Source organism: Candidatus Chryseobacterium colombiense (assembly GCA_029203185.1).
GTDB lineage: Bacteria > Bacteroidota > Bacteroidia > Flavobacteriales > Weeksellaceae > Chryseobacterium > Chryseobacterium colombiense.
In genome coordinates, this window is sequence record CP119310.1 from 3877984 (window position 1) to 3993326 (window position 115343).

Sequence of the window (115343 nt, forward strand, 5' to 3'; positions counted from 1 at the left end):
ATAAAAGATTAGTCAGAAATTTCTCCACAAAGGCTTTTGGTGAAATTTTCAGCAAAGCTTCCTTGGTAGGAAGGATTGCCAATGAGGTGCATTGCTTTTGTGATAGCGCATTCTGCCGTCATATCTTTCCCACTGATGGCTCCGATTCTTGAAAAAACATTGCTGTTTTCATACTTTCCAAACGAAATGCCTCCGGAAATACATTGACTCACCACCACAATTTCAGTTCCTTTATTTCTGATTTCCTGTAAGGTTTCCTGGGTTTTTTCATTACTGAAAATAGTTCCGGATCCAAATACCTGTAAAATCAGTACCTTCATTCTTGGGATTTCCTTAAAATGATTTAAATGCATTCCCGGAAAAATTCTCCAGAACAGAATGTCCTCCGAAATATGTTCATCTACGTGGAATTCTATAGTGGGATCGCAACGGTAAAGATTGTCTTTGATGATATTCAGGTGCACTCCGGACTGTCCCAGAATAGGATAGTTGGGACTGGAATACGCGTCAAAAAATTCGGCTGAATATTTTAAGGTCCTGTTTCCTCTTAATAATTTATATTCAAAATAGATGGCGACTTCCTGAATGACTGCTTCATTATTTTCATACAAACTTGCATAATATAAACTGGTCAGAAGATTTTCTTTGGCATCAGTTCTTAAATCCCCTATAGGAAGCTGTGAGCCTGTGAAAATAACCGGTTTTTTTAACCCTTTTAACATGAAACTTAATGCGGAAGCGGTGTAAGACATGGTGTCTGTTCCGTGCAGAACCAGAAATCCGTCGTAATGGTCATAGTTTTCGCGGATGTAATTGGCGATCATTCTCCATTCCTTTGGTCCCATATCTGATGAATCCAGGGGTTCAGCAAAAGGGTGAAGAGAAACCTCGCATTCCATCAGCTTCATTTCCGGCATTTTTTCAAAAATATTTCCGAAATCGAAAGCACGGAGACTTCCTGTTTCATAGTCTTTTTCCATACCAATGGTTCCACCGGTATATATCAGAAGGACTTTTCGTTTCATGTAACTTTTATTAAGAATTTAGACCTTTGTCGGGTTCATTCCTCAAAATTACGTTAATTTGCAAAGATTTGAAAATGAATGGAAGATTTAGTAAAAACATACGATTACCTCAAACAGTTTTTAACGGAAGAAAGATTAAGAAAAATAGAACATTTTGCTCCTGAAAGTTCAGATTTTGTACTGCCGGTTTTGGAAGATGTTTATCAGTTTAGAAATGCAGCGGCAATTGTTAGATCTACAGAAGCGTGCGCTTTTCATAAAGTAGTGGCATTGCAGGAAGAGCATAATTTTGAGCCCAATCTGAGAGTAACAAAGGGTGCAGATACCTGGGTTGAAGTAGAAAAGTTACCCCGAAATATGGAGTCTTTTCAGAAGATCAAAGACAGAGGCTATAAAATGGTTGCGGTATCGTTAGAAAATAATGCTAAATTTTTACCGGAATATGAAATCATTCAGCCGATTGCCCTGGTTTTCGGAACCGAAATGGAAGGCGTTTCGCAGGAGATTTTAGACTTTGCAGATGAGACCTTAGCGATTCCTATGTATGGTTTTACAAGAAGTTTTAATGTTTCTGTGGCGGCTTCAATCTGTTTATATGAATTGAAACAAAAACTGATGAGGTCAGGTATTGATTATAAACTTAACGAAGAAAAACTCTTGAGAATGAAAATCCGATGGGCGGTTAATTCAATGAGAAGCGGTGATCAGATTTTTGAAAAATATTTAAATGAAAATAATATTGATTTTTAAAAGTTATAATTGAAATTAAAAAGCTTTATGACAAGACTATTTTTACTGTTATTTTTTATTTCCTCAGGTTTATTCTTTGCCCAGGTAAAATTTGATACTTTGGCTTACAGAAGAATGAAAACAACTATTTCTCCCGCCATATTAGTGGGCTATCATTATGCAGGCGATGCGAGAGATAATACGGAGACTTTCAGAGCTTCACAAATGCATATCATTGAATTGGTTTTCGGAAGAGTAATTGATTACGGGGGAAACCACGGAGCATCAAAAGTGTATTATGCCGGAAGTGATTTTATCATTAACAATAGATATGGTTTTTTTATGGCTCCTAAAGTTGGGGTCAGTTCCAGTGCCGGAATTTCAATGGGAGCTGAAATGCAGTTTCAAACCAATTTTCAAAAAGTCATCCCACGCGTTATGCCTTATTTAGGATTCGGTGGAAATAGAGGAAAACTTAGTATTGGCTATAATTTCAGATTATTAAAAGCCGAAAATTTCCCAATTAACACTCTTCAGATCGGATTGACAATGCCAATAAAAAGATTTAAAGAGAAAAATTAGATCATTTTATTGTAATTCCAGGCCGCTACAAAAATTCCTGCCGTTTCCGTTCTCAGCCTTTGATTTCCTAGTGAAACAGCTTTGATCTTATTTTCGGCTAAAAAGGAAATCTCTTTTTCCGAAAAATCTCCTTCCGGGCCAATGAGAAAAGTAATATTTTCTAAATGTGGAATCTCTTTAAGCTGGATTCTCTCTAGGTTTTCATGACAATGAGCCACAAAAGTATTTTCAGGATTGATCTTTTTCAGAAAATCTGAAACCTTTATTGAGTCAGTAATGACAGGAAAATGAAAACGTAAACTTTGTTTTGAGGCTGCAATGGCCTGTTTTCTCAGCTTGTCAATATTGATATTTTTACGTTCTGTCTTTTCGGTTTGCAGGATGCTAATCTCGGAAATTCCCATTTCTACAGCTTTTTCCACAAAAAACTCGATACGGTCAATATTTTTGGTTGGAGCAATGGCAATATGAAGCCTTGGGCTGAAATCAGGAAAGTCTCTTTTTATTTCAGAAACCTCAATGTTTGCTTTTTTTCCTTCAATCACCAGTTTTCCTGAGGCGACATTCCCGTTTCCGTCTGTTACATGAATTTCCTCACCGTTTTTCATACGAAGAACCTTTACAATATGCTGTTGTTCTTCATCGTTGATGGTTACTATCTCGTTATTTATTTCTCCAAAAAAAAGTTTCATAGAAAAAGGTATTGTTTTTAAAAAAAGATCTCATTTTCGCTCAAAAATGCAACGCCTGTTTTTATCGTGGTATAAATATCACCCTCACAGTCTCTGTAAGAACACATGTAAATTTCCTCAACCCAATTATTGTTCAGGAAAATCATATTCAGATATTCATTTTTTCTTAAATTGTTTTTAATGGATAGATAATCTCCTTCTTTAGGTTCGTAAGGAAAGCTGAAAACATGCTCTGAATTTATTTTTTCCAAAACCTCTTCTTTTATATTTTGAATATATCCTGTTTCTGAACTCACCATTAAATAATCCTCGTCTTCAGCTTCGGAAATGACTTCATTTTTTCCTGTAACGGTTTCTAAAACCCAATAATATTTTGAGTTCTTTTTAGAATGTGTCCCCAGTACTTTTTCTTCCAATAATATCTTCATTATAAATCGTATTTCGCTGTCGCCGTTGTTCTGAGATCAGTAAATTCTTCCCTTTCCAATTTCAGTTGGGCAACCATGGCAATCATTGCGGCATTGTCAGTTGTGTATTCAAATTTCGGGATATAAATATTCCAGCCCAGTTTTTCATGATTGTCCTGCATCACTTTTCTTAAAGCTGAATTGGCAGAAACTCCTCCTGCAATAGCTACTTCTTTTATATTCAGATCTTTTGCTGCTTTTTCCAGTTTGTTCATTAAAATTTCAATGATGGATTTTTGAACGGAAGCACAAAGGTCATTGATATTATTCTTAATAAAATCAGGATCTTTTTTTATTTCTTTCTGGATAAAATACAGTACTGAAGTTTTAATTCCGCTAAAAGAATAATCGTAATTTTCCAGTTTTGGCTTATTAAATTTGAACGCATCAGGATTTCCCTCTTTGGCTAATCTGTCAATGATAGGACCTGCAGGATAATCCAGCTCAAATACTTTTCCAATTTTATCGAAAGCTTCGCCGGCCGCATCATCAATAGTTTTTCCGATAATTTCCATATCGAAATAATCCTTCACTAAGACGATCATCGTATGGCCTCCGCTTACAGTAAGACACAAAAATGGAAATTTAGGCGGCATAGGATTTGCATCCTCAATAAAATGTGCTAAAATGTGTGCCTGAAGGTGGTTTACCTCAATTAAAGGAACATCCAAACTCATGGCCAATGATTTTGCAAAAGATGTACCTACAAGAAGAGAGCCCAAAAGTCCGGGACCGCGTGTAAAGCCTATGGCAGAGATTGCTTTTTGTTGTATATTTGCTTTGAGTAAAGATTTTTCAACAACGGGAATGATATTTTGCTGATGTGCTCTTGATGCCAATTCAGGAACCACACCACCATATTCTTTATGAATTGCCTGATTGGCAGCAATATTAGAAAGAATAACATTTCCTTTGATAATAGCTGCTGAAGTATCGTCACAAGACGATTCGATACCTAAAATTATAGAGTCGCTCATAATAATGGCAAAGTTAGAGAATAATAACGACAATGAGAACAAAAAATCAGTAGCTGAAAACTTAGGTAATCAGGTACAGAAAACTGTGGAAAATGTTCAGGAAACCGTAAAGGAAGCTTCTGAATTTGCCTCAGACGCTATAAAGCACCCTTTAGATGCCGCTCAGGAAATCGGGAAACAGGCTGCAAAAGATGTAGTGAGCTACTCATGGTGGGCCAGACTTCTGCTTATTTTGTTTTGGTTTGTTCTCGGAGTTGTTGTGCTTGCTTTTGTTGCAATTAATCTTCCCGTTACTAAAAGATGGGCTGCAGATCAGGCTTTACAGATCGTGAACAGAGACTTCAAAGCAGATATGTCTACAGAAAGTGTTGAGGTAGATTTTTTTGGAGATGTTACGATTAAAGGTTTAAAGGTAAAAGATTACAAAGGTTTTGAATTTATAAAAGCAAAGGAATTTATTGCCAATTCAGACTGGTTTTCATTGGCGACAAACATTGGAAAGCACAATTCTCTAAGTTTCAACGGTCTTATTCTTAAAAATGCTGATGTAAAAGTAATTACTTATAAAGGAGACAGTATTTCAAATTTTATACGATTTACCAAGTTATTTGACAGCGGAAAAAAAAGAGATCCTAATAAACCTCCTTTTCAACTCAATTCAAGGCTGGAGATTTTAGATTCTAAAGTTTCCATTATCAATCAGAATTCGCCCGGTGAAGCCGGAAAATGGCTTACTGCAACCAATGTTAACCTGAAAGCTCCCAAAGTAAGAGTTAACGGAGCCAATATTTCTGCACAGATCAACAATTTTACATTCACCACCAAAAGATGGGGCAAATCCCATTTTGTAGAAACTTTTTCTACGGAATTCTCTATGACGGAAGATTTTCTGTTGCTGAAAGATTTAACTCTGAATACAGATCATTCTTTATTACAGGGAAATATTAAATTTAATTTACATAAAGGTTCGTGGGCCGATTTTACCAACAAAGTAAAATGGGAAATGAATATCAATCAGGGAAGTCAGCTCAACGGGTATGATATCAGTTATTTTGTGACAAATTGGGATAATTTCATTCCTTTCAATCTTTCCGGTGATATGGAAGGTCCTTTAAATGAGTTTACCTTAAAGAATTTTCTGATCAGGAATCCTCAGGTAAATATTGCCACCAAAAAACTGAAAGCGCATCATCTCCTGAAAGGAAATTTCCAGATTGAAACCAATGATCTTTCTACCGACTTTACTTATATAGAACTGAAAAAAATGATGCCTTCTTTCATTTCCAAAAAAATGAAAAATTTTGCAGATGATTTCGGACGGCTGAAATATAATGGAGCGGCTAAAGTAACTCCAAAACAGGTCTATGTATCTTCGGGAAATCTGATGACCGGAATAGGACAGGCGAAAATCTCAAACTTTTCATTGACGGATTTTAGTACATCACTGCCTAAATATGTAGGATATGCAGAGATAAAAGACTTAAATACTTCTGTGATTACCAAGAACAAATCTGTCGGTTTGATATCAGGTAAATTTAACATCAATGGACAGAGCTTTGATGTCAATACCATGAAGTTGAGTACAAAATCTCAGATTTCAAGTGTTGAGATTATGAATAAAGAAATCAACAATGTGTATCTGGATGGTTTGCTGGATCATAAAAAATATAACGGGTTAATTACAGTTAATGATGAGCAGGCTAAAGCAACCATAAAAGGTTTAATAGATTTCAGTACCTCAAGAATTTTTGCTAATGTAGAGGCGAATGTGAGTTATTTAAACATGAATTACTTCACAGGTAAGCCAGGAAACCAAATTGTAAACGGTCAGGTTACCGGAAAAATGGCAATGTCTACTTTAAACGACCTAAATCTTGATGTAGAAGCTAATAATATAGATTTTGCAACCGCAAGCCAGCGATATAAGATTCCTAATGCAAAGCTGAGAACATTCTTGGAAAATGGCGGAAGGGTAATCGATGTGAATGCTCCGGGAGCTGTAAATGGTAAGATTTCTGGAAAATATAATCTGGCAGATCTTACAGGTATGGTTGAAAATGGATTAGATAAAATATTGGTAGGTCCGCCACCTAGAAAACTATACAGAGGTCAGAATTTCGCTATGAATTTTGATGTGGAGCAAGGCCTGGTAAGCTATTTTATGCCGGATCTAAAATTACCGCAGGGAGCTAAAGTGGAGGGAGAATATGATGGAAATTCCAATAATTTAATCTTAAATCTTGATGCAGCTTCTCTGAAGTATGTAATGACAAAAGTAGAGGAAATAACGGAAGCAGATAAAGCTTTGGCTGCATCCAATCCTTCTTACAAAATTAATGACAGGGGAAGTATTAAGAAAGACAGTGCTATGGTCGATAGCATCATGGTGAGGATTAATACGGCCAATCTTGATCAGCAGCTGTATGCTAAAATCAATAAAATAGAATACAATAAAAATATACTTCGGGATATTACTTTAACCGGTAAAAACGAAAACAATACCTTGCTCAGAATCTCAACCAACTTCAAGCATGGAAGTCCTGAAGATGATGCGGAAAATAAATTGAAAAGCTATGCGATCAATTTTAATCAGTCTACGAATGCCGCAGGTGATTTTGTGTTCCGGTTTGAGCCTACTGAAATTGCGTTCAATGATGTCACTTGGAGAATAGATACGGATTCCAATTTGGATCATTCAATTACATACAGGAAAAAAACATCGGATTTTGAAATAAGAAATTTGAGAATTTACTCTGATAAAAGCTCATTGCAAATTAATGAGTCAACATTCAAGTCCGCAAAAGATTTTTATGTAGATGCGGAAGTGAAAGATTTTTCTATTGAGAAACTCCTGGATATGCAGTCCGGAGGAAATCCTATGGGAATAAAGGGACTTGCCAATGGTACTGTTAAGATCCGGATGGACAAGAATACGCTGCAGCCTCTTGTAGATATGACAATAGATGATATTGTGATGAATGGAAATGATATGGGAGATATTACCATATCGGCAACTAACAGCTTTTCTTTAAACGTCTATGATGTCGATATAAAAGTAGCTTCTGCGGGAGTATTGGGAAATAATAATCTGCATGTCACAGGAACAGTCAATAACAATACTTCATCTCCTGTTATAGATCTTACAGCAGAGATGAGGGATTTTGATCTTGCGTTTACCCAACAGTTTGTACAATCTATTTTTGGAAACCTGCGGGGGAAAGCAACTGGAGATCTTAAAATAAGCGGAAAGCTGAGCGATTTAGATTATAGTGGAGATATTGCATTAAAAGGATTTGGATTGAAGCTCTTATTTACAGGGGTCGATTATTCTTTTGATGATACGGTAATTCCTTTATCTAAAGGTTTAGCTATTCTTAATAATATTGAAGTTCATGATGGAAGAGCAAGCTCTCAGGGAACAGTTTCCGGGTATATCCGTTTTGAAACCTTATCTTCAATGCAGGTCGCTTTGTTCTTTAATGCCAATAACCTTCTGGTTCTGAACTCTACTCAAAAAGATAATGATCTGTTTTGGGGTAGGGTATATGGACAAGGGGAAGCCACGATTTCCGGACCTGTTTCAGCATTAGATATTGAAACCAGCCCGCGAACTCCGTTTAAAGCACTGAACGGAAGTACATTTACCTTTAACTCAGCTTCTACAAGCAATGTGGAAGAATTTAAAATGCTTAGGTTTTTAAAGGAAAATAAAGTGGGTGAAATTGTACTGGAAGAAAAAAAGAAAACCGGACCGAATATGAATATCGATTTAAGTCTTGATATTGATAAAGGTACTACCGTAAACGTATTGGTAGGAGATGATGTCGGAAATATTTCAGTAAAAGGAACTGCGAATAACCTGAAATTCCAGATGAGCAGACAGGGAAATATTTCTATGAGTGGTGCTTATATGGTGGATAATGGAACCTTTATCTCTAAAGCAATTCTTAATAAAACCTTCCAGATAGAAAAAGGAAGCAGCATTCGTTGGGATGGGGATGCGATGAAGCCTACTTTGGATATTACCGCAAATTATATGAGAATGGTTTCCAATACGGGAGAATATCTTAGTATGAGTAATCTTCAGCCGATTAAAATTCTTCTTCAGGCCAAGATTACCGAAACATTAACAAATCCTGATGTTGAATTGGGATTAACAGCACTGGATGTTTCCAGTCAGGTAAAAGAAGCTTTAAACAGTAAGCTAAGCCAGGATGGTGAAAAAGTGTTGCAGTTTGGTTCTGTTCTCTTACTGAATAGCTTTAATATGACTACTGGAGGAGTAGGAGTCGATTTTGCAGGAGTTGCCGAAAGTTCCGGCTATAATATGATCTTAAAACAATTGGGTTCTGCATTGAATACGATGAGTAATGAATTCCAGATTGATTTGAATTATGTAAAAGGAGATCAAAACTCCAATACAGGGGACAGAGCGAATGCGGGAGTTAGCTTTGAACTTTCACCGAGAGTAAACGTAAAAACAGGTCTTGGAATTCCACTTTCTAAGACAGAGAATACGGATACCAACAATTTCTTATCAGGAGAAGGTTCAATAGAATATGACATTTCCAAGAAAAATGATGGAACATTAATATTGAGAGGATATTCAAAACCATACGCTATAGGAATGGGAACCGGACTCAATGCAAATGGCTCAGCAAATCAATCATATGGAGTAGGGGTTGTTTGGAGTAAAAGTTTTAATTCTCTATTTAAAAAGAAAAAGAATAAAAAAGAGCCGAAAGTTGAAAGTGAAATAAAAACAGATTCTGTAAAATCAGAGGTTAAATAATTAGAATATTTTAATGATTTTTATCATCCGTGTTAATTATTGTTAATGTTTGTGATAATTTTTTTTACTAAATTATTTTTTCTAAATTTGCAAAAAATATATTTGTTTTTTAAAAAAAATACAATCAGACTAATATGAACTATCAACTGGACGAAATAGACAAGAAAATTCTTGATTTCTTAGTAGAAAATACAAGAATGCCTTTTACGGAGATTGCAAAACAGATGGATGTTTCTGCTGGAACAATTCACGTAAGAGTGAAAAAAATGGAAGATGCAGGTATTATTTTGGGATCATCTCTTAACATTGATTACGGAAAGTTAGACTATCACTTCACTGCTTTCATCGGAATTCTTTTGACAAAATCAAACCGTACACAAGAGGTATTGAAAGAATTAACAAGTATTCCTAATGTAATTGAAGCAAGTGTTATTTCAGGGAAATATAATATTTTCTGTAAAGTAAGAGCTAAAAATACAGAAGATGCGAAAAGAATCATTTATCAAATAGATGATATTCAGGATGTAATGAGAACTGAAAGTATGATTTCTATGGAAGAGTACCTAAGTGACAAAAACAGATTGATCAACGCGATATCTATCTAATTCAAATTTTAAACGAATTATATAAAAGAACTTATGAAATCTCTCATAAGTTCTTTATTTTTGTACCTATGGAAGAATATAGCTATTTTGATGAAGATCCGAAGAAAGGGTGGGGATTTATAGGAGCATTTGCTGCTTTGCTGCTGTTTACAATAATGGGATTCGGGATCGATCTTGATGAATATCTGCAGCATGAAACCCTTAATATTCCGGCTTGGTATTCTTATGCTATTTTTGCAATAGACGCTTTGATGGCGGTAAGCCTTATTTTAATGTTTTTTTACCGGAAAATAGGCATCTTTGCCTTTCCTGCACTGCTTGTTCTGCACTTCTTTATGCATAATTATTATCTTTCTACTTTCCTCTATACAGATGTTACCAATCTTTTCCTCTTTACAGGATTCGGAATGTTAGCAATAATTCCGAAATGGAAGTTTTTTAAATAAGCAATCAAAGATTGGAAGATTATAATATTACAATATTAATAAGAACGGGCTTTTAGTCCGTTCTTATTTTTTTTAACCAATACGTAAAGTCGAGATTATTTATGCAGATTCTGCTAATTTTAGAATCCTGCTATTGAAGAAGAGCATTTTACATGATTATTGATATTTCTTTAAAATAATTATAGACAGAATGATCTGTCTGTTTTGAAAATTAAATTGTAGATTTGTATCATTAAATAGATCGGGAATGTCATCACCAAAAGAAAGAATTATCAGTACAACATTTGAACTTTTTGCAAAACAAGGATATAATTCCACCGGAATCAATCAGATTATTTCTGAAGCAAATGTGGCAAGAGCAAGCTTCTATCAGTATTTTAAGTCTAAGGAGGATTTATGTGTTGAATTTTTAAATGTAAGACATGATTATTGGTTTAATGAATTATATCATTTTACATCAAACCAGAAGGATATAAAATCTAAAATTATTTCATCCTTCGATTTTTTAATACATATGAATCAAAAAGAAGATTTCAGAGGCTGCAGCTTCCTGAACATCTTATCTGAAATTCCTCTGGATAATGTGAAAATTTTGAATGTTATCCAGAGTCATAAAAGAGACTTAAAAAATTATTTTTCTGAACTAATGGATGACAAAGATCTTTCGGATCATGTGTATCTACTTTTTGAAAGCAGTATTGTGGAAAGCCAGGTGTTCAGATCAAATAAATTAATAGAAAAATCAAAAAAAATAATCACCAATTTAATTAACTAATTATGGAACAGAAACATCCACTTCCGCCTTTTACCCTTGAAACAGCAATGGAAAAAGTTCAGTTAGCAGAAGATGCCTGGAACAGTCAGGATCCTGAAAGAATTTCCAAAGCGTACACTGTAGACAGCGAATGGAGAAACAGAGATCAATTTGTCAACGGCAGAGATGAAATCGTAAAATTTCTTTCTACAAAATGGGAACGCGAACTGAATTACAAGCTGAAAAAGGAATATTGGGCACATACAGAAAACCGTATCGCCGTTCGTTTCGAATATGAATATCAAACCAAAGAAGGCAACTGGTTCAGAGCCTACGGAAACGAAAATTGGGAATTTGATGAAAACGGTTTAATGAGAAAAAGATTCGCAAGTATTAATGATTTAGCGATAAAAGAAGAAGACAGAAAGTTTAAATAATTTTGTTGGATTTCAAAGACGTAAAGTTAAAATTAAAGGAAACTGTGCCCTTGAAGAGTTTCAGCAAGTTAAGAACAAAAAAAGCATCCAAACGGATGCTTTTCATTTATATTTCAAAAAGAAATTATTTATCTAAAATTCTTTTCACCGCTTCTTTCACAGCAGTTGAATCAATTTTATATTTCTTCATCAGTTCAGCAGGTGTAGCAGACTCTCCGAAAGTATCGTTTACTGCAACAAACTCCTGTCTTGTAGGTCTTTTTCTAGCTAACATTCCGGCAATAGATTCACCTAAACCACCAAGATAATTGTGTTCTTCAGCCGTTACGATTTTACCTGTTTTTTCAACAGATTTTAAGATGATTTCTTCATCCAAAGGTTTAATGGTGTGGATGTTGATCACTTCACAAGAGATACCTTCTTTTTCAAGTTCGTCTGCAGCAATTAAAGATTCCCAAACAAGATGGCCTGTTGCAACAATCGTTACATCAGTTCCTTCCTGAAGCATAATTCCTTTTCCGATTTCGAAAGGCATATCTTCCGGAATAAAAACAGGAACTACAGGTCTTCCGAATCTAAGATAAACAGGACCTTCAAAATCAGCAATAGCCAAAGTTGCAGCTTTGGTCTGGTTGTAATCACAAGTATTGATTACCGTCATTCCAGGAAGCATTTTCATCATACCGATGTCTTCCAAAACTTGGTGAGTGGCACCATCTTCTCCCAACGTAAGACCTGCGTGAGAAGCACAGATTTTTACATTTTTATTTGAATAGGCAACAGATTGACGGATTTGGTCGTATACTCTTGAAGTGGAGAAGTTGGCAAAAGTTCCTGTAAAAGGAATTTTTCCTGTAATACTAAGCCCTGCAGCAAGACCGATCATGTTTGCTTCTGCAATACCCACTTGGAAGAATCTTTCCGGTGCTTTTTCAATGAATTTTTCCATTTTTAAAGAACCGATAAGATCTGCGCAAAGGGCTACAACATTAGGGTTTTTATCTGCAAGTTCAGCCAATCCGGCACCGAATCCTGAACGTGTATCTTTTTTTTCTGTATATGTAAATTTCATTTTACTTAAAGTTTTTGATAATTGATAAATGATAGTTGGGCAATGATTTAAAGATTTGTAATCATCATTTATCGTTAATGGTTTATCATTTATAATTAATAATCCGCAGGAGCTTCTAAGTACAATTGTTTCATTGCAGTAGCCAATTGCTCATCGTTAGGAGCTTTTCCATGCCAAGCATGAGAGCCCATCATGTAATCTACACCGTAACCCATCTCTGTATGAAGAAGAATGACAACTGGTTTTTCTTTTCCTGTTTCAGTTTTTGCTTTTTCAAGAATCGCGATAACAGCTTCAAGATCGTTACCGTTTTTCTCTTCCAAAACAGTCCATCCAAAAGCTTCAAATTTTGCATGAAGATCTCCTAAAGTCAGTACCTGATCTGTATCACCGTCGATTTGACGACCATTATAGTCGATTGTAGAGATGATATTGTCAACTTTTTTTCCTGCAGCATACATAATAGCTTCCCAGTTCTGACCTTCCTGTAATTCTCCATCTCCGTGTAAAGAGTAAACGATAGAGTTGTCCCCGTCTAATTTTTTACCTTGAGCAGCTCCTAAAGCTACAGAAAGTCCTTGCCCAAGAGAACCTGAAGCCACTCTTACACCAGGAAGACCTTCGTGAGTTGTAGGGTGACCCTGCAATCTTGAATTTAATTTTCTGAAAGTACTAAGTTCTTCTACCGGGAAAAAGCCAAATCTAGCTAGAGTAGAATAGAATACCGGAGAAATGTGTCCGTTTGAAAGGTAGAAATGATCTTCATTTTTACCTTCCATCGTGAAAGGAAGTTTGTAGTTCATTATCTTTCCGTAAAGGGCTGTGAAGAATTCAGTACAACCTAAACTTCCACCTGGGTGACCAGAATTTACAGCATGAACCATTCTTAAAATGTCTCTTCTGATTTGCGTAGTAAGAGATTTTAGCTCTTCGATACTTTTACTCATTATTTAGAATTTATATGCATGCGAATTTACAATATTTTAGTGGCTTATGGAAATGTAAAAATCCGGATTTTGCATCCGGATTTAGTTTTATTTATTTAAAGCTTAATAATTTAATCAACGATTTTCAAATAAGATTTATGTCTTACCAGCCACAATCCGATAAAAGTAAGGAGCCCGTTAAGAACAATAAGTTCAACACCTATTCTGTAATCTGTGTACGTGGTTATTAAATAATTGATCAGATAGGTAACAAGCGGAGCCAAAATAGTGACGGCAAGAATCGAATATTTTTTTGAAATCTGAAACTTGGTGAAAATACCAAAGGCAAAAAGGCCTAAAAGCGGTCCGTATGTATATCCGGCAATTTCCATGATCAGATAAACAATTGACTTATCATTTAATGCTTTGAAAATCATAATTAAAATAAAGAAAACAATTGTGAAAGTTAAATGCACTTTCATACGAAGCTTTTTTTTCTCTTTTTCAGTCTTGTTTTTATCTTCATTAAGGTTTAAAAGATCAACACAATATGAACTTGTAACGGCTGTTAAAGCACCATCTGCGGAAGGGAATAATGCTGAAATCAATCCAATAATGAAAATTACTGAAATAATCATCGGGAAATGTCCCTGAAGTGATAGAGCAGGGAAAAGATCGTCTCCCATGATGTTTTTGATCTCACCCGCGGAATCCTTAAACCCGAAAATATTGGTAATTGGATCTCCTGCAATTTGTCCGTATTCAGCACCGTTCTGTATGGCGAAAAGATAAAGGAGACCACCTAAAAACAGGAAAGCAAGATTTACAATAAGTAAAGTTCCTGCAAATGTCAACATGTTTTTCTTAGAATTTTTAAGATTGTCGACAGAGATATTTTTCTGCATCATTTCCTGATCCAGTCCTGTCATGGCGATCGTAATGAAGATTCCCCCTAAGATTGTTTTCAGGAAAAATGTTTTTGAATTCGGATCGAAATTAATAAAATGTGTATAGTTTTTCTGCTCTAAAATAGTGTACGCTTCGCCGAAAGATAAATTTAAATGGGATAAGATGTAAACGATACAGGCAACCAGACTTATAATCATAAAAGAAGTTTGTAACGTATCTGTAATTACAATTGTCTTTACACCTCCTTCAAAAGTATATAAAAGAACCATCAATAAAAGAACCAGAGCTGTTAACCAAAACGGAACTCCCAATCCTTCCAGTAAGAAAATCTGCAAAACATTCACCACCAAATACAATCTTGCCGTCGCTCCAATGGCTCTTGATATGATAAAAAAGATAGACCCGATCTTATGAGCTTCAACATTGAATCTTTTTCCTAAATACGTGTAAATTGAAGTAAGATTCATTTTATAATACAATGGAAGCAGTATTGCGGCTACAATGAAATACCCGATGAAAAATCCGATTACCATCATATAGTATTCAAAACCACCGTAGATATATTCACTTCCGGTCATTTTTCCGACAGTTCCCGGTACGGAAATAAAAGTTACTCCGCTCAAACTTGTTCCGATCATTCCGAAGGCAACCAGCCACCATTTGCTTTTTTTATTTCCAATGAAAAATGATTGATTATCGGAGTTTCGGCTTGTAAAATAAGAAATCACCAAAAGACCCATGAAGTATATAAAAACAAATAGTAAAAGGATAGTTCCTGAATTCATACTTACATTTTAATTTCAGCAAATATAGTTTTTTTCTGTTCTGTTAAAAAACAAAAAACCTTCCTGATTTTACTCTGGAAGGTTCTGTATCGTAACAAATAAAAAAATTACTGCGCCTGGGTCTGATTCACTAAAACGTCCTGAAGCTCCTCGTGTTTTTGGAAACTGGCTTTTGCAAAAGGACAAAGCGGAATAATGGTTTTCTTATTTTTTCTTGCAAAATCTACTGCTGCCAGAAGCATTTCTTTACCAACGCCTTTTCCGTTGTATGCTTCTTCTACTTCAGTATGATCTATGATAAATCTTTCTTCTCCGGCCCAGGTGTAGGTCATCAGTCCTGCGTGGTTTCCGTCTATGAATGCTTCAAAATTTCCGTGTTTTTCGTCGTTGTTTTGCTTTACTTCAATCATATTAAGAGAATTTGGTTAGTATTTCTATTTCGTTTGTTAATATTTTATGGACAGGACAAGCGTCTGCAATAGTATGCAGTCTTTTTAATTGCTCCTCATCAAGATCTGTGCCTTCAAAAGTAATCGCTCTTTTGAAAACAGCTCTTTTGGTTAAAGGAAAATTTTCCAGTTCTACTTCTACATTTATTTTTTCGACATCCCACTCTTTTCTTTCTATATACATTCTCAGAGTAGCTGCTGTACAGCTTGCCAGAGAAGTTGCTAATATTTCAAATGGATTGAAACCTTTATTTTGTCCACCTTTATCCACCGGTTCATCAGTGATTAAAGTATTTTCACCAGCGACAACTTCTGTATAATATTTTTCTTTTCCTAAACTTGCTTTTACAGTGACTGCCATTATTTTTCTTTATTGAGTTGATAACTTAATGCTCCGGATGGACAGTGATCGATTTGATCTTTAAGCTCCTGGACCGAAGCGTTTTCTGCTTTTATCCAAGGTCTTTCCTTGGGATTGTACACTTTGGGAAGCATTTTCACGCACACGGCGGAGTGAATGCATTTCTGAGGCTGCCAGATAACAGTGAGGTCGCCATTGATATATTCGTGTTTTTCCATATCAATTTTCTTTTAATGATTTTTCTATTCTTCTGTCGGGAATCAGCCATATTAAAGCAACCAGATAATAAAATCCTAGAGCAATATAAGGATAAAAAAATGAAGTCGCGAGTCCTAAAATGTAAAAGACGATTGAAATATATTCTTTAAATTTAGACTGGATCGCTTCCTTTAATGTAGATTGATTACCATCAGCTTTTATGATTAAATTTTCTAATATTGTATAAGCTACAGCAGCCATAATGAGCCCGATTCCATAGGCTGCAACAGGATTTTTTGCAAAATGTGTTTCTCCTATCCATTCCGTTGCAAGCGGCATTAATGAAAGCCAGAACAACAGATGAAGATTTGCCCAAAGAATACTTCCGTTTACTTTTTTTACGGTCTGGAACAAATGATGATGATTGTTCCAATAAATCCCGACATAAATAAAACTTAAAATATACGCCAAAAACTTCGGGATAAGAGGTTTAAGGCTTAGCCATTCACTTCCTTCAGGCACTTTCAGCTCAAGAACCATAATGGTGATGATAATGGCTAAAACACCATCACTAAATGCTTCTAATCTACCTTTAGTCATAGGTTTTGATCTGATTTTTAAAGTTTTCGATCTTATCTTTAAGTTCTTTCAGCATTTCAGGATTAATGACTCCGCTTTCCAAATCAAAATTTTCATAAAATTTAGAAAGTGAAAAAGTATCTTTAATATCTGCCCCAAAATTAGGGAAGAACGTTTTCGCTGTATTCATCACATTTCCGCCACCATAACCTCCCGGAGAAGTTGACATTAAAAACATGGGCTTATTCTGAAAAACTTTCACATTGATTCTAGATGCCCAGTCGAAAATGTTTTTAAACGCCGCGCTGTAAGAACGGTTGTGTTCTGCCAGTGAGCAGATAATCACATCACATTCTTCAATAACCTTTAAAAAGTGGTGCGCTTCATCAGGGAAACCTTTCTTTTCACGATCTACAGAAAAAACCGGCATATCGAAATCATTAAGATCAATTAAATTAATTTCCTCATGCTGAAAATCTTTTAAAACGAATTTCACCAGTTCTCTGTTGATAGAAGTGGAAGATGTACTTCCTGCAAATGCTAATATTTTCATCATTTATATTTACTTACGGTTTTCTATTTAAAATGGCTTTCGGAAGCGGAACGTATTCTTCTTCATCACCTGGAACTAAAGGAAAGGCATTGTGGTTCTGGTCATGCCAGTTTACTTTTGCTTCCTCTATCACTTCTTTGTCTGAATTTACAAAATTCCAGAATATAAAACGTTCTTCTTCAAAAGGCTCTCCTCCGAAAAGATAAACGGTTCCGTTTTCGCTCATCTCAAATTCGCACAATTTGGTATCTTTGGCAATCATTAACTGCTTTGAGCCATAAGAATTTCCATCCGTAGTTACTGTTCCGTCTAAAACGTACATGGCTGCTTCACCGTAAAGATCTTTCCCGATGCTTATTTTTCTAGCTTCTTTTGTTTTAATTTCAATAAAGAACAATTTGCTGTGAACGGGAACCGGAGATGTTCTTCCGAATGCTTCTCCTGCAATTAATTTATAGTGAATTCCTTCTTCTTCCCAAACCGGAATATCATCTGCTTCAATATGATGGAAAGTGGGTTCAGAGTGCTCCAAATGTTTAGGTAATCCTACCCAGATCTGGAAACCATGAAGTTTTTTATCAGAATGTCTTAAATATTCAGGAGTTCTTTCCGAATGAACAACGCCTTTTCCTGCAGTCATCCAGTTTACAGCTCCCGGTTTTATTTCTAAAGCACTTCCAATACTGTCCCTGTGAAAGATAGAGCCTTCAAGAAGGTAGGTTAATGTGGATAATCCGATGTGCGGATGCGGGGGAACATCAAGATTCTGATAATCCTTCAGATCCGACGGTCCCATATGATCGATAAAAACGAAAGGTCCGACTGCTCTTTTTTCACGGAAAGGCAAAAGTCTACCCACTAAAAAGTTTCCTATATCGGCTGATTTTTCTTCAATGATAAGTCCTATGTTTGACATGATGTGTAATGAGGTTTTATATTTTGTTTAAACGAATGTAATGTTATTTTTCTAACGTTTATGGTACTTTAGAGCTTTTTCTTATTCGGGAATCTGGTTCTAATAAATTTAATTTCAATCTTAATCATTAAAATTTTAAAATTAAGATTGAAATTGAAATCCAACATAGCAAGATGAAATCTTCACTTTTCAGGATGAGTATATCTTCTTACCATGCAGTTATATAAAGTTAAGAAAAAAAGAAATACACAGTTTTAAGCGAAGCTTAATTTTGTTAATCAGCTAAATAACCGAATTTTCCTAAATTATAATCTTCAAAAGCCTGTATGATTTCTTCTCTGGAATTCATGACAAAAGGGCCATGAGGATAAATAGGCTCATTCAGCGGCTGTCCGCTGATGATTAAAACAACAGCATCTTCGGCTGCTTCAATGGTAAAACTTTCGCCTTCATTTTTAAATAAAGCCAAATGATCTGTGGTTGCTTTATCTTCATTATTTATCACAATACTTCCTTCAATGACTAAAGCTGCCGTATTAAAATTTGCCGGAAAGTCAAAGGTTGCTTTTCCTCCTTTTTTCAGTTTGGCATTCATCATATGTACCGGACTGAAGGTGGTTGCAGGACCTTGCTGATCCTGATAGGTTCCGGCAATAATTTCTACAAATCCGTTTTCGCCCAGATCCACTTTTTTCATATCAGAGTTTTTAATGGACTGATATTTTGGATCGCTCATTTTATCCGTTGCCGGAAGATTAACCCAAAGCTGAACCATCTGGAAAATTCCTCCTTCTTTTGCCCATTCTGTCTCATGATATTCTTTGTGAAGAACACCTTTTGCAGCGGTCATCCATTGTACATCTCCTTCGCCGATAATTCCTCCACCTCCTGCGCTGTCATGGTGCTGTACTTTTCCCTGATATGCTATAGTTACAGTTTCAAAACCTCTGTGAGGATGCACTCCTACACCTCTTGGTCTTTCAGTTCCGTTGAAATGAAATTTGGAATTGTAATCAAGCATAATGAAAGGATCCATTCTTTTCATATCCATTCCGCTGACTCCGGGAATGAAATTATGAACTCTGAAACCGTCACCCACAAAATGGGCTGGCTTCGGAGCTGCTATCATTTCTACCTTTTTAGTTGCCATATTATTGTATTTTTATATAACAAAGGTAGAACAGTTAAGAATCAGAAACATTGATCTGTGGTAAGTAGTTTGCTGCTTTAATCCTCTTTGGGTTTCATGTTTTTTCCATCCGAAATGTGGAGTCTTCGGAAAATAAATCCCGAAATAATAGTAAGAATTCCAACAGTAAGAAAAGTATACCGGAATGCATTGTGGATTTCCCCTTTAATGAGGTCTGTGTTTTCGAATATTTTTAGAACAATTAATCCGAAAGCAATTCCAAAACCGATAGCTAGCTGTTGATTAACAGATAATAAAGAATTTCCGCTGCTGGTTTGGAAGTTCCTTAAATCGGCAATAGAAATGGTGTTCATAGAAGTGAACTGAATAGAATTGAAAAAACCTAATACTGAAATGATCGGAATAAACCAGTACAAGGAAGTATTGATGTCCGGAATGGCAAGTAGACAGATTAATGTTCCGATGATAAAAGTATTCGTCATCAAGGTCTGTCTGTATCCGAATTTATCTAAAATTTTAATAACATATGATTTTCCGAATATAGCAGTGATAGCCATTGGAGCAATGATCCATCCGGAAGTTACTGCCGATTGTTTGTAGGCAATCTGTATCATTAAAGGCAATAGTAAAGGAATCGAGCTAATTCCTAGTCTTGTTGCCAGATTTCCAATGATTCCTACACGGAAAGTTCTCACCTGGAATAAATTTAACGGGAAAATAGGACTGTCATCTCTTTTTGCATGTCTGTAATAATAGTACATACACAGAAATCCCAAAATAAAAATAATTAAAACCGGCGTTGTGTTTTGCATATCACCAAAAAGCTCCAGAGAGATGGAAAGAAGGAGAGAAGCGGCTGCAAAAATTAAAAAACCTTTTAAATCAAAATCCACATCTTTGGAAGTATAATTAGGCATGAATTTAAGTCCTAAAATAATTCCTAGAACTCCAATAGGAATATTGATTAAAAAAATCCAGTGCCATGAAAGGTAATCTACCATGTATCCTCCCACCAACGGCCCTAAAACAGGTCCGATAAGTGCCGGAATAATAGCAAAATTCATGGCTTTTAGTAATTCATTTTTATCAAAAGTTTTAATGAGTGCCAATTTTCCCACCGGAGTCATAAGGCTTCCTCCGACACCCTGAATGACTCTTGAAATAACAAGATGGGTAAGGTTTTGCGAAAAGGCACAAAATAATGACCCTAAGCTGAAAAGTACTAAAGAAAAAATAAAAACTTTTTTGGTTCCGAATCTGTCTGCTAAAAATCCGCTTGCAGGCATAAAAACCGCCAGTGTTAAAACATAACTGATGATGGCATTCTGCATATTGAGAGGAGATTCATGCAGATCTTTGGCAATCGAAGGTAAAGACGTATTTAAAATGGTTGAGTCGAGCATCTGCATGAAAATTGCGGTAGCAAGAATCAGGGGTAGAATTTTTTTAATTGAATTGGGTTGTGAAATTACTTCTGACATTTTTTAAGATTTAGATTTCCCTTTAATTGTGGGTTTCCGCCATTTTTACTGCGAAAATCACTATACTGATAAATACGGTATGGGATATGATCAGTTACTTAGATAAAGAAATCTATATAAAATTAAAAAAGTCTTGTGAAATTTCACAAGACTTTTTGATTTATTTTCTAGGTTTTTCTACTCCTTTCCATTCATCACCGGCTTTTCTGTACTGGCTCAAAATGTAAGTTTTGAAATCTTTTGTTTTATACTCGATATTATCGGTGTTTTGTTCAAACGGCATGATGTAGTAATAATCTGTATCTGTCTTGTCTGTTTTTGTTCCTTTTTTTACAGTCGGAACATATTTTGAAAATTTATAATTTGGAAGATATTGTCTTAGTCTTGTATAGAATGCTTTATCTTCTTTTTCGTCAGGAATGATATCTACGATATTGAAGTCGTCTTTTTTCTTATCGATCCAAAGGTAGTATGTTTTTTCCTCTTTTGTCTTTTTGTTTAATGAATTAAAAGCAAACAGTTCTTTCGGAACCAATTCTTTTATTTTTTCAGGATCAACTTTTGTAAAGTATTCCCCTTGAGAAGGATCTACATAAGTCTCAAGATTGTACATCAATACAGAATTGTTCTCAACATTTTTGTTTTTGAAGTATTGATTAAGAGATAATTCTGCTGTAGCTCTCAATTCTTTTCCTCTTGCGTCCAATTTCTTAGTTGGGTTTTGAGGATTTACCTTTTTTACAAATTCATATAAAACTACAGGCTTTACATCTTTAAGATGCGGATATGTTTTAAGTTGTTCAGCTTTTGCCAACCAGTAATATTGTTGATAATAATCATCTTTTTCGTTATCCTTTACGGTTTTGTACGCTAAGGCTAGTTTCTTTGAGTTTAAATATTTGGCAAATTTACCTTGTCCAAAAGCAAAACTCATGGATAATAAAGCAAAAAAGATAGTAATGTTTCTTTTCATTTTCTTATAATTGAATTTTTCGATTTCCAAATATAATTATTTATTAGATATTATTTTTGATTAACGGTTAAAATCTGACAATATTATTAACGTAAATTCAAAAGAAAATCCTGTATTGCTACAGGATTGATAAATTTTTATGCTAAAGCAGGATTTTATAAGTTAAAAATTAGGTTAATTTAACTCATCCTTAATACTTTATAACTATTATATTATTTGTCATAGGAAGTTTCATGCACTTTTACAGCTCTTCCGCTAGGATCGTTCATTTTCTTGAAAGCTTCATCCCACTCTAATGCGATAGGAGTGGAGCAGGCTACTGATGGAACTGATGGAACTGTTGCAGCGGCTGTTTCACTTGGGAAATGCTCTTCAAAAATTGTTCTGTAACGGTATTCTTCTTTATTCTGAGGAGTATTTAAAGGAAATCTGAATTTTGCATTGATCATCATTTCATCAGTGACTTCTTTTTCAGCGATTGCTTTTAAGGTGTCAATCCATGAATAACCGACACCGTCAGAAAACTGTTCCTTTTGTCTCCATACAATAGATTCCGGAAGAATATCTTCAAATGCTTTTCTTAGTACCCATTTTTCAATCTTACCTTGAGCGGTATCAATCATTTTATCCTTAGGATTGATGGTCATGGCAATATCAATAAACTCTTTGTCCAGAAAAGGAACGCGTCCTTCAATTCCCCAGCTCATTAAAGCTTTATTAGCTCTTAAACAATCATAAAGGTGAAGTTTTCCGAGCTTTCTTACTGTCTCATCATGGAATTCTTTTGCATTCGGAGCTTTATGGAAATATAAATATCCTCCAAATAGCTCGTCAGAACCTTCTCCGGAAAGCACCATTTTGATTCCCATAGATTTAATAACCCTTGCCAGAAGATACATAGGTGTAGAAGCTCTAATGGTGGTGACATCATAAGTTTCCAGATGATAAATTACATCACGTACAGCATCTAAACCTTCCTGAATGGTAAAGTTAACCTCATGATGAACAGAACCAATATGTTCCGCAGCTTTTTTGGCAGCTGCTAAATCCGGAGATCCAACTAAACCTACTGCGAAACTGTGTAATCTGGGATACCATGCTTCCTGTGTATCTCCACTTTCAACCCTTTGTCGGGCAAATTTTGCAGTAATTGCTGAAATAACAGAAGAATCTAATCCTCCTGAAAGTAAAACTCCATAAGGAACATCGCTCATTAATTGTCTGTGAACTGCATCTTCAAGTCCTTTTCTTAATTTTGAAATATCAGTTTCGTTGTCTTTTACAGCATCATAACTTTCCCAATCCCGTTTGTACCATTGCTGAAGATCGCTTCCGTCTTTGCTGTATACAAAATGCCCGGGAAGGAAAGTCTCTATGGTTTTACAGACACCTTCCAATGCTTTTAATTCTGAAGCGGCATAATAATTTCCGTTTTTATCCCAGCCGTGATACAAAGGACATATTCCCATATGATCTCTGGCAATAAGATAAATATCGTTTTCAATATCGTATAAAGAGAAAGCAAAAATTCCGTTGAGCTTTTCAAGGAAATCTTTTCCGTATTTTCTATACAAAGCTAATACAACCTCGCAGTCTGACTGGGTTTGAAATTCATAATCAGGAAATTCCTTTTTTAGTTCCTGATGATTATAAATTTCTCCATTTACGGCCAAAACAACGTTTCCGTCTTTAGTAAATAAAGGCTGTTTCCCGGAAGTGGGATCTACAATCGCTAATCTTTCGTGAGAGAAAATTATTTTATCGTTTTGAAATACGCCGCTCCAGTCAGGACCTCTGTGGCGGATTTTTTTAGACATTTCCAGAACCTGAGGTCTTAAGATTTCGGTTTTTTGTTTGGCATCAAACAAGCATACAATTCCACACATTTTTTATTTTTTTATATATAACAAATGTAGAGGGTGCGTTTAAAAATAGCAAATAAAAATGTTTAGTTTGTTAATTATATGTTTTTATTTGATGGTTTAAGTTTAAAATTTACTATATAAATTAAATTTTGTTTTATTTTGGAGGAAAATTTTAATTGATCATTGTCATTATTTACGAAATAAAAACTAAAAAAAAATTAATCTATGATAATTAATTTAATTTTTTTTTGTTGTTTATTTGTTCTTCGAAATAATTTTTTTTCATCATTTGTGTTTTTACCTTCTTGCAGGGATTCCTGCAAGAAGGTTTTTTTTATTCATTTCCTAACAGCACTCCCGAAACATTCCATGAGCTGAAGCTTGTTCCTTCTGTTGGACCTTGTGGAATTTTCACCTGAATGGTATGTTTTCCAGCCTTTAAATCTCCAAGTGGTATAAAATTAGGATTGGTAACCGTTCCCGGACACCAGTTTGATCTGCTTAAATCCGAAGAGGAAAGACCGTCTGCGAAATTTCCTGATGCCGGATTGTAAAGTCGGTAAGAGCCACAATCTGACCTCCACGGTATAAAAGAATAGGTCATTTTACTGTCAAAGAAAATAGAATTGATTTTAGGGATGAATTCATCACCGTTTTCCCAACCACCGTGACCTGTAGTAATATATTTTAACTGAGCATTTTTCAAATCTTTTTTCAAAGTAAATTCTACAAATAATCCTTTATCCTGGTTAAACATGGTGGAATAATCCTGGCCTGCCATTTCCATAATATTTAAAGTATTAAATAAAGGGATTACAGTATTGTTTTTATAAACCGTCTGGTCACTTTTATGAATGGTGATTTCCAAACTCACTTTATGACCGCCTTTGTCGTAGTTTCCAATAAATGTACCAATCCATAGCTCTTTTTCAGATAAAGAAGGCTTTAGATCTGTAATGTCTTGACGATAAGGACTGATAGTCTGCCAGTTTTTATCTTTTAGTTGGATATGATTGAACTTATTGATTCCGAAAGCTGTAAAAAATCTCATCATTTCAACAGCGGGGTTATAATTTTCAGTAGCAACGACCCCGAAATATTGTTTCCCATTGCCGTTGTCATAAATAGGAAGAGTTTTTACTCCTTTATCTAATCCGTCAAAGAAAGATTGGGATTTATCCTGAGGTATAAAAAATACAGTTCCTGTTCTGTCGTAGGCATCACCGTTTGACTGCTGTTTTAATTCAACGAAAATATTTTCTCCGTCAGTAATTTTTGGAAACTTAACTTTTCTAAGAATAATGGTTCCGTTGGCAAATCGTTTTACATTTTCGTCAGATTTTGAAGCATCAGAAAAATTGATGGTCTCATTATCAAAAATCTTCAATGTGGTAAATCTGCTTTTCCAGAGAAGGTCTTTATATCCCAGTTGATCTGTTGAGGAAATAGTACCTTTCAGAATATGATCAATGTCGTTTTTTTTAACTTTCTTAATAAAACTGGCTGTGATGACAGAATTTTTGTTTCTTTCAATTTCTAGAACAAAGCCAAGATTTTGTCCGATTGTTGAAGGGCCTCCCTGAATTTTTAAATCATTGGTATACCAGACTTCAATGGTGTTGGAATTGATTTTTGTAACTGCTTTTTTACAAGTATAGCCTAAAATTTTCTTTGTTTCATTGGTAAATTCAAAAGTCTGTTTTCCTATAGATTCTGCATCGGAGGCTGAAATGGTTTCATTGGGTTTTAAAAATGCATAGGAAACAATCGTATTTGAAGGTTTTTCAATCTTGGTAATCTCAAACGGATAATTCGCTTTTTGTTCACGGATTTTATTATTTAAGATGAAATTTTCCTTTTCGTTGGCCCAAACCAATGTTGGGGACTGCTCCGTTAATATTTTTCCGTTGTAGGAGCTTATGTATTGTACTTCATAAGTCTGTGCAAAAGTAAGGCAGCATAAAAAGGAAAAAAAACTTAATAAAATTTTTTGAGACATAATTGAAAATTGATTTTCACAAAGATAATTTTTAATTGATATGAAGATTATTCTTTGTGAATTTTATTAAGACTATTAGTATGAAATAATTTTATAAATGTTACGTTCAAATAAAAAATAATAACCTTGAAGCGATTTTTTGTTCTTTTTATATTTCTGTTATTTACGGAAATTCTGACTGCTCATAAGCCAAAATCTAAAACCGAAAATTTTGGAAAGGTGAAAACCCTTTTTAGATCGGGATTTAACTTTGGTAATCAGATAATAGAATCTCAGGAAATGAAGATTCATATTATTGGAAAGTTATCTGAAACTATTGCAAAGAGATTGAATTTTAAAGATACTCTGATGATCGAATATGAAAGAGATTTTTATAAAAATAGATTGTTTGTTTTAGAAAATGATAATTCCAATTACAAAATTTTAGGGTTGAAAGATGAAGTAGTTATGAAAAGTAATGGGAAGGGAGCGGCAGTGAGAATTGTAGATGAAAATATTAATGTGGTTGATATTTTAAAATTGGTGGAATATTCTATTCTCAATAGGAAAAAGATCAATAAGTCTTTAATTCCTATGGATTATACTTATAGTTACGAAGGGGATAAAATTACCGTTCTTGCTAATTCTGAAGTTTTTATTCAAAATATTATACAAAAAAAATCAAATTTAATTAATGAAATAATTGATGATGAAATTGAATTGGTAAATAACGGTTTTATTCAGACCAGAATTTCATGGAAAAATGATGAATTTATATTTGGATTTAATGAGATTCCACCGAGTAATGGAAATTATATAGACGTTAAAAGCGAAAAATATGTATTAAGAGATTTTAAATATTATATTGAATCCATGTGGCACAATTTCTTTGTCATTTTTCCTGATCCGGCTAATTTTATATATTTTGATGGGAGAGATGAAAATACATTTTTACAACATATTAATGATACTGTGAATGATCTTTATCCTTTTAGGTTGGGAAATGACATCATTACAAATAATGTTGTTTTACTGATTCCATATAAAGATGATTTCTTTTATGTTTATCATAAAAAGAAAAAACTACTCCAAAAAATAGAGTAGTTTATATATTGTATTTCGGTAATTTTAAGAAACTCTTTCGATTAAAGCCATATAGAAACCGTCATAGCCTTCACTTGGCATTACTTTTTCGTCTTTTACCATTTTGAAATTCGGGTTATTTTTAATGAATTCATCAACTTGTAGGTTGTTTTCAGAAGGCAAAATTGAGCATGTCGCATATACCATTTTTCCTCCTTTTTTTAGCATTTTAGAATAATCCTGAAGAATTTGCTGCTGCTCAACTTTAATTCTGTCAATAAAAGCCTGATCAATTTTCCACTTACTGTCCGGGTTTCTTTTTAAAACTCCAAGACCTGAACAAGGTGCATCGATCAACAATCTGTCTGCTTTTTCGTGCAGTCTTTTGATTACTTTATTGTCAGAAATCAAACGCGTTTCAATGTTGTGAGCTCCGGCTCTTTTTGCACGACGTTTCAGTTCAGCCAATTTCCATTCAAAAATATCCAAAGCAATGATCTGACCTTTATTCTGCATTAAAGCAGCTAAGTGAAGTGTTTTTCCCCCTGCACCTGCGCAGGCATCCACAACTCTTTGTCCTTCCTTTACATCAAGAAAATACCCGATTTTTTGTGAAGAAGCATCCTGAACCTCAAATAATCCTTCTTTGAAAGCTGTCGTAAGAAAAACATTCTTTTTTTCTTCAAGCTGAACAGCATCAGGATAATTTTTGATAGGATAGGAAACGATATTTTCATCAGAAAGATCTGAAATAAGTTCTTTGGTTGTTGTTCTCAGAGAATTTGCTCTTAGCACCGTAGGAGCCTGTTCATTTAAGGCAAGCATTTCTTTTTCCCATTTTGAGCCTAATTCCTTTTCTAAGGTTTCAGCCAACCAATCCGGAATGGAGTATTCTATTGCTTTTGTAGGAACGGTTCCTTTTTTAAGTTTTGTAAGAATATCAGCAATTTTGATCCCGTCGAATTCCTCAAATTTTTTATAGTTGGTTTTGCTCCAAAGAAGATAAGCAATGATCAATTTATAGATGTTATTGGGCTTTACCCCTTCACCCATATAATATTCCAGACGTTTTTTCCAACGAATGATATTATAGAAAATTTCAGAAACAACGGCTCTGTCCTGGCTTCCCCATTTTCTGTTGGCTTTTAAAAGCCTTTCGATTACTTTATCGGCATATTTATTTTTCTCGAAAAATGTTTCCTGTAAAGCATCGTGAATTCCGATTGCTAAGTTTCTGTGAATAAGTTCCATAAATTGGGTTCTGCTATTTTGAATCTGCAAAAATACGAAAAATTTAAATCTTATGGGGTTATAAATTATAAGTTATAAATTATGAGCTAGTTTCAGTCTTATTTCAAATGTGGTGAACTTATAACTTATAATTTTTAACTCCTAACTCAAAAATCCTACCTTTGCAAAAATTAAAAATATGAGTGATACTGTACTTTGTCCGAAATGCAGCTCGGAATTTACCTATGAACAGGATGGTTTGATGGTTTGCAGTCAGTGCTTCCACGAATGGGATCCTGCAGAAGCCGGAAATGAGGATAAAATTCTGGATATTAATGGTAATGAACTGCAAAACGGAGATTCAGTGATCGTGATGAAAGATCTTCCAGTGAAAGGAGCACCAAAACCGGTGAAAGCAGGAACGAAAGTAAAAAATATTCGTCTGAGACCAGACAGTGATCATAATATAGACTGTAAAATTGATGGTTTCGGAGCTATGGCTTTGAAATCAGAATTTGTAAAGAAGGCATAAAAAAAGGAAAGAATTGGATAGGGTAATCTTTCAAAGACTCATTGCAGGACTGCTAATTTTGTCTTAGGGGCAGAAAGAGAATTAACCAAAAATTTCCTTATGCTGTGGAAATACAAATGTAAGAAAAGTTTAAATTCAATTCTTATGTTTGTATTTTTTTTATTAAAATTTTAACAGTATAAGTGTAAGATAACGTGAAGGTTGTGTAAAGAAATTTCATCTTATATAAAAGAAATATTGACAGAATCACTTAATCTTTCATCCGTGTACAGGATAATTTCTTTGTTTTTTGCCTTTACCTTATTCCAGTAGTAATTTCCGGCAAATCTGCTTTCTAAAACTTCTGCTTCCATACCATTTTCAGAAATACTGATTTCTTTCGGATAGTAAGAAAATTTCTTCAGATTGAAATCTGCAACTTCGGTTTCGTCAAAAATATTAACCTCTCCAAAAAGTTTGGCAACATAAGGATTGTAAGGACTTCTAAAAGTCTCTTTAGGATTATCATTCTGAATTAATCTTCCGTTTTGGAGCACAATAATCTGATCCAGCCAGGGAATAATATCCTGTAGCTCATGCGTAGAAATAATCAGGGAAATTTTATTATGTTTTACATAAGAAAAAAGCTTTTCGCGAAGTTCGATTTTCCTGGGAAAATCCAGATTACTGAAAGGCTCATCTAAAATCAGCAGTTTGGGTAAGACTGAAAGAGCTCTTGCGATGGCAACTCTTTGTTGCTGTCCTCCACTTAAATATTTGGGTAAAACATTCGCATATTCCGAAAGTCCGACTACTTCGAGAAGTTCTGTGACCGTTTTTTTTTTCTGGACTAAATTAATGTTTGAAATAAATTTTCCTACATTTTCTGCAACTGTCGCGTAAGGCATCAGATCGAAACTCTGGGCAACAAATTTCATGTTGGCTTCTCCGGGAACGAGGTTTCCTTTTGGGCCCAAAAGCTTTTCTCCATCAAAAATAATCTCTCCACTTTCCCAATCCAAAAGACCATACATCAAGCTTAATAAAGTTGATTTTCCGCATCCGCTTTCTCCTGCTAACGCGATTATTTTTCCTGCTTCAAACCGTAGATTAAGGTTCTGAAACAGAGGCTTTTCTTTTGAATATGAGAAATGTAAACTGTTTATTTCTAATAGCATAATACAAATGTAATGAAATGATATGTTTTAAGGAGCAAAGTTTTTTTATTATATTAGCTGTAGTAAAGAAAATTTATGAAAATGAAAAAAAAGCTATTTTTATGGACAATTCCCGCTTTTATAATCGCTGCAGTTACAATTTCTTGTAATAAAGAAAAGCCGTTGACAAGTGAAAGCAATGAAATTACTACCACTAAAGATGGTCATCAGTTTATCCTGGATACGTTGAATAGCAGAGTAGAATGGAAAGGATATAAAATTTTAAAATCTGAAAATACAAGTCATTTCGGAACGATAAAATTTGAAAGCGGCGATGTTACGATAAAAGATGAAAAGCTTGAAAGCGGAAAATTTGTAGCGGATATGAATTCTTTAACGTCCGTAGATTTGAAAGACGATGCGGATCAGTTGGGAAAATTGAACGGACATCTCAAAAGCGGCGATTTTTTTGAAGTTGAAAAATTTCCTACCGCTTCTTATGAAATTACAAAGATTACTCCTTTAGCAGAAGGAGATTATAATACTCTTTTGGATGGTAATTTAACCATTAAAGGAATTACAAAGCCTATTGCTTTTAAAGCAAATGTATCCGTGAAAGACGGAGTAGTGAGTATAGCCACTGAGCCTAAAGATATACAGCAAGAGGAATTTGGTGTAAAGTTTCAGGCCCCTGCTGAAAACGGGGTAATTAAAGATGAGGTAACACTACAGATTAATGTAAAAGCTTTAGAAAAAAAATAATTTTTTTATTTAAGTAAAATAAGTGATTGTAATCTGCCTCTTACAGAGGCAGATTTTTTTTAACAGTTTAAGGAAAAATATTCCGCTGAAAAATCGTATTTTTGCAAAACATTTTGAAAGGGTAAAACAATGATAGAAAAGATAGAAGAATTACTAGTTGAAGTAAACAGCTTCAGTACCACATCAAAAGAAGAAATTGAAAATTTCCGAATCAAGTATAACGGTAAAAAAGGAATTCTGAACGATTTTTTTGAAAAATTCAAAGAAGTTCCGAACGACCAGAAAAAAGAATTCGGACAGAAAATCAATACTTTAAAACAGGCTGTGAATGTAAAGTTGGAGGATTTAAAAAATGCTTCAGCATCCTCTATTATTGTTGAGAAAGAAGATTTAACAAGACCGGCTTTCCCGTTGGATCTGGGTTCAAGACATCCGATCAATTTGGTAAAGAACAGAATTATTGAAATCTTTAAATCGATCGGTTTTGCTGTAGCAGACGGACCCGAAATTGAAGATGACTGGCATAACTTTACGGCCTTGAATCTTCCGGAATACCATCCGGCAAGAGATATGCAGGATACTTTCTTCATCGAGCAGAATCCGGATATTTTATTGAGAACGCATACGTCTTCGGTACAGATCCGTTATATGGAAGAAAATCAGCCGCCGATCAGGATTTTATCTCCGGGAAGAGTATTCAGAAATGAAGCGGTATCTTCACGTTCGCACTGTATTTTCCATCAGATCGAAGGTTTATATATTGATGAGAATGTAAGTTTTGCTGATTTAAAGCAGACCATTCAGTTCTTTACAACCGAACTTTTCGGAAAATCTAAGATCAGACTGAGACCTTCTTATTTCCCATTCACAGAGCCGAGTGCTGAAATTGATGTGTATTGGGGACTGAATTCGGAAACGGACTACAGAATTACAAAAGGAACAGGCTGGCTGGAAATTATGGGTTGCGGAATGGTAGATCCTGCCGTATTGAAAAATGTAAACATTGATGCAGATAAATATTCGGGATACGCATTCGGAATGGGAATTGAAAGAATCGTAATGCTTCTTTACCAAATGAGCGACATCAGAATGTTCTTTGAAAATGATATCAGAACGTTAGAGCAGTTTAAAACATTATAAAAAAATTAAACTTCAATAAATAAAATCCTGTAAAAAATTAATTTACAGGATTTTTTATTATTTTTATTTTATAAAAACAGTGGGAAAAAATGCTCGTAGAACCGTTAAATTCTAAATCAAGAAAAACAATTCATTATGCGCTTATTATATGTATTTTATTAATACAGCTCTTAATAGCAGGATATTTTTATAATGAATTTATTCATAAGAAAAATTTGGCCTTTATTGAAAACCAGTTAAAAGAGGTCCGTGTATTAGAAGGATTAACCGATAATTCAAGGAAAGAACTTTTGAATGCACAGGATTATCTTCAAAAATATGTAACCAGTAATGACAGTACTTTTTTAAATTCTTACCTTATATCACTAGGTAAGCTTGGGAAAAATCTGGATAGCATTGGTTATTATGAAAATAAGTATGTAAAATTAAAAAATACATTAGCATTTCAGAAAAAGGATTCATTAGAGATTAAAAAATTAAAGGTGCTGATTGATTCTACCTATAATTTTTCGACTAAATCTAATCTTAAACCCAATAATTCGTTTAAAATACAGAAATATACTCCGGAATATCATTTTGATAAATTTGATTTAGAAACCAAAACCTATACGGACACTGTAAAAAAGAAAGGATTGTTTGGAAGGTTGGGAGATGCTATTTCGGGTAAAGAAACAGTTCGTAAAGACAGTACTGTGGTGACCATGAAACAGAGGAAAGTTCCGGTTTCTTCATTGATGAAATCTGAAGTTGACAGTATCATGAATGTAGTGAACAATCATTATTCCAGAGAAGTTAAAAGAATTCAGACGAATGTGACCGACAGGAAGACTGACCGTGATAAAATTTATAAAATGTTCAGCAATCTTCTGATGTATAATAATGGACTGATGAATATTTATGAATCTGCGATTAAAGAGTCCAAATCGAGCCTCGAGAAGGAGTATGAAAAACAGAATTCAAAAAATAATCAGGTTAGAAAATATCTGATATTCGGAGCAATGATTCTGATGTTTATTGTTTCAATTTTAATCATGTTATTAACAAGAATCGCATTTATATACGAACGAAAGCTGAATGAAGCTAATCAACAGATAAAGGAAAACCTGAATTTTAAAAACAGAATTTTAGGCATGCTGAGTCACGAGTTGCGATCTCCGTTAAAAATAATTGACCTTTTCATTGGCAGAATTAATAAGAAAACAGATGACAAGAATATCAAAGAATATCTTAAATCGATAAGCTTTACCAACAATACATTGCTTATTCAGGCCAATCAGATTTTAGAGTATACCAAAAACCAGGCAGTGGAAAATAAGCTGAATCCGGTAGTTTTTAATCTTAAAAACGAAATTACATCCATTTTAAATGCCATTGAACCTTATATCGAAACGAGAAATAATAGGTTAATTATTGAAGAAAATATAAATCCGGATCTTGTTGTTTTTTCTGATCACCGAAAGATCAACCAGGTTTTTATGAATATTCTGGGGAATGCCAATAAATTTACGGAGAATGGAGAAATTAAAGTTACAATAGCGGTAGAACCTATCAATAAAGAAATAATTTCTTTGACTGCCAAAATAAAAGATTCCGGAAGTGGAATTTCCCCTTCTGATATTGAGAAAATTTTTGAACCCTATTATCAGGGAGTTTTATCTGAAGATGTTGAAAATTTGGGTGCCGGCCTGGGATTGAGTTTGTGTAAAGAAATTGTTGAATTGTACGACGGAAATATATCCGTCTCCAGCGAATTGGGAAAAGGCACGACAGTTGTTTTTACAGTTAATCTAAATCTTACTGCATGAACCCACCAGATATTACAGCCACCCGTTTTCTATTGGCAGACGACCACAGTCTGATAAGACAGGGGATTATTTTTTTGTTGGAAGATCTTGAATTGGAGCATGAAATATTTCAGGCTTCCAATCTGCAGCAACTTTTGGAGTCTGTTAAAATGAATCCCATAGATATTGCGATCATTGATGCACACTTTCCTGACGGGAATAGCCTTTCCCTTTTAGCGGAACTCAAAAAAATAAGACCGGAAATGAAAATCCTGATTTTTACAGGGATTGATGAGAGTACTTATTCGCTTAGATATCTGAATGAAGGTGCAGATGGTTTTTTGAGTAAAATGAATGAAGAGGAAGAAATAGAAAGGGCGATCCGTAAAATGCTGGACTCTGGAGAATACATTTCTCCGCTTACCCAGGCATTATTGAAGAATTCAATAAAAAACCCTCATCTGATCAACCCCTTATCTGTTTTAACAGAAAGAGAGCTGCAGATTGCCGAAATGTATGCTGAAGGTTTGGGAAATCTTGAAATTGCAGGGAAACTGGACGTTAAACAAAATACGGTAAGTACGGTTAAAAAAAGAATTTTTGACAAACTTAAAATTGAAAATCTGGTAGAACTTATAGCGCTGATAAAAAACAATCAGTAGACATTTGTAGATAAATATCTACGAGCTGTGCGAAATATATCTACATCGTTTGTACTGGTTTTATTTTGTGGTGTTGCTATCTTTGTATCAACATAAAGCAAGAAAAATTATATTGTTAAGAATGGGTATTTAATACTGATTTTTGATTTCCATAAACACAAATGATGAGAAAGAATCAGATTAATACACAAATGAAGAAAACAAAAGCCTCCGAAATTTTCGGAGGCTTTTGTTTTTAATTACTGACCTAAGAAACAAAACGTAATTAAAAACTCGATTTTATAAAAAATCACTTTGGTTATTAGCTTTTTATATTCTTTTTCTTTGTCCAGCTCTTCACACGATTATAATCTAAAAAGTAAGTAAGCTTCAGTGAAAAATTATTTACAGTAGGTTCACTAAAAAGCATATCGTAGTTTTTCGTCACATTTAATCTGGACATTTCAAGATAATTTGAAGTGGCGTTTCTGTAGAGTAAAGTCAGCTGGCTTCCCGGAGCAAACCACCATGAAAACCTTAGGTCAACATTCCATGCGTTGTAAGTTCCGTTTAAATTTTTATTAAAAAGATCGGTGTCTGCTAAATTTCCATCCTGATTTAAAGTGTAAAACTGTTTATAGGTAACATCCGAAAAATAATGTCTGAACGTTAAAGTAAGAGCCGTTTTTTCGTTAAAAGTATATTTAGAAGTCAGAGCATTTTCGTAGGTGTTTCTTTGTCTTCTCCCAATGAAGATATCGGTGTCGCTTTTCCCTGCAAAGCCTGTTTCATTATTACTGAAACTTGGGTTGAAGCTCCAGCGTATATTGAATTTATCTGAAAATCGGTACCGAAGGCCAAAATTAGTGAATATCTGATTTCTTCCTTTCTCGTCAAAAGCATAGTAATCAAACTCAAAATTATATTGCAATTTTTTTCTGCTGTCACTTTCAAACCAGACCCATGAATCAAAATATCCGGGAACTTTAAGGTGTCTTCCGAAGGTTCGGGGTTCATAAATATCATTCTGACCAAAAGGAGTAAACTCGATTCCGCCGCCAAAGCTTCTGAAGTTTTTGTCTGTAAAGCTATTGTTATGGTTAAAAACAAAATTTTGGAAAATGAAAGGTTCTAATCTGTGATAATAATTCAGATTAAAATTCAAATAAACATTATTGAATGTTTTCGTAGGCTGCAGAATTCTGTAACCGTACCAGGCATTATAGTTGGCGAAATTAGTTTTTGTTGAAAATCCAACATCATTGATATCCCAGTCTTTGGTCGTCAGATTTCCATTGAGGCTGAAACGGTGCTTTCCTGCAATTTTTTCCAGCCCGGCTTCTGCTTTTGTTCCGAATTTTGTCCCTTCATCCATTACCCAGCTTCCTTTAAGGCTTCCGAAGGTTTTATACGTATTTTTCTTGTTGTTGAGGTCCCAGAGAAGTCCCGTTGCATTGGCATCGCGAAAATTTCCGTCTCTTGTAACATTTGTATTGATTAATGACACAGAAGAATTTCCGTTAAATCTTTGATCAAAAACCAATACATTATAATTCGTCCATGGTTCTACCACTTCTTTTCTGGTTTCTCCGGTCTCATGATTAAAAATAGAAGCTTCCATTTTTTGAGTGACTCCATTGAAAAAACCGATTCCCAATCCTTTTTTTGTCCTTCCTGAAATTTTAAAGGCATTAAATAATTTTACTTTTGCAGGATATTCCGTGACTTCTTCATTTTCGTTAGTTACAGGATAACGCGACGGTTCTCCGCCCACTCTTCTGGAATAGAACATTCCTCCTTTGCTGAATAACTCCGTTCCTTCCGTAAAGAAAGTCCTCTGCTCGGAAAACTGCTGTTCGAAAGGGGTTAAATTTAAAATGGAATTATCAAAATTGGCCTGTCCGAAATCGGGAATCAAAGTCATATCGAAAGTGAAGGCATCATTGATCCCATATTTTACATCCATTCCACCGTTAAAACTTGAAGTGGTTTTACCGTCAAAACTATTGACATAAGTTGAAAAGTAAGGGGTAAAAGACAATCGGGTAGGAGGATTAATGTTTTCAATGCCTTGTAAAACGCCGTCAAAAAGAGTGTAGGAGTTTTTGGCATTGTCTACAAAATTCCAGTCATAAGATGCTTTAATTCTCTGTATTCTTCGGAATATATTCATTCCCCATTCCTGAACATTGCTTTTAGGAAACCTTAATTCCGAATATGGAATTTTCATTTCAACAGCCCAACCTTTTTCATTGATTTTTGCACCGCTGTACCAAATCGAATTCCAGGTGTCATCTTCACCGTCAGTGGTGAGCTTCGCATCGAACTGAACTCCTGCTGCTGTAACCACAAATTCTAAGCTCTGCTGTTTGTCATTATATCCGTTCAGTGCCACACCAAAAAAATCGTCGTTGTTGATTCCATCTCTTTCAGTTAATTCCTTTGCAATTTTCTTGGGAGTGGGGTCGTACATTTGTGCTCCGAAATAGATACCGGTATCGTCATATAAAATTCTTACTTCGGTTTTTATTGAATCTGCCTGTGGCTTTCCGTTGTTAGGATTTCGTTCAATGAAGTTGGTAGCAATGGGAGCATTTTGCCATACCGCATCATCCAGAATACCATCTATTTTTGGAGAAGATGAGGTTTTTGTAATGAGTATTTTCTTTCTTATGATGGTTTCGTCTTCCTTTTTCTGCGAATACATAAAGCAGGAAAGTAATAATAAGATGAAAAATAATTTGGTGTTCATGATGTTCTTAGGCTTATACATTCATGACAATCGATATTTAAAATGTATTACATGTGGCTATAATAAAAATAAATTTTTCATCTTTCCAATTACGGGAAATATCGGTCAGTAAAGGTTAAAATGGTTTCGGCTGCCCTTTGGGCAGCCGAAACCGGTTTTATATAAAACTAACTTTATCTTAATTTGCGAACTTTAAAGGATATTTGACATTTTTAAAATCATCAATACTTGCTTTTAGAGAACCTACCGCTAATTCTGCTTTCAACAACATTGGGATATGGTTATAGTCGTTAGAAACCCACATCGTAACCCCTTCTTTCTCTTTAAAAACTCTACCGCTTTTTACAGATGGAATAATTTTCAAACAATTAATGGTTCCGAATTTTGTCTTTAAATTTTCCGTACCAACTACTTTCAGTTGAAAAGGAAACATTTCATCGTCAATCCATACATTCATATTGATGATAGTTCCTGTTTTCAATTCAGCAGGAGTTTTACTTCTTAAATAATAAAAACAAGAAAGCATATCCTGAACTCCTTTTACTGATTTTATCACTTTAGAGCCATTTGCAGGTGTTTTTTTATCGGTTAAAATCAAAGTATTATTATCATGATTGAAACTAGTCTCAAAATGCTGACGATAGCTTCCTTCCTTTACGTTTCTTACATAAAAACTGGGTAATCCTGTATGGATATTAATATAACTTTCGTATAAATCATCTACTTTGAAAAAAGCTCTTACTGCTCCGGTAGTCTGTCCGGTACCTTTTACATAAAGATGAGGTGCGCCTTTATAGTTGATGTTTTGGGTAGTAAGAGTTGCACTTCCTGCATTTAGAAACCCGTAATGAATTCTAAGCGTAATGGATTCACCGTTTGCAATATTGTCTATTTGCGCAAAGCTCAGACAGAATATATAGAGTGCAAAAAGGGTTAAGATTTTCTTCATAATTAGACACTTACAAAAAGGTTGCCAAATTTTGGCTCTGTTTTTCTTAATATTTGACAAATCTCAGTTTTTTATTTAGAATGAATTAAATATGCTTCGCATTAAAATTAGTAAATTTGCAGCTACAAGTATAATTAAATTATCTTATAATTATGATAACTACCGATATATTGATCATAGGAGCAGGACCAACGGGGCTTTTTGCTGTATTTGAAGCAGGATTATTAAAAATGAAGTGTCACATCATCGACGCACTTCCTCAGCCGGGAGGACAATTGGCAGAGCTTTATCCTAAAAAACCTATTTTCGATATTCCGGGGTATCCATCTGTAAATGCGGGTGAATTAGTAGATAATCTGATGGAGCAGATCAAACAGTTTCAGCCAGGTTTTACGTTGGGAGAAACAGCGGTTTCTTATACTAAAGTAGATGATGAGTGGTTTGAAGTGGTTACGAACAAGGGAACTGTTCACAGAGCGAAAGCTATTGCTATTGCAGGAGGATTGGGAACTTTCGAGCCTAGAAAGCCAACTATAGAAAATGTAGCTGATTACGAAGAAAAAGGTCTTGAGTATTTTGTAAAAGAACCTGAACATTTCAGAAATAAAAAAGTAGTCATTGCTGGTGGAGGAGATTCTGCACTTGACTGGAGCATTTTCCTATCTAATGTTGCGAGTGAAGTAACATTAATTCACAGAAGAAATGAGTTCCGTGGGGCTTTGGATTCTGTAGAAAAAGTTCAGGATTTAAAAAATCAGGGGAAAATTAAATTAATCACCCCAGCTGAAGTTACAGGAATTAAAGGGGATGGAAAAGTTGAAGCCATTACTGTTGCTGTAGACGGTCAGGAACCTTTCGATATTGAAACAGATTACTTTATCCCATTATTCGGGTTAACTCCAAAATTAGGGGAAATTGGAAACTGGGGATTGAATATAGAGAAAAATGCGATCGTTGTAAATAACGCTTTAGATTATCAGACAAATATCGATGGAATTTACGCAATCGGGGATATTAATACTTACCCTGGAAAACTGAAGTTAATTCTTTGCGGTTTCCATGAAGCAACTTTGATGTGTCAGAGTGTTTACAACAGGCTGAATCCGGGTAAAAAATTCGTATTGAAATATACAACAGTGAGTGGAGTAGACGGTTTCGACGGAAGCAGAAAAGAAGCTGAGAAGGCAGTTGTGAAAAAAATTGATTAGTTTTGCAAATATGTCAGATATTAATATAAAAATCACCGACAGAGAAGGGGTAACTCACGATATTGTAGCGCCTACGGATATGTCCATGAACTTAATGGAAATCATCCGTTCTTATGAATTGGCAGAGGAGGGTACGATCGGAGTTTGTGGAGGAATGGCAATGTGTGCTTCCTGTCAGGTATATGTAGTAAACGATCCTGGATTGGAAGAAATGGGTGCTGAAGAAGACGCAATGTTAGCAGAAGCGTTCCATGTAAAAGATAACAGCAGATTGGGTTGCCAGTTGCATATTGTCCCTGAAATGGAAGGGCTGGAAGTGGAAATCGCTCCTTATCCTTAGAAAGTTTTTAACTTAAAATATAGACCTCCCGAAGACTCTCTTTGGGAGGTTTTTTTATTTAATAGCCCAATAAATGGATTTTTTAAATTTATACAGACTAATTTCTCCAATTATAATTTTAAACTTCATCTTTTGAAATCCATTTTTCAACGGTCGGAGCTGTATAACTTTTCATCATTACCAACAATTCATCAATAGTATCACTGATGAGTAACATATCCTGATTGACCTGTTTTAAAAATCCTTTATCAACCATTGTTTGAGTAAGTTTAATTAAATCATCATAAAACCCGTCAATGTTCAAAATGGCAATAGGCTTTTTGTGAAGTCCTAATTGCGCCCAGGTGATCATTTCGAAAAACTCCTCCAATGTTCCGTAACCTCCGGGAAGAACAATGACACCGTCACAGAGATCATTCATTTTGGTTTTTCTTTCATGCATGGTATCTACTAAGATCAACTCGGTTAAGTGTTGATGAGCAATTTCCTTGGATTGCAAGAAATGGGGAAGAACTCCGATTACTTTTCCGCCTGCATGTAGAGAACCGTCTGCAACGGCTCCCATCAAACCTGTGTTTGAACCGCCATAGACGAGTTGAATATTTTGTTTGGCTAAAGTCTGTCCAAGTAAAGTTGCCTGTTCTTTAAAAACATTATCTGAACCGAAACTTGAACCGCAAAATACGGTGATACTTTTCATTTTTTATTTGTTTTGAATAAGATGCTTCGACAGGCTCAATATGACAACGCTAAAGAATAATTTCTAAAAAATACATTGTTAGTATTAGAGAATGTCATGCTGAGCCTGTCGAAGCATCTTTATTTTAATTAAACTTAAATAAATTCCAGTTAAAATTAAAAATATCCAAAATCATTTGATTTTGGATATTCAATAGTATAGTTTTAAATTTTATTTTAAAGGAATATTCGCTAAAATATCTTTAGTGAACATCCAGAATTTCTGAGCAGAAGGAATATTCGCCCTTTCATCCGGAGAGTGGGCTCCTCTGATTGTTGGTCCGAAACTTACCATTTCCATTTCCGGATAGTTAGCTCCGATAATTCCACATTCCAAACCTGCGTGGCAAGCTACAACGTGTGGTTTTTCACTGAATTTTTCAACATAGATTTTTTCCATCAGCTGGACGATTTCTGAGCCTGGTTTTGGTTTCCATCCTGGGTAAGAACCACTGAATTCTACATTCATTCCTGCTAATTCTGCTACCGATTTTAATTGCTCAGCTACAGAATATTTAGAAGATTCTACAGAAGAACGCGAAAGGTTTAAGATTTTTAAAGCGCCTCCCTTTAATTCTACTCTTGCCACATTGTTCGAAGATTCTACCAAATCTTTTACATCGGGACTCATTCTGTAAACTCCGTTGTGAAGAGATTTTAACGTTAAGATAATTTTCTTTGAATCTGCTTCGGAAAGTGCTTGATCAGAAGATGTGGTATTTTCAATATTAATTTGAATTCCGGCTTCTATAGTCGCAAATTCTTCTAGAATTTCTTTTTTAAGATCAGTAACTTCCAAAATGAATTCCTGAGCATTTCTTACAGAAACAATGGCTACAGCTTCTCTAGGGATTGCATTTCTCAATCCGCCTCCGTCAATAGAAATTAATTGGATATTCTCTTTTTCCAGGCCTTTATAAAGAAGTCTTCCTAAAATAATATTGGCATTTCCGAAACCTTTGTGAATATCCATTCCTGAATGACCCCCTTGTAATCCTTTTACTTCAAGTCTTACCAGTTGTCCGTTTGCAGCTTCGGTTTCATAGTTTTGAGTGATCGTTACATCAATTCCTCCTGCACAGCCGATATCGATTTCATCATCCTCTTCAGTATCAAGATTTAATAGAATCTGTCCGGTTAATTGACCCGGTTTTAAACCTAAAGCACCCGTCATTCCGGTTTCTTCATCGATAGTGAAAAGAGCTTCCAAAGCTGGGTGAGGAATGTCTGAACTTTCTAAAATTGACATAATAGTGGCAACTCCTAATCCGTTATCTGCTCCTAGAGTCGTTCCTTTTGCTTTTACCCAGTCTCCGTCAATCTCCATTTTAATCCCTTCAGTATCAAAATCGAAATTAACATCATTGTTTTTTTGGCAAACCATATCTAAGTGCGACTGCAAAACAACGGATTTACGGTTTTCCATACCTGAAGTGGCAGGTTTTTTAATGATTACGTTTCCTACTTCATCTACTGTAGTTTCCAGGCCTAGATTTTCGCCAAATTCTTTGATGAAAGCAATTACTTTTTCCTCTTTTTTTGAAGGTCTTGGAACAGCATTTAATTTGGAGAAGTTTTTCCAGATTATCTGCGGTTCTATATTAGATAATTCCATGAAATTTATTTTTCTCAAATTTACGAAATAAAAAATGCTTCCGGTCAATCGGAAGCATTCTTTTGTATTGTGTCGGAAATCATTTTAACATCCACATTCACCGTAAATAGGTATTGTAACTGTTGTGCCATCCGGTTTTTCAATAGCCAGTGTACCCTGGAATAATAAAGCTTCTTCGTTCTTTATTTTTTTACCCTTTACAGAGATTTTATATTCCCCACTTTCTATTTCTTTGCTAAGTTCTTCATCTGCTTCCATGTCACTTGAGGAGATCAGATTCATAGCCAGTCTTTTGCCTTCAAGTTTCATATAAGCTGTTTTTCCGGCATCATCTGCATAGATGTATTTTTCATTTTCAAAATCTGCTTTGCTCTTTGCAAAATAGCATGAACATTCTTTAATTTCAGAAGGAAAAGGAAATGTATCTACAGAAATTTTTCCTGAAGAAGTTTCGCTTTTAGCAGAGTCCTGAACGATAGTTAAAGAGTCTCCCGATTTTTGAGGAGAAATGGCTTCTTTATCTTTTTTACATCCGACTAATAAAAACGCTGAAAAGAAAATGATAAAATATTTCATGTGATTGTATGTTTTTGATTATCCTCTGGCTCTTTCTAGCAGAACCATCATCAGTAGAGAAAGAATAACTAAGCTTTCTTCCTCATCATCAATGTCAATAAGTCTGTCGAGCTGAAATCTTCTTCCGAAGAATGAAGGCATTTTTTTAAGTTTGAAATAAGCTTTCCCATCTACTCCCGTTACGGTGTAAGAAGGATTCAGGAAATATCCTGTAAACATTCCTATGATAGGAATTTCACCTACAAAACCGTCCCAGAATCTTACCCAGGCATTGTCTTCCTGAATTTTAAATTTCTGCTGATCATGAGGATCTAAAATATCATAGCTTGCTTTCCAGATAGAACGCACTCCTTTTCTTGCCATTCTTCCGAAGTTCTTGTTGTCGATTAAATCATTTAAAGAATAAGATGCATTAAAATCAATCCATTGATTAGCTTTGATTCTGAAAAGTTCTTTTGATTTGCTTTCATCATTAAAAACAATAACGTCTTCTTTTAGCTTGAACATTTTCTGACGAACATACGCTACATAATTTCCGTGTCGGTCTGTAATGTTGAAATCGCTGGCTAAAGTTGTGATTTTAAATTTAAAATCTAATGGATAATTTAGATTGTTAAGTACCATTTAGTGTATTTTTTTCATATTTAGGCGCAAAGATAAAATTTTTATAATAAATGAAAGAGATTTTTAGGCTTTATAAGGGATGAAAACTCGGCTTTTTATTTTATTTTTGTAGTTATGGATTATCCTAGTAAAGTTTTAGCGAAGGCAGTAGATGAAATTTCCGGATTACCCGGTATAGGTAGAAAAACAGCTTTGAGATTGGCCCTGCATTTATTGAAACAGCCGGCTTCCAGAGCAATAAGCTTGGGTAATTCGCTCATTAATCTTGTTAATGAAATAAAATATTGCAAAGACTGTCACAATTTTTCTGATTTTGAGATCTGCGAGATCTGCAGTAATGATAAACGGAATAGCGATACGATTTGCATTGTGGAAGATGTCCGGGATGTAATTGCCATTGAAAATACAGGAAAATACATTGGTAAATATCTTATTCTGGGAGGAAAAATATCGCCAATGGAAGGAATTGGGCCTCATCAATTAAATATCCCGAGTATTGAAAGAAAACTGAATGAAGGAAGTATAAAAGAGCTTATTTTTGCCTTAAGCGCTACGATGGAAGGTGATACTACCGCTTATTATATCTATAAGAAATTCAAAAATTTCAAAGTGAATTTTTCCAGTATTGCCAGAGGTATTTCTGTGGGTGATGAGTTGGAATATGCCGATGAAATTTCTTTGGGTAGGTCTATTATGAACCGATTGCCTTATAACGAAGGACATGTGTAATAATATTATTTAATGATGGTTTCGGTAATTATTCCTATGTATAATTCTGAAAAGACTATATTAAATGCTTTAAATTCAGTTAAAGCACAAACATTAAGTATAGAAGAATTTGAAGTCATTGTTATTAATGATGGTTCCACAGATAATAGTCAAAGTATAGTGGAAGAGTATATAGAGAAAAATTCCGAAATGAATTTACATCTATTGAATCAGGTAAATAAAGGAGTATCCAGTGCGAGAAATTCCGGATTAAAAATAGCGAAAGGAGAGTTTATAGCTTTATTGGATGCCGATGATGAATGGATTCCAAAGAAGACGGAACAACAACTCAGATATTTTGAAGATAAAGATTTGAATATTGATCTTCTTGCAACAAAGGGAAATGATAAGAAAATTTTGTATCCATATAAGATTGGAAAAAACAATCTTGCTGAGATAACATTTAGGAAACTATTATTGAGAAATGAAATTTTAGCTCCGACGGTCATGTTCAAGAGAAAAGTCCTTGAAAATACAGGTTTTTTTGATGATAATCAGAGACATGCCGAAGATGTCAATTATTGGATGAGAGCCTCTTTAAAGAATAAGATGTATATATTGAATGAAAGTTTGGTATATGTGGGAAAAGGGAAAAGGACATTTGGAGTTTCAGGTCTTTCTGCAGATCTTTCAGCAATGGAAAAAGGATTTATAAAAAATCTTAAAGAAATGTATTGGTTAAAAAATATTAATTCTATACAATATTTATTGTTGAGGATTTTTTATAAAGCTAAATATCTATTTTTGTTATGTAGGCAATTTTACTATAATTTTAATGTGAAAAATTAATAATAAATGAAGAGTAAAGGTCTTTTCAAATGAAAAATATTCAAGGAAAAAAAATCCTTTTTTTGGCTGTTCGTTTCTTTCAATATGAGAGAGCAATAACCAAAAGACTCTCGGAACTGGGTGCTGAGGTTGATTTTTATGATGAAAGGCCATCTAATTCTAACTTTGCGAAAGGAATAATCCGTTTCAATAAAAGAATTTATCAATCGATCATTGATAAGTATTACCAGCGTATCATTGATAAAATTCAAAATAAAAAGTACGATTATTTTCTTTTAATTAAAGGGGAGGCTGTTCCTGCTTATTTTCTAGAGAAAGTAAGGTTGCTGAATCCTGAAATAGAGATGATTTATTATAATTTTGATCCTCTAAAAGAATATCCCGTTCTTATTTCCAATCTAAAATATTTTGACAAAAAATTTACCTTTGAAAGAAATGATGCGGCCAGATACGGATTGAGTTTTAGACCCTTGTTTTACCTTGATGAATACAGATGTTTGAACTCTGATATGGTGGTTGATCCTGATTATGATATTGTATTTATCGGGAGTGCGCATACAGATAGATATGTAGTAGGTGAACAAGTACGAGCTCTTGCAGAAACATTAAGATTAAAATATTTTTTCTACTATTATGCAATGGGAAAAATTGCATTTAGGCTAAGAAAAATGATAGACAAGGAACTAAAACAATTTGACAATAAAAAACTGAGTTTTGTTAAATTAGGTCACCATACAATCATTGATTATTATAAGAGTACAAAATCGGTACTTGATATTAATAAGCCTTTTCAGGATGGACTGACAATAAGGACTTTTGAAGCTTTAGCATCCGGAAGAAAACTGATCACTACCAATTCTGATATTCAAAATTATCCTTTCTATAATCCTGAAAATATTTTTATTATTGATCGTACTCATATAAAACTCGATCATAATTTTTTTAATTCAGAATTTCAAAAGATTGACGATGAAACACTGTCTATGATGTCTCTTGATTCTTTCATAGAATGTCTGTTCCTTAAAGATCAGAATGAATATTGGAATTCTTTTGTAAGGAAAAAATAAAAGCAACTCTGAATAGAGTTGCTTTTAATATATAAAGATGAAATCTTTTATTTAGTAGGAGCTACCGGAGTTGTAGATTTAGAAGTCGGAGCAGATTGTGCAGGCGCTTCTTTCTTCACTGGTTGCTGTGCAGCCGGAGCAACTTGAGATGGTTTTCCTGTGATTACAACGCTTATTAGGATAAGAACAATGATGGTTGCTCCTAGTGTCCACGTTGCTTTTTCCATAAAATCGTTGGTTCTTTGTACTCCGAACTGAGCAGAAGATGCACCTCCAAATGTACTGGAAAGGCCTCCTCCTTTAGGATTTTGAGCCATAACAACAATTGTCAGTAAAATACTGGCAATCATAACAAGAACCATTAATAGTGTAAATATAGTATCCATTAATTCTGATATCTTTTTGAGTGGACAAATTTAATCTTTTTTTACTGAATAGCAAAATAAGATAGAAGTAAAAATAAAAACAGCAACATTTGTTGCTGTTTTTTTATAGTAGATTGATCTTTCTTTATTTAAAATCAGAATCTTTAGCCTGGTTTATTTCGTATGATTTTACTTTCATAACCATATCCATACCCATTTGATTCACTGTAATGGTGTAAGGCATTTTCACCCCTGATACATCTTTATAATCAGCAAAAGTGGTAGGAATTGTCATGGTTTGTCCTTGTGCCTTTACAGTTTCGGTTTCTCCTGTTTTAAGACCTGTTTTTACGCTGTAATAGAATGCTTTATCACCCGATTTAATCGCGTAAGAATCTTCTCCGTTGATCTTTTCAATGCCTGCTAATTTGTAATCTGGAGATTTAGCAAAACCTAATTCTTCGAAAAGTTCAGTGTTTTTAAGGTTTTCAGCAACTTCTTCCTTACTCATTGGAACCTTTTGTCCGCCTTGCTCAGAATATCCTGTTTTACCATCGAAAACTTGTTTCTGAACAGTCATTGCTCCCATAGAAATGGTTTGTAATTCTTTTCCACCTTGAGCTTTAACAATTTTGAAGTCAAGGTTTTGTCCCTGCATAGACATCGTTGCATTCGTAGTGTATGAAGTAATTTTTGCCAAATTAGCTTTTCCTCCGATAGCAGCAATATACTTATCAACAACAGAAGCTACGGTTACATTGGCATCAACCTTTTGTACAGCTGGCTTTGCAACAGGATTTGCCTCTTTATCAAAGTATTTTACAGGGTATCCTAGTTTCTCCAGCCCTTCAGAAATATCAGATGCTTTACCAGCAATGAAAATTCTGCTCTGATTTGGTAAAATAGTAGCTTTTACAGCGCTGGTAACGTCTGCAGCAGTTACTTTATCAATAGATTTTAAGTAGTTGATATAGAAATCAGCAGGAAGATCCTGAACTTTTTGGTTTAAAGCGAATCTTGCAATGGTTGCAGGTTGCTCTAATGACATGATGAATGATCCTTTCAGTTTGGCTTTAGCGTTTTCAAGTTCTTCTGGCTTTACAGTAGAAATTGCATTAAGCTCATTCATGAATTCTTTAACCGCTTTGTCTGTAACCTCATTTCTTACACTCGCACTTGCAGAAAACTGTGGAGAATACTTACTTGCCACCATGCTTGAATAAGCCCCGTAAGTGAATCCGTTTTTCTCACGAAGGTTCATGAAAAGTCTGGCTTCACCACCACCACCAAGGATGTAGTTAGCAATAACTGCAGGGAAATAGTTAGTATCCTTCATTTTTAATGTGTTCAGGTTGTTCAAAGAAACAACAGACTGCACAGCAGAAGGAACATCGACGATATTAATTTCAGTTTTAGCAACATTTTCAGCCGGCTCTAAAGGAGTGATCGGTGTATTTGCTTTTTTCCAGCCATTGAAAGCCTTTTCAATCAAAGGTTTTACCTGATCAAATTTAACATCTCCAACAATTACTAAATAAGCATTGTCCGGAGCATAATATTTTTTATAAACGTTTTGTACGTCAGCCAACTGAATTTTGTTGATAGATTCAACGGTTTCAAACTCACCTCTTGAAGTATTTTTCCCATACATCAAAGCATTAGAAACTCTTCCGGCGATAGAAGAAGCATTTTTTTCGTCAGATTTTAATCCTTCGATAGCTCTTTCTTTAGAATTCTGAATTTCCTCAGAAGAGAATTTAGGATTAATAATAGCATCGGCCATTAAACCTAAAACCTGAGGGAAATATTTAGAAAGTGAATTTAAGCTTGCACCTCCTGAGCTAAAATTAAGGTTAGCTCCAAGATAATCCACTTTTTTGTTGAAATCATCTTTGCTCATGCTTGTCGTTCCGTTTTCGAACTGTTCAGCCATGATTTCGCTTACTCCAGTTACGCTTCCTTCGTTGTATGGAGGCCTGTCCATAGAAAGACTTGCACTTACTCTAGGCAATTTGTTGTTTTCCACAACCATTACCGTAAGACCATTCTTTAGTTGGAAAGTTTTTGGCTTAGCAATGTTGATCGCAGGAGTTGGTCCTGGCTTTGGCATTGCATTAAGATCTATTTTTTGTGCTGAAACCGTTCCTGCGAATAAAAACGCTGCAGCTATATATGTTAATTGCTTTTTCATTTGTAAAAATTTAATTTTTAATAATCATTTTTTAACCTGAGAAGTTGAAATGATTACTTTTTTTCAGGTACGTAATTAATGACGATTCTTTGGTTAGAATTAAGATACTTTTTAGCCGCATTCTGAAGATCCTGTCTTGTGATAGATCTGTAGATGTCGATTTCTTTGTTGATCAAATTTGTATCACCCATCAATACGTGGTTGGTAGCCAATGAAGCAGCAATTCCCTGAATGCTTGAGTTGGCATTTACAAACTGGTTTTCGTACTGGTTTTGAAGTTTCTGATAATCATCCTCAGAGATCAAAGTAGTCTGTAATTTTTTGATTTCAGCATCAATGTCAGTCTGTAAAGCCTGTTTTGTAGTCTGTCCCATCGGGATTGCGAAGAAAGCGAAGATACTGTAATCTTCTAGGCCTTGGTTGAAAGCAGCTACCTGAAGCGCTTTTTTATCCTGATCAACTAATTTTTTGTATAAAACAGAAGACTTTCCGTTACTTAAATAAGAAGAAAGCATATCTAAAACATAAGCATCTTTCTCTTTGTTAGCAGGAGTTCTGTACGCGAAAATATAAGCCGGAAGCTGAATATTCGGGTCTGTTGCTGTAACTTCTTTTTCCTGAGTGATAGGAGCATCTTTCGGGAAATCTTTCGGATAAACCGTTCCTTTTGGAATGCCTCCGTAATACGTTTCAATCCACTTTTTCGTTTGCTCAGGTTTGATATCTCCGGCAACAACCAAAGTAGCGTTATTAGGAACATAATATTTTTTATAGAACGCCTGGAATTCTTCCAATTTCGCAGAGTTCAAATCTTCCATAGAACCGATTGTTGGCCAGTTGTACGGGTGATTGGTAAATAAGTTTTTTTGAATTGTCGTGAAAAGATTACCATAAGGCTGGTTATCCATTCTCAATCTTTTTTCTTCTTTTACAACTTCTCTCTGAGTATCTACACCAACCTGGTTGATTACAGCGTGACGCATTCTCTCAGCTTCCATCCAAAGACCCAATTGTTCGTTGTTTGATGGGAAAGTTTCATAATAATAAGTTCTGTCGTTGGTCGTGTTAGCGTTGTTTTGCCCTCCGTTTGAAGAAACAATCTTAAACCAGTCACCTCTTTTAATGTTTGGGGTTCCTTCAAATAAAAGATGTTCGAAGAAGTGAGCAAAACCAGTTCTTCCTTTTACCTCATCTTTTGCACCTACATGGTACATTACTCCAGTTGTAACAACCGGTGCAGAATTATCCTGGTGTAAAATTACGTGAAGACCGTTTGGTAAGTCATATTCTTCAAATTTAATTTGTTGTGCGTTCAAAGCCATTCCAAAGAAAGCCGCTGCAGCAACAGAAAGAAGTCGCTTTTTCATAAATAGAAATTGTTTTGTCAATTAGTGCCAAATTTACTTTAATTGTTACATTACTTTTAATATTTTTTTAGAATTTTGTTAGAACCGTAATTTTCAATTAAAACATGAAGTATTATCTGTTTTTGATATTGTTTTTCTTTTCAAACAGTTTCCGGTCTCAGGAAATCAATAATGACTCAGCTTTAAAAAAATGCAGAAAGGATTTCAATAAAAAGATCTGTCTTTCGGATGACGATAAAGACGGGATTATTTTTTATCTGGATAAATGTCCTAAAGAAAAAGGTGTGGTTGAAAACAATGGTTGTCCGTGGCCAGATCAGGATAAAGATGGAGTCATTGACAAAGATGATTTCTGTCCAACTGTTGCAGGTCCACAGGAAAACAACGGCTGTCCGTGGCCGGATATAGATGGCGACGGGATTTTGGATAAGGATGATAATTGTCCCACGGTTCCCGGTTTGGAAGAATATAAGGGGTGTCCTAAACCTTATAAACCTGACTGTAAAGCAAAAGAGAGAAAGGATAGTTTAGAAATGGCAGAATTCAGGTCAGAATATAAAGATATTGATGGGATTTACAATAAACTAAATAGTCGGTTTTTAGACCCTGTTTTGAAGAAGTTTAAAATAAAGAAATTTGAACTTTATCTTGAATTCATTAATTGGGGTGGTCCTTGTGACCTTCCTGGCTGCTGTCCCAATTGGAAATATAACAAATCAAATTATTTAATTTCTAAGTTTTGGAATAAGAAAGCGCTGGAAAGTTATGTTCAGAGGAAAAATCTGAAAAGGATATGGCTTTCTTCCAAACTTTATCCTTCCGGTTTTTTTGATTTTAAGGATTTTATAGATTCTTCTTTATATTCATATTTAACCAAGCATTATGAAAAAACGAATCATCAGATAGTGATCAATAAGAATGAAAAAACAGATACTTCTTCTGTCATAAATGTCGGAATTTACTTTGAAACGCCTTATAAGATTACTATTTCAATTTTTTGTTCCAACAGCTGTTCTTCTCCGGATCTTAAGTATGAATATAATGGCAAAGACTGGAATAGAATCAGTGAATAGCTGTTCGTCAATCTAAAATTTGAATTCTCCATAGAATACACTAATTTTGTGTTCCCAAAATTTTTTGCTGTATGGAGGATTATCTGAAAGGACTGAATGAATCACAATTTGAAGCCGTTACCACATTACAGGGACCATTGATGGTGCTTGCAGGAGCGGGTTCCGGAAAAACGCGTGTACTTACCATGCGTATCGCTCATTTGATTACCAATGGAGTCGATCCTTTTAACATTTTATCTCTAACCTTTACCAATAAGGCAGCAAAAGAAATGAAGGAGCGTATTGCAAAAGTAGTAGGACAGAGCAATGCAAAAAGTCTTTGGATGGGAACCTTTCACTCGGTTTTTGCAAGAATTCTGAGAAGTGAGGCACATTATCTGGGATATCCTTCCAACTTTACCATTTATGATCAGCAGGATGCCCTTAACGTAATTAAAAAGGTGTTGAAGGACATGAATATCGATGCCGATTTGTATAAACCTAAAAAAGTTCAGGCGAGAATCTCTACCTATAAAAATAATCTGATCACGGTAAAAGCTTATTATGCCAATCCGGAATTGATGGAAGCTGATGAAAAAGCCAATATGAAATTCATAGGGCAGATTTATCAGAAATATGTAGAGCAGTGCTTCAAAAACGGATCGATGGATTTTGATGATTTGTTGTTAAAAACCAATGAATTATTGACTCGTTTTCCTGAAGTTCTTGCGAAATATCAGGACCGATTCAGATATATTCTGGTAGATGAGTATCAGGATACGAACCATTCCCAGTATTTGATTGTAAAAGCGTTGGCTTCAAAATTTGAGAATATTTGTGTGGTAGGAGACGATGCCCAATCGATCTATTCTTTCCGTGGAGCAAACATCCAGAATATCTTAAACTTTAAAAAAGATTATCCTGATGCAGTAACCGTTTCGTTGGAGCAGAATTACCGTTCTACACAGAATATTGTAAATGCAGCCAATGTAGTAATTGCAAAAAACCTTCAGCAGTTTAAGAAAAATGTGTTCAGTGAAAATGAGGAAGGAGAAAAAATAAAGATTTACCGTTCCCTGTCCGATGCCGATGAAGCGAATTTCGTAGCGGGGAATATTTGGGAAACCAGAAACCGGGAGCAAAGGAAATACAGTGATTTTGCCATCTTATACCGTACCAATTCTCAAACGCGTGCATTTGAAGATGCTTTGAGACGTAAAAATATTCCGTACAAAGTATATGGAGGGCTTTCTTTCTACCAAAGAAAAGAGGTGAAAGATTTAATCGGTTATCTGCGCCTTCTGGTGAATGAAAATGATTCGGAAGCATTGATGAGAATCATTAATTATCCTGCAAGAGGAATTGGGGAAACAACCCAGAATAAACTGATCGTTTTTGCAGATTCCCAAAATGTTCCGGTTTCAAAAGTACTGGATAATCTTCCGATCTATGCACCGCATTTAGGCTTTAACAACGGTGTTCTGAATAAACTGAATGATTTCTGGTCCATGATCAAGGCATTTCAGGTATTGCTTAAAACAGAAACGGCTTACAGCGTTGCCATGGAAGTGGCGAAACGAAGCGGTTTGATTAAGTTTTTAAAAGATGACCAGACTCCGGAAGGAATTTCCAGGGTAGAAAACGTTCAGGAATTGATGAACTCCATGCAGGGGTTTATTGAAGAACAAATGCAGCTGGAAGACGGAGATCCGAGTTTACCGAATTTCCTGGAAAATATTGCTCTTTCTGCCGACACTCAGGATAAAGAAAATGTGGATGATATGGTTTCGCTGATGACTATTCACCTTTCCAAAGGTCTTGAATTTCCGGTAGTTCATTTGGTGGGATTGGAAGAAAATCTTTTCCCTAGCTTCATGAGCTCTGCCACGAGAGAAGATCTGGAAGAAGAGAGACGATTGTTTTATGTAGCGTTAACAAGAGCAGAGAAACAGGCTTATTTCTCTTATGCCGTATCCCGTTTTCAATGGGGAAAAATTATCGATGCTGAACCGTCAAGGTTTTTGAGTGAAATCGATGATCAGTTCATTGAATTCCTGAATCCAATGATCGAGAAGCGTTTCATTAATAATTCCGGGGTGAGATCGAATATATTCGATGAACATCCTTCTGAAATGAAAAGCTTTAAGAAAGTGGAGAAGAAAACCATTGCGAAAAATGACAGCTCAAAACCGATTGCAGAACCTAGAAAGCTGAAACCGGTAAGTACAGCGAAGATTATCAATCCGAGCGGGGCTTCTTCTCAGGATATTGAAGTCGGGGATAAAGTAAGACACGACAGATTTGGAATAGGGGAAGTTACTTTCCTGGATGGTACAGATCCTCAGAATATTAAAGCAAAAGTAGTTTTCATGCACGAAGGAGAGAAAAATCTGATCCTGAAATATGCTAAACTGACAAAAATATAATCACAAATCTAAAATTATCAGAAGAAATCTTATGAAAAGAATAATGTTTTTATTGGCTATGTTGATGTGTTTTGGTGGCTTTCTAAAGGCTCAGACTCAACCTGTTCCATGGACTCCCAATCAGGTAATGGCTCCGGACATTTTAGCTGCTAAAATTGTAAAAAAGCAAACCAAAAATATTCTGATTCTTTCCGTAGGTCCTTCTGCTGTAGTGAAGGGTTCTGTAGATATGGGAATGGCCAATGATCCTCAGAATCTTGAAAAGCTGCAGGATTATGTAAGAAAACTAGATAAAAATAAAGAAATTGTAATCTATTGCGGCTGCTGTCCATACGACAGATGCCCGAATATCCGTCCTGCTTTCAATGCTCTGGTGGAAATGGGCTTTAAAAATGTGAAAATTCTGGATCTGCCTAAAAACGTAAAAACCAACTGGATCGATCACGATTATCCAACCAATGATTAATATGCTGAAAAAGTTATTTTTATCAGGGATTCTGTTTCTTTCTGCCTTTATTTACGCACAACATTTAAAACTGAATGATGAAGCTCCTGAAATTCATCTGAAAACTTTTCAGGGAACTGATTTTAAGCTGAGCTCTCTGAAAGGAAAGATCGTCTTGCTCGATTTTTGGGCAACATGGTGTGCTCCATGTGTTCAAGAGCAACCCTTCTTAAAAACTATTTATGTTGAAAATGAAAAAGCTGTGAGTGCGGGACGCTTTGAAATAGTGGGAGTTTCTTTGGATAAATCTAAAGACAGCTGGAAAAAGATTATTGACCGGGAAAATATAAACTGGCCTCAAATAAGTGACCTGCAGTTCTGGAAAAGTCCGGTTGCCAAAACGTACGGAATCGAAGAGCTACCATATAATCTTGTACTGGATAAATCCGGAAAGATTATTGCGATGAATATTCATGGAGAAGAGCTGAAAACTTTGATCACAAACGAATTGAAAAAAGAATTTGATTAATAATCATTAAAAAATATTTTATTCATTAAAAGCTTTGTAAGTCGTCTTGCAAAGTTTTTTATTTAATTATTGACTATGTTTTATAATAACGCTGTTTGCGATATTTATATTGGAAAAAGTGCAGGAGCAAAACTTTTGCAGGACATTAGAAATGCCAAAAGAAATGTTAAAATAGTATCTCCCTATCTTTCTCCTTCTTTGATCAAGGAGTTGATTTTTCTGCATAACAAAGGAATTAATATAAGTCTTATTACCAGTGATGAGATAGAAGACTTTTACGGCTATGACAAGAATATTAATAAATTGATTGTCCAGAAAAGGCATGTCGATGAAAAAGCAAAACAGTCCAGAGATCATTTAATTAGTCTTTCAGCAACATTACTTTTTGTGATAATAGGTTTGGCAATAATTTTAGTGCCATTAATTTTTCTTTTAAAAGAATGGAAGTTTAGTTATGGCTTTATCCTTGTCGTTTTGTTATTTTTTGTGAGGGATTTTGTGGTAAGACAGATTAAAAATAAACGGATTTATCATTATACTTATAAACAGTTATTTCCGTTTAAAGTTTTTATCTCTCCCAATCATGGAAACTCTTTCAATAAAACCTTTATTCACAGTAAAATTTATGTGATTGATGACGAAATCGCCTATATGGGTTCTTTGAATTTTACGGGAAAAGGAATAAAAGATAACCATGAGACCCGAATCAGAACTACTGATCCCCATGCTGTTGCAAAGATCGTGGAAGAAGTAAATGAGATTTTTTTTAATTCTAATTTAGCCGAAAGAGATCTTCAGTTTTGGGGAAGCCAGCTGTATCCGGAGCCGATTAATTAATCACAGCGTTTATTTTTTGCCATAAAACCTCATCAAAATCCGAGCGGGCAAAATTCATATTATCTGCTGATTTACCCATTCTTATAATAACCAGCTTCTTACTGGGAACAACATAGATTTTCTGATCATTCTTTCCTAAAGCACAAAACAGATCATCCGGTGCGCTTGGAATGAGCTTTCCATTAAATTGAAATTGCGTCTGTGGAAGATGATAGCTTGCTTTTCCGTTAAGCCACCACAAATACCCGTAGGAGAGGTTTAGATTTTGAGAAGTGCTGGTTGCATCCTGAAAATATTGAGGATTAATTATTTGTGTTCCATTCCAGTTTCCTTTATTAAGAGCCATTAATCCAAAACGGGCCATGCTTCTTGTATTGCTCCAATATACACTGTTATTACCACTCTGAATCCAGCTCCCGGTCATTCCGATTTTATCCCGAAGTTTTGTATTGAAATACTGTGTCCAGCTTTGTCCGGTAGCTGCAGCGACAACATCCTGCAGTTTTACATACACATTATGATAGGCCCATCTTGTGCCTGCATCGGCTTTGTATTGAAGATTAGAAGGAGCTATATCATTTCCCATACTGTCATCTAATCCGGAAGTCATTGTTAACAGATTTTTACAGGTAATAAGATTTTCTTTTGCTAAAGGCTCGCTTGTCCAGCCAGTTCCGATATAGTCTGAAACTTTATTATTGATATTTAAAAAACCTTCCTGCTCGGCAATTCCTGTAACGGTTGAGGTCAATGTTTTTCCTGCACTTGCCCAATACCAAGGCATTCTGGAAGTATGACCTCCAAAATAATTTTCCATTACAATTCTTCCGTTCTGAAGAATCATAAAACTTCTTGAATTTTTAGTCTGCAAATAATCCAGTAAATCCTGAACTTTATCCTGATGCCATCCTAAACCCGCAATAGATTTTGTTTCCCAGGTATCACTATTAAAAGGAGGGAAGTACATGGCTTCTTTTACTGTAGGTATTTGCTTAGGAATTTTATGCGCTGTCAATTTCACAGAGGAGCTGCATATTATCAGTACAAAGCATACAATAGAAGTAGAAAATAATCTCTTTATTTTCATGTGAAATTAGTTTAAATTCTATTTTTAGATCAATACAATTTAAATTAGTTAAACATTTAAAATAAAACCATAATTAATTTAGCTATTCAAGATTTAACAGGTATGAGATAAATTTCAAAGATTACTTCACCAAAAGGTAAATTCCGACACCAATACTTGCATAGGCAATAACAGTGAGGATATCAGCGATGGGCTGTGAAAATCGTTTTTCAGCAATTCTTTCGGGATTGATCTGGTTCTTATGGAATTTCAGGATTTTTTTAGGACTATGAACGGGGTGTACGATCAGACTGTCTCGTTCCCATCGGTCAACGATTACCTTATAGGTCTTGCCGTAAACATCAATTTTAACATTTTTATTGGGAGCAAGTTTCTGCTGAATATTAATTGGAACAGGTGCCTGTTGTGGACTCTGAGGTGCTGAGCTTTTTGTTTGCGCAGAATTAGTATTGGCAAGAGCTGCACTCTTTTTAACGTCTTGTTTATTGTCGACTGTTGCGTCTGCTGGTTTCTTAACCTGATAAGTATAGCAACTCACAAGACAAAATAATATGATGATAAGGTAAAAATTCTTTTGCATTAGCCAAATTTAAGAATTAAACGGAATATTCAGTATTTTCTTTTGGAATATTCTGTTTTTAATAAAATTATGCAGTACAATAAATTATTTTTTATGAGATTCAATAAAATTAACCATTTCATCATTCAATTGGTTGATATATGCTTTATCAGTGGTTCCAAAACCATGAACGCCATCTTTAACAATAATCAAATCGGTTTCAATATTTTGTTTTTTAAGTTTTCTGACTAATCTTTTGGAATGATTAATCGGTGCAACCTTGTCTTTATTTCCGTGAAGAATAAAAGTGGGAACACCATTTTCAACATCATTAATGGGAGAAACGGTTTCCAGATAATCTACAGCTTTTCTTTTTTCAGTCTTGATATCGTATCCTGAAATTCCGAAGACTAATTTTTGCCTGATTTCCACAATCGGTTTAAAAAATAATCCCACAATAGCCACCGGAATTTTACCTAATCTTGTATGTAAAAGCTTGTTTAGATCTGTAGGACCAAAATTACTTACCACATAATTCACCTTACCTGAATATTGAGAAAGTTCTGGGTTTCCAATATACTCATTATCGTTTGTGTAGGCAGCAAGCATCGACAAATGAGCACCTGAAGAAGCTCCGAAATAACCAATATTGTTCGCGTCAAAATTATATTTTTCAGCATTTTTCCTAACCCATCTCACGACATCTTTTGTATCCTGAACCGGCAACGGAAAATGTACCGTTTCACTTACCAAAGTATAATCAATGCTGATAACAGCATAATTTTTTTCAACCAGTTTTAAAATAAAGCTTTCAATATAACTGTCGGCTCTTACTATTTTATCCCCTTTTGCCCAGGCTCCGCCATGAACGTAGATGACTACAGGAAGCTTCCCTGCTGCTGGATTTTTAGGTTCGTAAATGTCTAATTTTATAGGATTTCTTGAAGCGTCATTTTTATAGGGAATATCCTCTATAAGAGTTGTTTTTTCGGGAAGAATAATGCTTTTGGGAGTTTGTGTTTCAATCGGAGCCTGAGAATAGCCCATATTGAATAAGCTTAAACATAAAATAAAAAACAGGTTTAAAGAAAACCTGTAGATTGTATTGTGATTCAATGAGTTCATAGAATATTTTTTAGAAGTGGTTATTTTACTAACTCCTCAAAAAGTTTACCAAAAGTCTTTTCCAGGTCTTTAGATTTTCCTTAATTTAAATTGATTTTATTTTTTTATATTAATTTATATCTTTTACCGTCTTTTCATATTGGCGTTTAATAAAATTAAGTTTAGAGAGGAAGTCTGCTGTATCTAAAAAGTAGGAAGGATAGGCTTTTTTCAGGTTGTCTAAAGAAGTTGTGGAAACTAAAACTGCCTGAAGATTACTGCCATTTTGAATTCTTTCTTCGACCTTTGAGTATTCATTATTAGCCTCTTCAATTTTTATTTTTGAAAAACTACTTACGATCACAGATTTTGAATCTAAATCAAGAACTATTAAATGGAAGATTCCTTTTGTTTCACCTTTATGTATCGCATTTGCAGCAATCCTAAAACCTTGAAAGCGATCTCTAACATTTAATCTGAGAGCTTCACTCGTTACTAATTTAAAAGTTTCAATTTTATCCAAATTTTTATATGCTGGTATCAATTCGCAATTTTCAATATGAGCAAAAGCTGATGATGTTAAAGCAAAAAACTCTAACCATTCTTTGGGGCCTTCACTTGATTTTAAAGAATGTTTTAAAAAAGTTCCCATGGTTTCAACTGATGTAGCCCAAATATGCTGCAATTTTGTCCTAATTTGGAGCTCCAAATGAAGACCATTATATTCTGGAGCAATTGGATTTTCATATTTATAAATTAGGTGAATTCCTCTATATCCTGATTCTTTAGGTTCTTTAATATAATCTTTTTCATTGACCAGACAATGAAGAAAGCTACTTTCTTTATAATCTTTAGTCAGGTCATAAACATTTTCTATATCCGACAAAACAGCTCTTAATCCACCAATATCTTGCATTCGAGATAACTGCATGCCTTTAAATCTTGTTAATTTGTGAATTATTGAAGGAGCTCGTTTTAATCTTTGTGAGATTAAAGCATATGTGTCAAATTTTTTGACTTTTCTTCTTAAAGTTGCTTGAAAAGTATTCATAGGATAAAGATGTATACCTCGAAAGTTGTTTAAAACAGTTTCAGCCCAATCTAATTCATTTTTTTGTAATGAAGTAATTAAATAATCACCAGCAAGATTAATTTTTTTATTTGAAAATTCTTTTTTTATAAATGACATGTTTTATTAGATTTATTTCACTAATTCCCCAAATAATCTTTTAAAAGTTTTTTCCAGATCTTTAGATTTTCCCGGATGAGGTCTGGAAGTCTGCACAACAGAACTTCTTACTGCCGTTAACCATCGGAAACGCTCAGGAATTTCAAGCTGTGCAATAGGTCCGCCATCTTTATCTCCATTCGCAATTTTCTTAAAACTTTCAAGGTTTTGAATGATATCATCATAATCCAGTTTGCTTTGCATTAACCTGAATTTATCGGGACATAAATAAAAATCCACCTTGATAAACTTCTCTTTTTTAGAAAACATGACAAGTCCTATGTTGAAAAACTCTTCTCTTTCAACCTTAGGAACCAGACGTATTACTGCGTATTCGTAAATTTTATCCTCTTGCATTTTTGGCTTCGTTTAAAAAGATTTCAGAATTTTCTAATCGTGTTTTCAGGAAGTTGAAGTAAATTTCCCGAATTTCCTCCGGAGTTTCGTCTGCATCATTCCAATGTAACCAGTCTTCAGGGATCAGGTTAACAAGTTCTCTGAAGATAGTGTCGTTCAAAACTTCTTTCGCGAATTGATCGGCTTCGTCAAGCAGTTTTGCCTGTGGAAGCAAAACATGGTCTTTCACATATTTGAAAGGAGTTTTAGCCGCAGCATCAAAATTCTGCCACGAATGATGAAAATAGAAAGAAGCCCCGTTATCAATCACCCATAATTCTTTATGCCACATCAGAAGATTGGTGTTTTTAAAAGTACGGTCAATATTGGTGATAAAAGCATCCAGCCAGACGATTTTTGAAGCCAGAAGAGGATCAACTTTCACACTTGAATCATAAGCAATAGAGCCTGAAAGATAATGCAAGCCAAGATTCAATCCTTCTGAAAATTTCAACAGATCCTGAATTTCTTCATCAGCTTCAGTTCTTCCGAAATCTACATCAAGATTCACAAATACAAGCTCAGGAATTTTTAAGCCTAATACTTCAGTAATCTTTCCTCCCAATAATTCAGAAATCAGCATCTTGACTCCATGACCTGCACCACGGAATTTTAAAACATATTTAAAATCATCATCAGCTTCTGCCAGAGCAGGAAGAGAACCTCCCTCCCGAAGCGGCAGAATGTATCGCATTACGGTTACCGTTCTTAAATCCAACATGCAGCAAAAATAAGGTTTTCCTTTGTGTTTATTTCTATTTTTAATATTTTTAGATCAGCTAACTATTAAAAATGTATGGTATGTCATTCTGAGTATCACCAAAAGTTGGTGAACTTATCTCGCCGAATTGGCAAAAGCTACATTTCAAACAAAAATAAAATATGCAGATCACAAACGAACAAAATATTATCCTTTCCAATCCTGAAACCAGAGATTTTCTCGCAGATGCTTATTATCCAGAAACAAATGAAAAGCTACCATTAGTTATTTTTGTTCATGGGTATAAAGGCTATAAAGACTGGGGAGCATGGAATATAATGGCGGAAAAACTGGCAGAAGCTGGTGTTTTCTTTGTTAAATTTAATTTTTCTCACAACGGAACCACTGTAGATGACCCTCGTAATTTTGGTGATCTGGAAGCATTTGGAAATAATAATTATTCTAAAGAACTTTCGGATTTAGGAGTGGTAATAGATTATTTTATTCGGCATGAAAAAGTGGATGATCAGAAGTTGATTCTGATAGGACATAGCAGAGGAGGAGGAATTTCCATAATTAAGACTTTTGAGGATGAAAGAATCAATGGATTAATAACATTAGCTAGTGTGGATACATTAGATCGTTTTCCTAAAAATGGTGCATTTAAAAAATGGGAAGAAGCCGGGGTTTTCTACGTGCTAAACGGAAGAACGAAGCAGGAGATGCCTCATTATTACCAGTTTTATGAAGATTTTAAGAAGGACGAAATGCGTTTTGATGTGGAAAGGGCAACCGAAATGGCAAAAGCACATATGTTAATCATTCACGGAACCAGTGATGAAAGTGTGAATGTAAAAAATGCGGAACACCTTCATATTTTAAATCCCAATTCTGAATTGTTTTTAATTGAAGAAGCCAATCATACCTTTGGCGCAAAAGAACCGTGGGAGGAAAATGACTTGCCAAGAGACTTACATAAAGTAGTAGAAAAGTCTATTGAATTTATTAATAATAAATTTGTAATTGAATAAAAAAGGAGTGAATACTTTCACTCCTTTTGTCTTTTTTAATGGTTCTAAAGGGAAATATTTAATTTATTTAATTAAAATCTTCCATGCTTCTTCAATATTGTTTTCCAGCAAAAGTTGCTGTGCATTCTGGTGGATCTTTTCATCGGAATGATATTCTCCGGAAGGTAAAACTTCAACGTTTGCTAACATTCCTAAATCATTTCCGGTAAAGACCTTGCTCAATTTTATTTCATCCGGAAGAAGATCGAAGCCAATTCCTTTAGTGACTAATGGTTTTGGAACTTCAAAAAGATTATTTTCATTATTTCTGGAATACCAGTTTCCGCCTAAACGGGCAACCATATCCAGTTTTTTCTGATCAAGATTTCCTTCCTCATTCAGATATTCTTCTCTGATATGGATTTTCTGAACTTCACAAATAACCAGATTTCCTGCACCGCCTTGGTCACCCAAAGATTTTACCTCTAAAACCTTGCACTCAAAGTTTACAGGACATTCTTCGATTAATTTTGGTTGTACCAACTCAGCGCCTTTCATGGTTAAACCTGATTTGATGAATTCATTCACACCGTCACCATATTCTGTAGATGCCAGAGAAATCTGCTGGACAATTGGAAAATTTACCGTTCCGATGACTACTTCAGGAACGTCTAAAACGTTTTCTAAAGTATGTTTCGTTGTATTATCCCGAACTCTTCTGGAAGGTGAAAAAATCAGAATTGGAGGAACTGTACTGAACATATTGAAAAAACTGAAAGGAGACAGATTGATGTTGCCATTCTTATCAACAGTGGAAGCCAATGCAATCGGTCGTGGTGATACGGCAGTCTGCATGATGGTTTGTAGCTGTACCGGAGTTATTTCGGATGGAATTACTGTTTTCATATCTTGTTCTAACACTTCATTAAACTTAAGTGTTTAAATGTATAGTAAAAAAGATGCTTCGGTTTCTCAGCATGACATCGCTACAAATAGACTGCTAAAACATTATGTTTATCACAGTTAGTATTAGGAATGTCATGCTGAGCTTGTCGAAGCATCTCAATTATTTATTTAAAAATTATAATTAAATTGCTGGAATAATTTTACCACTCACTTCACCGAAACCAACTCTTACGCCATCTTTTTCAGCCCAGGCTTTCATGGTTACCGTATCATTATCGTCGATGAATTTTCTTTCCTGTCCGTTGTTTAATTGGATTGGATTTTGTCCTCTCCATGTTAATTCAAGCATTGAACCGAAAGATTTCGGATCGCTTCCGGAAATCGTTCCACTTGCGTATAAATCACCAACTTCTACATTACAGCCATTTACGGTGTGATGAGCCAATTGCTGAGTCATATTCCAGTACATATGTTTGTAATTACTTTCACTGATTAGATTTTGATCACCATTTTCAGGCTGAATATAGACTTCAAGGTTGATGTCGTAATTTTTATCTCCTTCAAATTTCAGATAATCCAACACTTCAGGATCCTGAACCGGAGAAGTTGTTCTGAACGGCTCCAAAGCTTCTAAAGTAACCACCCATGGAGAAATTGACGAACCGAAATTTTTAGCTAAAAATGGTCCCAACGGAACATATTCCCAAGACTGGATATCTCTTGCAGACCAGTCATTGAAAACCACCATTCCGAAAATGGCATCTTCAGCTTCTTTGGTAGAAATACTTTCGCCCATCTCTGTGTTTTTATTGATGATAAATGCCATTTCCAGTTCGAAATCCAGCTGCTTGCAAGGCCCGAAAACTGGTTTTTCTACATCTGCAGGTTTCATCTGACCTTTCGGACGATTGATCTCAGTGCCCGAAACGACAATAGAAGAAGCTCTACCATGGTATCCTACAGGAAGATGCTTCCAGTTGGGTAGTAAAGCATTGGTAGGATCTCTGAACATTTTTCCAACATTGGTTGCATGTTCTATGCTGCTGTAAAAATCTGTATAGTTCGGAATGTGAACCGGCATCATCATTTTTACTTTATCCAGATCATAGAATGCTGCTTCGATAGTTTTCTGATCTTTTGACAACGTAGAGCCTTCCAATAATAATTCCTGAATTTTCAAACGAACGGCATTGGTAATGGGTTTTCCAAGCTCAATAAATTCGTTTAGGGTATAAGCTTCAAAAACATTATCATCAAGACCTTCAATCTCTTCGAAATAGGCAAGATCATATAATGTTGCAAGATCAATTACCTGATCGCCGATTCTGGTACAGCAGCCGATATATTCTTTATTGAATACGGCTACACCAAAAGGAATATTATGAATTGAGAAGTCTGAATTTGACGAATATTCTACAAATGATTTCATAAGTTTAGGATTAAATAAGAATTTAAGAATGAATTTTCCCGAATTCCAGGTTGTTATTTTTTTGAATAAGATTCTTCATCGATCCATCGGTCTTTGGTATTGACATCAATAAGGTATAGAATATCCTTTTGCTTGGTCAATAACAAGGTTTTAGTCACAGGAATCGGAACTTTTTGATTTTCCAGCATGTCGGCGCGTAAGGAAATGATATTTTTTCTGCTTCTTACCATATCGCCGGAAAAAACATTTGAGCTGCTTTCTCCTGTCGCTTTATCATCAAAAACTTCTACATAAGTCACTTTGTTGCCTTTGATCACAATAAAATCTCTTTCCGTATGATCTTCCGCGTCTTTAATGAAAACGAATTTTTTATTATCTATACTTACGTCTCCAAGATGCTGATTAATACCTTTCCTTTCTTCAAGTTGGGTAAGAATTTCGTTTGCAGTTCCGTATTGAGCTTTTACACTTACCAGTGTTGACAGTAATGAAAGGCCGATGAGAATTTTTTTCATATAAGGTGTTTTATAAAAAAGTTTTGTCAAGATCGAATCCTGACAAAACTTGGTATTGTATTTAAAATTAAAGATTTCCTCTTCTTTCCTGCTCTCTCTCCAAAGCTTCGAATAATGCTTTAAAGTTACCCGCACCGAAACTTTGAGCTCCATGTCTTTCAATGATTTCAAAGAACAGGGTAGGGCGGTCTTCTACAGGTTTAGTAAAGATTTGCAGTAAATATCCTTCTTCATCATGATCAATAAGAATCCCTAATTCCTGAAGTTTTTTAAGATCTTCGTCGATGTGGCCTACTCTTTCAGGAACCATGTCATAATAGGCTTCTGGTGGAGCAGAAAGGAATTCTACACCACGTTTTTTCAATTCAGTTACCGTGTGGATGATATCTTTTGTAGCCACTGCAATGTGTTGTACTCCTTCACCTTCATAGAAATCAAGGTATTCTTCCACCTGAGATTTCTTTTTACCTTCCGCTGGTTCGTTGATCGGGAATTTTGCATATCCGTTTCCGTTTGACATTACTTTAGACATCAAAGCAGAATATTCTGTGTTGATTTGTTTGTCATCAAAAGAAAGGATGTTCACAAATCCCATTACTTTTTCGTACCACTCAACCGTTGGAAGCATTCTGTCCCAGTCAACGTTTCCTACACAGTGGTCTACGTACAATAATCCGGCATCTTCCGGGTTGTAAGCACTTTCCAATTTTTCATAACCAGGCATGAAAGGACCTGTATAATTTTTTCTTTCTACAAACATGTGAACAGTTTCTCCGTAAGTATAGATTCCGGACATTCTTACTTCACCGTTTTCATCTGTCAAAGTTACAGGCTCTAAATATGGTTTTCCACCTCTTTTAGTAGTTTCTTCGAAAGCTTTGTAGGCGTCATCTACCCAAAGTGCCAAAACTTTTACTCCATCCCCATGTTTTTTTACGTGTTCATTGATCGGAGAATCTGATTTTAATCCTGTAGTAAGAACCAATCTGATTTTTCCCTGTTGCAGAACATAAGAAGCACGATCTCTTACTCCTGTTTCAGGACCAGCGTAAGCTACAGACTGGAAACCAAAAGCGGTTTTGTAATAATGAGCAGCCTGTTTAGCATTTCCTACATAAAACTCAATGTAATCCGTACCGTTAATCGGTAAAAAATTCTCTGCTTGAGCAATTTTTTCGGCAAATGTAAGTGTTGACATATTTTCTATTTTTACTTTTATTTATAGTGTGCAAATTACGAAATTCCCTGAAATATTTAAAACCGAAGCAAACAACCGTTAGTTAAAGTTTTAATAAAATGTTCGGGAGTTGTTTAAAATGCAAAAAGCACTCTTGTAAAAGATTATTTAGAGTTCAATTTAATGTTTAAATCTTTCGAAAGCGGCTCTTTCCAGCATTTCCCGATCATCAGGATGCGCAATGCTGATCAGTTCCTGAGCTCTTTGTCGTAAGTTTTTCCCGTATAGATAAGCCGTTCCATATTCAGTAACCACGTAATGAATGTGACCTCTCGTTGTAACAACTCCGGCTCCCTGTTTCAGATAAGGAACAATTCTGGAAATTCCCTTTTTAGTTCTTGAAGTAATGGCAATAATAGGTTTTCCGTCTTCACTTAATGCCGCTCCTCTCATAAAATCCATTTGTCCGCCGATTCCGCTGTACTGCATGGTTCCTATAGAATCTGCACAAACCTGGCCCGTAAGATCTATTTCGATGGCAGAATTAATAGCCACCATTTTTTTGTTTCTCATGATATTAATTGGAAAATTCACAGTACTTACATCATCAAATGAAAAAACCGTATTGTCATCTACATAATCGTATAATTTTCTTGTTCCGAAACAAAAGCTGGTAATCGTTTTATTGTCATTATAGCCTTTGTATTTATTGTTGATGACATCATTTTGGATCAAATCAATCACTCCGTCACTCAACATTTCAGTATGAATACCCAGATCTTTATGATTTCCTAGGCATTTTAAAACCGCATCAGGAATTGTTCCTATTCCCATTTGCAGCGTAGACTTATCTTCAATCAGTTCTGCCACATTTTTCCCGACTTCCATTTCTTCAGGCCCCACTTTTGAACCATAATCCACTGTCGGAAGCTCTTCTTCATGCCATACCAGTTTATGAATTCTGTTTACATGGATCATTCCGTCACCGTGAGTTCTGGGCATCAACGGATTGACGATTGCCACAATGGTTTTTGCGGTGTCTACAGCGGCTCTCGCAATATCTACTGATGTTCCTAAAGTACAAAAGCCATGTTTATCCGGGGGAGAAACCGTGATCATAGCTACATCCAAAGGCAGAATATTTTTTCTGAATAAAATAGGAATTTCACTTAAAAAGACAGGTACAAAATCTCCACGATCAGAATTTACGGCACCTCGCACCGGCGTTGAAACGAAAAGAGAATTGATGAAAAAGCTGTCTTTATATTCCGGTTTTGCAATTTCAACATTTCCCTGTTGGGTAATCGAAACCATTTCCACATTGGAAAGGCGGTGAGATTGTCTTGCCAGTTCGTCAATTAAATGATTGGGGGTACATGCACTTCCGTGAAAAAATACCCTGTTTCCGCTTTTTACGGTATATACAGCTTCTTCGGCACTTATATAGTTGTACATAATAGTAATATTTTATGATGTTGTTGAATGATTTATTGTGAATTAAAAAGTACGCTTTTTTCAAAGATAATTCATATCATTTTTACTTGGCTTAAATTTTACGGACTGGTCACGAGACTTTTATCATGTTGAATAAAATTAATAAAAAACAGGCAAACAAAAAAGACCAAGTGTGTTACACCTAGTCTTTTATATTTTATTTTAAAACTAATTAATTTAAAACTTCTGTGGCAGTTTCCTTCTTCATGCTTCCCGTTTGTGAGAACCTTAAATGCCAGCTGAAAGATTCTTCCAGAAGATGTGGAGTATGTCCTCCTCTTTCACAGGCGCGGTCAAAATAAGACTGCAGTTCTTCTTTATAATCCGGATGAACACAATTATCAATGATCTTCTGGGCTCTTTCTCTCGGAGCGAGTCCACGTAAATCGGCTAAACCTATATCGGTTACCAGAATATCAACATCGTGTTCTGTGTGATCGGTATGAGAAACCATTGGCAGAACGTGTGAAATTTTATTTTCTTTAGAAGCAGCCTGAGTTACGAAAATACTTAAGTAAGCATTTCTGGCAAAGTCACCCGAACCACCAATACCGTTCATGATTTTTGTTCCTCCGATATGCGTAGAATTTACATTTCCGTAAATATCAAATTCTATAGCCGTATTGATGGCAATTACACCCAGTCTTCTGATCAGTCCCGGTGTATTGGAGATATTTTGAGGTCTTAAAACAAATTTCTCTCTGTATTTTCCAAGATTTCCAAACACCCGGTCATAGCAGTCTTTAGAAACCGTTACTGAAGATGCTGAAGCAAAACTTAATTTTCCTGCATCAATCAGATCAAAAGTACTGTCCTGTAATACTTCTGAAAACATGGTTAAATCATAAAAGTTACTGTCTTTAAACCCAGTAAGAACCGCATTGGCTACTTTACCGATTCCTGCCTGAAGAGGAAGAAGTCTGTCTGTAAGTCTGCCTAAACGAACTTCATTTTCAAAAAACTCAATGATATGTTTTGCAATGGCTGTTGTTTTTGTATCTGGTTCAGCAATATCGGCAGGGCTGTCTTTAAGATTGGTAAAAACAATCGCTTCAATTTTTTCAGGATCTACCGGAATACTTTTTCTTCCGATTTTATTCCATGGTGCAACAATAGGAATTACATTTCTGTACGGATAATCTTCCGCCTGATAAATATCGTGAATTCCGTATACTTCTTCGGGAACTTCTGTATTGATCTCAATGATTATTTTTTTAGCCAAAGCAGCAAAAGTTACCGAATTTCCTACGGAGGTTGTCGGGACAATACTTCCGTCTCTTTCAATATAAGCAGCTTCAATTACGGCAACATCAATGTTTTGTAAATTTTTGGTGTGAAGAAGCTCTGCACTTTCACTTAAATGCTGATCGATGAAAAGAATTTCACCTTTGTTGATTTTATTTCTGAGAATAGGGTCTACCTGAAACGGCATCCTTTTTTTTACGACATTGGCTTCTGCGAGCTTTCCGTCTGTTCCGTGTCCTAAAGAGGCCCCGGTCATTAAGGTAATTTTCAGATCTTCGGTTTTGCCTTTTTCAGCCAGTGCAGCTAAAATAGCCTTGCTGTCTCCGGCTTTTGTAAAACCGCTGGATCCTACTACCATGCCATCTTTAATGATATTGACGGCATTTTCTACTGTGGTTACTTTCTTGTGTAGACTTTCTAGTCTGATTCTTTCTAACATTTACTCTTTATTTGATTTTATCCACCCATTATTCCATGTTGTAGTATAAAATAAAGGATGATAAAATGTTAATCCTAATCTTACAAATTTACAAAAAAAAGATGCTTTAAACAGTTGTTTAAGGCATCTTTTATATTTATTTCATAATTCTTTTTATAACCTTTAAAAAAGGAAATTTTTATTCCTCCAGCCAGGAAGTTTTGTATGAAGGGTCTTCCACTTTCAAAGCTTCCTCCGTAAGTTTTAACGGGCGGAAAGGATCTACCATTACTGCGTATTCTTCTGTGAATTTTTTACCGATACTTCTTTCCATTGCTCCAGGATGAGGCCCGTGTACAATTCCTCCTGGGTGAAGCGTAAAGTCCATTAAATCAATATGATTACGGCTCATGAAATCACCTTCTGTATAGAATAATACCTCATCAGAATCAATGTTGGAATGATTATAAGGTGCGGGAATTGCCTGCGGATGATAATCGTACATTCTGGCGCAGAACGAACACACAACAAAATTATGCGCTTCAAACGTCTGGTGAACTGGAGGCGGTTGGTGAATTCTTCCCGTAATCGGTTCAAAGTTTTTAATATTGAATTTATAAGGATAAAAATATCCGTCCCAACCTACTACATCAAACGGATGCGTTGCGTAGATGAAATCCGTGATCTGATTTTCCTTTTTTACTTTAATTAAAAATTCCCCCTTTTCGTCTTTTGGCTCAACAAAAGTAGGAGTGATGATATCTCTTTCGCAAAACGGAGAATGTTCCAACAATTGGCCAAATTCATTTCTGTATCTCTTCGGAGTATAAATCGGAGAATGGCTTTCTACCACAAAGAAAACGGTGTCGTCAGAATGCAGTTCAACCTGATAAATGGTTCCTCTTGGGATAATTAAGTAATCACCAACAGAAAATTCAAGGTTTCCAACAAAAGTTTTTAAAATCCCGCTTCCGCTGTGAGCGTATAAAAGCTCATCACATTCAGCATTTTTATAGAAATAATCCATCGATTTTCTTGGCTTCGACAATCCCATTTTCAGGTCATTGTTTACCATCAAAAACTTACGGCTGTCCAAGAAATCGTTTTCAGGAGTTACATTCATTCCTTTAAACATTCTTGGAGTTACGTTTTTCTCAACTGCGATTTTCGGTGCTACATCTTTCGGTTCGCCAATCGATTTGATCTGAGTCGGACGGTGAATGTGGTACAATAATGAAGAAATTCCATGAAAACCTTCGGTTCCGAAAAGCTGTTCATAGTAAAATTTATCTTCAGGAGATTTGAAAATCGTATGCCTTTTTTGTGGGATATTTCCCGACTGATGATATCTCATTTTACTTTTATATGTTGACTCTCAAATTTAATACTTTTTCATGAATCCGATTTAATATTATTTTTCATACATAGTTTTGTGATTGAAAAATAATTGTTAGCTTTGTCTAACAATTTTAATTTCATGAAGCAAATATTATTTTCTGCCCTTTTTTTTTCCGGTTATTGCTTTTCACAAGAAGCTGATAGTTTGCATATAAAACCATCAGAGAAAATGGATTCAGTTAAAATCTCAGACAGAAAAATCAAGACGAAGGACATTGATGATGTAGTGATTACCGGAACTATAAAACCAATAAGTAAGTCTAAAAGTCCGGTGGCTGTGGAAATTTATTCTCAAAAGTTTTTCCAGAAAAATCCTACGCCAAGTATTTTTGAAGCCATTTCTATGGTAAATGGAGTAAAGCCACAGCTAAACTGTTCGGTTTGTAATACAGGAGATATCCACATCAACGGATTAGAAGGTCCTTATACAATGATTTTAATTGACGGAATGCCAATTGTAAGTTCCCTTTCAACAGTTTACGGACTGAGTGGAATTCCCAACAGTTTAGTGGATAGAATTGAAGTTGTAAAAGGTCCTGCTTCTTCTATTTACGGCTCTGAAGCCATGGGAGGAGTTATTAATATCATTACAAAAAACGCTCTAACCGCTCCGAAATTAAGTGTAGACTTAATGACAACGACCTGGAGTGAAAATAATCTTGATCTTTCCACAAAATTTAATCTGGGTAAAAATGTAGCTTCATTATTAAGTTTAAATTATTTCAACTTTGAGAAAAGATTTGATTACAATAAAGATAATTTCACAGATGCAGCCCTACAAAACAGGATTTCTGTTTTTAATAAATGGAATTTTCAAAGAAAAGAAAACCGACTGGCGAGTTTTGCCCTGAGATATTTATATGAGGACCGTTTTGGAGGAGAAATGCAATGGAATAAATCGTATCGTGGAAGTGATGAGGTTTATGGAGAAAGTATTTATACGAATAGAGTAGAAGCTTTTGGGGTTTATCAGTGGCCGATGAAGGAAAATATAATCACTCAGTTTTCTTACAATTTTCATGATCAGAATTCCTTTTATGGAACCAATCCTTTTGTAGCGACACAGAAAGTAGCTTTTACACAAACTTATTGGGATAAAAAATTGGGAAACCATGATTTGATCTTGGGGGTGACTTTCAAGAAAACGTATTATGATGATAACACACCGGGAACGCTTTCTTCAGACGGTGTAACTAATGAGCCAATGAAATCACCGATTTTTGGAGCTTTTATTCAGGATCAATGGGAAATAAATGAAAAGAATACGCTGTTGTTAGGATACAGATTTGATTATGATAAAATCCATCATGCTGTACATTCACCACGTTTTGCCTGGAAGTTTTCTCCCAATCCTTACCATACATTGAGGCTCAACTTTGGGACGGGTTTCCGTGTGGTGAATTTATTTACGGAAGATCATGCTGCTTTGACAGGATCGCGTGAAGTTGTGATTAAATCAGATTTAAAGCCTGAAAAATCAATCAACGGAAATTTGAATTATGTCTGGAAAATTTCTGTTGGAGATAAGTTAATCAATCTGGATGCTTCAGCTTTTTATACTTATTTCAGTAATAAAATTGTCGGTGATTTTGATACTGATCCTGAGAAAATCATTTACGATAATCTTCACGGTTATGGAATTTCCAGAGGCGCTTCTCTGAATGTAGATTATACTTTTAATTTTCCTTTGAACATCAATTTGGGAGTCACTTATCTGGATGTGTATCAGAAATTTGACGGTGAAAATGAAAAATCCCAACAGCTTCATGCCCCAAAATGGAGTGGAACGTATAATTTGAGCTATAAATTCAGAAATAATTTAACCATAGATTTTACAGGGCAGTTCTACGGACCGATGAGGTTACCAGTTTTGCCGAATGATTACCGCCCTGAATATTCTCCGTTTTATTCTTTGGCAAATATTCAGGTTTCGAAGAGTTTCAAATCTGGATTTGAGGTGTATTGCGGAATTAAAAATCTGTTCAATTTCACTCCGAAAAATCCTTTGATGCGACCGTTTGATCCGTTTGATAAAAATGTTGATGACCCGATCAGTAATCCTTATCATTATACTTTTGATACGACTTACGGATACGCTCCGATGCAGAAAATACGAGGATTCTTGGGAGTAAAATATACTTTAAAATAATTAAAGTGTTGAAGATTTTAACGCAAAGATTGATATTATAAAATTAAAGAAAATTAAAACTTTGCGTTTAAAATAGTATTTCCAAAATCATAAAATTAAAACGAATAAAGTGAAATTTTCAGCAATATTTTTATTTTTAATGTTGGTGCCCTGTTTTTGTCTCTCGCAGATGAAGACGGGCACTTTTTCGGAATTGGAAATTCAGCAGAAAGAAAATCCAAAGCCGATTATTATTCATATGTACACAAGTTGGTGTTCAGTTTGTAAAATCGAATCTTTTCAATTGAATAAGGATAAACAGTTGGTTCAACTGATCAATAAGAATTTTTACCTGATTAGTTTTAATCCGGAAAAAATGAAAGAAAAGATCAGCTTTCAGGGAAGAGAGTTTAATTACTTACCCAATGGAAATTCAGGAATTCATGAATTGGCTTTAGCGTTATCAAAAAATAAAAACCAGCCTGTATATCCGTTGTGGATTATTTTAGATCAAAATCAGCGTTTGATAGAATATCATGAAGGTTTATTTAACCCGGAAGAAATGAAACGCAAACTTGAAAATATTTTAAATTTTTAATCCCCACAGATTATATAAAAAAACTGCGGGAAGATTTTGTTATTATTTTTCAGCATCAATCAATATGGCTAATTGGATGCAGGGTTCTTCAGAACGGTTACTCCATGCATGATTGGTTCCTCTTTGGATCACAATATCTCCGGCTTTAAGCAGTGTTTCTCCTTCTTCCATTATTAAATATAATTCTCCGGAGAGAATAATGATATAATCCAATGTCTGCGTCTTATGCATCATCGGGTGAGGCTTTCCTGCTTCTATTTCAACGCCTAAATCTTTATCCGGTGGAATAGAAACGTAACGGAAATAAGTTCCGTTTTTCGGAGTCTGCGGATATCCTGTGTTGGGAATTGGAGTTTCAAAATCTAAACTTGCAGGCATTTGCTGGGTATTCCAAAGATCAGAAATGATTAAGTCCGGAAAATGTTCTATGGCATTTTTTACCGTTTCATCTTCTATGATTACAGATTTTCCATCTTTAATTCCTGTTACAATTCTTCTAGGTATTTTATTCATGAGTCATAATTAATTTATTGCCTTGGGTCTGATAGTTTTTTAGCAGAGAATGTACTGTCAGTACAGTTTCCTTAGAAAGACTTCCTACGGTTCTGTAATTGGGAGGAGTGATATTTCCGTTTTCTATCAGTCTGGAAATCTCTTCTAAGCCTTTTTTATAGTATTGATAATCATTGTTCATCGAATAGGAATAATTTGAAATATTCATGATCACGGTTCCTTTATTGAAAAGCATTTCATAGGCATCTTTTGTAATAAAAGCTGTAACATTCACATAGGTTCCGTTGATTTTTAAAATATCTGCAGTAATCTCGGATATATAGTTTCCGACAAGATCGACTCCAAAGTCAAAAGGTTGATTGTTATTGGCTTTTAAAAGATTCATTCTAAGATTTTCTTCTTTGTAATTAACAATCTGATGATCTTCTAAACCAATTTCCATTAAAATATCCCTGTTTTCTTTACTACCTGCTGTTGCAACAATATTTTTAAAACCATTTGCAACGAATAGCTTAGTCAAAAAAGATCCGACTCCGCCTGCAGCGCCTGTAATAAGAATTGTGTCTTTTGGGTTTATATTTAATCTTTTAAAAATTTGAAGTGCAGTTAATCCGACAGATGGAATAGCAGCAGCTTGTTCGAAAGATATATTTTGAGGCTTTAGAGCAACAATTGCTGCTGGAACAGCAATAAATTCAGCATATGTTCCATTACTTCCCATTGAGCCGCTTCCGCAAAATACTTCATCACCTATTTGAAATCCTGAAACATGATCTCCTTTTTCAGCAATAACCCCGGAAAGTTCACGACCCAAAATCAGTGAGCTGATTAATTTTCTTTCCAGCTCATTTTCCAACATTTGATAATCAATCGGATTGAAACCACTGGCTTTAATCTGAATTAAAACTTCATTATCCTTAATGGAAGGCTTTTCAGTAAAACCGTCTTCGAGTTGGAAGTTTTCGTTTAAAATAACAGCTTTCATAACGTTAATTTGAGACAAATGTAAAAATAGAATAGTTTATATTTGCTACTAGTTAACTAGTGGTAACTAGTAACTCTAAAGTAACTATTATGGCAAACATTATCGAAAACGGAATAGAAAGACCCGCAACCTGTACCGAAGAATTATTCGCAATGCGTGATAGTCTGGATGTTCTGGGCGGAAAATGGAAATTGATGATTTTACGATATTTAACAAACCGAACCGACCAGCAGATTCATTTTAAAAAACTGGAAAGAGGAATTGAAGGAATTTCGGCTAAAATGCTGAGCAAAGAACTGAAAGAGTTGGAAATGAATTTGTTAATTACCAGAACCATTCAGGATACAAAACCAATAACGGTAACATACGCGGTGACGGAATATGGAAAATCTGTTTTTCCTGTCACGGAAACTTTAGTCAACTGGGGATTGATTCATCGGGAAAAGATTAAGGATTCGATGAGTTCTTAACCTTTAAAGTGAATATTATTTCAGCAAAACCGCTACAATCGCTAAAATTGCCGGCAAAGCCTGAACAAAAAAGATTTTCTTTGTTGCGGAAACGGCACCGTAAATTCCGGCTACTATAACGCATCCTAAGAAAAATAAAGCGACATTCGTTTGCCATTTCGGATCTTCAATCAGGAAAGACCAGATTAATCCGGCTGCTAAAAAACCATTGTATAAACCTTGGTTAGCTGCTAAACCTTTTGTGGGCTTAAACATTTCCGCTGGTAAAGCTTTTTTAAAGACTTCTTTTCCTTTGGTTTCCCATGCAAACATTTCCATCCATAAAATATAAAGATGTTCAATGGCTACTACTGCGATTAGGATTTTGGCTACTATTTCCATGATTTACTGTTTTGTCTTTGTAAAACTAAAAAAATAAAGTTAAGTTTGATTATACAATTTCAATAATGGAGACTTTTAAACAACATTTAGATAAATTCATTACCATTGATGACGAAGAGTTTGCTTCGGTGTTTTCATTCTTTCAGGAATTGGAAGTGAAGAAAAAGCAAGATCTGATGTTGAATAGTGAAGTTTGCAGATCTATGTATTTTGTTGCTAAAGGCTGCCTCCGAAAATTTTTCGTCAATGAAAAAGGGATAGAACAGACTACCGAATTCGCTATTGAAAATTGGTGGATCACCGATACTTTTGCCTATGAAAGACAGGTAAAATCAGAATTTTGTATTCAGGCGGTTGAACGCTCTACAGTCTTAATGATAGATCTTCAGACACAGGAAAAATTACTCAAGAAACATCCCATTATGGAACGTTATTTCAGAATGGTATATCAACGGGCTTATGCAGCTTCGGAAAGAAGAATCCGTTATTTATATGAAATGTCCAGAGAAGAATTGTATGTGCATTTCAGTACACAATATCCTTGGTTTATTCAAAGAATTCCTCAATATTTGATTGCTTCGTTTTTAGGTTTTACACCGGAATATTTAAGCGAAATAAGAGCAAAATTACGTTCTTAAACCAGTTTAAGATTTTTACAGACTGCAAATAGGAACTTTGTCTCAGAAATTTAAAACAAAATATTATGAGGGCAAGATTCGACATGGCAACAACTGATAAAGCTGCCTACAAAGCAATGTTTGGACTGGAAGGCTATCTTCAGACTATCTCTTTAAACTCCATTCAGAAAGAATTAATTAAAATCAGAGCTTCACAGATTAACGGGTGTGCTTTCTGTTTGGATATGCATACAAAAGATGCTATGAAATATGGGGAAACTCCTCAGAGAATCTATCTTTTGAATGCATGGAGAGAAGCATTGGAATTATATACGGAAGAAGAACAGGTGCTTTTGGCAATGACTGAAGAGATCACGTTGATCAGTCAAAAAGGATTAACTGACGAAACGTATGACAAAGCAAAACAGCTTTTTGATGAAAGTCAAATCGCTCAAATCATCATGGCAATTATTACGATCAATGCATGGAACAGAATTGCGATAAGTACGCATATGCCGATTGCGAAATAACGGGCATTATTTATAAAAAACGCTTCTCAATTTTGAGAAGCGTTTTTTTCTGAATTGTAACTAAACCTCTTTCAAAGCAGTATTAATAGAATCCAACTCTTCCTGAGATAAATCTAAAGACATTGCTTTTGCATTTTCAATCGCTTGTTGGGCATTTCTTGCTCCTGCTAAAACTACTGTAATGGCCGGCTGTAAAGTTGCCCATCTCAAAACCAACTGAGAAATCGTTGCTCCTTTTTCCTGGGCAATCGGTTCGATCTTGTCTAAGAAACTTTTCACTTTTGGTAAGTCAAATTGTGAAAAATAACCGTTTCTGTGATCGTTTTCTTTTAGCTGGGTTTCTTTGAAATATTTTCCTGTCAAAAGACCTCTTTCCATCGGACTGTATACAATAATTCCTGAATTATTTTCTAAAGAGTAAGGAACCAGATCATTTTCAATAGCTCGGTTCAGCATACTGTAAGAAACCTGATTGCTGGCTAATTTCAGCGTTTTATCAGCTTCTTCCATTTGCTCAACGGAGTAGTTACTCACTCCTGCAGCTCTTATTTTTCCTTGTTGAATTAATAGCTCTAAAGTTTCCATGGTTTCGCTGATCGGTGTTGTAGAATCCGGCCAGTGCAACTGTAAAAGATCGATGTAGTCTGTTCCCAGTCTTTTTAAACTTTCTTCAACTTCTTTGATAATGTTTTCTTTGGATGCGAATTTATAAACAGGAATTTTTTCGCCGTCTTTTTCCGCATCAAAGAAAAAATCTCCTTTACTATTATTACTTCCGTCCCAGACCAATCCGAATTTTGTCAATAACTGAATTTTCGAACGGTCTTTTCCTTTGATCGCTTCCCCAATCATTTCTTCGCTCAGCCCAAAACCGTAAAAAGGAGCGGTATCAATTGAAGTAACTCCATGATCTAGAGAAGCGTGGATTGAATGTATGGAATCTTGTTTCTCATTTCCTCCCCACATATTTCCACCGATGGCAAAAGCTCCGTGAGTAATCACTGAAAGTTCCAGATCAGTGTTTCCTAATTTTCTATATTCCATTTTCTTATTTAAATTTTGATTGCAAAGTTTTTAGCTTTGAAATGATTGAAAATATTCTCAGTTTTGTCATTCTGACGAAGGAAGAATCTAGGCTGTTTTACTAGAGATTCTTCACTTCGCTTTGCTTCGTTCAGAATGACAGAAGAAGTCATTATAATAAGTGACAATTTCAAACGATTAACTAAAAACTTTAATGAGTTTATTTTTTTAGTTCTTTTAAAATGGCTTCGCCAACACTTTTTGCAGACTGCGGATTCTGTCCTGTAATCACGCGTTGATCTGTTACTACATGGTTCTGCCAAAGTCCTGATTTCTCAAATTTTGCTCCTCTTTCTTTTAATTGATCTTCCAGAAGAAACGGCACCACATTCGTTAATTTTACTTCGGATTCTTCTTCATTGGTAAAAGCATTGATTTTTTTACCATCTACTAAATATTTACCGTTATTCAGTTTGATATTGACCAAACCTGCAGGACCATGACAAACTCCGGCTACAATTCCTCCGTTTTCATAAATTTTTGAAGCAATGGCAGCGAGTTCTGTGTTGTCAGCAAAATCCCACATTGCACCATGTCCTCCCGCATAAAAGATGGTAGAGTAGTCATTTGGATTTACTTGAGAGGGCGTCAGAGAATGATCGATCTTGTTTTTGTATTCTTTATTTTCCCAGAATTCTTTGTTTACCGGATCTTTCAAATCGAATCCGTCAACAGGAGGAGTTCCGCCTTTCGGACTTACAAAATCTATTTCGTATCCCGCTTTGTGAAGAACTTCCCACGGATGAGAAACTTCACCAAGATAATATCCCGTCTCCTGACCTGTATCTCCTTTTTTGTCGTGACTGGTAACGACAAATAAAATTTTCTTTTTCATATTTTTAGATTTTTTGGTTTGTGCCTGAATGAATCCTATCGTGAAAATTGAAAAGATAAGTAATGCTAATTTTTTCATAAATGTTTTAAGTTAACCATTAAGTTTCTTTTAAGAAGTTTAGAATATTAAGATTTAGTTCTGCTTTAAAAAAGGGATCGTAAAATTTACTGATGCTTAATGGATCTTAACTTCTAAATTTCCTTAATGGTTTAAGTTTTATTTTAATGATTATATAATTTCAGTTAAATAAATCTGTGGTTTTTCCTGCAATTTTTCATCAATCAAAGCTCCGAAAGCCTGAATATAAGACTGCTGATTGTGTTGTGCCAATCCTTCTTCACTTTTCCAGATTTCATAAAAAATAAACTGGTTTTTATCTTCAATTCCCTGATGAAGCGTATACAATTCATTAGCTTCCTCTTTCACGGTTTCTTTCACCATATTCTGAAGAACTTCCAATACTTCGTTTCTGTGTTCTTCTTTTGCTTTAATGATTGCTGTAAGATAGATTTTCATAATTAAATAAAATTTTCAATTGAATGATGTTGAGGTTTCCAGTTCAGCTCTGTTCTTGCTTTATCGGCATTGCATAAACTATTGGATGCAAACCCAAAATATCCTCCTGCAGGACCAAACGTATTGACCGCTTCCTGAACGGTTACTGATTGTGCGGGCTGTAAATTGAATCGTTCACTTATTTTTTCTGCCAGATTTTTGATGGTTGAGGAACCGTTTTCAGCATAGTATATAGATCCGGCTTTTGCTTTTTCCAGTGCAAGTACATACAAATCAGCAAGATCTTCAATATGAATGTTGGACCAAATATTTTCTCCTTTTCCAAAATAGACTCCAAATCCTTTTTCCTTGGAAAAATTAATCAGAGCAGGAAGCTGTATACTGTTTTTCTTAATTCCTAAGCCTTCTCCATATACCATCGTAGGAACAATAACGATGCTTCTTATGTTTTTTTTAGCAGCCTGAAGGATATGTTGATTAATAAGGACTCTGGAAGCCATTTCCAGTCTCGGCTGTAAAGGAATGTCTTCTGTAAAAATAAAATTGCTTTTTTCTCCATTTTCTTTTCCTCCGAAAATTGCCGATCCTGAAGTGAAAATAAATGTTTTTCCGCTTCCTTCAAGGGCATTTACAATACTGTCTGCAACATAGGCATCATCTGCAGAATCTGCATTATGAATAACAGCATCTGCATTGGAAATAGCATTCCGGAGAACAGTTTCATCATGAATATTACCTACGATCGTCTCAATTCCTGCAGCTTCCAGCTCTTTAGCTTGCACATTGTTTCGGATCAATCCAATTACCTGATAGTTTTTATCCAGTAATTTTTTGGCTACAGTTCCACCGATATATCCGGTAATCCCTGTAATAAGTATCTTCTTCATAAGATTAAAGATTAAACCAATTGGGTTGTAAACTCTTTTTCGAAAACTGCGGTAAGGTGTTCTCTGTAAAGCTTCATATCACGTTCGATGTTTGCATTTTTTTCCACATCATGGAAGTGGAAGCTTTCCATTTTTTCTAATGAAACAAAAGCGTTCATTCTATGGAATCCAAATAATGGTCCATTATCCACACTTGTTTCGTTAAAGAATTCTCCGGGAAGTGTAAAAGCCGTTTCAGGAGCATTCCAGCTTGTGGTCAGCATGTATTTTCTTCCCTTCAGCATTCCGCCTGTTCCGTAATTGATTTTCGGATTGTCGGCAGTTCTTCCGTCGCTCATGTAAATTCCTTTAGCGTGACCAGCTGTGAAGACTTCATCAATATATTTTTTCAAACCGTTTGGCAACTGAAACCACCAGATTGGAGTGTGATAAATAATATAATCCGCCCACACGAATTTCTCTACCTCTTCATTTTTATCGTAATTTGCACTTACGTTAGTAATTTTCACTTCTACATTTCCAAAGTTTTTGAGCACTTCCAATGTGTTTTCTGCGATTGTCTGATTATATTTTCCTCCAGAATGTCCGAAGTTCTGTCCACCGTTGATGATTAATACTTTTTTCATTGTTTTATGATTGTTTAAATTTTATGATGCAAAGTTAGGATGGACTGTTCTATAATAAAAATAATATAAATTATAGTTAATTATTATAAAAATGATAGTTTGTTAATGGTAATAATTTCGATTATTTCTGCTAATGCAAAATTTCTAATTGATAGATTCGATCATATTGAATATTATTAATCTGATTATTTATTAATTTTGTATCAGAATATTAATAAATAAAGTCATGGTCAATTTGGAATGGTACCGAACTTTTAAAGCGATTTATAAAACCGGAACTTTGACGGGCGCTGCAGATTCTCTGTTTATTTCGCAACCCGGAGTGAGTTTACATTTAAGCTCTCTGGAAGCGTATGTAGGATATAAGTTATTCGACAGAACCGGACGGAAAATGATTCCTACAGAAAGAGGAAAAGTTTTATTCAATGCGATTTCTGAACCTTTAACAAAGTTGGAAGATGTTGAGAAAAACTTTCAGAAATCTACTGAAAAGCATACTCCGACCATTAGTGTAGGCATGTGTTTTGAGACTTTTCAGACGACTTTGGAGCAATATGTTTCTACATTGCCTTTTAATTTAATCATCAGTTTTGGCGAATATCCTGAAATGTTGGAGCAGTTGGATAAGGGGATTTTAGACCTGATTATTACCCCGAAGAGAGGAACGTCTCCTAATATTGTGCATGAAGCATTTTCTTCCGAACAGATTATTTTGGTAGGTGGAAAAAATATAGACACAGAAAGCTTTAATGAAGTAGTGAGAACTAAAGGTCCGGAGTATATTGAAGAATGGCTGAAACAGGAGAAATGGTACGGAACAACCGGTGATATGGAACATCTTTTCCAGTTCTGGATCCTGAATTTTGGACATAAGCCGAATTTCCGGCCGAATTATATTGTTCCAAATTTGAACTCCATCATTAGATGTTTGAAAGGTGGGACTGGATTAGCTGTTGTCCCTAATTTTTTATGTAAAAATGAACTTGAGAACGAGGAGATAAAATTAATTTGGGAAGGCGAAAAAAAACTGGAAAATACGCTGTACTTCGGATGCAGAAAGAAAACCAATTATCAGGATGAAATTGACCATATTAAAGGCTTATTCAGAAAAATGATGAGTAAGGATGAAGCTCTGGCTGTTTAAAATTTATTTTGACGTGGTAAATAGTATTAAAGTAAAATTGGTAGGCGAAAGTTTTGAATTTTTATCGCAAATTTGTTTGATTCTAATTGTAAAAATAAACCAGGAATTATGGCACAAAAAATATACACAGGGCAACCTGTAATTATGTTAAATAATGGAGTGGATATTCCGGCTTTAGGCTTTGGAGTATGGCAGATGGAAGATTTGAAGGAATGTGAAAATGCTGTGATCAAAGCTATTGAAGTGGGATATCGAATGATCGATACGGCTTCGATTTATCTAAATGAGACAGCAGTTGGAAACGCAATTAAAAACAGCGGAATAAACAGAGAGGATTTGTTTGTAACTTCCAAGCTTTGGGTTCAGGATATTGCTTATGATAAGGCAAAAGGTGCTTTTCAGAGAACTTTGGACAGGTTGCAGCTGGAGTATTTGGATCTGTACCTTATTCACTGGCCGTATGGGGATTTTATAGGAGCATGGAAAGCGATGGAAGAGCTGTATCATGAAGGGAAAATAAAGGCGATCGGAGTTTGTAATTTTCCTGTTGAAAAAATAGAGGAATTAAAAGCCAATTCTACGGTTCTTCCGGTAATTAATCAGATTGAGCTGCATCCTCTTTTCCAGCAGAAAGAACTTCAGATGTACAACAGAGAAAATAATATCGTTACACAGCCCTGGAGTCCGCTTGGAAACGGAAATGCAGGATTGCTGGATAATTCTGAACTAAAGGCTATTGCTGAGAAATATGGGAAAACAGTTGCCCAGGTAATTTTGAGATGGCATCTGCAGGAAGGTTTTTGCGTGATCCCAAAATCTGTAACGCCTTCCAGAATTGAGGAAAATTTCAACGTTTTTGATTTTGAACTGACGGAAGATGAAATGAATATAGTCCGTTCTTTAGATACAGGAAAAAGACTGTTCTTTGATCCGAAAGATCCAGCCTGGGAAAAGAAAATGCTGAATGCTTTCGCGGATATTTAATTTAAAAACAGAGATTTATCATACAAGAAGCAATTTTTTATTGCTTCTTTTTTTATTACCTTTATTTAAGTTATAAGTAAACAAATGCTATGTTTTGGCCGGGAAAAATCAGTGAAAAACTTAATATACAATATCCTGTTATTCAGGCTCCGATGTTTGGAGTCAGTACACCGGAAATGGCGGCAGCTGCAAATAGAGCATCCTGTTTAGGTTCTCTGGCTATTGCGGATCTTTCCGGTGATAGCTCTGTTCAATTCATCAGAGAAACTAAAACATTGACTGATCAGCCTTTTGCTGTAAACATTTTTGTGCATAAGATTCCTGAGATTACCGATGCCTTGAAAGATCAATATGGGAAAACCAAGAAATTTCTTGAGGATTTTGCCGGGAAAAATGAAATTGAAGTACATCTTCCTGATCTGAGTGAAATAAAAATCAATACGTATCATGAGCAAATAGATGCTGCTATTGAAGAACAATGTAAGATTGTAAGTTTTACTTTCGGAAATATTGACGAGAAGAGTATCCAGAAATTAAAAGAAAACGGAGTGGTTTTAATAGGAACGTGTACTTCTGTAGAAGAGGCTGTAGAATTGGAAAAGTCAGGAATTGATCTAATTTGTGTCCAGGGAATAGAAGCAGGAGGTCACAGAGGAAGCTTTGAGGTGGAGAATATTCCGCAGATCGGAGGTTTTTCTTTGCTATCGCAGGTATACGATTCAGTGAGTGTCCCTTTGATCTATGCAGGGGGAATTTACAATGCGAGAACGATAATGGCAGCAGAAAACCTGGGAGCAGAAGGTTTTCAGGTAGGAAGTATTTTACTGGCTTCTCAGGAAAGTGCTTTACTGGATTTTGAAAAAGAAAGATTGGAAAAGGTTCGTGAGGAAGATGTTGTCTTGACGAAAAGCTTTTCGGGACGTTTTGCAAGAGGAATTAAAAATACATTTATCGAAACACTTGAAGACTCTGACTATATTTTGCCGTATCCTTATCAGAATAAACTGACGGGAGTTTTACGAAAAGCAGCTAGAAATAAGAAAAATACTGATTTTGTGAATCTTTGGTTGGGACAATCCATTCATCAGTACAGCAAAAGTTCAACAGAAGAAATACTGAAAAACCTTATTCTCAGTTGTGAATAATGATAAAAAAATCCTTTCATCGAAAATGAAAGGATTTTTTTATTATTTCGTCAAATCAAGTCCTCCGAAGTTACCCGAACTCATCATCAGGTAAACTCCCTGAGTTTTGTCGAGGGTTTCCCAATAAGCGTGAAGTTCTTCAGCATTGGTGAAAACTTTCAGATTTTCGTTTTTAAACTTTTCTTTAATTAATTCCGGGGAAATAGGTTCCATTCTTTTAATCTTTAAAGCATCTTCAGAATAGAATACGACTGCGTTATCCAAGCCATCCATGGCGTGATCATATTGCTCTAAAAATGCAGGATTCAGGCTTGAATACGTATGAAGCTCAAGGAAACCGTATTTTTTCTCATTTTTAAATTGTTCACAGAAAGCTTTTACAGCTGCTTTTACTTTACTTGGAGCATGAGCAAAATCTTTATAAAGTGTTCCTTTATCTTCTCTTTCTACCTTCTCCAGACGTTTTGAAGCTCCTTTGAAGCTCATAATGGCTTCATAAAAATCTTCATCCATAATGCCTAAAGTCTGGCAGATATGTCTTGCTCCTTCAAGGTTCAGTAAATTATGCGCTCCAAAAACAGAAAGAGGAACATCTCCCATTTCAGTTTTCAGGTAAACTTTTCCATTGCTGATCTCATATTCGGGAGTTCTGTAAGGGATTTTTCTGAAATAATTTTCAGCATTTTCCACCACTTTTACCACTTCGGGATCTTCTTCGTTATACACCAAAATTCCTCCGGGAGTAATGCTTGCCACGAATTTTCTGAACTGCTCAATATAATCATCAAATGTTTTGAAAACATTAATGTGATCCCATGCAATTCCACTCAGTAAAGCAATATTCGGTTGATATAATAAGAATTTCGAACGCAGATCAATAGGAGAGGAAAGATATTCATCACCTTCCAATACCATAAAATCGTTGTCCTGAGTAAGTTTCACCATACAATCGAAACCTTCCAGCTGAGCTCCTACCATGAAATCCACGTCTTTCTGGTGAAAGTTTAAAACATGGAGGATCATTGAAGTGATGGTAGTTTTTCCATGTGAACCCGCAATAACGACTCTGGTTTTATTTTTTGACTGTTCGTAAAGAAATTCAGGATATGAATAAATTTTTAAGCCCAGTTCTTTTGCTTTTGCCAATTCAGGATTGTCCTGATGCGCATGCATTCCAAGAATTACAGCATCAATATCGGAAGTGATTTTTTCAGGAAACCAGCCCATTTCTGCGGGTAAAATTCCTTTTTTCTCCAGTCTTGATTTTGAAGGTTCGAAAATGGCATCATCCGAACCTGTTACCTGGTATCCTTTATCTTTTAATGCAATGGCAAGATTGTGCATCGCGCTTCCTCCGATTGCTATGAAGTGGGTTTTCAATTGTATTTACTGTTTTTTTACATTATTATTAATGATTTCCTGAAAAGCAGCAGTGATGTTTGCCCAGTTCGTTTTGAAATTGGGCATGATGGAGCTTGCATCTGTTTTACTGCCTTCATTGGCTCCTTTCTTGATGTTAATAGAAGTGGCTATCCCATCATAAATTTTTTTATGATCTTCCTGTATTCTTCTGAAATTATTTTGAGAAAGGGTATTATCCAGTTTTTTTAAATCTTCATTGGTAAGGGCAAAGTTCTGACTGTACTTTTTTCCCTGTCCTTCAAATGAGTAATGTACATTATTTCCTTTAATCAGAAGATTTTCATAAACGGGAGCGATACCTCCGCTTTTTGAATAACTGATATCAAAGTCTGAATATACTTTCTGACTGTTGCAGGAAACCATAATTATCATGGTAAATATGATGGCTATTATTCTGCTCATATTAACTTGTTTTAATTATTTTAATTAGTAGAATTTTTTTGTTCCAGTTTTTTGGCTTTAAGCTCCTGATCATAAGTATGCAGCACATTAAAATCTTCTGTCTGTTCAATAGCAGTCATGATCTTCACTAAAATCTCCTGTGCATTTTCGTTATCATAATCTATATCCAGTGGTGCTTTAAATTCCATGGTAGGTTTTACACCCGTTACTTTTACTCTTAGTCCTTTTTTATCAAAAGCACGTCTGAATCCGTTTATTTTGATTGGAATTACAATAGGACGCTGGTTTTTGATCAATTTAGCCGTACCTTTTCTTCCCTGTGCAAATGCAGAAGTAGTACCTTGAGGAAAAGTTGCTACCCATCCGTTGTCAAGAGCTTTCATGATATTGTCAATTTCACTCATATCTACTAATCTGTTGACATTTTTACCTTCTGCTCTCCATGTTCTCTTTACGGTAACCGCACCTGCGATTTTAAAGATTTTAGGAAGAATTCCTTTATTCATGGTTTCTTCGGCAGCTACATAGTAGAAATCGATTTTAGGATTAAGCAGGTAGATAGGATTTTTAATAGTATTTAAATATCCGTTGTTTACCGCACAGAAAGCGTGGTACATTGCTGCTACATCAGCAAAATAAGTTTGGTGATTGGACACAAACAATACATTTGAATCTGGAAGATCAACAAGGTGTTCAGTACCTGTTATTTTTAATTTATTAAAACCGTTGAACCTTCTATAGGAAACAAATCCCAGAATAAATATGATTAACCTTTTTAAAAAATAAGGTGTACCGAATGCATCGGTGAAAATGTTTTTCTTCGCCATTTTTCAATTAAACACGGTATTGCAAAGTTACATTTTTTTCAGCAACTGGCTGAATTCACTTAAGATCATTGCTGTTGCGCCCCAGATGATATATCCGTTGAAATTAATGACCGGCACTTCATGTCCTCCTGCACTGGGTAAAGCCATAATTTCCGGCTGATCCGGCAGGTTCAAAAAAGAAACAATCGGAAATTCGATAACTTCTACAGCTTCAGTTTGCTGTAAAATAAAATCCGGGTCTTTCTTGGTGTATGAAATATATGGATATACATAAAAATTACTTGGTGGAATATAAATAGGAGACATTTCCCGGATGATTCTTAGATAATTTTTTTCAATTCCTATTTCCTCCGATGTTTCTCTTACCGCGGTTTCAGAAAAATCCTGATCCATTTCTTCACGCTTTCCTCCAGGTAAAGAAATTTGTCCGCTATGTCTGTCGTGTTCGTTAATCGTTCTTTGAATAAGTGGAAAATACCATTCGTTGTTTTTTAAATACAAAACGATATTAACTGCCGCAAACTTGGGGTTTTTGGATAAAACTTCTTCATACGTGAAAACAGGGCGGTAGGGCGGAGAGAAAACTCCATGCGCATGCTCTCCCGGTAAGGTTACACTCTTTATTTTTCGTAATAAATCTTTTCCAAAGCTCATACTTCAAATTTAGGAATATATCTTGAAGAAAAGAAGAGGCTTAACATTAATTAACCTCAATGATGTGTTTTGTATTGGTGTTTTTATTTCTTAATTAAAATTTTTGGATTGTGATTTACCGGGAAATTGACCGAATTGGCAATGAAACAGAATTCGTTAGCTTTTGTATGAAGTTCTTCAGCTTTTTCAATTTGGGTTTCATCTGTAATGGTGACGGTCGGGTTTAAAACAACTTCTGTAAAGTGACCGCTTCCTGTTGCTGTTTCTTCCATACTTCCTGTAGCATGGTCAATATAATCGGTAACGATAATACCCGCTTCGGAACAGAAATGAAGATACCAAAGCATATGACATGAAGATAAGGAAGACAACAGCATTTCCTCAGGATTGTATTTGGTTTTATCTCCACGAAATGCAGGATCTGAAGAGCCTTCAATTACAGGCTTGTTTTCTGCAGAAATGGTATGACTCCTTTCGTAATCACGATAATTGCTGGTCCCAAAGCCTTTATTTCCTGTCCATTCGATGGTGGTTTTGTAATGGTGGCGTTTCATTTTTTTATTTTGATAAAATTATTAATAAAAAAACCTCCAGAAAAACTGGAGGTTTTGAATTTTGTATTAATTAGAATATCCGATCAATTCTTCTTTTTTCGAATTGTAAATTCTGTATTCTAAATATTTAAAAGAATCTCTTGGGATGATGGTTACTTTCTTTTTATATTTTAAAAACCATTTCATCTGAATGCTCATGATGCCTTTCGTAAGATAAGCTTCCACAAAAGGATGTACGTGAAGGAATATTTTTCCTTTTTCCTTTTGCATGATGGATTTCAGAGCTTCACCCATTCTTTCTACAATCACGATCGGAGCAATGATTTCTCCGTCTTTGTTAGGGTTTTCTTCTTTGGTTTCGATCTGTTTTTCCGGACGGTTTCTTTGTCGGGTAATTTGTATCAGACCGAATTTACTTGGGGGAAGAATTTTGTGACGTGCTTTGTCACGCTTCATTTCCTCCTTAAGATGTTCGTACAGATCTTTTCTGTGCTCAGGATTGGTCATGTCGATGAAGTCGATCACGATGATTCCGCCCATATCGCGCAGACGAAGCTGTCTTGCGATTTCTGTGGCAGCCATTTTGTTTACATTCAGGGCATGTTCCTTATTGACAGCGGCTCCTGTTGTAATGTTGTTTCCTGAGTTTACATCGACTACGTGTAATGCTTCGGTATGTTCTATAACGAGATAAGCTCCTTTAGAACTTGGAATATTAACATGTTTTCCGAAACTCTGTTTCAGTTGTTTTTCAACATTGTAATATTCGAGAAGAGGAATGTGAGAATCGTGAAACTGGACAATGTTTTTTCTTTCAGGAGCGATTACTTCAAGGTAATTCTTCATTTCGCTTACCATCTGTTCATCATCACAAATGATGCTTACGAAATCCTGATTGAAATTGTCTCTTAATATCGCTGAAGCTTTATCATCTTCGCTTAAAACTCTTGACGGAACTTTATTTTTCTGAATATTTTTGAAAGTGCTTTCCCATTTCTGAATCAGCTGATTCATATCATTGTGTAGGTCTGCTACTTTTTTTCCCTCGGCTACTGTTCTTATGATAACACCGAAGCCTTCGGGTTTTATACTTTCAATAAGCGTTCTTAATCTTTCTTTTTCCTCAGAACTTTTTACTTTTTTGGAAATAGAAACTTTGTTATCGAAAGGAATGAGTACCAAAAAACGACCTGTCAGGGAAATCTGAGTAGAAATTCTGGGTCCTTTTGTTGAGATGGGCTCTTTGGTAATCTGAAGCAGAACAACATCATCTTTGGCGATTACTTTGTCTACCGTTCCGTTTTTGTCAATTTCGGGTTGTATCTCGAAATTTTTTAAGCTTGAAGAGTTTTGTTTTTTAGAAATACTGTCTCTTAAAAACTTTCTGTAGGTAAGGTATTGTGGTCCTAAATCTTGATAGTGCAGAAAAGCGTCTTTTTCGTATCCGATATTTACGAATGCTGCATTAAGATTTGGAGCCAGCTTTTTTACTTTTCCTATAAATAAATCTCCAACTATAAAATCACTTTTGTCCTCTTGCTCATGAAGTTCACATAGTCTTCCGTCTTCCAGCAGTGCAATCTTTGTAAGATCATCTTCATGCGAAACTATTAGTTCTTTCTTCATTTTGTTAAGATAAAATTGTTAAGATGTACTAAGGATATGTGTTTTTGTTATCAAATTAAAATAATATTTTAAATATATGAATTTGTTGTCAATATTATTCTATTTTGAAAAATAAATTAAGTCATATATAAAATCCTCAGAAATCTTATAGGGTTCAAAACAAAATATAGTCGGTGAATATTAAAATATTAAAAACACCAACTATATTATTATATTGTGAATCTCAAGAAAAAGAGATTATTTTTTCTTATGTCTGTTTGCTCTTCTTCTTTTCTTTCTTTTGTGAGTTGCAACCTTGTGTCTTTTTCTTTTCTTTCCGCTTGGCATAATTTTAATTTTTTAGTAACTAGTTAATATTCCGTTAAATTTTATTTTACTGCAACTTTGGTTTTTACTTTCTCAACAAAAGATTTTGAAGGTTTGAAAGCAGGAATGTTATGAGCCGGGATTTCAATTGCAGTATTTTTAGAAATGTTTCTACCCGTTTTAGCAGCTCTTGTTTTAATAATGAAAGAACCAAAACCTCTTAGATAAACATTATCCCCATTGTACATAGAAGTTCTAATCTCCTGCATAAAAGCTTCTACAACTTTCTGTGTTTCATTCTTTTCTGTTCCCAATTTATTTGAGATGGTGTTTACCAATTCTGCCTTTGTCATTTCCTTTTTAAATTTTAAATTTTAGGTGTGCAAATTTAGTTAAAAAAATTGAATACTAGCAAATTAGTGGTAAAATATTTTTAGATAATTGATTGAACGGGTATGTTTATTTTATGTTACTAATATATTAAGATATCTTTATGTACTCGAATTGTAGTACCCGTTTTCCACACAAAACCTGATCAGATGAAGCTTCGTTTTTAGTCCCAGCTTTTCCGTAAGACGGTTGATATAGGTATCAATCGTTCTGGTACTGAGATTGAGTTTTTCGCCAATTTCCTTATTGCTGAATCCCTCGTAGCAGAACTTCATAAGCTGAATTTCTGTGGGAGAAAGTTCTTCCTGACTTTTCTTTTGCCGGTTCATATATTCCTGTACCATAAGAGGCTGTTTTTGCCATTCCTGATAATAAGATTCATAATCAAAATTATTATCGGCAATTTTTCCTTTCACAATATTTTTGATGATATTGCTGTTTTTCTGGCAGTAATATATATTGGGAATCTTTGAAAGGATTTCGGCAATATCTTCCTGATACGTTCCGGAATACGTAATAATAGGAGTTTCATTATTTGTTCTCCGGATAAATTTTATGGCTTCAATTCCGCTGAGTACGGGCATGAACAGCTCTATAATGAAAACGTCTTCCTGCCGCCTATACGTTCTGTTGATAAGCTCATGACCATTGTTACAATCATTGATAAGCATGTTGAAAGGCGTTTCCAAAAGCGTCTTGATCATTATTTTTTTAAAATAAAAATCACTGTCTGCTATTGAGAAGCGAACTCTTTTATTTAAGATTTGGTTCATTTTAATATTTTAATATCGATTTGGTGTAGATATTTAAAATTTAAGTGGGTCTAATTTATAAAATTCTAATGAAACGGAAAATTAATATTCTCTAATGAGTGATTATGGGAATAAATTTTGTGTATTTTTATTTTTTTTAATAATTTCACCGTCCAAACAAATCACAAAATATGTCTTCGAATAGGGAGAAAAAATTAAACCAATCAGACGTCAGGATAGGCATTTGGAAATTTGTTCTATCTTTTCTTGTCTTATCAGGCATTTCCTTTATGTCTGTCTTCTTCTTTTTTAAAAGTTATAATCAGCAGCAGGAAGGAATTAGCGAAGAAGTTGATGCCTACCGTAAATTGCTTGAACGAAGCGACGCATTAAAAGCCAATGTAGACGATATCTATTATAAAATGGACCAGCTTGATATTAACAAGGTGGACAACGATATATTTCTTAGGAATTCTATATTAGAAAACGTAAGAGATGCCAGAAATATCATGGGAAAGGACAGTGCAGACAATTTTAAGCATTATGCCATTCTTATGAAACAAATCGGAAGTATGATTGATCTGAAAAATCAGATTATCATGGTAGAGCATCAGAAAGAGATGGCCCGCAGAGATATTGAAGAATGTCTGGGAAAAGTAGGAAGAGCAAACAATGAGCTGAGAATAGACCCTACCAGAAAGTTTACAGGAAGTAGAAGGCGAAGATAAAATAAGAGCTATGCAAGGACATATTACATTATCTAAAACAGAAAAACAGTATCAGTTCCTTTATCTCATACTGATGCTTTTGGCAGCACTTATATTTTTAGGGGTTATCTTTTTAAAAGATTTTCAATCTCCTTTTTCAGATGAAGATGTTATTTCGCTTCAAAATCTTGATGAAAAGGCAAAATTTGACCAGAAGCAGAAATACAGCTTCAAAATAATGGACAGTACTTACAGCCAGATTAACCGTCTTACGAACGAAAGACCGCAGGCTTTTGTAGAAAACAGTATCATATACGGAATCAATGATCTTACCAATTATTATGAAAGTGGTGATACCAAAATTCTGGATATAAGAAAAGATGCCTATCCGCAAATCGCTCTTTTTTATAAAATGTATTTTGATGATAAAAAAACGATTGCCACGGTAACTGAAGATATTGAGAAATTCAAAAAACAGTTTGAAGACTGTTCTATCGGGTTTAAAGAAAAGAAAAGCCAGCTGTTTCAGCGAAACAATGAACTAAAAGCGAGGACGCAGTAGAAATTCGCTAACCACACCACCACACAAAACCAAAAACACATCACAATATTAGAATATGAATTACTTTGAAAAGAACAAGAAGAATATTATCATTGGGGTTATTGCGACCTTACTTATAGCCGCTTTGGTTGCTCTATGGCTGCAGAAAAAAGTGATCCATTCCAATGATGATATAGTAGGACTGGTATATCCGTCTACACTAATGGTAGGAGATACTCTTCTATTTGAAGATAAAACTCAGTTTGCTAAAACCAAAAGATGGAGTTTTGGCGACGGGGCTACTTCAGATAAAAATAGCGGGATCCACTTTTACAACAAACCGGGCTATTATCAGGTCACTTTGATTATTGATAATAAATACTCAAAATCATTCCCTGTAATGGTGCGCTCCAGGGAAGTTGCCAAACCCAAAGACACTGCAAAAATCAGTACAACGATTGATGCCCAGTCTCAGGCAATGGTGTTTGAGAACGTACAGTTTCGTGCAATTTCTGATGCGAAACAATTTACATGGAAATTCGGAGAAACAGGCAACATAGATTCCAAAGAAAAATTTGCGACCTATTCCTATAAAAAACCGGGAGATTATGTAGTGACCTTATTTACGGATGAGAATATAGAACCGATCCTTCATCATATCAAAATTCTACCTGGTTATGATGCTTTGCAGGAAGATGTAACGGTTGAAGATATGTATGCCAAAATGGATAATGACTTTAAGTACCATCTGCAACAGATCGCTAACGGAAACAGCTTTAATATGCATTATAACTACTTATTAAAAAAATATCTTTGTAATAACGAAAATACAGTAGTGAAAGTGAATGACAGCAAGGTGAATAATTTTTATATGTACTGTGCAGGTCTTCAGTTTGATAAAAATAATGTAATACAGACTGTAAAGGTAAATTTTGATGATGCACAATCTTGTGTAACCAAAGTTGATATTACCCAAAGTAAATAAATAATCGTTCATTTCTACGAACAACACACACCAATCATAAAAGAAAATTAGGATGAAAAATAAATTTCCTCTAGCAGCATATTATATAGGTATTTCAGTATTGCTTACAAGTTGTCAGGTAAAATTACCTTCAAAAAAAACACCGGAACCGGAACATTATGGTCAGATAGACAATTCTCCAGTCGTAAACGGATTTCCTAAAAGATCAGCTCCGTGGATCGTGATTTCCGACAGGTCAAGAAATACAGCCTACTTAGATAAAAGTGATGAAAAATCATATAAAGAAGTTAAGTTTTTAGAACCTCTTATGGTTTTGAAACATAGAGATGGAATGGTAAAGGTAGCTGAATATGTTCCGGATGCTTTAATGAAAAAAGTTTCGTCAAAATCAATCAAAACATACGGCTGGATCCCGGAATCTGAATTGTTATTATGGAGCAATTCCTTAAAAAGCGAAAAAACAGGTTATCCTGTTAGGGTTGCCGTGGTTCCGAGCAATAGTGACGTGATAAGAAGTGCCGAAAGATATTATAAAAATGACTCCATTATGGTTTTCAACTCACCCAGCTTGATTGAGCAGGCGAATGTGAAAATTCCGAACGGGCAAATGGTGTATGTTTATAAGCAGGCAGAAAATAATAAAAGATTTTTAGTAGGAAAAAAACCTTCTATTGACATCGATAGTATCAACCAAGGATTGTACGGATGGGTAAGTTCCAATGTGATTTCAGCCTGGGGAGAAAGATCGGCTCTTAAAATGAAAAACCCTACAGGAATTACAGAAACAACTTTAGGAATTCACGAAGGATCTCCCGGAGGATCCAACGTAGAGAACAGAACAGCGATTTTGCTTACGGATGTAAATAAAAGAACTCCTTTGGAAAATATTTTCCCGGTTAATCTTCCTTTAGACACCGCTCCGACTCCAGATTCCAAAACAAAATATTTCACTAATATTTTAGATTACAGTAAAAACTACGTTTTCAATGTATTAGGAGAGCGTATAATTTTTGATCGTTACAGAGAAATTACTGAAAGAAATAAGAGAATAAATATTGTTTTTGCGCTGGATATAAGTGCTGCCAATGCTCCTTATACGCCTATTGTAAAATCTTTATTACAGGATTTACAGCTTAGATTTGAAAAACCTTCTTACTTCAATTCTGTGAAGTATGGTGCTGTTTTATACAAAAATAATTCTTGTGGTGATAATGTTGCTGCCTCAAACTTAAGCAATGATTACAGTAAGATAACGACATTTATCGATCAAAAAACTAATGAAATGAATTGCCCAAGTACAAGCAGTTATCAGCCGGTAAATGAAGGATTAATGGCTGCAGGTCGTCTTCTTGCAGATCGTCCTGATGAAACTAATATCATCATTACCATTGGAACTTCATCCAATCAGGGAGGAAATATGTATGGAGTCATCAATTCTATTACTCAGGCACAGGCAAGACTGATTATGTTCCAGACCAGCGCAAGGTCTTCAGATACTTATAATGATTTTGTATTAATGTCTGAAAATATAGTCACCAATACGGCAAAAAACATTGCGGAACTTAAAAAGCAAAATATTATTAATCAGAGCGATGTACTGACTAAAAATAACTTCAGCCTGGTAGAAAGTGAAGCTGGTTTCTTCTCATTAGATTATCCAAAACAAAGTATGTCTCAGGGATTTGTAATTTTTCCTAAAAAGGGAGATATTGCGACTCCGGGATTCTTAAAAAAAGCAGTAGACAGTCTGATTGCTCAGGTGACTTTAGATAATGAAACCATAGACAAATCACTGAATGATCACTTTCATTCATCTGTAGGAGCCGGAAGGACAGATGTAGATGTAAAATACAAATATCTGTATCCGGGATTGACGAATCCGGTGTCTGCAGGTATTGCAGCACAATTGGTTAACTATGGAAATCCGTTTTTAGTGAAAGGATATATTCCTTCAGAATTAAAAGAAGTTAAGCAGGTAATGGAAAAAGGAATTTTGATTTCCGAGGCAGAATATGATAATTTAAAAGCTTTTTATACAGAAGTCTATCAGAAGACCAATGCGGAAAGAACAGACTTTAACCAGTCAAAAGCAGTCAATGAATATATCAAGCTCTTGAAAAAATATAATCCTACCATTAAGTTTTTGGATAAATCAGAGCTTTATGAAAAGCCGATGTCGTATGCAGTAGGTGTAAGTACAGGTTTTGATAACTCAGAAGAAGAATTGATGTCTAAATATAATTTAAAAGCCTGGAAAAAATCTAAAATCATCATCAGCGAATCGGTAAGAACCTATTTTAAATATTATAAAGATTTAGCTGAAAGAATGCTGACTTACAGAAATAATCCGGCGGTGAAAATTCAGCAGAACGGACAGACTTTCTACTGGCTTAATGAATACTTTATGCCAACCATGCTTCCGGTAGAGGCACCAGAATATACTAAACATTAAAAAAAATAGAATATAATAAAAAAGACTGCTGTTAGGCGGTCTTTTTTTGTGTTTAAATTATCTGGAAATAAAAACATATCGTAGAATTACGACTCAAAATAGTAGAACTACTACAAAAAATAAAAAAATGAGATAAAAATTTTTAGGATAGAAAATGCCGTTTTATATTTGTTTTACAATCACTGAGTTATAAAATATTATTAACGATTAAAATTTATTATCATGGCACTAAATTCAAGAGGAATTTTAAAATTCAACGGAGGAGAAGGACAAAAATTATTAAAGTTGAACTACAGCGTATCCAGATCAACAGATGTATCGGGAAGAGTAGCTTCAGATCCTTCTAACGCAATCATTAAACTTACCGTAGAAGCTACAGAAAAATCTGATATTCTGGAGAGCTTACTGAACGGGAAATACAAACCAACCAGTGGAGAAATTACATTCAACAAGTCTCACGAAGAAGGAACATTGATTACTTTGAACTGGGAAAACGGATATGTAATTCAGCATGAAGTAGACTTTGATGCAGTAGATGAAAATTCTATGTATATCAGTTTCGTAGTAAGCGCAGAGAAAATTAACTATGGTAATTCTGCTTATGAAGGACTTTGGCCATCAGCTTAAGTGTATAGAATCAGCATTCGTAAAATAAAGACTGTCCCCATAAAGACGGTCTTTTTTGCCTGAAACAATCTTTGTTAAAGTTTTTTAATACTCAAAATGCTTTAATAGAAATTTTAGTTTGGATATTTTTTTTATCTTTAACTTACCACAATCACAAAATTATGTCAACTACATCTGAAAATACGCAAGAAGCGTATTTCCGTCCTACTCAAAATGCGGATGGAGTATCGGGTAATCATCATTCGGGGATCAACCGTTTGGTGAAATTATCCCTGGTTATTGAAGGTCAGGTCATTAAATATTATAAATATTTTAAGTTAACCCAGAGTGCAGTTCGACATCATGAATTTGCTCTTACGCTGGCGCACGATACTTTTGGCAACCGTCAGTCCCATGCTTTGGAAGACGCCAACAAACTTTTGGGAAAACGTCTCACAGCCGTCATTTCATATAAAGATATTGAAAACAGCCCTGAAAGGACTTTTGTAGGAGTTATTACAGGAGTTAGGTTCAGTCAGGAAAAGATGAGCTTGGGAAATATCGTTTTAACAGGTCATAGTCCGACTATTTTACTTGATGGCGCTCCTCATATTCAAAGTTTTGGAGGAAATCAGCCAGTCAATATGGGGATCATTGCGGATAATGTAATTAAACAAGGCCTTGATAAGAGTCGGTTCGATGTAAGAATTGATACCAATGACTATTCACAGATTATCTACAGCAGCCAGTATAATGAAACGCATTACAATTATCTGGCGAGAATGGCGGAAGCCTATGGAGAACAGTTCTATTATGATGGAGAAGTCCTTCATTTCGGAAAACTTCCGCCCCAAAATAAGCCAATAAAACTTTTGTACGGTAGCAATGCAGATCAGATTAAAGTAGAATTAAAAGCAGTTCATACCAAACCTGAATTCTATGGCTATAACAGCAGCCGTCACGAAAAACTTACTTCGGGCGCAACGCCGATTACCCATACAAGTGATCTTGCAAAAACCGCATACGGGCATAATAACAATATTTATAAAACACCTTCATTACAGATAGCTCCCATTAAAGCTACCACTCATCTTGATGTAGAACATTCCCAGAGAAGTACTTCGGGAAGTGAGGCCGTTAATGTATTTTCCGTATCAGGTTCCACTACAGTACCTTTTCTTCATCCTGGATGTATTGCAGACATCCAAATGAGAAAGCCTGATACTAATGAAACGGCTTACTTTACCAAAATAATGGTCACCGAAACAGTTCATGAGATTGATACGATCGGCCATTATACAGGGAGTTTTGTAGGAATTGCCTCGGATACTGGCTTTTTGCCGAAACCGGAGTTTATGGTTCCAAAAGCAGAACCTCAGACTGCAACGGTGATTTCAAATGCGGATCCCGAAGGACAGGGAAGAGTTCAGGTGAGATTTGACTGGCAAACCAATGATACTACCCACTTTATCAGAATGATGAGTCCGGATGCAGGAGGAACTGATCAGATTACTCAAAACCGGGGATATGTGGCAATTCCTGAAGTCGGAGATCAGGTGATGGTCAATTTTGTTCACAATCATCCTGACAGACCTTTTGTAATGGGAGGCATGTTTCATGGTCAGATTGGTCTTGGAGGAGGAGCAGACAATAGGGTGAAATCAATTCAGACCAGAAGCGGTCATAAAGTGATATTCACGGAAGATGAAAGTATCATCATTACCGATAAATCAGGAAATGAAATTCATTTGGATACTACAGGAAGCAATATTACCATTACGGCTCCTGAAACCATGACATTGAACTGCAGAAATATGAATATCAATGTTGGGGAAAATATGACTACCAGTGTCGGAATGAATAAATCGGACACGATCATGATGAATCATACCGAAAGTGTGGGCTCCATGAAATATGTAACAACAGGCGCAGATTTCATGACTAATGTTGTCGGAAAAATGAGCCATTACGTAAAAGGCGATATGGAAGTCTATGGAGAGAAAGAACATAAATTAACCAGCCTTAAAGGTGTGGAAGTAAGCAGCCAGGGAAAGGTTGAACATCATGCTGAAAAAGAAGTTCAGAATAATAGTGGAGAGAAATCTAAAAATCACTAATCATGAGCATCGAGTATTTTATAGAAGGAAAAGTTGTCACTCAGACAGAAGGAGATTATAAAACTTTTGCCAAAGAAGGTATTGTACATACTAGTGCCATATCAGTTCAGCAAAAAGGACAAGAGTCAGGAGTAAGCTATAATGAAGCGCAAAAAATCAATCCTAACGATAAACCGGTCAATACGATTGATATCAGCTTAAATTTATTTTTTGACGGGACTCAAAACAATAAAACCAATACAAGACTTGGCGGAGATTTTAAGGAGGCAAGCAGTGATAAAGACGACAGTTACAACAACGAATTTACAAACGTAGCAAAAGGCTATGATACAATAGATCCCAATGCTGATAATCAGGTTTCCTGGTATATCGAAGGTATCGGAACAGAAGACAGGAAAAGTGATAGCATTCTAAAAGGAGTAGCTCAGGGAACCGGTGATACCGGAGTCGTAGCTAAAGTGGCAAAAGGCTGTAAAAAAGGTGCCGAAGCTATTGTTGATAAACTTAAAGGTGATAAAAAACCTATTGGTATTCTTACAGTCAATGTTTTTGGCTTTAGCAGAGGTGCAGCAGCGGCGAGGCATTTCATTCATGTTGCTAATTCCAATGCTCTTATGTCATATGTTACCAAAGAACTTATTCAGGTTTTTCCGCCGGATATGATTAATAATGACAGAATCATTATTAAAGATAAGGATGGTAGCCAACAGAAGTTCATCAGCCAATACGGCTATTTTGGAGCCTGTCTTTTAGAACAGGGACTTAAAATTAATAAAATAAATTTCAGGTTCGCAGGATTATATGATACAGTTGCTTCCTACGGACTGAATCACAGAGGAGGTTGGGGAATTGATAATGATACTAAACAGTTGGGGCTGGATACAATTGGCGGCGGCAAAGTGAGTTTTGTTTTTCAATTGGCGGCAGATGATGAATATAGAGATAATTTTGACCTCACTAATATTGACAGTACAGGACTTTACGGATTGGAATTTACACTTCCGGGGGTTCACTCTGATATTGGTGGCTCTTATGGCGAAGGGGAGGAAATTTCCGTGTTGTATTGTGATTCCTACGATCCTTATGATAATGTAAATACCCATAGAGAATGTGAGGAATTTAAAAAAATAGTCATAGACGAAGGTTGGTACGATGATAAACAGCTTGAAATTAAATATTTCAGACAAAAAGATGTCAAATACGACCGCTGGTGGAATAAAACCTCACTGTATTATGGCCTTGTGGGAACCCGAACTTTATCAAACAAATATGATAAGATTCCGTTAAACTTAATGTTCCACTATTCCCAAAATAATAAAGTGAAATACATTGAGGATCTCATTAAGGAAGACCATGCTGTAAATGATGCATTCCTGAAAGGGATATACAGTCAGCTCTCATCTTATATGAACAGTTGCAATGATCTCAGAAATAAATATGTGGAGGATTATAACGCAGGTAAAAAGCCTTCGGCATCAAAATATATAGCAGATATAAAAGCACTGTCTTATTTGGGGAATATCAGTGAAAGTGACCTGAAAATTCTCAGAAATAAGTATCTTCACTGGTCTGTAAAAGCTAACCAAATCGGTCTGGATGCACGCCCGAATGATAATGCTCCCAAAAAAAGAGGGGCACTGGCTGCACAATACCGCAAAAGAAACATACAAAATGGCTAAAACCTTTTTTAAAATATTATTTTTTTTAATACTCTTTTTCCAGAATATAAGCTGTCAGAAAATGAAAGAAGAACAATTACCAGAATTTCAGGTAGAAATCAGTAGTCCCGACAATAATTTGATTGTTACTCCTGTTGAAGATAAAATTATCACTTTAGAAGGAGTGAATGCAGCTTTACCTTACGGAAGTTCATCAGGAACTTGGGGAGCATCGGGTAAAGGCTGGACAGAGCAATATGGAACACCGATTGGTGCGGACATTACCTATTTTTCAAGATATGAAGATACTTTTTATCACCTAAAAGCAGATTTTCCGCTGGATAAAGTAAAAGATTATATGAAGCGGGCCTATGCTCAGAAAGAGGCCTTTCTCTATGATAAACCTTTAGAGGAATACAAAGACCTGGGAAGAGGAGAAAAATTCAGTGAAGCGGAAAATCCTTACAATAGTTTTTCCACATTAGTTTTTGGTTTTGCACCGAAAGGAATGGTAGTGGTCTGGTTGAGATTCAGAAGTATACAGATCGAATTGGGAAGATTTCAGGCTGAAATTGTTAAAGATGACAAAGAGCTTGAAAAGAAGTTTTTCTCTAAATTATCTGTCACCCGTGAAGAAATGAAAAAAAATAGATTTCGGGATGTTTCTCCGAAAGAGTGGGAAGATTACAGAATCAAATACAGCTGGAAGCCTGCGATTTTATCTGAAAATAAAAACCTGAAAAGATTTGAAATGAACATCATTTATTTCAATGGAGAAGTGGAGGCTGTATTGAGACCCTGGATTGACAATGTTCCGTTAAAAGACCGAGCGGTTCCAAAAGAAATGACAATACATTGGGAAACTGGAAAAGGAGAAGCTTTTGAAGGGCGCGCTTTCTTCAATTGGCAGACTGCCAATGAAGCATTTAAGAAATCAGGAGGACAACAAAAATTAGAATTTAAAATAGCGCCGGATAACAGTAGTTTTGAATTATTGCTTAATAACGAACCTTTTAAAGCAGATAGCCTGCGCGTTTATAAAAGTGATCTAAATTTTAAAGACTCATATAAATAAATGACAGAAAGATTTATTAGAAAAAGAAAATTTGCCTGATTTTTGATGTCAGAAACCAACCAATCACAAACACAAATATTAATATAGAAAAGAATATAAATGGGAGTATTAGTAACCAATGAAACGGTAAAACAGCTGTTTCACATTGCACAGTCTATAGCGAGAGAAAATTATAACGGAACTTACGGAGCACCGCATATTTTACAGGCTTTAATGCATAAAGATATTGGGCTTAATGAATTTTTGAAAAGTATAGATAAAGATCCTGGGTATTTCTATGAGTGGGCTGATGTAAGAATTGAAGATTATCCTAAAACGACGCACCTTCCTGATGAGGTTGGTGAGGACGAATCGGTGGACAATATTGTGGAAGAAGCCGATGATATCCGTTTGAAATTAGGGTTAGACGAAATTACCCCAATATGTATTCTCACCGCTATCGTAAAACCACAGGTTGCATTTACTTTACAGCAGCTTAAATCTTTACCCCTCAGAGAACACGAAATATTCAATCTTTATAGAAAAGATACCCCCTATGAAAGTTCGGAAAATGGCAATTTTTCCTCTATTTTTTCAAACGGATCAGAGTATTCTGATAATTCCTTTCCGTCTATTAAGAGCTACTGTGTCGACAGAACGGCTCAGGCGAGAAAAGGTGAACTGGAAAATATTATCGGAAGAGATAAAGAGCTTAGGATGCTGGTCGAGATTCTGTGCAGGAGAAGTAAGCCGAACGTTATTATTATCGGAGAGCCGGGAGTTGGAAAAACAGCTTTAGTAGAAGGTTTTGCTATCGAAATTACCAAAGGGAACGTTCCTGATATGCTAAAAAATGGAACTCTTCTGGAGCTGGATACTGGAGCACTATTAGCCGGAACATCTTATAAAGGAGAGATTGAAGATCGCCTTAAAAAAGTAATCAATGAATGTAAAAAAATTGAGAAAGCCATTCTTTTCATTGATGAGATTCATACCCTTTTGGACCCGAAAGGAAGCATTGGAAACGTTGCAAATTTACTGAAGCCGGAACTTGCAAGAGGCGAAATTACCGTAATCGGAGCAACCACTCAGGAAGAATACAGAAAAATTATTGAACCGGAACAGGCTTTCAACCGCCGTTTCGAAGTACTTACTGTAAATGAGCCAGACGAAAAGACTTGTGTTAAAATGATCGATGTTCTTTTAGACGGTTATAAAAAACACCACGGAATTGAAGTTGAAAAAACAGCACTTCCGGAATGTGTCCGTTTGGCAAAAAGATATGCAAAAGGGAAAAAATTACCGGATGCGGCAATCGATTTGCTGGACAGAACCATGGCGGCGATCAAAATGCTTGATGAACTTTCAGAAAAAGAACTGGAAAGCTGGAAAGTAAGATACGATGAAATCCTGCAGGAAGAATTTTTTGATGAGAAAGATAAAGCAGATGAATTGATCTGGACGTATAATTTATTAAGAGATAAAATCAGTCCGATTCTTTGGGGCTCTTTGAGTGAGCAGCCTCAAATTGACAACTCGATGCCAGTCGAGCAAATCCAAAAAATCATAGAAGATACATTCGCAGAACTTTTACAGCACGCGTCAGTAAAAAGAGAAAAAGTAGACCGTCTTGAATTAGCAGCAGTAATGGCCGCCAAAACCAATATCCCGATTGGGAAAATTCAGGCACAGGAAAAAGAGAAACTTTTAAATATGGAATCTCTTTTGATGAACCGCGTTGTAGGGCAGGATCATGCTTTAAAAATTCTATCGGATGCAATTGTTGAAAACCGAAGCGGATTAAATAAACCAGGACAGCCCATCGGTTCATTCTTCCTGTTAGGACCTACGGGAACGGGAAAAACAGAGTTGGCAAAATCTATGGCGGAATTACTTTTCAATGATGAAAAAGCAATGGTTCGTTTCGATATGTCCGAATTTAAAGAAGAACACTCAGCTGCACTTTTATATGGTGCACCTCCGGGATATGTGGGATACGAAGAAGGGGGAATGTTGGTGAATAAAATCAGACAACAACCTTATACGGTAGTTTTGTTTGATGAAATTGAAAAAGCACATCATTCCGTTTTTGATGTATTCTTACAGATTATGGACGAAGGGAAAGTGCATGATAAGCTTGGAAAAGAAGGAGATTTCAGCAATGCTTTAATTTTATTTACTTCTAATATCGGAAGTGAGGAAATTGTAAAACAGTTTGAAGAAGGAAAAATACCGGAATCCAATTCACTCATGCAGATTATGTCCGGTTCAGGGCGTTTCAGACCTGAGTTTTTGGCTAGAATTACCGAAATTATTCCTTTTGCACCGATTACAGAGTCTATTGCCGAGAGAATCTTTACGATTCAGCTAAAATCACTTCATACTTCATTAACGAGATTGGGAATAACATTGAAAATTTCTGATGAAGCCGTTAAAAATCTGGCTTTAGGAGGATTCAGCAGTAAATATGGAGCAAGACAGATCTCCGGAGTGATCCGATCTCAGTTGGCAAGACCAATTTCCAAAATGATCGTAAAAGAAGAGGTGAAAACCGGGCAGACCATTCATGTCGACTGGAATAAGGAAGAGGAAAAATTGAGCTGGAAGGTAGAATAATATCCTGGAATACTACATTTTAGATTTTAAGGTTAATTTGTTAGCAATGAAAATGAATTTTAAAAATATTTTTGCGGGTTTACTGCTTTTAGGTTCTGTCTGTGTTGTGAACGGACAGTTCCTTTCTGCTTCAGATACCTCAGAAAATAGTGTGAAGAGATATAAAAACATTATTAATGCCAATAAAGAGATTGTTGATTTTATCGAAAACTCTCTGGCACAGAAAGGATTACCCAAACACTTAAGAAACCTTGCGCTGATAGAATCACATTTTAACAGGACTATCACTTCGGGAGCCGGAGCAGTCGGAGTTTGGCAGTTTATGACCGCTCACGCCAATCAGTACGGGCTTTCTGAGCAAAACCGGAATGATATCTATAAGAGTACGAAAACGGCTGTAATTTCCCTGTCAAAACTTTATAAGAAATATAACAATTGGGTAACGGTAGTTGCAGCCTATAACTGCGGAGAAGGAAATATTGCAAAAGCGATGTCGGCGGCGGGATCCAGTCAATATCATGTTTTTTATAAATTTCTCCCTAATGAAACCATCAATCATGTTAACAAATATCTGAATGCCTGTTATGCTACCGATGAATTGCAAAGTGTATTGACGGATTATAATAATGCACGTCTCAATACAGTTTTCTTTGTAAATGGAGGGAGTGGTAAAGATATGGGGTCTTTATCTGAAACCGAAATTAATGCCGGATTTAATTTGAATATTATTGCAGACGAACTTAAAATAGACGTCAATAAAATACTTGCCTGGAATCCCGGGATTGTAGAAGAACTTCAAAGCAAAGGGGAAAGTACTTTGTATCTTCCTATGGATCTTATGCCTGATTTCCTTTTGCGAAAAAACAAGATATTATCCAGATCTATCAAAGAAGTTAAATAAACTCAATTTAACTGTTATTCAGTATTTTATATTGTTTATGTTTCTCTTGAAAAAGTCAGATCGTAAAACTACTACATCAAATCGTAGAATTACTACAAAATTTTAAAAAGGGCTTTTGTAATTTTTTTATTGGTGATTATGGTTCTATCTTTGAAATATCAAATCACCAAATCACGAAATATTAACGATTAAAATTTACAGATCATGGCACTAAATTCAAGAGGAATTCTAAAATTCAACGGAGGAGAAGGTCAGAAATTATTAAAGCTGAACTACAGCGTATCCAGATCAACAGATGTATCGGGAAGAGTAGCTTCAGATCCTTCTAACGCAATCATTAAACTTACCGTAGAAGCTACAGAAAAATCTGATATTCTGGAAAGCTTATTGAACGGGAAATACAAACCAACGAGTGGGGAAATTACATTCAACAAATCTCACGAAGAAGGAACATTGATTACTTTAAACTGGGAAAACGGATATGTAATTCAGCACGAAGTAGACTTCAATGCAGTAGATGAAAATTCTATGTATGTCAGTTTTGTAGTAAGCGCAGAGAAGATTAACTACGGTAATTCTGCTTATGAAGGACTTTGGCCGTCTAGCTAAAATATCAACTAATTTACTAAAAAATTAAACTGAAACAGGGTAGTCTGCATCCATGCAGATTATTCTGTTTTCATGCTATAAAGATGCTTCAGATGATCTAAAGGCATGATTTGTAGAATAATAGTGTTCTTTAGTAATTCATTCACTCTTATTTAAAATAATCCATTTTTGGTGTGATATATGCTTTGAAATTTAAATAGGAAAAGAATTCAAAAATAACCAAATAAAACACAAAATATTATGTTTCAGGATAGTAAAACAACTAAAGCACAACGAAATGTTGTAGAGCCGGAGAAGTTTTTAGATGAAGTTGGAAAGGATATACAGAATGCTAAAAAAGAAGATATTCTGAAAAAAATTGATTCGAAAATAAGTACTAAGGTATCTTCAGTGAACGAAAAAAAAGTCTGGGCTCAACAACCTACTTCCAAAATTCATAATGCAGCCGCTATCCCCACAAGTGAAATCTTAGGGATTAATCGAGTGGTAAAACTTGATATTATAATAGAAGGTAAAGAGATCCAGCATTTTAAGCATTTTAAACTAACACAAAGCGCGGTTAAACATCACGAGTTTTCGCTTACTCTATCTTATGATACCTTAGGAAGTGCAGAAAACCATAATCTGGAAGAAGCTCAAAATTTTCTGGGGAAAAGAATTACGGTTATTTTCAAATATAAAGATGTCATAGAAGGACCTGAACGTAACTTTGTCGGAGTCATTACCGAAGTAGGATTCAGCCAGGAGAGAGGAAGTCTTGGAGATATCGTTCTTACGGGGTACAGCCCTACAATACTTTTGGATGTGGCACCGAATATCCAAAGTTTTGGCGGAGCTCAGGAAGTAAGCCTTAACAGCATTGCCGATCAGGTTATCAGAGAAGGCCTCGGGCAAAATAAATATGACTATAGAGTCGATTCCAAATATGGAAATGTTCCTTACAGTTCTCAATATGAAGAAACACATTATAATTATCTGGCAAGAATAGCGGAAGCGTATGGGGAACAGTTCTTTTATGACGGAGAAGTACTTCATTTCGGTAAACTTCCTCCACAGGAAAAGCCTGTTAAGCTTACCTATGGAAGCAGTGTGAATGATGTTAAAATTAAAATGAAAGCTCAGCACGTAAAACCAACCTTTTATGGATATAATAGCAGTAAAAATGAAAAACTGACTACAGGTTATTCTACGATCAAACATACTTCTGATATTGCAAAACGGGCTTATGAAATCTCAGAAAAAACTTTTCAGACCCCTTCATTAAGGGTAGCTCCTATTAAGGCAGTATCTTTTATGGATATTGATGCCTCTCAAAAAGGAACGGCAGGAAGTAAGGCATCGGAAGTTTTCCTTACCTTAGGAACAACCACGGTCCCATTCTTATATCCCGGCTGTATTGCGGATATTGAGATGCGTAAAACTGATACCAATGATACTTCATATTTTACAAAACTGATGATTACCAGTGTTGTTCATGAAGTGGATGCAAGAGGTTATTATGACGGACATTTCGAAGCTATTGCTGCAGATACGGGATTTATTCCGCGTCCAGAATTTCAACTTCCTAAAGCGGAACCTCAGTTTGCAAAAGTGATTTCCAATACGGATCCTTTAAATCAGGGAAGGGTAAAGGTGCAATTTGACTGGCAAAATGGCAATTCAACCACAGAATTTATCCGGGTCATGTCTCCTGATGCAGGAAGCAGCGATAAAGTAAATAAAAACCGGGGCTTTATGTCTATTCCCGAAGTGGGAGATCAGGTTATTGTGAGTTTCGTTCATCAGCATCCAGACCGTCCTTTTGTAATGGGAGGCATGTTCCATGGAGGAATTGGTGCAGGCGGAGGTGTTGGAAACAATATTATGAGCTTTAGCGGAAGAAGCGGTGCAGAATTAAAATATGATAACGGAGCCGGTTCCATGAATCTAAAAGATCAGGGAGGTGCCCATATGTTTTTTGATGGAACAGGAAATGTAGTCCATAACGCCAATAATAACAGTACTAAAACTGTCGGGAATGATAAAACTGACAAAGTTGGAAACAATAAAAAGCTTGAAGTGGGTTGTGATCATATTGCAGATGTTGGTAATACCCATAAAGTAGCAGTTGGCAAAGACCAGAGCGTATTTACAATGGATAATACAGGAACAATTGATCTGACAGGTGTACAACAAATCAAGCTTAAAGTCGGAAACAGTGAGATTGTAATTACATCCGATAAAATTTCCATTACAAGTACGGAAGTAGATATTAAAGCGGGAGATGCAAAAGCAAATTTTAAAGGCAATACAAAGATAACCGGAACTCAGGTAGATATTAATTAAGATTGATAATGAATTTTATAAAATATAAAATAGAAAAAGGAGACACACTAGAATCAATTGCACAAAAAAGAGAAGTTTCTGTTAAAGAACTGGTGGCTTTTCATAATGAAAACTGTGGAGTGACGAATATTATTATCGGTTCGGAAATCCCTTTACAGCTTAATTTTCTGATTGTAAAAGCAGCAGATAAAAAAGAAGTTTCACAGCAGGAAAGAGATCAGCTTGATTATAAAGCCAGATACAGATGTGAACAGGTCAATATATCAAGAATCAATAATGAGGTGATTACCCTTTCCGCAGTTACCTATTCAGAATATCTTTTAAAGCAGGATGATCATCATCAGAATATTTTTGAAGTAAAACTGGTAGATACTTCATTTTCTGTTGATCCTGTCATGTATAAGCAGGGCTTTGAATTTGCCGTCAATCTTGAAAAACTAAGGACCCCCGTATTGTTCAGAACAAATTCATCGGGGACTATTGATGAAATATATAATAAGGAAGAACTTAATCTGAGATGGAAAAATTTTAGAGATAACGAGCTGAAAAAAGATCCTGTTTATAATCAGCTTTTTAGCCAGGCACCTGAACAGGCCAAAGATTTGGTCAACACAGGAGATAAAGAATTTTCTTCAGCACCGGATTTTGCTAAAACCCTGGATAAGAATCTTTTTTTTCATATCATGTTCAGGGCCTTTCAGGGAGGAGATTTGAAAGATTTTGATCTGAATCAGATGTCACAGGTATTTCCAAACATACAGCTGCATACTCATGTGGTAAAATCTTTAGTAAGAGAAGATGATGAGGTAGAAGTATACAGATTGGTGGGAAGTCTTGATAAAAACAAGATCTCTGCCGGTGCCTTGGAAAAAATGTATGATGAGATTTATAAGCCCATGATTAAATATAGCTTTACTGAATTTGATTATATCTACAGAATAAACTATACCATTGAAAAAAAATCAGGATTTTTACTGGAAGGAAGAGCTGCTATTTCAGAGAAGATCAAGAATAATTACGAAATATTGACAGAGTACAATATTAAAAGGGTCGAATTGTAAAAAGAATTTAATTATACAGCAGATAAATGAAAAAAATAACCGTTAGAAAAGTAGACTGGAGGATTTTTATTGTTAATCTTATTACCGTAGTTGTTCCGCTGTATTTTATTGTATCCTACGCCTATACCATACAGAATACGACAATGCAGACCGTATTTATCATATGTGCCCTTTCTATCGTAGGAGGTATTAATTTTTTAATTGTAAAGAGTGGGACTTATCTTATAGATATTATTTTAAAGGATAATGAGATTGAAATCCTTGCTAAAGATAAAGTGATTTACAGTTCAAATTATTTGGATATTCAAAACTATAATACTTACAATTTCATTAACAAAAAAGGAGGGTATATCGTAAGGCTTAAGAATGCAAACCAGTCCTTTTGCTCGCTGCTGACTTGGATAGAATTTACCAAAGCAAGCCCTGCCGATCAGGAAAATTATAATATCATAAAAGATACATTACATACAAAGCTCCCTAATAAAAAGAAAATGACAGGAAAAGATTATCTGTTAAAAATATTTTCGGCAATGCCTTATATTTTCTTAGCAATAGCGGTTCTGTCTCTGATAGGAATATTTATCTATATTATTTTTTATCTGAAGTAATAAAAGATGAATTACAAAATACTTATTTACTAAAACCCCGGATCATTTAAATACTACATTATGGCTGTTTCATTTATTCCCCAAGATAAAGTTTTTGCAGTATGTACTTTTCAGATGAGTGCTGCTCCCCAGAAATTTTCTTTTAGCAGAGATAAAATCAGTGTGTATTATCAAAATACCAAACAACCGATACTTACTGTCAAAGATAAAAATCTGATGGCTGAATTTACCTGCAAATCCCCCTGGAATCTTGCGGGAACTTTATTGGCATTCGGAGCCGGAGTTATCGTGGGAGCTTTGCTGTTATCCAATCCTATTGGTTGGGTAATATTAGGTGCGGCTATTGTTGTAGCAGGTGCGGCAGCAACGATAAAAGCAGTGACCCATAAATGTACAGATCCTTTGAAGGAAGGGCAGTGGTTTTTAGCTCATAATTCAGTGAAAATTAATGGCGCATCAGCAATTACACGATCATCAATTTTAAAATGTGGTACAGGAGGAATTCTTACTCCCTTTTTTGATGAGGCTACGGCAATTGCTGTGGCAGGTTCTATTTCCAGTAGAAATAAATGGGAATTAGGAATCAATGTAGTGGCTTCTTTTGGAGCTGGTCTTTTTCTTCCCAGCGCATTTTCAAGCTGGGGCGCCGCTTCTATCGGTGGAAAAATATGGCTGGGTGGCGGAAGATTTGCAGTGGGATTTTTGGCATTCAGCGGTCTGAACTATGCCGAAAGAGCCGGTATAAGAACCTATCATGAGAATTTTGGTGATCTGCAGGATAATAAAACGTATGATCAGATGAATAATCATAAGGAAACCTTTGATGAGAACGGAAAGCCTGTTGAAAAAGATATTGACCAAAACAGCTATCTGGGAGCACCTTCAAAACCCGATGATTTTACCCAGGATTCTGAAGACCTTGTCAAAGTTGAAAAAACAGGAGGCTCTGGAAGCAATGCGTACAAAATATCTTACATGAGTAAGATTACCGGAGTCGTGGAATCTTATACTGTACTTGCAGAAAGCAGAGCATTACAAAGACAGTTGAACCAGTTGGACGGTCTCAGCAGACCCGTGCTCAGCAGAAGTCCTGTTGCTCAGCAGTTGCTTAATGATCTCAATGCCGGAAAATATCCCGAATGGAAAAGTGCCATACGATTTTACAATGCTAACAAGATGAGGCCGGGAATGATTGATGATGGAAGAACGGCTATGGCAAATGCAACCAAAAATAATTTAAAAAATTTAGCCGTAAACTCTGCACAAGGAATTCTTTTTATTATTCCTTTTATAGGAACATGGCTGTCCGAAGAAGCTAGGGCTGATTTGGCTGCGGCAGTCTCCAAAGATATGGCTGCCAATTCCGGAGTCAATATCGTAGCTACTGTTCCGGTAGATTAATTTTTAGTTGAAATATAATATATTGAAAAGCCTCATTTGAGGCTTTCTTTATGAAAATGATAGAAGTTTTTTGCAGTCTTTAAATCAAGGTTCTTTGATTCTGCAATATAATGGAAGAACACTTTTTCTTATCTTTGTTCTTTATGGAAAATATGGACGCAACTCAGGATAAAAGGTTATTTCTTATCGATGCTTATGCAATGATTTTTAGAGGATATTATGCATTGATCAGAAATCCGAGACTCACAAGCAAAGGGGTAGATACTTCTGCCATTTTCGGTTTTACCAATTCTTTGATAGAATTGATCAGAAGAGAAAAACCGACCCATCTGGCGGTAGTTTTTGATGTAGGGCAGGCAAGTGTGAGAACAGACGATTTCTCTGACTACAAAGCTAACCGAAGTGAAACTCCTGAAGCGATTAAGATTGCTGTTCCTTATATTCATAAAATTTTGGAAGCCATGCATATTCCTATTTTAGGAGTTGAAGGGTATGAAGCGGATGATGTGATCGGGACTATTGCCTGCAAAGCAGAAAAAGAAGGATATACCATTTTTATGGTTACCCCCGATAAAGATTTTGCACAGCTTGTTACCGATAAAATCAAAATATATAAACCGGGATTAAAAGGTGGAGATATTGAAATTTTAGGAGTAGAAGAAGTCAAGGCAAAATATGAAATTGAAGATCCGAAACAGGTGATTGATTTCTTGGCAATGATGGGAGATGCCGTGGATAATATTCCTGGATTGGAAGGGGTTGGAGAAAAAACAGCTATGAAATTCCTGAAAGAATTCGGAAGCATTGAAAATCTTTTAGCCAATACAGATCAGTTAAAAGGAAAATTAAAGGAAAAAGTAGAAGCTTCAGCAGAACGCGGAATTTTATCAAAAAAATTAGCAACCATTATTTGCGATGCTCCTGTAGAGTTCCACCAGGAGCAATATGATCTTGAAACTCCCGATTTTGAAAAGGTAAAAGAAGTTTTCGACGAAATAGAATTCAGAAGACTATATGAAAATCTTTACCGTGCTTTTGCTCCTGCAACGGTTACAACAACTGTTGTTGCTGAGGTTGAAGTGACAGTAACGGAAACTACTCCGCAACAAAAAGTGGCACAGGCTGTGGGACAATTAGATTTATTTGCTACGTATGAAGAATTAGAACAGGCAACTTCCACAAAATCTACTATTGAGCAGAACGATCATCTCTACCAGTTTGTGGATAATCCCAAAGCGCAGAAGATTTTAGTTGATAATTTACTGAAGCAGCAAGTCGTTTGTTTTGACACGGAAACAACATCTTTAAATGAACTGGAAGCTGAATTGGTTGGAATGAGCTTTTCCTATAAAAAAGGATTGGCATATTATATTCCTTTGTCAGAAGATCAGGGAGAGGTTTTACAGACATTAGAAATTTTCAGACCTTTCTTCGAAAAAGAAGATTTACTAAAAGTTGCCCATAATTTAAAATTCGATTATAAAATCCTTAAGCAGTATAATATTACCGTAAAAGGAGCAATGTTCGACACCATGATCGCGCACTATCTTCTCAATCCGGACGGAAGACACGGAATGGATTACCTTTCAGAAATGTACCTGAATTATAAACCAGTTTCCATAGAAACCATTATCGGTAAAAAAGGAAAAAATCAGGGCAATTTCAGAGATGCTGATTTGAGAACTCAAACCGATTATGCGGCAGAAGATGCAGATATAACCTTTCAGTTGTATGAGTTATTTGCGCCTCAATTAAAAAAAGAAAATTTAGAGGATTTATTCTTCAGCATAGAAATGCCGTTGATGGAAGTATTGGCGAAAATGGAACTGGCCGGAATTTCTCTGGATGAAAAATGGCTGGCTCAGGAAAGTATCGATTTGGAAAACGATTTAAAACAATTGGAATCAAAAATATTTGAGCTTTCAGGAGAAGAATTCAATATGAACTCACCGAGACAGCTGGGAGACATTTTATTTGAAAAAATGCAGCTTGATCCTAAAGCTAAAAAAACAAAAACAGGTCAGTACGCAACTTCGGAAGATGTTCTTCAAAAACTGGCTTCGAAGCATGAAATCATCAAGCATATTCTGGAGTACAGAACCTATCAGAAATTAAAATCGACTTATGTAGATGCATTACCATCGCAGATTGAAAAAACAGATAACCGTGTTCATACCAATTTTTCGCAGACTACGGCTGCAACAGGTCGTTTAGCCAGTGTAAACCCGAATTTGCAGAATATTCCGATCCGGACACTGAGAGGTCAGCAAATTCGTGGAGCCTTTGTTTCTGGTGAAGGGAAAAAGATTATTTCTGCCGATTATTCACAAATTGAATTACGTTTGATTGCCGAAATTTCGGGGGAAGATAATATGATCAAAGCATTCCAGGACGGTGAAGATATTCACGCTTCTACAGCGGCAAAATTGTTTAAAATTCCGTTGGAAGAAGTTTCAAAAACGCAGAGAAGCCAGGCAAAAACAGTAAACTTTGGGATTATTTACGGACAGGGTGCTTTTGCATTGGCAGAGCAGACTGGTTTATCCAGAACGGAAGCCAAACAAATGATCGAAGCGTATTTTGAAACCTATCCTAAGCTGAAACAGTATATGGCTGAACAGGTAAACAAAGCCCGTGAAAAAGGCTATGTAGAAACTATCTTAGGAAGAAAACGTCATTTAAAGGATATCAATTCCAATAACTTTGTCGTTCGTGGTCATGCTGAAAGAAATGCGGTAAATGCTCCGGTTCAGGGAAGTGCAGCAGATGTTGTGAAAATGGCCATGATCAAGATTCAGAAAGAGCTGGAAAAAGAAAAACTTGAAACCAAGATGTTGCTTCAGGTACATGACGAATTGGTGTTTGAAGCTCCCATTGACGAAATTGAAGTGGCTACCAATATCATTAAAATGGAAATGGAAAATGCGATAGAAACACAGGTTCCGTTGCTGGTTGAGATTGGAATTGGAAACAACTGGCTGGAAGCACATTAATTGACTTAAAAAATAAAAAAACCGGCTTCGGGAATCTTAAGATTCCCGAAGCCGGTTTTTTATCAATTTATATTTAATTCGGCTAAAGATGATGCCTGCTTGATATATTTATTTTCAGATGCTGTTACTTGGCTTTTTACTTTAAAGAATATATTTAAATTGTGAAAACTGATGTATAAAAACAGAAGCCCACACAAAACTGTAAAAACCAGTAGAAATCTATTTTTCGGAGTAAGCTTTTTAATTCTTACATGGCTCACGAGCCAAGAAATTAAAATAAAAAAACTTAGAGGAATAATAAGGTATATCGGATGACTTTCTTCTATAACCAACTCTAAATTAAACTTCCTAGGATAAAGAATAAGATAAGTTCCTAAAGTATGCATTACAATAAGTAAGATCAAAACAATGATATTGATTATAAGTAACTTTTTGGAAACCATATACATATAAATATTTTAAGATGATGCTAATGTAAAAAAAGCTGTAAACATAGCCCCACTAATCAACAGAATAAAAACAGCAAATTTTTTTATATCATCTAAACCTCTTCCTTCTTTTAAGATCAGTTTTCTGAAACCTCCCGAAATTAAAGTCAGTAATGCTGTCATGAAAAGCAATCCCAAAGCAGTACAAACTCCTATTCCAAAAGGATGATTTGTATTTTTACCTGATAACAAAGGAACAAAATCATAAAGAAAAAGGGCGTTCCAAAGGAAAATAAAGGCAATGGGTAAAATAGGTTTTAATGGAAATCCTCCCTGTTTTTGCTGCTCAATTATTTTCATATCTTTTTCGGAAATGGAAGAATATATTTTATCTAAAAATCCGGTACCTTGAATTTCATGAATAACAGAATCGGGATCTCTCATTGTCCAGAAAATCACGTTTTGATTATAGTTTTCAACTCTGTGTACTATTTTAATTCCCTGACCAATCAAAGGAAGTGAAGAATAGGGTTTTATTAAAATAATATCCTGCGGCTGAAAAATAAGATTTCCAACAAGTGAAGCATTTATTTTCAGTGTATTTTCATCTACATATAATTCAGCAAAAGGATAAGTAGCGTTGGCTCTTCCTATTCTTGCGCCACCTGTGAGCTTGAATTGTTTCATGATTAGTTATTTTATGATTCTTAATGATGCTAATAATTGGCTATTAAGTGGCTGGATAAGGAATTGCCCTATCTTTTTCTATAGGATTATAATATTGCTTAATCATATTTTGAAGATGTTTCTTTTTTTGATCAAGCTGATCCTGAGTCGTTATCTTTTCTCCTGAGATAATAACGGTCCCTCCGTTTTTTAAGCTGTTACTCATATCTTTCACAGGATCGGCATAATAATCAAGTTTAACTTTATGATATTGTTTAAGGCTTACTGGAATAGGCTTGTTGCCGTAATGAGTTTCCAGGAAATTAACTGTAGAATAGGTTTCCGGAATATTGATGTTTTTTACAAGCTTATATTTAAAATCATTATTGGCATCCGAGAGTTCGAAAATAAGACCCGGTAATCCTTTAAATTTATAAGGCCCTTCCTGAAAAGGAATTTCTGTAGAGAACCATGCTGTCCATTCTCTTCCTCCAAAATTTGTGGTTGCTTTCTGTAGGGTGTATTGATCTGCTTTTTTGGTTTCGGTACCGATTTTCCAATTCATCTTATCAGTTGAGTTAATGACGAAATAGTCGTACATATTATCATGAAAAGACTGGTTGTCGAATGAATTGGCTTTTCGGATAATGAGCTGGTCGCTTTGTGTATTGGCTTGCCAGTTTTGTCTGGTTTTCTTACTGATAGAATCCATTTCAAGAAATTTATAATCATAAAATTTTACTTGCTCCTTATCAATGTCGAGAACCATATTCATTTTTTTCTCTTTGCCACCGAGCTTTATTTCTAATTCGTAAATAAATCTCCGGGTCTGTGAGAACACGGAGGTGAAGAGCAGTAAAAGAAATACTGCTAAAGTTTTTTTCATATATATTATTTTTGGTGTTGCAATTAATACTCAAATTCTATTCCGCCCAGGTAGGTCAGAGAAAAATCATCATTTTCTATGGACGAAGGTTTAGGAATTTGCCCCTGGCTTACGAAGATTAACGAATTAATATCAAACTTAAGATTTATTTCATTGATCCTCTGAACCAATACAGGAAGCCAGTCTTCAGCAAAAGAAAAATCTGCGAACTTTTCAAAAAGACCAAGATTAGAATCATCAAAACCGTATTCTATCAAATCCTGATCAAACCAGAGGGTATTTTGAGACTCCGCAAATTTTGAAACAAAAATATCATCAGAATCCTCCTCCAGATAAAAGTTTTCGTCCTCTTCTACAAAATTGTAAAAATCATCCTCGCTATTGAAATTTCCTACCCAAAAATCTAGTACTTCTGTATTCATAATTATTTAATGGTTATCTCTTAATATATTTTAAGATTTATGCTGGCAAATTTAGTTATTTAAAAATATCCATAATCTTTTGAAGAAAGCTTTTATTCTTTACTAATTGTGTTTTTTCCAGATAAGGTGTTTCTAAAACTGTATTTTATTATCGTTGAGCTCTTCATTGATAAAGTTTTCATTTATTGAATAATAACTCATGAAAATTTCATTTAAATTATTTATCAGTACATTGTTTCCAGCATAATGATCAACTCTAGTTTTGATGATTTTAAGACCTGTAAACCATTTTAAATATAAATTGCGAATGTGATTTTCCACTTCATTTTCAGGTATTTCAGAACTTACAAAATGAAAACCTGCGGTATGATTGATTAAAGTTTGAGTAAAGAACGAATCTATAAGATCTGTAAAAGAGTTCATTCGTGTTGTAAGATTTTCCTCTTCTTCATCATCGTCCCAATATTCACTCATAATCCAGACCTTAGGATTATCTCCTTCATCCGGATAAATCAATGAAATATAATCATTTCTTCTTTCTGAGATTATGATAACGGGTTGATTTGCTGTGAAATTATTGCTTTCAAAAATCTGTTCTCCAAATTCGGTAGTATAATCA

110 protein-coding genes and 1 pseudogene (1 of these 111 running past the window's edge) are annotated in these 115343 nt (G+C 35.3%); 48 read left to right on the top strand and 63 right to left on the bottom strand.

Annotated elements, in window-relative coordinates:
• Positions 1 to 8: 8 nt before the first annotated feature.
• On the bottom strand, positions 9 to 1025 hold the full coding sequence (locus tag P0Y62_17675; protein ID WEK69633.1) for an asparaginase: 1017 nt from the start codon (positions 1023 to 1025) through the stop codon (positions 9 to 11).
• Between the two features lie 78 nt (positions 1026 to 1103).
• Here P0Y62_17675 and P0Y62_17680 point away from each other — a divergent pair, with 78 nt between their 5' ends.
• Both P0Y62_17680 and P0Y62_17685 read left to right on the top strand, forming a co-directional pair.
• The gene (locus P0Y62_17680; protein WEK69634.1) at positions 1104 to 1775 is read left to right on the top strand and encodes an RNA methyltransferase; all 672 of its coding nucleotides are present in this window, start codon (positions 1104 to 1106) and stop codon (positions 1773 to 1775) included.
• A gap of 27 nt (positions 1776 to 1802) precedes the next feature.
• Positions 1803 to 2336, top strand: coding sequence for a hypothetical protein (locus P0Y62_17685; protein WEK69635.1), 534 nt, complete (start codon positions 1803 to 1805; stop codon positions 2334 to 2336).
• Here the strand turns inward: P0Y62_17685 and P0Y62_17690 are convergent.
• The 3 genes from P0Y62_17690 to tsaD are packed head-to-tail and all read right to left on the bottom strand — an operon-like array spanning position 2333 to position 4472.
• Positions 2333 to 3028: an RsmE family RNA methyltransferase gene (locus P0Y62_17690; protein ID WEK69636.1), complete on the bottom strand. Its 696-nt coding sequence runs from the start codon at positions 3026 to 3028 to the stop codon at positions 2333 to 2335. The genes P0Y62_17685 and P0Y62_17690 overlap by 4 nt on opposite strands.
• A gap of 17 nt (positions 3029 to 3045) precedes the next feature.
• Positions 3046 to 3456, bottom strand: coding sequence for a hypothetical protein (locus P0Y62_17695; protein WEK69637.1), 411 nt, complete (start codon positions 3454 to 3456; stop codon positions 3046 to 3048).
• Complete coding sequence (gene tsaD, locus P0Y62_17700) at positions 3456 to 4472, bottom strand: tRNA (adenosine(37)-N6)-threonylcarbamoyltransferase complex transferase subunit TsaD (protein WEK69638.1); 1017 nt, start codon at positions 4470 to 4472, stop codon at positions 3456 to 3458. The genes P0Y62_17695 and tsaD overlap by 1 nt, the downstream gene beginning before the upstream one ends.
• A gap of 4 nt (positions 4473 to 4476) precedes the next feature.
• Between tsaD and P0Y62_17705 the strand changes: the two genes are divergently transcribed.
• The 5 genes from P0Y62_17705 to P0Y62_17725 all read left to right on the top strand — a co-directional run bounded on the left by P0Y62_17705 (position 4477) and on the right by P0Y62_17725 (position 11506).
• Positions 4477 to 9264: a translocation/assembly module TamB domain-containing protein gene (locus tag P0Y62_17705; protein ID WEK69639.1), complete on the top strand. Its 4788-nt coding sequence runs from the start codon at positions 4477 to 4479 to the stop codon at positions 9262 to 9264.
• Positions 9265 to 9398: 134 nt separating this feature from the next.
• On the top strand, positions 9399 to 9869 hold the full coding sequence (locus P0Y62_17710) for an AsnC family transcriptional regulator (GenBank protein WEK69640.1): 471 nt from the start codon (positions 9399 to 9401) through the stop codon (positions 9867 to 9869).
• 68 nt (positions 9870 to 9937) lie between these two features.
• Entirely contained in the window at positions 9938 to 10315 is a 378-nt protein-coding gene (locus P0Y62_17715; GenBank protein ID WEK69641.1) for a hypothetical protein, read from the top strand.
• A gap of 247 nt (positions 10316 to 10562) precedes the next feature.
• On the top strand, positions 10563 to 11090 hold the full coding sequence (locus P0Y62_17720) for a TetR/AcrR family transcriptional regulator (GenBank protein WEK69642.1): 528 nt from the start codon (positions 10563 to 10565) through the stop codon (positions 11088 to 11090).
• Between the two features lie 2 nt (positions 11091 to 11092).
• On the top strand, positions 11093 to 11506 hold the full coding sequence (locus P0Y62_17725) for a nuclear transport factor 2 family protein (protein WEK69643.1): 414 nt from the start codon (positions 11093 to 11095) through the stop codon (positions 11504 to 11506).
• Between the two features lie 124 nt (positions 11507 to 11630).
• On the opposite strand, the gene P0Y62_17730 is transcribed toward P0Y62_17725, so the two are convergent.
• From P0Y62_17730 to P0Y62_17795, 14 genes are all read right to left on the bottom strand, one after another.
• Complete coding sequence (locus P0Y62_17730; protein WEK69644.1) at positions 11631 to 12578, bottom strand: transketolase family protein; 948 nt, start codon at positions 12576 to 12578, stop codon at positions 11631 to 11633.
• 95 nt (positions 12579 to 12673) lie between these two features.
• A complete protein-coding gene (locus P0Y62_17735; GenBank protein ID WEK69645.1) occupies positions 12674 to 13525 on the bottom strand; it encodes a transketolase in 852 nt (283 codons plus the stop codon).
• 110 nt (positions 13526 to 13635) lie between these two features.
• Positions 13636 to 15198 (bottom strand): sodium:solute symporter, encoded by a 1563-nt coding sequence (locus P0Y62_17740; protein ID WEK69646.1) that lies wholly within the window; start codon positions 15196 to 15198, stop codon positions 13636 to 13638.
• Positions 15199 to 15305: 107 nt separating this feature from the next.
• On the bottom strand, positions 15306 to 15608 hold the full coding sequence (locus P0Y62_17745; protein WEK69647.1) for a GNAT family N-acetyltransferase: 303 nt from the start codon (positions 15606 to 15608) through the stop codon (positions 15306 to 15308).
• A 1-nt stretch (position 15609) separates the two neighbouring features.
• A complete protein-coding gene (locus tag P0Y62_17750) occupies positions 15610 to 16008 on the bottom strand; it encodes an OsmC family protein (GenBank protein WEK69648.1) in 399 nt (132 codons plus the stop codon).
• The gene (locus tag P0Y62_17755; protein WEK69649.1) at positions 16008 to 16226 is read right to left on the bottom strand and encodes a (4Fe-4S)-binding protein; all 219 of its coding nucleotides are present in this window, start codon (positions 16224 to 16226) and stop codon (positions 16008 to 16010) included. Before P0Y62_17755 ends, P0Y62_17750 begins: the two co-directional genes overlap by 1 nt.
• 1 nt (position 16227) lies before the next feature.
• Complete coding sequence (locus P0Y62_17760) at positions 16228 to 16806, bottom strand: TMEM175 family protein (protein ID WEK69650.1); 579 nt, start codon at positions 16804 to 16806, stop codon at positions 16228 to 16230.
• Entirely contained in the window at positions 16799 to 17338 is a 540-nt protein-coding gene (locus P0Y62_17765; GenBank protein ID WEK71824.1) for an NAD(P)H-dependent oxidoreductase, read from the bottom strand. The genes P0Y62_17760 and P0Y62_17765 overlap by 8 nt, the downstream gene beginning before the upstream one ends.
• A 13-nt stretch (positions 17339 to 17351) precedes the next feature.
• Positions 17352 to 18254, bottom strand: a complete 903-nt coding sequence (locus P0Y62_17770; GenBank protein ID WEK69651.1) for a pirin family protein — start codon at positions 18252 to 18254, stop codon at positions 17352 to 17354.
• Between the two features lie 274 nt (positions 18255 to 18528).
• A complete protein-coding gene (locus P0Y62_17775) occupies positions 18529 to 19404 on the bottom strand; it encodes a pirin family protein (GenBank protein ID WEK69652.1) in 876 nt (291 codons plus the stop codon).
• 77 nt (positions 19405 to 19481) lie between these two features.
• Positions 19482 to 20885: an MFS transporter gene (locus P0Y62_17780; protein WEK69653.1), complete on the bottom strand. Its 1404-nt coding sequence runs from the start codon at positions 20883 to 20885 to the stop codon at positions 19482 to 19484.
• A gap of 160 nt (positions 20886 to 21045) precedes the next feature.
• Positions 21046 to 21858 carry a hypothetical protein gene (locus P0Y62_17785; protein ID WEK69654.1) on the bottom strand — a complete coding sequence of 271 codons (813 nt, stop codon included), beginning with the start codon at positions 21856 to 21858 and terminating at the stop codon, positions 21046 to 21048.
• Positions 21859 to 22070: 212 nt separating this feature from the next.
• A complete protein-coding gene (asnB, locus tag P0Y62_17790) occupies positions 22071 to 23744 on the bottom strand; it encodes an asparagine synthase B (protein WEK69655.1) in 1674 nt (557 codons plus the stop codon).
• 313 nt (positions 23745 to 24057) lie between these two features.
• Positions 24058 to 25722 (bottom strand): GLPGLI family protein, encoded by a 1665-nt coding sequence (locus P0Y62_17795; GenBank protein ID WEK69656.1) that lies wholly within the window; start codon positions 25720 to 25722, stop codon positions 24058 to 24060.
• A gap of 219 nt (positions 25723 to 25941) precedes the next feature.
• Here P0Y62_17795 and P0Y62_17800 point away from each other — a divergent pair, with 219 nt between their 5' ends.
• On the top strand, positions 25942 to 26805 hold the full coding sequence (locus tag P0Y62_17800) for a hypothetical protein (GenBank protein ID WEK69657.1): 864 nt from the start codon (positions 25942 to 25944) through the stop codon (positions 26803 to 26805).
• A gap of 24 nt (positions 26806 to 26829) precedes the next feature.
• On the opposite strand, the gene P0Y62_17805 is transcribed toward P0Y62_17800, so the two are convergent.
• A complete protein-coding gene (locus P0Y62_17805; protein WEK69658.1) occupies positions 26830 to 28035 on the bottom strand; it encodes a class I SAM-dependent methyltransferase in 1206 nt (401 codons plus the stop codon).
• A 178-nt stretch (positions 28036 to 28213) separates the two neighbouring features.
• Here P0Y62_17805 and P0Y62_17810 point away from each other — a divergent pair, with 178 nt between their 5' ends.
• Entirely contained in the window at positions 28214 to 28546 is a 333-nt protein-coding gene (locus P0Y62_17810) for a zinc ribbon domain-containing protein YjdM (GenBank protein WEK69659.1), read from the top strand.
• 221 nt (positions 28547 to 28767) lie between these two features.
• Here P0Y62_17810 and P0Y62_17815 read toward each other — a convergent pair whose 3' ends face one another.
• A complete protein-coding gene (locus P0Y62_17815) occupies positions 28768 to 29703 on the bottom strand; it encodes an ABC transporter ATP-binding protein (GenBank protein WEK69660.1) in 936 nt (311 codons plus the stop codon).
• Between the two features lie 81 nt (positions 29704 to 29784).
• Here P0Y62_17815 and P0Y62_17820 point away from each other — a divergent pair, with 81 nt between their 5' ends.
• From P0Y62_17820 to P0Y62_17835, 4 genes are all read left to right on the top strand, one after another.
• Positions 29785 to 30444 carry a YceI family protein gene (locus P0Y62_17820; GenBank protein ID WEK69661.1) on the top strand — a complete coding sequence of 220 codons (660 nt, stop codon included), beginning with the start codon at positions 29785 to 29787 and terminating at the stop codon, positions 30442 to 30444.
• A 129-nt stretch (positions 30445 to 30573) separates the two neighbouring features.
• Complete coding sequence (gene pheS, locus P0Y62_17825; protein WEK69662.1) at positions 30574 to 31584, top strand: phenylalanine--tRNA ligase subunit alpha; 1011 nt, start codon at positions 30574 to 30576, stop codon at positions 31582 to 31584.
• An 89-nt stretch (positions 31585 to 31673) separates the two neighbouring features.
• On the top strand, positions 31674 to 33389 hold the full coding sequence (locus P0Y62_17830; GenBank protein WEK69663.1) for a HAMP domain-containing sensor histidine kinase: 1716 nt from the start codon (positions 31674 to 31676) through the stop codon (positions 33387 to 33389).
• Positions 33386 to 34030 carry a response regulator transcription factor gene (locus tag P0Y62_17835; protein WEK69664.1) on the top strand — a complete coding sequence of 215 codons (645 nt, stop codon included), beginning with the start codon at positions 33386 to 33388 and terminating at the stop codon, positions 34028 to 34030. Before P0Y62_17830 ends, P0Y62_17835 begins: the two co-directional genes overlap by 4 nt.
• Positions 34031 to 34331: 301 nt before the next feature.
• Here the strand turns inward: P0Y62_17835 and P0Y62_17840 are convergent, their stop codons facing one another.
• Both P0Y62_17840 and P0Y62_17845 read right to left on the bottom strand, forming a co-directional pair.
• On the bottom strand, positions 34332 to 36761 hold the full coding sequence (locus tag P0Y62_17840) for a DUF5916 domain-containing protein (protein ID WEK69665.1): 2430 nt from the start codon (positions 36759 to 36761) through the stop codon (positions 34332 to 34334).
• Positions 36762 to 36939: 178 nt separating this feature from the next.
• The gene (locus P0Y62_17845) at positions 36940 to 37710 is read right to left on the bottom strand and encodes a DUF3108 domain-containing protein (protein WEK69666.1); all 771 of its coding nucleotides are present in this window, start codon (positions 37708 to 37710) and stop codon (positions 36940 to 36942) included.
• Between the two features lie 152 nt (positions 37711 to 37862).
• Between P0Y62_17845 and P0Y62_17850 the strand changes: the two genes are divergently transcribed.
• Together P0Y62_17850 and P0Y62_17855 are read left to right on the top strand one after the other, a co-directional pair.
• Positions 37863 to 38918 (top strand): NAD(P)/FAD-dependent oxidoreductase, encoded by a 1056-nt coding sequence (locus P0Y62_17850; GenBank protein WEK69667.1) that lies wholly within the window; start codon positions 37863 to 37865, stop codon positions 38916 to 38918.
• A gap of 10 nt (positions 38919 to 38928) precedes the next feature.
• Positions 38929 to 39258 carry a 2Fe-2S iron-sulfur cluster-binding protein gene (locus P0Y62_17855; GenBank protein ID WEK69668.1) on the top strand — a complete coding sequence of 110 codons (330 nt, stop codon included), beginning with the start codon at positions 38929 to 38931 and terminating at the stop codon, positions 39256 to 39258.
• A 118-nt stretch (positions 39259 to 39376) separates the two neighbouring features.
• Here P0Y62_17855 and P0Y62_17860 read toward each other — a convergent pair whose 3' ends face one another.
• The 4 genes from P0Y62_17860 to P0Y62_17875 form a co-directional block, all read right to left on the bottom strand.
• Positions 39377 to 39958 (bottom strand): TIGR00730 family Rossman fold protein, encoded by a 582-nt coding sequence (locus tag P0Y62_17860; GenBank protein ID WEK69669.1) that lies wholly within the window; start codon positions 39956 to 39958, stop codon positions 39377 to 39379.
• 210 nt (positions 39959 to 40168) lie between these two features.
• Entirely contained in the window at positions 40169 to 41611 is a 1443-nt protein-coding gene (locus P0Y62_17865) for an aminoacyl-histidine dipeptidase (GenBank protein ID WEK69670.1), read from the bottom strand.
• 84 nt (positions 41612 to 41695) lie between these two features.
• Entirely contained in the window at positions 41696 to 42187 is a 492-nt protein-coding gene (locus P0Y62_17870) for a hypothetical protein (GenBank protein WEK69671.1), read from the bottom strand.
• Positions 42188 to 42205: 18 nt separating this feature from the next.
• Entirely contained in the window at positions 42206 to 42811 is a 606-nt protein-coding gene (locus P0Y62_17875) for a hypothetical protein (GenBank protein WEK69672.1), read from the bottom strand.
• 114 nt (positions 42812 to 42925) lie between these two features.
• Here P0Y62_17875 and recR point away from each other — a divergent pair, with 114 nt between their 5' ends.
• The 3 genes from recR to P0Y62_17890 are packed head-to-tail and all read left to right on the top strand — an operon-like array spanning position 42926 to position 45435.
• On the top strand, positions 42926 to 43540 hold the full coding sequence (gene recR, locus P0Y62_17880) for a recombination mediator RecR (protein ID WEK69673.1): 615 nt from the start codon (positions 42926 to 42928) through the stop codon (positions 43538 to 43540).
• A gap of 15 nt (positions 43541 to 43555) precedes the next feature.
• Entirely contained in the window at positions 43556 to 44368 is an 813-nt protein-coding gene (locus tag P0Y62_17885) for a glycosyltransferase family A protein (protein WEK71825.1), read from the top strand.
• Between the two features lie 29 nt (positions 44369 to 44397).
• Positions 44398 to 45435 carry a hypothetical protein gene (locus tag P0Y62_17890; protein ID WEK69674.1) on the top strand — a complete coding sequence of 346 codons (1038 nt, stop codon included), beginning with the start codon at positions 44398 to 44400 and terminating at the stop codon, positions 45433 to 45435.
• A gap of 47 nt (positions 45436 to 45482) precedes the next feature.
• Here P0Y62_17890 and secG read toward each other — a convergent pair whose 3' ends face one another.
• The 3 genes from secG to P0Y62_17905 form a co-directional block, all read right to left on the bottom strand.
• Positions 45483 to 45821 carry a preprotein translocase subunit SecG gene (secG, locus tag P0Y62_17895; protein WEK69675.1) on the bottom strand — a complete coding sequence of 113 codons (339 nt, stop codon included), beginning with the start codon at positions 45819 to 45821 and terminating at the stop codon, positions 45483 to 45485.
• Between the two features lie 124 nt (positions 45822 to 45945).
• A complete protein-coding gene (locus P0Y62_17900) occupies positions 45946 to 47991 on the bottom strand; it encodes a pitrilysin family protein (GenBank protein ID WEK69676.1) in 2046 nt (681 codons plus the stop codon).
• Positions 47992 to 48044: 53 nt separating this feature from the next.
• Entirely contained in the window at positions 48045 to 49358 is a 1314-nt protein-coding gene (locus P0Y62_17905; GenBank protein ID WEK69677.1) for a pitrilysin family protein, read from the bottom strand.
• 260 nt (positions 49359 to 49618) lie between these two features.
• On the opposite strand from P0Y62_17905, the pseudogene P0Y62_17910 reads away from it, so the two are divergent.
• The 5 genes and pseudogenes from P0Y62_17910 (at position 49619) to P0Y62_17930 (ending at position 54647) form a co-directional block, all read left to right on the top strand.
• Positions 49619 to 49846: pseudogene (locus tag P0Y62_17910) on the top strand (thrombospondin type 3 repeat-containing protein).
• 656 nt (positions 49847 to 50502) lie between these two features.
• Positions 50503 to 52836 (top strand): UvrD-helicase domain-containing protein, encoded by a 2334-nt coding sequence (locus P0Y62_17915; protein WEK69678.1) that lies wholly within the window; start codon positions 50503 to 50505, stop codon positions 52834 to 52836.
• 31 nt (positions 52837 to 52867) lie between these two features.
• Positions 52868 to 53302, top strand: a complete 435-nt coding sequence (locus tag P0Y62_17920; protein WEK69679.1) for a rhodanese-like domain-containing protein — start codon at positions 52868 to 52870, stop codon at positions 53300 to 53302.
• Between the two features lies 1 nt (position 53303).
• Positions 53304 to 53810, top strand: a complete 507-nt coding sequence (locus P0Y62_17925) for a TlpA disulfide reductase family protein (protein WEK69680.1) — start codon at positions 53304 to 53306, stop codon at positions 53808 to 53810.
• A gap of 75 nt (positions 53811 to 53885) precedes the next feature.
• Positions 53886 to 54647, top strand: a complete 762-nt coding sequence (locus P0Y62_17930; GenBank protein WEK69681.1) for a phospholipase D-like domain-containing protein — start codon at positions 53886 to 53888, stop codon at positions 54645 to 54647.
• Here the strand turns inward: P0Y62_17930 and P0Y62_17935 are convergent.
• From P0Y62_17935 to P0Y62_17960, 6 genes are all read right to left on the bottom strand, one after another.
• Positions 54640 to 55734, bottom strand: coding sequence for a serine hydrolase (locus tag P0Y62_17935; GenBank protein ID WEK69682.1), 1095 nt, complete (start codon positions 55732 to 55734; stop codon positions 54640 to 54642). The genes P0Y62_17930 and P0Y62_17935 overlap by 8 nt on opposite strands.
• 121 nt (positions 55735 to 55855) lie before the next feature.
• Positions 55856 to 56314 (bottom strand): hypothetical protein, encoded by a 459-nt coding sequence (locus P0Y62_17940; protein WEK69683.1) that lies wholly within the window; start codon positions 56312 to 56314, stop codon positions 55856 to 55858.
• An 84-nt stretch (positions 56315 to 56398) separates the two neighbouring features.
• A complete protein-coding gene (locus tag P0Y62_17945) occupies positions 56399 to 57418 on the bottom strand; it encodes an alpha/beta hydrolase (protein WEK69684.1) in 1020 nt (339 codons plus the stop codon).
• Positions 57419 to 57527: 109 nt separating this feature from the next.
• On the bottom strand, positions 57528 to 58586 hold the full coding sequence (locus P0Y62_17950; GenBank protein ID WEK69685.1) for a RelA/SpoT domain-containing protein: 1059 nt from the start codon (positions 58584 to 58586) through the stop codon (positions 57528 to 57530).
• 12 nt (positions 58587 to 58598) lie between these two features.
• Positions 58599 to 58982 carry a DUF3037 domain-containing protein gene (locus P0Y62_17955; GenBank protein ID WEK69686.1) on the bottom strand — a complete coding sequence of 128 codons (384 nt, stop codon included), beginning with the start codon at positions 58980 to 58982 and terminating at the stop codon, positions 58599 to 58601.
• Positions 58969 to 59742: an aminotransferase class I and II gene (locus P0Y62_17960; protein ID WEK69687.1), complete on the bottom strand. Its 774-nt coding sequence runs from the start codon at positions 59740 to 59742 to the stop codon at positions 58969 to 58971. Before P0Y62_17960 ends, P0Y62_17955 begins: the two co-directional genes overlap by 14 nt.
• 161 nt (positions 59743 to 59903) lie before the next feature.
• Here P0Y62_17960 and P0Y62_17965 point away from each other — a divergent pair, with 161 nt between their 5' ends.
• Positions 59904 to 60752, top strand: a complete 849-nt coding sequence (locus tag P0Y62_17965; protein WEK69688.1) for a prolyl oligopeptidase family serine peptidase — start codon at positions 59904 to 59906, stop codon at positions 60750 to 60752.
• A gap of 63 nt (positions 60753 to 60815) precedes the next feature.
• Here the strand turns inward: P0Y62_17965 and P0Y62_17970 are convergent, their stop codons facing one another.
• The 7 genes from P0Y62_17970 to P0Y62_18000 all read right to left on the bottom strand — a co-directional run bounded on the left by P0Y62_17970 (position 60816) and on the right by P0Y62_18000 (position 69269).
• Positions 60816 to 61637, bottom strand: coding sequence for a flavin reductase family protein (locus P0Y62_17970; protein WEK69689.1), 822 nt, complete (start codon positions 61635 to 61637; stop codon positions 60816 to 60818).
• 181 nt (positions 61638 to 61818) lie between these two features.
• A complete protein-coding gene (gene fahA, locus P0Y62_17975) occupies positions 61819 to 63066 on the bottom strand; it encodes a fumarylacetoacetase (GenBank protein WEK69690.1) in 1248 nt (415 codons plus the stop codon).
• Positions 63067 to 63119: 53 nt separating this feature from the next.
• Positions 63120 to 63581 (bottom strand): hypothetical protein, encoded by a 462-nt coding sequence (locus P0Y62_17980; protein ID WEK69691.1) that lies wholly within the window; start codon positions 63579 to 63581, stop codon positions 63120 to 63122.
• Positions 63582 to 63648: 67 nt separating this feature from the next.
• The gene (gene hppD, locus P0Y62_17985; GenBank protein ID WEK69692.1) at positions 63649 to 64779 is read right to left on the bottom strand and encodes a 4-hydroxyphenylpyruvate dioxygenase; all 1131 of its coding nucleotides are present in this window, start codon (positions 64777 to 64779) and stop codon (positions 63649 to 63651) included.
• A 159-nt stretch (positions 64780 to 64938) separates the two neighbouring features.
• A complete protein-coding gene (locus P0Y62_17990; GenBank protein ID WEK69693.1) occupies positions 64939 to 66213 on the bottom strand; it encodes an acetyl-CoA hydrolase/transferase C-terminal domain-containing protein in 1275 nt (424 codons plus the stop codon).
• 211 nt (positions 66214 to 66424) lie between these two features.
• Entirely contained in the window at positions 66425 to 67936 is a 1512-nt protein-coding gene (locus P0Y62_17995; GenBank protein WEK69694.1) for a succinate CoA transferase, read from the bottom strand.
• Positions 67937 to 68114: 178 nt separating this feature from the next.
• Complete coding sequence (locus tag P0Y62_18000; protein WEK69695.1) at positions 68115 to 69269, bottom strand: homogentisate 1,2-dioxygenase; 1155 nt, start codon at positions 69267 to 69269, stop codon at positions 68115 to 68117.
• 213 nt (positions 69270 to 69482) lie between these two features.
• Here P0Y62_18000 and P0Y62_18005 point away from each other — a divergent pair, with 213 nt between their 5' ends.
• Both P0Y62_18005 and P0Y62_18010 read left to right on the top strand, forming a co-directional pair.
• On the top strand, positions 69483 to 71462 hold the full coding sequence (locus P0Y62_18005; GenBank protein WEK69696.1) for a TonB-dependent receptor: 1980 nt from the start codon (positions 69483 to 69485) through the stop codon (positions 71460 to 71462).
• Between the two features lie 139 nt (positions 71463 to 71601).
• Positions 71602 to 72039: a redoxin domain-containing protein gene (locus P0Y62_18010; GenBank protein WEK71826.1), complete on the top strand. Its 438-nt coding sequence runs from the start codon at positions 71602 to 71604 to the stop codon at positions 72037 to 72039.
• A gap of 42 nt (positions 72040 to 72081) precedes the next feature.
• On the opposite strand, the gene P0Y62_18015 is transcribed toward P0Y62_18010, so the two are convergent.
• Positions 72082 to 72552: a cupin domain-containing protein gene (locus tag P0Y62_18015; GenBank protein ID WEK69697.1), complete on the bottom strand. Its 471-nt coding sequence runs from the start codon at positions 72550 to 72552 to the stop codon at positions 72082 to 72084.
• Positions 72545 to 73537 (bottom strand): NADP-dependent oxidoreductase, encoded by a 993-nt coding sequence (locus tag P0Y62_18020; GenBank protein WEK69698.1) that lies wholly within the window; start codon positions 73535 to 73537, stop codon positions 72545 to 72547. The genes P0Y62_18015 and P0Y62_18020 overlap by 8 nt, the downstream gene beginning before the upstream one ends.
• Before the next feature lie 89 nt (positions 73538 to 73626).
• Between P0Y62_18020 and P0Y62_18025 the strand changes: the two genes are divergently transcribed.
• Positions 73627 to 74007 carry a helix-turn-helix domain-containing protein gene (locus P0Y62_18025; protein ID WEK69699.1) on the top strand — a complete coding sequence of 127 codons (381 nt, stop codon included), beginning with the start codon at positions 73627 to 73629 and terminating at the stop codon, positions 74005 to 74007.
• A 15-nt stretch (positions 74008 to 74022) separates the two neighbouring features.
• On the opposite strand, the gene P0Y62_18030 is transcribed toward P0Y62_18025, so the two are convergent.
• Complete coding sequence (locus P0Y62_18030; protein WEK69700.1) at positions 74023 to 74388, bottom strand: DUF1304 domain-containing protein; 366 nt, start codon at positions 74386 to 74388, stop codon at positions 74023 to 74025.
• Positions 74389 to 74453: 65 nt separating this feature from the next.
• Here P0Y62_18030 and P0Y62_18035 point away from each other — a divergent pair, with 65 nt between their 5' ends.
• Positions 74454 to 75026: a Crp/Fnr family transcriptional regulator gene (locus P0Y62_18035; GenBank protein ID WEK69701.1), complete on the top strand. Its 573-nt coding sequence runs from the start codon at positions 74454 to 74456 to the stop codon at positions 75024 to 75026.
• A 65-nt stretch (positions 75027 to 75091) separates the two neighbouring features.
• Positions 75092 to 75535: a carboxymuconolactone decarboxylase family protein gene (locus tag P0Y62_18040; GenBank protein ID WEK69702.1), complete on the top strand. Its 444-nt coding sequence runs from the start codon at positions 75092 to 75094 to the stop codon at positions 75533 to 75535.
• Positions 75536 to 75595: 60 nt separating this feature from the next.
• On the opposite strand, the gene P0Y62_18045 is transcribed toward P0Y62_18040, so the two are convergent.
• From P0Y62_18045 to P0Y62_18070, 6 genes are all read right to left on the bottom strand, one after another.
• Positions 75596 to 76579, bottom strand: coding sequence for an aldo/keto reductase (locus P0Y62_18045; GenBank protein ID WEK69703.1), 984 nt, complete (start codon positions 76577 to 76579; stop codon positions 75596 to 75598).
• Between the two features lie 8 nt (positions 76580 to 76587).
• A complete protein-coding gene (locus P0Y62_18050; protein WEK69704.1) occupies positions 76588 to 76746 on the bottom strand; it encodes a hypothetical protein in 159 nt (52 codons plus the stop codon).
• Between the two features lie 32 nt (positions 76747 to 76778).
• Positions 76779 to 77531 carry a type 1 glutamine amidotransferase domain-containing protein gene (locus P0Y62_18055; protein WEK69705.1) on the bottom strand — a complete coding sequence of 251 codons (753 nt, stop codon included), beginning with the start codon at positions 77529 to 77531 and terminating at the stop codon, positions 76779 to 76781.
• 150 nt (positions 77532 to 77681) lie between these two features.
• Positions 77682 to 77969 carry a putative quinol monooxygenase gene (locus P0Y62_18060; GenBank protein ID WEK69706.1) on the bottom strand — a complete coding sequence of 96 codons (288 nt, stop codon included), beginning with the start codon at positions 77967 to 77969 and terminating at the stop codon, positions 77682 to 77684.
• Between the two features lie 2 nt (positions 77970 to 77971).
• Entirely contained in the window at positions 77972 to 78856 is an 885-nt protein-coding gene (locus P0Y62_18065) for an NAD-dependent epimerase/dehydratase family protein (protein WEK69707.1), read from the bottom strand.
• An 11-nt stretch (positions 78857 to 78867) separates the two neighbouring features.
• Complete coding sequence (locus P0Y62_18070; GenBank protein ID WEK69708.1) at positions 78868 to 79482, bottom strand: NAD(P)H-dependent oxidoreductase; 615 nt, start codon at positions 79480 to 79482, stop codon at positions 78868 to 78870.
• Positions 79483 to 79708: 226 nt separating this feature from the next.
• Here P0Y62_18070 and P0Y62_18075 point away from each other — a divergent pair, with 226 nt between their 5' ends.
• The 3 genes from P0Y62_18075 (at position 79709) to P0Y62_18085 (ending at position 82755) form a co-directional block, all read left to right on the top strand.
• Positions 79709 to 80626: a LysR family transcriptional regulator gene (locus P0Y62_18075; protein ID WEK69709.1), complete on the top strand. Its 918-nt coding sequence runs from the start codon at positions 79709 to 79711 to the stop codon at positions 80624 to 80626.
• Between the two features lie 108 nt (positions 80627 to 80734).
• Positions 80735 to 81610: an aldo/keto reductase gene (locus P0Y62_18080; protein WEK69710.1), complete on the top strand. Its 876-nt coding sequence runs from the start codon at positions 80735 to 80737 to the stop codon at positions 81608 to 81610.
• Between the two features lie 89 nt (positions 81611 to 81699).
• The gene (locus P0Y62_18085; GenBank protein WEK69711.1) at positions 81700 to 82755 is read left to right on the top strand and encodes a nitronate monooxygenase; all 1056 of its coding nucleotides are present in this window, start codon (positions 81700 to 81702) and stop codon (positions 82753 to 82755) included.
• A 42-nt stretch (positions 82756 to 82797) separates the two neighbouring features.
• Here P0Y62_18085 and P0Y62_18090 read toward each other — a convergent pair whose 3' ends face one another.
• The 8 genes from P0Y62_18090 to P0Y62_18125 all read right to left on the bottom strand — a co-directional run bounded on the left by P0Y62_18090 (position 82798) and on the right by P0Y62_18125 (position 89709).
• Complete coding sequence (locus P0Y62_18090; GenBank protein ID WEK69712.1) at positions 82798 to 84135, bottom strand: Mur ligase family protein; 1338 nt, start codon at positions 84133 to 84135, stop codon at positions 82798 to 82800.
• 6 nt (positions 84136 to 84141) lie between these two features.
• Positions 84142 to 84579, bottom strand: a complete 438-nt coding sequence (locus P0Y62_18095) for a hypothetical protein (GenBank protein WEK69713.1) — start codon at positions 84577 to 84579, stop codon at positions 84142 to 84144.
• A gap of 20 nt (positions 84580 to 84599) precedes the next feature.
• On the bottom strand, positions 84600 to 85406 hold the full coding sequence (locus P0Y62_18100; protein ID WEK69714.1) for a lysophospholipid acyltransferase family protein: 807 nt from the start codon (positions 85404 to 85406) through the stop codon (positions 84600 to 84602).
• A gap of 27 nt (positions 85407 to 85433) precedes the next feature.
• Complete coding sequence (locus tag P0Y62_18105) at positions 85434 to 86060, bottom strand: CoA pyrophosphatase (protein ID WEK69715.1); 627 nt, start codon at positions 86058 to 86060, stop codon at positions 85434 to 85436.
• A gap of 83 nt (positions 86061 to 86143) precedes the next feature.
• Positions 86144 to 86614, bottom strand: a complete 471-nt coding sequence (locus P0Y62_18110) for an OsmC family protein (GenBank protein WEK69716.1) — start codon at positions 86612 to 86614, stop codon at positions 86144 to 86146.
• A 66-nt stretch (positions 86615 to 86680) separates the two neighbouring features.
• Complete coding sequence (locus P0Y62_18115; protein ID WEK69717.1) at positions 86681 to 88240, bottom strand: ribonuclease E/G; 1560 nt, start codon at positions 88238 to 88240, stop codon at positions 86681 to 86683.
• Between the two features lie 368 nt (positions 88241 to 88608).
• Positions 88609 to 88899 (bottom strand): integration host factor subunit beta, encoded by a 291-nt coding sequence (locus tag P0Y62_18120; protein ID WEK69718.1) that lies wholly within the window; start codon positions 88897 to 88899, stop codon positions 88609 to 88611.
• Between the two features lie 138 nt (positions 88900 to 89037).
• Positions 89038 to 89709 carry a response regulator transcription factor gene (locus tag P0Y62_18125; protein ID WEK69719.1) on the bottom strand — a complete coding sequence of 224 codons (672 nt, stop codon included), beginning with the start codon at positions 89707 to 89709 and terminating at the stop codon, positions 89038 to 89040.
• A gap of 170 nt (positions 89710 to 89879) precedes the next feature.
• Between P0Y62_18125 and tssO (P0Y62_18130) the strand changes: the two genes are divergently transcribed.
• From tssO (P0Y62_18130) to polA, 16 genes are all read left to right on the top strand, one after another.
• The gene (tssO, locus tag P0Y62_18130) at positions 89880 to 90416 is read left to right on the top strand and encodes a type VI secretion system TssO (protein ID WEK69720.1); all 537 of its coding nucleotides are present in this window, start codon (positions 89880 to 89882) and stop codon (positions 90414 to 90416) included.
• Between the two features lie 10 nt (positions 90417 to 90426).
• The gene (gene tssO / locus P0Y62_18135) at positions 90427 to 90957 is read left to right on the top strand and encodes a type VI secretion system TssO (GenBank protein WEK69721.1); all 531 of its coding nucleotides are present in this window, start codon (positions 90427 to 90429) and stop codon (positions 90955 to 90957) included.
• Between the two features lie 55 nt (positions 90958 to 91012).
• Positions 91013 to 91921, top strand: a complete 909-nt coding sequence (locus tag P0Y62_18140) for a PKD domain-containing protein (GenBank protein ID WEK69722.1) — start codon at positions 91013 to 91015, stop codon at positions 91919 to 91921.
• A gap of 52 nt (positions 91922 to 91973) precedes the next feature.
• The gene (tssR, locus tag P0Y62_18145; protein WEK69723.1) at positions 91974 to 94373 is read left to right on the top strand and encodes a type VI secretion system protein TssR; all 2400 of its coding nucleotides are present in this window, start codon (positions 91974 to 91976) and stop codon (positions 94371 to 94373) included.
• 222 nt (positions 94374 to 94595) lie between these two features.
• A complete protein-coding gene (tssD, locus tag P0Y62_18150; protein ID WEK69724.1) occupies positions 94596 to 95000 on the top strand; it encodes a type VI secretion system tube protein TssD in 405 nt (134 codons plus the stop codon).
• Between the two features lie 161 nt (positions 95001 to 95161).
• Positions 95162 to 97096: a phage baseplate assembly protein V gene (locus P0Y62_18155; GenBank protein ID WEK69725.1), complete on the top strand. Its 1935-nt coding sequence runs from the start codon at positions 95162 to 95164 to the stop codon at positions 97094 to 97096.
• Positions 97097 to 97098: 2 nt separating this feature from the next.
• On the top strand, positions 97099 to 98775 hold the full coding sequence (locus P0Y62_18160) for a DUF2235 domain-containing protein (protein ID WEK69726.1): 1677 nt from the start codon (positions 97099 to 97101) through the stop codon (positions 98773 to 98775).
• Between the two features lie 61 nt (positions 98776 to 98836).
• On the top strand, positions 98837 to 99829 hold the full coding sequence (locus tag P0Y62_18165) for a DUF2931 family protein (protein ID WEK69727.1): 993 nt from the start codon (positions 98837 to 98839) through the stop codon (positions 99827 to 99829).
• Between the two features lie 99 nt (positions 99830 to 99928).
• Positions 99929 to 102424 carry an ATP-dependent Clp protease ATP-binding subunit gene (locus tag P0Y62_18170; GenBank protein ID WEK69728.1) on the top strand — a complete coding sequence of 832 codons (2496 nt, stop codon included), beginning with the start codon at positions 99929 to 99931 and terminating at the stop codon, positions 102422 to 102424.
• Positions 102425 to 102470: 46 nt separating this feature from the next.
• A complete protein-coding gene (locus P0Y62_18175) occupies positions 102471 to 103325 on the top strand; it encodes a lytic transglycosylase domain-containing protein (protein WEK69729.1) in 855 nt (284 codons plus the stop codon).
• A gap of 204 nt (positions 103326 to 103529) precedes the next feature.
• Complete coding sequence (tssD, locus tag P0Y62_18180) at positions 103530 to 103934, top strand: type VI secretion system tube protein TssD (protein ID WEK69730.1); 405 nt, start codon at positions 103530 to 103532, stop codon at positions 103932 to 103934.
• Positions 103935 to 104174: 240 nt separating this feature from the next.
• On the top strand, positions 104175 to 106259 hold the full coding sequence (locus tag P0Y62_18185; protein ID WEK69731.1) for a phage baseplate assembly protein V: 2085 nt from the start codon (positions 104175 to 104177) through the stop codon (positions 106257 to 106259).
• An 8-nt stretch (positions 106260 to 106267) separates the two neighbouring features.
• Positions 106268 to 107320, top strand: coding sequence for a LysM domain-containing protein (locus tag P0Y62_18190; GenBank protein WEK69732.1), 1053 nt, complete (start codon positions 106268 to 106270; stop codon positions 107318 to 107320).
• A gap of 26 nt (positions 107321 to 107346) precedes the next feature.
• Positions 107347 to 107928: a hypothetical protein gene (locus tag P0Y62_18195; protein WEK69733.1), complete on the top strand. Its 582-nt coding sequence runs from the start codon at positions 107347 to 107349 to the stop codon at positions 107926 to 107928.
• A gap of 60 nt (positions 107929 to 107988) precedes the next feature.
• Positions 107989 to 109329 carry a hypothetical protein gene (locus P0Y62_18200; protein WEK69734.1) on the top strand — a complete coding sequence of 447 codons (1341 nt, stop codon included), beginning with the start codon at positions 107989 to 107991 and terminating at the stop codon, positions 109327 to 109329.
• A gap of 152 nt (positions 109330 to 109481) precedes the next feature.
• Complete coding sequence (gene polA, locus P0Y62_18205; GenBank protein ID WEK71827.1) at positions 109482 to 112322, top strand: DNA polymerase I; 2841 nt, start codon at positions 109482 to 109484, stop codon at positions 112320 to 112322.
• 458 nt (positions 112323 to 112780) lie between these two features.
• On the opposite strand, the gene P0Y62_18210 is transcribed toward polA, so the two are convergent.
• From P0Y62_18210 to P0Y62_18225, 4 genes are all read right to left on the bottom strand, one after another.
• Positions 112781 to 113437, bottom strand: a complete 657-nt coding sequence (locus tag P0Y62_18210; GenBank protein ID WEK69735.1) for a hypothetical protein — start codon at positions 113435 to 113437, stop codon at positions 112781 to 112783.
• A 43-nt stretch (positions 113438 to 113480) separates the two neighbouring features.
• On the bottom strand, positions 113481 to 114302 hold the full coding sequence (locus P0Y62_18215; protein ID WEK69736.1) for a GLPGLI family protein: 822 nt from the start codon (positions 114300 to 114302) through the stop codon (positions 113481 to 113483).
• A gap of 23 nt (positions 114303 to 114325) precedes the next feature.
• Positions 114326 to 114724, bottom strand: coding sequence for an immunity 22 family protein (locus P0Y62_18220; GenBank protein ID WEK69737.1), 399 nt, complete (start codon positions 114722 to 114724; stop codon positions 114326 to 114328).
• 132 nt (positions 114725 to 114856) lie between these two features.
• A protein-coding gene (locus P0Y62_18225) for a hypothetical protein (protein WEK69738.1) crosses the window boundary here: on the bottom strand, positions 114857 to 115343 show its 3' portion. The gene runs 224 nt beyond the window's last position; only the last 487 of its 711 coding nucleotides appear in the window; the start codon falls outside the window, past its right edge; it ends in the stop codon at positions 114857 to 114859.

Bases quoted from the DNA above. Each gene is read 5' to 3' on its own strand.
- P0Y62_17925 (WEK69680.1), top strand. From the start codon at position 53,304: ATGCTGAAAAAGTTATTTTTATCAGGGATTCTGTTTCTTTCTGCCTTT.
- asnB (WEK69655.1), bottom strand. From the start codon at position 23,744: ATGTGTGGAATTGTATGCTTGTTTGATGCCAAACAAAAAACCGAAATC.
- P0Y62_17805 (WEK69658.1), bottom strand. From the start codon at position 28,035: ATGGAACTTATTCACAGAAACTTAGCAATCGGAATTCACGATGCTTTA.
- P0Y62_18045 (WEK69703.1), bottom strand. From the start codon at position 76,579: ATGGAATATAGAAAATTAGGAAACACTGATCTGGAACTTTCAGTGATT.
- P0Y62_18200 (WEK69734.1), top strand. From the start codon at position 107,989: ATGGCTGTTTCATTTATTCCCCAAGATAAAGTTTTTGCAGTATGTACT.
- P0Y62_17835 (WEK69664.1), top strand. From the start codon at position 33,386: ATGAACCCACCAGATATTACAGCCACCCGTTTTCTATTGGCAGACGAC.
- P0Y62_17850 (WEK69667.1), top strand. From the start codon at position 37,863: ATGATAACTACCGATATATTGATCATAGGAGCAGGACCAACGGGGCTT.
- P0Y62_17855 (WEK69668.1), top strand. From the start codon at position 38,929: ATGTCAGATATTAATATAAAAATCACCGACAGAGAAGGGGTAACTCAC.
- P0Y62_18080 (WEK69710.1), top strand. From the start codon at position 80,735: ATGGCACAAAAAATATACACAGGGCAACCTGTAATTATGTTAAATAAT.
- P0Y62_17725 (WEK69643.1), top strand. From the start codon at position 11,093: ATGGAACAGAAACATCCACTTCCGCCTTTTACCCTTGAAACAGCAATG.
- P0Y62_18110 (WEK69716.1), bottom strand. From the start codon at position 86,614: ATGAAACGCCACCATTACAAAACCACCATCGAATGGACAGGAAATAAA.
- P0Y62_17830 (WEK69663.1), top strand. From the start codon at position 31,674: ATGCTCGTAGAACCGTTAAATTCTAAATCAAGAAAAACAATTCATTAT.
- P0Y62_17675 (WEK69633.1), bottom strand. From the start codon at position 1,025: ATGAAACGAAAAGTCCTTCTGATATATACCGGTGGAACCATTGGTATG.
- P0Y62_17950 (WEK69685.1), bottom strand. From the start codon at position 58,586: ATGTCATTTATAAAAAAAGAATTTTCAAATAAAAAAATTAATCTTGCT.
- tssR (WEK69723.1), top strand. From the start codon at position 91,974: ATGAAAAATAAATTTCCTCTAGCAGCATATTATATAGGTATTTCAGTA.
- P0Y62_17920 (WEK69679.1), top strand. From the start codon at position 52,868: ATGAAAAGAATAATGTTTTTATTGGCTATGTTGATGTGTTTTGGTGGC.
- P0Y62_18195 (WEK69733.1), top strand. From the start codon at position 107,347: ATGAAAAAAATAACCGTTAGAAAAGTAGACTGGAGGATTTTTATTGTT.
- P0Y62_18000 (WEK69695.1), bottom strand. From the start codon at position 69,269: ATGAGATATCATCAGTCGGGAAATATCCCACAAAAAAGGCATACGATT.
- P0Y62_17935 (WEK69682.1), bottom strand. From the start codon at position 55,734: ATGAAAATAAAGAGATTATTTTCTACTTCTATTGTATGCTTTGTACTG.
- P0Y62_17770 (WEK69651.1), bottom strand. From the start codon at position 18,254: ATGTCAAACATAGGACTTATCATTGAAGAAAAATCAGCCGATATAGGA.
- P0Y62_17680 (WEK69634.1), top strand. From the start codon at position 1,104: ATGGAAGATTTAGTAAAAACATACGATTACCTCAAACAGTTTTTAACG.
- P0Y62_18120 (WEK69718.1), bottom strand. From the start codon at position 88,899: ATGACAAAGGCAGAATTGGTAAACACCATCTCAAATAAATTGGGAACA.
- P0Y62_18040 (WEK69702.1), top strand. From the start codon at position 75,092: ATGAGGGCAAGATTCGACATGGCAACAACTGATAAAGCTGCCTACAAA.
- P0Y62_17990 (WEK69693.1), bottom strand. From the start codon at position 66,213: ATGTACAACTATATAAGTGCCGAAGAAGCTGTATATACCGTAAAAAGC.
- P0Y62_17775 (WEK69652.1), bottom strand. From the start codon at position 19,404: ATGGCAACTAAAAAGGTAGAAATGATAGCAGCTCCGAAGCCAGCCCAT.
- P0Y62_17780 (WEK69653.1), bottom strand. From the start codon at position 20,885: ATGTCAGAAGTAATTTCACAACCCAATTCAATTAAAAAAATTCTACCC.
- P0Y62_17715 (WEK69641.1), top strand. From the start codon at position 9,938: ATGGAAGAATATAGCTATTTTGATGAAGATCCGAAGAAAGGGTGGGGA.
- P0Y62_17870 (WEK69671.1), bottom strand. From the start codon at position 42,187: ATGAAATATTTTATCATTTTCTTTTCAGCGTTTTTATTAGTCGGATGT.
- tssO (WEK69720.1), top strand. From the start codon at position 89,880: ATGTCTTCGAATAGGGAGAAAAAATTAAACCAATCAGACGTCAGGATA.
- P0Y62_17960 (WEK69687.1), bottom strand. From the start codon at position 59,742: ATGTTGGATTTAAGAACGGTAACCGTAATGCGATACATTCTGCCGCTT.
- P0Y62_17900 (WEK69676.1), bottom strand. From the start codon at position 47,991: ATGAAAAAGCAATTAACATATATAGCTGCAGCGTTTTTATTCGCAGGA.
- P0Y62_17765 (WEK71824.1), bottom strand. From the start codon at position 17,338: ATGAAAATATTAGCATTTGCAGGAAGTACATCTTCCACTTCTATCAAC.
- P0Y62_17720 (WEK69642.1), top strand. From the start codon at position 10,563: ATGTCATCACCAAAAGAAAGAATTATCAGTACAACATTTGAACTTTTT.
- P0Y62_17980 (WEK69691.1), bottom strand. From the start codon at position 63,581: ATGAAAAAAATTCTCATCGGCCTTTCATTACTGTCAACACTGGTAAGT.
- tssD (WEK69730.1), top strand. From the start codon at position 103,530: ATGGCACTAAATTCAAGAGGAATTCTAAAATTCAACGGAGGAGAAGGT.
- P0Y62_18065 (WEK69707.1), bottom strand. From the start codon at position 78,856: ATGAAGAAGATACTTATTACAGGGATTACCGGATATATCGGTGGAACT.
- P0Y62_17745 (WEK69647.1), bottom strand. From the start codon at position 15,608: ATGATTGAAGTAAAGCAAAACAACGACGAAAAACACGGAAATTTTGAA.
- P0Y62_17810 (WEK69659.1), top strand. From the start codon at position 28,214: ATGAGTGATACTGTACTTTGTCCGAAATGCAGCTCGGAATTTACCTAT.
- P0Y62_18170 (WEK69728.1), top strand. From the start codon at position 99,929: ATGGGAGTATTAGTAACCAATGAAACGGTAAAACAGCTGTTTCACATT.
- P0Y62_17885 (WEK71825.1), top strand. From the start codon at position 43,556: ATGGTTTCGGTAATTATTCCTATGTATAATTCTGAAAAGACTATATTA.
- P0Y62_17785 (WEK69654.1), bottom strand. From the start codon at position 21,858: ATGAAAAGAAACATTACTATCTTTTTTGCTTTATTATCCATGAGTTTT.
- P0Y62_18060 (WEK69706.1), bottom strand. From the start codon at position 77,969: ATGAAAATCTATCTTACAGCAATCATTAAAGCAAAAGAAGAACACAGA.
- P0Y62_17995 (WEK69694.1), bottom strand. From the start codon at position 67,936: ATGTTAGAAAGAATCAGACTAGAAAGTCTACACAAGAAAGTAACCACA.
- P0Y62_18070 (WEK69708.1), bottom strand. From the start codon at position 79,482: ATGAAAAAAGTATTAATCATCAACGGTGGACAGAACTTCGGACATTCT.
- P0Y62_17750 (WEK69648.1), bottom strand. From the start codon at position 16,008: ATGGCAGTCACTGTAAAAGCAAGTTTAGGAAAAGAAAAATATTATACA.
- P0Y62_17970 (WEK69689.1), bottom strand. From the start codon at position 61,637: ATGAAAACAGTAATTCCATCCGAAATAACTCCGGTACAGCTACAAACC.
- P0Y62_18055 (WEK69705.1), bottom strand. From the start codon at position 77,531: ATGAAAAAATTAGCATTACTTATCTTTTCAATTTTCACGATAGGATTC.
- recR (WEK69673.1), top strand. From the start codon at position 42,926: ATGGATTATCCTAGTAAAGTTTTAGCGAAGGCAGTAGATGAAATTTCC.
- P0Y62_18075 (WEK69709.1), top strand. From the start codon at position 79,709: ATGGTCAATTTGGAATGGTACCGAACTTTTAAAGCGATTTATAAAACC.
- P0Y62_17865 (WEK69670.1), bottom strand. From the start codon at position 41,611: ATGGAATTATCTAATATAGAACCGCAGATAATCTGGAAAAACTTCTCC.
- P0Y62_18140 (WEK69722.1), top strand. From the start codon at position 91,013: ATGAATTACTTTGAAAAGAACAAGAAGAATATTATCATTGGGGTTATT.
- P0Y62_18105 (WEK69715.1), bottom strand. From the start codon at position 86,060: ATGAGCTTTGGAAAAGATTTATTACGAAAAATAAAGAGTGTAACCTTA.
- P0Y62_17795 (WEK69656.1), bottom strand. From the start codon at position 25,722: ATGTCTCAAAAAATTTTATTAAGTTTTTTTTCCTTTTTATGCTGCCTT.
- P0Y62_18220 (WEK69737.1), bottom strand. From the start codon at position 114,724: ATGAATACAGAAGTACTAGATTTTTGGGTAGGAAATTTCAATAGCGAG.
- pheS (WEK69662.1), top strand. From the start codon at position 30,574: ATGATAGAAAAGATAGAAGAATTACTAGTTGAAGTAAACAGCTTCAGT.
- P0Y62_18210 (WEK69735.1), bottom strand. From the start codon at position 113,437: ATGAAACAATTCAAGCTCACAGGTGGCGCAAGAATAGGAAGAGCCAAC.
- P0Y62_18020 (WEK69698.1), bottom strand. From the start codon at position 73,537: ATGAAAGCTGTTATTTTAAACGAAAACTTCCAACTCGAAGACGGTTTT.
- P0Y62_17955 (WEK69686.1), bottom strand. From the start codon at position 58,982: ATGCAAGAGGATAAAATTTACGAATACGCAGTAATACGTCTGGTTCCT.
- P0Y62_17890 (WEK69674.1), top strand. From the start codon at position 44,398: ATGAAAAATATTCAAGGAAAAAAAATCCTTTTTTTGGCTGTTCGTTTC.
- P0Y62_18015 (WEK69697.1), bottom strand. From the start codon at position 72,552: ATGAATAAAATACCTAGAAGAATTGTAACAGGAATTAAAGATGGAAAA.
- P0Y62_17930 (WEK69681.1), top strand. From the start codon at position 53,886: ATGTTTTATAATAACGCTGTTTGCGATATTTATATTGGAAAAAGTGCA.
- P0Y62_17945 (WEK69684.1), bottom strand. From the start codon at position 57,418: ATGAACTCATTGAATCACAATACAATCTACAGGTTTTCTTTAAACCTG.
- P0Y62_17760 (WEK69650.1), bottom strand. From the start codon at position 16,806: ATGACTAAAGGTAGATTAGAAGCATTTAGTGATGGTGTTTTAGCCATT.
- secG (WEK69675.1), bottom strand. From the start codon at position 45,821: ATGGATACTATATTTACACTATTAATGGTTCTTGTTATGATTGCCAGT.
- P0Y62_18125 (WEK69719.1), bottom strand. From the start codon at position 89,709: ATGAACCAAATCTTAAATAAAAGAGTTCGCTTCTCAATAGCAGACAGT.
- P0Y62_17815 (WEK69660.1), bottom strand. From the start codon at position 29,703: ATGCTATTAGAAATAAACAGTTTACATTTCTCATATTCAAAAGAAAAG.
- P0Y62_17875 (WEK69672.1), bottom strand. From the start codon at position 42,811: ATGGTACTTAACAATCTAAATTATCCATTAGATTTTAAATTTAAAATC.
- P0Y62_17685 (WEK69635.1), top strand. From the start codon at position 1,803: ATGACAAGACTATTTTTACTGTTATTTTTTATTTCCTCAGGTTTATTC.
- P0Y62_18095 (WEK69713.1), bottom strand. From the start codon at position 84,579: ATGAGCAGAATAATAGCCATCATATTTACCATGATAATTATGGTTTCC.
- P0Y62_17710 (WEK69640.1), top strand. From the start codon at position 9,399: ATGAACTATCAACTGGACGAAATAGACAAGAAAATTCTTGATTTCTTA.
- P0Y62_18160 (WEK69726.1), top strand. From the start codon at position 97,099: ATGAGCATCGAGTATTTTATAGAAGGAAAAGTTGTCACTCAGACAGAA.
- P0Y62_18035 (WEK69701.1), top strand. From the start codon at position 74,454: ATGGAGACTTTTAAACAACATTTAGATAAATTCATTACCATTGATGAC.
- P0Y62_17730 (WEK69644.1), bottom strand. From the start codon at position 12,578: ATGAAATTTACATATACAGAAAAAAAAGATACACGTTCAGGATTCGGT.
- P0Y62_17820 (WEK69661.1), top strand. From the start codon at position 29,785: ATGAAAAAAAAGCTATTTTTATGGACAATTCCCGCTTTTATAATCGCT.
- P0Y62_18190 (WEK69732.1), top strand. From the start codon at position 106,268: ATGAATTTTATAAAATATAAAATAGAAAAAGGAGACACACTAGAATCA.
- P0Y62_17860 (WEK69669.1), bottom strand. From the start codon at position 39,958: ATGAAAAGTATCACCGTATTTTGCGGTTCAAGTTTCGGTTCAGATAAT.
- P0Y62_18215 (WEK69736.1), bottom strand. From the start codon at position 114,302: ATGAAAAAAACTTTAGCAGTATTTCTTTTACTGCTCTTCACCTCCGTG.
- P0Y62_18025 (WEK69699.1), top strand. From the start codon at position 73,627: ATGGCAAACATTATCGAAAACGGAATAGAAAGACCCGCAACCTGTACC.
- P0Y62_18100 (WEK69714.1), bottom strand. From the start codon at position 85,406: ATGGCGAAGAAAAACATTTTCACCGATGCATTCGGTACACCTTATTTT.
- fahA (WEK69690.1), bottom strand. From the start codon at position 63,066: ATGAAATCATTTGTAGAATATTCGTCAAATTCAGACTTCTCAATTCAT.
- tssD (WEK69724.1), top strand. From the start codon at position 94,596: ATGGCACTAAATTCAAGAGGAATTTTAAAATTCAACGGAGGAGAAGGA.
- P0Y62_18005 (WEK69696.1), top strand. From the start codon at position 69,483: ATGGATTCAGTTAAAATCTCAGACAGAAAAATCAAGACGAAGGACATT.
- P0Y62_17695 (WEK69637.1), bottom strand. From the start codon at position 3,456: ATGAAGATATTATTGGAAGAAAAAGTACTGGGGACACATTCTAAAAAG.
- P0Y62_17915 (WEK69678.1), top strand. From the start codon at position 50,503: ATGGAGGATTATCTGAAAGGACTGAATGAATCACAATTTGAAGCCGTT.
- P0Y62_17735 (WEK69645.1), bottom strand. From the start codon at position 13,525: ATGAGTAAAAGTATCGAAGAGCTAAAATCTCTTACTACGCAAATCAGA.
- P0Y62_17840 (WEK69665.1), bottom strand. From the start codon at position 36,761: ATGAACACCAAATTATTTTTCATCTTATTATTACTTTCCTGCTTTATG.
- tsaD (WEK69638.1), bottom strand. From the start codon at position 4,472: ATGAGCGACTCTATAATTTTAGGTATCGAATCGTCTTGTGACGATACT.
- P0Y62_17845 (WEK69666.1), bottom strand. From the start codon at position 37,710: ATGAAGAAAATCTTAACCCTTTTTGCACTCTATATATTCTGTCTGAGC.
- P0Y62_17740 (WEK69646.1), bottom strand. From the start codon at position 15,198: ATGAATTCAGGAACTATCCTTTTACTATTTGTTTTTATATACTTCATG.
- P0Y62_17755 (WEK69649.1), bottom strand. From the start codon at position 16,226: ATGGAAAAACACGAATATATCAATGGCGACCTCACTGTTATCTGGCAG.
- P0Y62_17940 (WEK69683.1), bottom strand. From the start codon at position 56,314: ATGCAAAAGAATTTTTACCTTATCATCATATTATTTTGTCTTGTGAGT.
- P0Y62_17690 (WEK69636.1), bottom strand. From the start codon at position 3,028: ATGAAACTTTTTTTTGGAGAAATAAATAACGAGATAGTAACCATCAAC.
- P0Y62_18115 (WEK69717.1), bottom strand. From the start codon at position 88,240: ATGAAGAAAGAACTAATAGTTTCGCATGAAGATGATCTTACAAAGATT.
- P0Y62_17705 (WEK69639.1), top strand. From the start codon at position 4,477: ATGGCAAAGTTAGAGAATAATAACGACAATGAGAACAAAAAATCAGTA.
- P0Y62_18165 (WEK69727.1), top strand. From the start codon at position 98,837: ATGAAAGAAGAACAATTACCAGAATTTCAGGTAGAAATCAGTAGTCCC.
- P0Y62_18085 (WEK69711.1), top strand. From the start codon at position 81,700: ATGTTTTGGCCGGGAAAAATCAGTGAAAAACTTAATATACAATATCCT.
- hppD (WEK69692.1), bottom strand. From the start codon at position 64,779: ATGTCAACACTTACATTTGCCGAAAAAATTGCTCAAGCAGAGAATTTT.
- P0Y62_18175 (WEK69729.1), top strand. From the start codon at position 102,471: ATGAAAATGAATTTTAAAAATATTTTTGCGGGTTTACTGCTTTTAGGT.
- P0Y62_18155 (WEK69725.1), top strand. From the start codon at position 95,162: ATGTCAACTACATCTGAAAATACGCAAGAAGCGTATTTCCGTCCTACT.
- P0Y62_17905 (WEK69677.1), bottom strand. From the start codon at position 49,358: ATGAAAAAGCGACTTCTTTCTGTTGCTGCAGCGGCTTTCTTTGGAATG.
- P0Y62_18030 (WEK69700.1), bottom strand. From the start codon at position 74,388: ATGGAAATAGTAGCCAAAATCCTAATCGCAGTAGTAGCCATTGAACAT.
- P0Y62_17965 (WEK69688.1), top strand. From the start codon at position 59,904: ATGCAGATCACAAACGAACAAAATATTATCCTTTCCAATCCTGAAACC.
- P0Y62_18185 (WEK69731.1), top strand. From the start codon at position 104,175: ATGTTTCAGGATAGTAAAACAACTAAAGCACAACGAAATGTTGTAGAG.
- polA (WEK71827.1), top strand. From the start codon at position 109,482: ATGGACGCAACTCAGGATAAAAGGTTATTTCTTATCGATGCTTATGCA.
- P0Y62_18010 (WEK71826.1), top strand. From the start codon at position 71,602: ATGTTGGTGCCCTGTTTTTGTCTCTCGCAGATGAAGACGGGCACTTTT.
- tssO (WEK69721.1), top strand. From the start codon at position 90,427: ATGCAAGGACATATTACATTATCTAAAACAGAAAAACAGTATCAGTTC.